Here is a 107,752-nt window from a genome sequence, read left to right as displayed (position 1 = left end):
GCACCAGCGAGAGCGCCGCCGCGCGCGGCATCTCCACCGTCTTCGTGCAGGTGTTCCAGGGCACGCCGCTCCTGCTGCAGCTGTTCCTCATCTTCTTCGGCGCGCCCGTGCTCGGCTGGGACATCAACCCCTGGCTGGCGGCGGGCTTCGCCCTCATCCTCAACACCAGCGCCTTCCTCGGCGAGATCTGGCGCGGCTGCATCCAGGCCATCCCCCGCGGCCAATGGGAAGCCGCCGAGGCACTCGGCCTGCACTACGTGTCCCGCATGCGCGACGTGGTGCTGCCGCAAGCCTTCAAGATCGCCCTGCCCCCGACCGTGGGCTACATGGTGCAGGTCATCAAGGGCACCTCGCTCGCCGCCATCATCGGCTTCGCCGAAGTCACGCGCGCGGGCCAGATCATCAACAACGCCACCTTCCAGCCGCTGATCGTGTTCAGCGTGGTGGCCGCCATCTACTTCGCCATGTGCTGGCCGCTGTCGCTGCTCGCCGGGCGGATGGAGCGCCGCCAGGCGGCGGCACTGACGCGCTGAGGCGCACCGCTTTCGCATGCCATCGTTTTACCCACCGGAGACTTCCATGAACAACATCACCCGCCGCGCCTTCGCGGCCATCGGCCTCGCGGCCACCCTCTCGGCCGCCGCCGTGCCCGCCTTCGCGCAGTCGCCCGAAGAGCTCAAGAAAAAGGGCGAGATCAACGTCGGCCTGCTCGTGGACTTCCCGCCCTACGGCACGACCAACGCGAAGAACGAGCCGGACGGCTACGACGCCGACGTCGCGCGCCTGCTGGGCAAGGAGTGGGGCGTGAAGGTCAACCTCGTGCCCGTGACCGGCCCCAACCGCATCCCCTTCCTGCTGACCAACAAGGTCGACGTGCTGATCGCCTCGCTGGCCATCACGCCCGAGCGCGCCAAGCAGGTCACCTTCTCCAAGCCCTACTCCGCCGCGACCATCGTGGTGTACGGCTCGAAGAAGGCCAACATCAAGGCCGCCGCGGACCTGAAGCCGCTGCGCATCGGCGTCGCGCGCGCCAGCACGCAGGACGTCGCGCTCACCGCCATCGCGCCCCAGGGCACCGAGATCCGCCGCTTCGACGACGACGCGTCCGCGATGCAGGCGCTCATCTCCGGCCAGGTCGACGCGATCGGCTGCTCCACCACCGTCGCCGCGCAGATCGCCAAGCGCGTGCCGGCCGACACCTTCGAGCAGAAGTTCGTGCTGCGCCAGCAGGAAATGGCCGTCGCCATGCGCCCGGGCCAGGAGCCGCTGCACAAGGCGATGGACGACTTCGTCGCGAAGAACACCGCGAACGGTGAGCTGAACAAGCTCTACCGCAAGTGGCTCGAGGCCGACCTGCCGAAGATGCAGTAATGGACCAGCCCGCCGCGTCCACCGAACCCATCATCCGCGTCGAGGGCGTGGAGAAGTGGTACGGCAAGTTCAAGGTGCTCACGGGCATCGACCTGCAGGTCGCCGCGGGCGAGCGCATCGTGATCTGCGGGCCCTCGGGCTCCGGCAAGTCGACGCTGATCCGCTGCCTCAATGCGCTGGAAGCGGTGCAGAAGGGGCGCATCGTGGTCGACGGCATGGAGCTCACGGGCAACCGCAAGAACATCGACAAGGTGCGCGCGGAAGTCGGCATGGTGTTCCAGCAGTTCAACCTGTTCCCGCACCTGACCATCCTGCAGAACTGCACGCTCGCGCCGATGCGCACGCGCGGCGTGAGCAAGGAAGAGGCCGAAGCGACGGCGATGAAGTACCTCACGCGCGTGCGCATCCCCGAGCAGGCGTCCAAGTACCCGGCGCAGCTTTCGGGCGGCCAGCAGCAGCGCGTCGCGATCGCACGCGCGCTGTGCATGACGCCGCGCATCATGCTGTTCGACGAGCCGACCTCCGCGCTCGACCCCGAGATGGTCAAGGAAGTGCTGGACACGATGATCGGTCTCGCCGAGGAAGGCATGACCATGCTCTGCGTCACGCACGAGATGGGCTTCGCCCGGCAGGTCGCGGACCGCGTCATTTTCATGGCCGACGGCGCGATCGTGGAGCAGGCGCCGCCGCAGGAATTCTTCACCGCGCCGAAGCACGAGAAGACGCGCCAGTTCCTGGGCCAGATCCTCAGCTCCCACCAGCACCACGGGCCGGCGGCATCCTGATGGCTTCGGCCCCGACCATCGCCAACGACGTCGTCGTGTTCGGCGAGATGATGCAGATGTTCGTGGCGGACACGCCCGGGCCGCTGGAAACCATCACCACCTTCCACAAGCGCACCGCGGGCGCCGAGACCAACACCGCGATCGGCTTCGCGCGCGCCGGCCTGCGCGTGGGCTGGGCGAGCCGCCTGGGCGTCGATTCGATGGCGCGCTACCTGATGGGCGAGATGCAGCGCGAAGGCGTGGATTGCTCGCGCGTCGTGTGCGACCCCACGCAGCGCACCGGCTTCCAGTTCAAGGGCCGCGTGACGGACGGCGGCGACCCGCCGGTCGAATACCACCGCAAGGGCTCCGCCGCGAGCCACATGACGCCCGCCGACATCGATGCGTCCTGGCTCACGTCGGCGCGGCATCTCCATGCGACGGGCGTGTTCCCCGCCATCTCGGCCACGGCGCTCGCGACCGCGCGAAAGACGCTCGAACTGATGCGCGCCGCGGGCCGCACGATCTCCTTCGACCCGAACCTGCGTCCCACCTTGTGGGCCACGCCCGAGGACATGCGCCGCGAGATCAACGCGCTGGCCTACCAGGCCGACTGGGTGCTGCCGGGACTGGAAGAAGGCCGCTTCCTCACCGGCGAATCCACGCCCGAGGCGATTGCACACCATTACCTGCAGCGCGGCGCGAAGCTGGTCGCCGTGAAGCTGGGCCCCCAAGGCGCCTATTACGAGGGCGTGAGCACGAGCGGGCGCGTGCCGGCGTTCCCCGTGGCAGAGGTAGTGGACACCGTCGGTGCGGGCGACGGCTTTGCCGTCGGCGTGGTCAGCGCGTTGCTGGAAGGCGCGAGCCTGGAGCAGGCCGTGCGGCGCGGCGCCTGGATCGGCGCGCGGGCGGTCCAGGTGCTGGGCGACACCGAAGGCTTGCCCACGCGCGAAGAGCTCGCGCAAGCCGGCCTGTGATGCGCGACCTCATCGTCTCGACCAACGACGCGAAGTACCGGCGCGTCGACGGGCGCGACACCTATCCCGAGGGGGCGGGCGCCGACACGCTGGACCTGATCGATGCCTCGGCGTATCCGCCGCGCATCGTGGCGAGCGTCGGGATCTCGACCACCATCGCCGGACCGCCGCAGGCCGTCGCGCTGTCTCCGGACGGACGCTACGCCGTCGTGTCCGCGCCCAACCGCTACGACCGCGAACGCGGCGCATCCGTCTTCGAGAACTACCTGCAGCTCGTGGACCTGCAAGGCACGCCGCCGCGCGTCGTCGACAAGGCCGCGACCTCGCATCACCCGCAAGGCGTGGCCTTCCATCCGCAGGCGAACCTGCTCGCCGCGGCGACGGCGGGCGGCACCGTCGAGTCATTCGCCATCGAAGAAGGCCGGTTGATTCGCAAGCACGAACTGACGGTTTCCAAAGGCCGCCTCGCCGGCATCGCGTTCACGCCCGACGGCAAGGCGGCGCTCGCCGCGCTGCGCGATGAGCAGGGCGTGGCCGTTCTCGAGTTCGCCGGCGGCAGGCTGCAAGCGACACCGGAGCGCGTCTCCGCCGGCGTCGCGCCCTACGCGATCGACGTGTGCGCGAGCGGCTGGGCGGTGGTCGGCAACGTCGGCCTTGCGGGGCTGCCAGGACAGGCCGCGCAACTCGCGGGCGATGCCGACACACTCACGTTGATCGACCTGAACCAGCGGCCCTTTCGCGCGGTGCAGCACCTGAGTGTGCCGTCACTGCCCGAAGGCGTCGCCATCTCGCCCGACGGCCGCTGGATCGCGGCCCTGTGCATGGACGGCTCGAATTTGGCACCCGGCAACCCGGCCCGCCGCGAGCAGGGCCGCGTCGCGCTCTTCGCGCTGCGGGATGGCCGAGCCCACCCTGCGGGCGAACTGCCTGCGGGCGCTGGAGGCCAGGGCATCGTCTTCACCGCCGACAGCCGGCATCTGCTCGCACAGTTCAATGTCGATAGCATGCTGGCTGTCTACACCGTCGCCGATGGCGCGCTGGCCGACACGGGCCATCGCATTCCCACGACCGGCGGCCCCGTTTCCATCCGCGCGGTTCCCGGCCGCCGTTCCTGAAAGCACCCATGAAAAACGTCCTCGCCTTCAAGCCCCTGCCCGCGGACCAGCTGGACCGCATCCGCGCCCTGCACCGCGTGACCGTCGCCGACCCGAAGGTCGCGCCCGACGCGTTCTATGCCGCGCTGCCCGAAGCGCACGGCTTGATCGGCGCGAGCACGCCCATCGACGCGGCCCTGCTCGCGAAGGCGCCGAAGCTCGAAGTCGTCTCCAGCGTGTCCGTCGGCGTGGACAACTACGACCAGGCCGAGCTGCGCCGGCGCGGCATCCTCTTGTGCCACACGCCGGGCGTGCTGGACGAGACGGTGGCCGACACCATCTTCGGTTTGCTGATCGCGACGAGCCGCCGCTTCGTGGAGCTCTCCAACCTCGTGCGCGAGGGCAAGTGGCAGAACATCGGCGAAGACCTGTTCGGCGACGACGTGCACGGCAAGACGCTGGGCCTGATCGGCTTCGGCCGCATCGGGCAGGCCATCGCGCGGCGCGCGGCGCTGGGCTTCGGCATGCGCGTGCTGTATCACGCGCGCCGCCCGGTCGATCTCGCCGCGGCCGCACCGGACCTGCAGGGCAAGGCCACGCACACGCCGCTGGAGCAGCTCCTGCCCCAGTCGGACTTCGTGGTCGCGATGCTGCCGCTGTCGGACGCCACGCGCGGCATGGTGGATGCGAAGTTCCTGGCCGCGATGAAGCGCGGCGCGATCTTCATCAACGGCGGGCGCGGCCCCACGGTGTCCGAGCCGGACTTGCTGGCCGCGCTGGACAGCGGACACCTGCGCGCCGCGGGCCTGGACGTCTTCACCAAAGAACCCCTGCCCTTCGACTCGCCGCTGCGCACGCATCCGCGCGTGACGCCACTGCCGCACATCGGCTCGGCGACGCACGAGACGCGGCATGCGATGGCGGAACTCGCGACGACGAACCTGCTGCAGGCGCTCGCGGGCGAGCGGCCGACGGCGGTGTTCGATACCTCGGCCGCCTGACGCGCGGCTTCAGGGCCGGCGGGAGAACCACGGCCGCGCGCGGTCGTGCATCGCCTCGATCGCCACCACCTCGCCCGGCTGCAGGGCCAGCGGCTCATCGAAGCCGTAGATGGTGTGCTGCCAGTTGGACACCTCGCGCCGGCGCGACGGGTGGTTTTCGAAGCGGATGCCTTCGGCCATGTCGATGCGGATCCACTGGATCACGCCATGGCAAAGGCCCGGTTGCGTCGCCGTAATCTCGACGACCTTCTTCTCGGCCGGAAACAACGCCTGCCCCTGGAAGTCGAATCTGAAAACCTCGACGTCGCCGCTGAGGAGCGTGGGCGACAGGTCCTCGCGATACAGCGGTCGCTTCTTCGGGTGGATGGCATTGAACGCGCCGAGGTCGAAGCCGAAGCTCTCCGAGACGTGCAGGTTCCTGCCGAGCGCGTCCCCGCCGACAAGCGCAATCATGATGCTCGCGGCGCCGGGCAGCACCGCGCCGCCCGGCTTGAGCAAACGCGCCTTGGCGTCCTCGATCGCGGGCAGCACGTGCTCGCCCAGCAGCTCGCTGGAGAAGACTTCGTGCACGAGGATGTCGGCCTTCTCGGGCAAGTCCGGGCCCAGCTGCACGGCTTGCGAGGGTTTGGCGAGCACCGTGATGCGGTCGGCGTAGCCATTGCGCGCGACGATCTTTCGCGCGGTCCCGGCGATGAGCCCCACCGCCTCGCAGGTGACGACGCGCCGGGCACCCAGCCGCGCGGCCATCATCGCCAGCAGCCCGGAGCCGGTACCGATCTCGAAGACGGACGTCTGCGCCGTCACGCGCGTGGCGAGCCCGTCCTGGAAGGCCTGGTTGCGCTCGGGCTCGTTCATCATCGGCACGTGCCAGAGCGGCACCAGTTGCGACAACACCCATTCCGCGCCCAGCTTCGCCGTGAGGTTGTCGGGCTGGGTCTTCAGCACATCCCTGCACAGGGCGAGCGCCGCGTCTCCCTGCCCCGCCTCCAGCAGGCGCAGGACGGCGTCCTTCAACGCGTCCGGGTCGCGCAAGGCCTTTTCGCAATCCTCGCGCACCTTTCGCGCGGGGAGCATCGACGCGTCGAGCCCGAGCGCCCGGTCGGCCAGGCGGATACCTTCGGTGAACTCGCCGAGCTGGAACTTGCATTCGGCCCAGCTCGCCCAGCCGTCGGCGGAGGCGGGAAATTTCTCGGTGTACGTGCGGAAATGCTGCTGCGCCGCGTCCAGGTGATTCAGCTCGCGCTCGCACATGCCGATGTTAAACAGGATGTCGGGGTCCTCGCGCGCAGGGTCGCGAATCTGCATCAACAGTTCCAGCGACCGCGCGAAGTTGCGCGTGAGCGCGTGCATCGTGGCGCACAGGCGCCTCGCATCCCGGTTCGACGGTTCGCGGGCGCACAGCGCCTCGCACGCGGCGATGGCTTCGGCGTGCCGGCCTTCCCTGAATTGATTCTTGATCGGGTCGAGGTTCGTCGTCATGCGGTGGATGCTACCTCCCCGCACCCGGCGAAGATCAGTCGACGTTCACGTTGTGGTATCGCTCCACCTGGCACGCATAGGTGCTCTCGCCCGCATCGCAGGCCGAGGGGGTGCGCGGGACCGGCGCCGCGGCGCAGCCCGCCAGCGCCACCCACAGGATCGCCGCCAGAAGCCGGTTCATGCCGCCACCGCTAGCCCTGCGCGACCTCGTGCGCCGCCATCGTCTCCAGCGCCTTGACCAGCGCGGAGTGATCGAGCTGGTCCCAGCCGTTGGCCTGGCACACCTGCATCAGCTGCGCGGCGGACGCCGTCTGAGGCAGCGCGACGCCAATCGATTTCGCGCCCGCGAGCGCGAGGCCCAGATCCTTCTGGTGCAACGCGATGCGGAAACCCGGGTTGAACGTGCGCTTGATCATGCGTTCGCCGTGCACTTCCAGGATGCGCGAGGCCGCGAAGCCGCCCATCAAGGCTTGCCGGACCTTCGCGGGGTCCGCGCCGGCCTTCGACGCGAAGAGCAGCGCTTCGCCGACGGCCGCGATGTTCAGCGCGACGATGATCTGGTTCGCGACCTTGGTCGTCTGCCCGTCGCCGTTGCCGCCGACGAGCGTGATGTTCTTGCCCATGAGCTCGAAGAGCGGCTTCACGCGCTCGAACACGGCTTCGGGGCCGCCCACCATGATGGTGAGGCTCGCGGCCTTCGCGCCGACCTCGCCGCCCGACACCGGCGCGTCGAGGTAGTCGCAGCCGAGCTCGTTGACCGCCTTGGCGAAACGCTTGGTCTCCATCGGCGAGATGGAGCTCATGTCGACCACCGTCTTGCCCTTGGTGAGCCCCGAGGACACGCCGTCCTTGCCGAGCAGCACCAGTTCCACGTCCGGCGTGTCGGGGAGCATCATGAAGACGATGTCCGCCGCCCTGGCGACGTCCGCATTCGTCTTGCATACCGTCGCCTTCGCGAGCGGCTCGGGCACCTTGCTGCGTGTCCGCACGAACAGCTCGTGGCCGGCGGCGAGCAGGTGCTGCGCCATGGGCGAGCCCATGATGCCCAGGCCGATGAATCCGATCTTCATGTCGATGTCCTTGTTGTGTGTCAGTAGCTGCCGCCCGCGGGCTTCGCCTGTCCCGCGCGCATCTTCGCCATCACCTGCTGTGCGCCCGCGGCGATGAGCCGGGCGTCCGAGCTCACGGTGACGAACTGGAATCCCATCGCGATGCGCCGTAGCGCCGAGTCCGGGCCGGTATTGTGGATGCCGGCGACGAGGCCATGCGCCTTGGCGCGCGCGAGGATGTGCTCCACCGCCTGCTGCGCCTTCGGCTCGAGGTCGTCCATCGTCGGCTTGCAGCCGAGCGAGATCGAAAGGTCGGACGGGCCGATGTACACGGCGTCCAGCCCTTCGACCGACATGATGTCGTCGAGGTTGTCCAGTGCCTGCGCGGTCTCGATCATCGCGAAGGTGACGATGGTGTCGTTGGCGTGGTCCGCATAATCCGCGCCGCCGTACAGCAGCGCGCGCACCGGCCCGAAGCTGCGCGTGCCGCGCGGCGCATAGTGCGTGTAGGCCACGAGCTTTTCCGCGTCCTCGCGCGTGTTCACCATCGGGCAGATCACCGCATACGCGCCCGCGTCCAGTGCCTTCATGAGCATCGCGGGGTCCAGCCAGGGCACGCGCACCACGGGCACCGTGTCGGTGGTGGAGACGGCCTGCAGCATCGTCACCATCGCCTGGTAGTCCACCACGCCGTGCTGCATGTCCACCGTGAGCGTGTCCCAGCCCTGGTGGGCCATGGTCTCCGCGGCGAAGCTGTTGGGGATGGCGAGCCAGCCGTTGACGGCGGCGCCGCCGGACGCCCAGATGCTGCGGAGTTTGTTGGCTCTCATCGCGGTCTCCTCGTGCTCCGGCCCTAGCGATCCAGTGCGGGACGCTTGGGATCGAACTTCCAGCCGGGGATCAAGTATTGCATGGCCATCGCGTCGTCGCGTGCGCCCAGGCCGTGCTGCCTGTACAGCTCATGCGCCTTGTCGACCTCCGCCATATCGAGCTCGATGCCCAGGCCGGGCCGCTTGGGCACGTCGACCATGCCGCCGACGATCCGCAACGGATCGCGCGTGAGGCGCTGGCCGTCCTGCCAGATCCAGTGCGTGTCGATCGCCGTGACGCGGCCAGGCGCGGCGGCGGCGACATGCGTGAACATCGCCAGCGACACGTCGAAGTGGTTGTTGGAATGCGAGCCCCAGGTGAGGCCCCAGTCGCGGCAGGTCTGCGCCACGCGCACCGACCCCGCCATCGTCCAGAAATGCGGATCGGCCAGCGGGATGTCCACGGATTGCAGCGACAGCGCATGCGTGAGCTGCCGCCAGTCCGTCGCCACCATGTTGGTCGCGGTGGGCAGGCCCGTCGCGCGGCGGAACTCCGCCATCACCTCGCGGCCCGAGAAGCCGTCTTCGGCGCCGCAAGGATCTTCCGCGTACGCCACCACGCCGCGCATGTCGCGCATCAGGCGGATCGCATCTTTCAACCGCCAGCCGCCGTTCGGATCGAGCGTCACGCGCGCCTTGGGGAATCGTTCGTGCAGCGCCCTCACCGATTCGATCTCTTCTTCCGCGCGCAAGGCCCCGCCCTTCAGCTTGAAGTCGTTGAAGCCGTAGCGCTCGTAGGCCGCTTCGGCCAGGCGCACGACGGATTCGGGCGTCATCGCCTTCTCGTGCCGCAGGCGCGACCACGCGTTGTCCGCGCCGGGCTCGCTCGCGTAAGGCAGGTCCGTCTTCGACTTGTCGCCCACGAAAAAGAGGTAGCCGAGCATCTCGACCGCGTCGCGCTGCTGCCCTTCGCCGAGCAGCGCCGCCACGGGCACGCCGAGGAACTGGCCCAGCAGGTCGAGGAAGGCGGACTCGACCGCGGTCACGGCGTGGATCGTCGTGCGCAGGTCGAAGGTCTGCAGACCGCGCCCGCCGGAATCGCGATCCGCGAACTGCTTGTGCATGCGCTGCAGCACGCGCTGGTGGTCGCCGATGGCCTGGCCGACGACGAGCGGTCGCGCATCTTCCAGCGTCTGGCGGATCTTCTCGCCGCCAGGCACCTCGCCCACGCCGGTGCGGCCGCTGCTGTCGGTGAGGATGAGGATATTGCGCGTGAAGAACGGGCCGTGGGCGCCGCTCAGGTTCAGCAGCATGCTGTCGCGGCCCGCGACGGGGATCACGCGCAGCTCGGTGATCGTGGGGGTGGGGTTGCTCATGGGAGGGACGCGGGCTTTTCAGTCCAGCGTGATGTTGCGGTCCTTGATGATCTTCGTATAGCGCTTGCGGTCGCTGTCGATCAGTTGCGTGAACTGCACGGGGTTCAGGTGCATCGGGATCGCGCCGAGTTCGACCAGGCGGCCCTTCACGTCGTCGGACGCGAGCACGTCGCGCAGGTCGTTGGAGATTTTCTCCACGACGTCCTTCGGCGTGCCGCCGGGCGCGAGCATGCCGATCCAGGAGATCGAGTTGAAGTCCGGCAGCACGGTCTCGCTGAGCGTCGGCACGTCCGGCAGCGCGCTGACGCGCTTGGCGCTCGTCACCGCCAGCGCCTTCAGCTTGCCGGCCTTGATGTGCCCGCTGGCCTCCAGCACCGTCATGAAGGACAGCTGCACATGGCCCGCGAGCAGGTCGGTGATGGCCGGCCCGCCGCCGCGATACGGCACGTGCAGGATGTAGGTGCCGGTCTGCTCCTTGAGCATCTCGGCCGCCAGGTGCGGACCGCCACCCGCGCCCGAGCTGCTGTACGTCAGCTTGCCGGGCTGGGACTTCGCGAGCGCGATGAATTCCTTGGGCGTCTTGGCGGGCACCTGCGGATTGACCATCATCGCGAGCGGCAGCTCCGCCAGCAGCGAGATGGGCGCGAACGCCGTGTCCGGGTCGTACGCCATCTTCTTGTAGAGCGCGGGGTTGATCGACTGCGTGCCGATGTTGCCCACGAGCAGCGTGTAGCCGTCGGGTTTGGCCTTGGCGACGTAGTCCGCGCCCACCTGCCCCGCCGCGCCGCCGCGGTTCTCGACGATGACGGTCTGGCCCCACTTCGCGCCCAGCTTCTGCGCGACGATGCGCGCGCCGGTGTCCGTGCCGCCCCCGGGCGGGAACGGCACCACGATGGTCACGGGCCGCGCGGGAAAGCTTTGCCCCTGCGCGGCGGCGCAAGCCAGCCAAGCCAGCGACGCGAGGATGCGCAGCGCGGCCTTCATGCTCAGTCCGCCTTGATGTTGCGGCTGGTGATCAGCTTGCCCCAGCGCGCGTACTCGGCGGCCTGGTAGGCGGCGAACTGCTCGGGCGTGTTGGCGACGATCTCGAAGCCGAGCTCCAGCAGCTTGGGCTTGACGGCCGGGTCGTTCAGGGAGGCGACCACCGCGTCATGCAGCTTCTTTTTGATGTCCGCCGGCAGGCCCTTCGGTCCGGCGATGGCCTGCCACGAATACACGTTGGCGTCCTTGATGCCGCTTTCTTCCATCGTCGGCACGTTGGGCAGCAGCGGCGAGCGCTTCGCGCTGGTGATGACGAGCGCGCGCAGCTTGCCCGCCTGGATCTGCGGCATCGCGGTGTTGATGTTCATGAAGGACGATTCCACCTGGTTGCCCAGCAGGTCCGTCATCACCGGGCCGCCGCCCTTGTAGGGCACGTGGATGCCGGTGGTGCCGGTCTGCAGCCAGAAGAGTTCCGCTGTGAGGTGGTCGCTGCTGCCGTTGCCGGAAGACGCGAAGGTCATCTTGCCGGGGTTGGCCTTCTCGTAGGCGATCACGTCGGCGATGCTCTTGTGCGGCGACACGGCGGGCACGACGAGCACGTTGGGCGCCTGCACCGCGATGGAGACCGGGTCGAGGTCCTTCAGCGCGTCGTAGGGCACCTTGATGAGGTGCGGCGCGATGACGAAGGGGCCGAGCGAGGAGACGAAGAGCGTGTAGCCGTCCGCCGGCGAGCGCGTGACTTGCGCGGCGCCGATCGTGCCGGTGGCGCCGGCCTTGTTGTCGACGACGAAGGTACCGCCGCCCAGCTTCTTGGGCAGCTCGTTGGCGAGCTGCCGCGCGATGAGGTCGGTCGAGCCGCCCGGCGGGAAGGGCACGACGATGGTGACGGTCTTGCCGGTGGGCCAGGCTTGCGCGCTGGCGGCCAGGGCTGCGAAGCCGAGGGCGATCGCGGTGAGGACTTTTTTCATGGGTGTCTCCGGTTGAGGGATTGGCGGGCGCTTACTGCGCGCCCAGTTTGGAAATGAGCGTGGCCAGCTGGTCGACCTCGCCCGGCTTGAGTTCCGACAGCGGCGGGCGCACCGGCCCGGCCGAGTGCCCGACGATCGTCGCGCCGGCCTTCACGAGGCTCACCGCGTAGCCCTGCCCCTGGTTGCGCAGTGCAATAAGGGGCAGGAAGAATTCCTCGAGCAGGCGGTTGGTCGTCGCGGTGTCGCGCGCGTGGTGGGCGTTGTAGAACGCCATGGCCGTCTTCGGGATGAAGTTGAAGACCGCCGACGAATACACCGGGCAGCCCATTGCCTGGTAGGCGCCGGCGAACACTTCCGCGGTCGGCAGGCCGCCGAGATAGGCGAAGCGGTCACCGAGCTGGCGGCGGATGGAGACGAAGGACTCGATGTCGCCGATGCCGTCCTTGAACCCGATCAGGTTCGGGCAGCGATCGGCCAGCTTCATGAGCGATGCGGGCGTGAGGCGGCAGGCGCCGCGGTTGTAGACGATCACGCCGAACTTCACGCTCCTGCACACCGCTTCGACGTGCGCGACGAGACCGTCCTGCGTCGCTTCAGTGAGGTAGTGCGGCAGCAACAGCACGCCCTGCGCGCCGAGGCGCTCGGCTTCCTGCGCGTACTTGATGGCGAGCGTCGTGCCGCCCCCCGCGCCCGCGATGATCGGCATGCGGCCCTTGCAGGTCTCCACCGCGGTGCGCACCACGTCGCTGTATTCGCCCGGCTCGAGCGAGAAGAATTCGCCCGTGCCGCCGGCGGCGAAGAGGGCCGTCGCGCCGTAGGGCATCAGCCACTCGAGGCGGTCCGCATAGGGCTTCGGTGCGAAGCGCAATTCCTTGTCGAAATCGGTGAGCGGAAAGGACAGCAGGCCGTACGAGATGATTTGCTTGAGTTCTTGCGGGGTGGTCATCGAAAGGTCCGTGGGATTCGGGAGGAAGGGGAAAGCGAGTCAGCGCGCCGTGAAGTGCGCTTCCTCGCGCGTCCAGGCGGCCGCCTGTTCGCTGAGCGTGAGGCCCAGGCCGGGTCGCGTGGGCACCCGCATGCGGCCGTCCTGGATCTGGATGCGCTCGTTGAAAAGCGGCTCCAGCCATTCGAAATGCTCCACCCAGGGCTCGCGCGGGTAGGCGGCGGCGAGGTGGATGTGCAGCTCCATCGCGAAGTGCGGCGCGAGCATGAGGCCCGCATGTTCCGCCTGCGCCGCGATCTTGAGGAAGGGGGTGATGCCGCCGACGCGCGGCGCATCGGGCATCAGGTAGTCGGCGGCGCGATGGCGGATGAGGTCGCCATGTTCGGCGGCGCTCGTCAGCATCTCGCCCGTGGCGATCGGCGTGTCGAACACCTGCGCGAGCGCGGCGTGGCCTTCATGGTCGTAGGCGTCGAGCGGCTCTTCGATCCACACGAGGTTGAACTGCTCGAAGATGCGGCACATGCGCTGCGCGGCCGGGCGGTCCCATTGCTGGTTCGCATCCACCATGATCGGCATCGCATCGCCGAGGTGCTTGCGCACGGCCTCGACGCGCTTCACGTCGAGGGTGCCGTCGGGCTGGCCAACCTTCAGCTTGATGCCGCCGATGCCGCGCTCGCGCGATGCGGCAGCGTTGACCAGCAACTGGTCCGTCGGCGTGTGCAGGAAGCCGCCCGAGGTGTTGTAGCAGCGCACGGAATCGCGGTGCGAGCCCAGCAGCTTCGCGAGCGACAGGTTCGCCCGCTTCGCCTTCATGTCCCAGAGCGCGACGTCGAATGCGCCGATCGCCTGCGTGGACAGGCCGCTGCGGCCCACCGAGGCGCCGGCCCAGCACAGCTTGTCCCAGAGCTTCGCGATGTCGTTCGGGTCCTCGCCGAGGAGCGCGGGCGCGATCTCCTTCGCATGCGCGAACTGACCCGGGCCGCCGGCGCGCTTGGAGTAGCTGAAGCCCAGGCCCCAGTGGCCGCTTTCGCTCTCGACCTGCGCGAACAGCATCGCGATCTCCGTCATCGGCTTCTGGCGGCCCGTGAGCACCTTGGCGTCGCTGACCGGGTGGGCCAGCGGGAGATAGCAGGAGGAGACGCGGACGGAGACGATGCGGTCGCCCGCGGAAGGGGAAGTCATCGCAGGCAGCCTCTATTCGAGCTTCAGGCCGGCCTTGGTGACGACGGCGCCCCAGTGCTTGACCTCGACCTCGACGAACTTGTTGATCTCGGCGGGCGGCATGGTGGAGACTTCCGCGCCCTGCGCGACCAGCTGCTCGCGCACCGCGGGCAGGCGGATGATGCGCAGCAGCTCGGAAGAGATCTTCGCGAGCACCGGCGCCGGCATGCCCGCGGGGGCGAGCACGCCCTGCCAGGTGCCCGACTCGAAGCCCGGCAGCGTTTCGGCGATGGTGGGCACGTCGGGCAGCAGCGCGACCCGCGTGAGCTTGGAGACCGCGAGGATCTTCAAACGCTTGGCCTGCACGAAAGGCAGCGTCGCCAGCATGCCGTTCATCAGCACGTCCGTCTGGCCGGCGATCGTGTCGTTGATGGCCTGCGAGCCGCCCTTGTACGGCACGAACGCCCACTTGGCCCCCGTGCGCTCGGCCACCTGCACGCCCGCCAGGTGCGGCGCGCTGCCGAGCGCGGTGACGGCGAACGAGAGGGGCTTGCGGTGCGACAGCTCCACCAGCTCCTTCAGGTTGTTGGCGGGCACGGACGGATGCACGACGAGCAGGTGCGGCGAATACGCGAGCATCGCGACGCCCTGCAGGTCCTTCACCGGATTGAAGGGCAGCTTGTAGAACGCGGGGCTGATCGCCAGCGCGCGCACGTCGCACAGCAGCAGCGTGTAGCCGTCGGCGGGCGACTTCGCGACGAAGTCCGCGCCGATGTTGCCGTTGGCGCCGACCTTGTTGTCCACGATGACCGAAGTGCCCAGCGCTTCGCCGAGCGGCTGCGCGATGGCGCGCGCGATGATGTCCGAGGAGCCGCCCGCGGTGAAGGGAACGATGATCTTCACGGGCTTGCCGGAGAGGTCCACCTTGGCCGGGGCGGCGGCCATCGCTTGCGCACTGCCCAGGGCCGCGAGAGCGCCGAGCGCCGTGCGGCGGGTGATGTCGTGGCCCGCACTCGAAGCTGTCTTCATGCCGTGTCTCCTGATGATAACGTTGTCATTTCGCGACCGGGAACACCAAGGACTGGCATTCGAATGGCAGGCATGGTAACGTTGTCATTGTTCGCCTGTCAACCCCCGAATGAAAAATCCCCCGCCCATGCCGAACAAGGCCGCCACGCTGCACGACGTCGCGCGCGAAGCGGGCGTTTCGGCCATTACCGCGTCGCGCGCGCTCAGCAATCCGGGCGTGGTGTCGGACGCGACGATCGAGCGCGTGCGCAACGCCGTCGCCAAGACGGGCTACATCCCCAACCTGCTCGCCGGCGGGCTCAAATCCAAGCGCAGCATGACGGTCGCGGGGCTCGTGCCCGTCATCTCCGTGCCGCAGTTCCTGCCCACCATCCGCTCGCTCACCGAAACGCTGGATGCGCAGGGCTACCAGCTCATCCTGGGCCAGAGCGGCTACGACCATTCGCGCGAGGAGAAGCTGCTCAACACCATGATCAGCCGCCGCCCCGACGGCATCGTCATCACCGGCCTCGTGCATTCGCGCGCGGCGCGCCAGCAGCTGCAGCGCCTGGGCATTCCCATCGTCGAGATGTGGGACCTGAGCGACCGGCCCGTGGACATGATGGTCGGCTTCTCGCACCTGAAAGTCGGCAGCGCGATCGCGGGCTACTTCCTCGCGAAGGGCTGGCAGCGCCTAGGCATCGCCACCGGCGACGACCATCGCGCGATGATGCGCCACGATGGTTTCTGCGCGGCCGTGGGCCATCCTGTCGCGACGGCCATCGTGCCCGCGCCCAGCAGCCTCGAGATGGGCCGCAAGGCCATGGCCGACCTGCTCGCGCAGGACCCGAAACTGCAGGCCGTCTACTGCAGTTCCGACGGCTTCGCGCAGGGCGTGGTCATCGAAGCGCAATCGCGCGGCCTGCGCGTGCCGCAGGACGTCGCGGTCTGCGGCTTCGGCGACGCCGATTTCGCCGCTCACCTGCGGCCCTCCCTCACCACCGTGCAGGTCGACGGCGCCGAGATCGGACGCCGTGCCGCGCAACTCATCGTCGATCGCTGCGCGGGACGCGCGATCGAGCATCCCGTCGTCGACCTCGGCTTTCGCATCGTCGAGCGCGAATCCACCGGCGCATGAACCACCCGAGTTCCATCACCATGCCACCCACCACCGCCCCTCCCCTCTACATCACGATGCACGACGCGGACAACGTCGCCATCGTCGCCAACAACGGCGGCCTGCCCGCGGGCACCGTCTTCCCTTCGGGCCTCGTGCTGCGCGACCAGGTGCCGCAGGGCCACAAGGTCGCACTCGTCGATTTGCCCGAGGGCGGCGCCGTGAAGCGCTACAACGTCACCATCGGCTTCGCGCTCAAGCCCATCCCCGCCGGCAGCTGGGTGCACGAGCGCCTGCTGAAGATGCCGGACGCGCGCGGCCTGGACAACCTGCCCATCGCCACCGTGCGGCGCGAGCCGCAAGCGCCGCTGGAGGGTTACACCTTCGAGGGCTACCGCAACACGGACGGCTCGGTGGGCACGCGCAACATCCTCGCGATCACGCAGACGGTGCAGTGCGTGGCGGGCGTCACGGACTTCGCGGTGGAGCGCATCAAGAAAGAGCTGCTGCCGAAGTACCCGAATGTCGACGACGTCGTCGCGCTCGAACATGGCTACGGCTGCGGCGTGGCCATCGACGCGCCCGACGCGATCATCCCGATCCGCACGCTGCGCAACATCAGCCTCAACCCGAACTTCGGCGGCGAGGTGATGGTGGTGAGCCTGGGCTGCGAGAAGCTGCAGCCCGACCGCCTCATGCCGCCCGGCACGATCCCGCTGGTCGACGAGCGCAACGTGGCGGACGTCGGCGTGAACGCCGAGGGCAAGCTCGATGTCGTTTGCCTGCAGGATGAAGCGCACGTGGGTTTCATGTCTATGGTGGAGTCCATCATGCGGCAGGCCGAGCTCCACCTGGAGCGCCTCAACGCGCGCCGCCGCGAGACGGTGCCCGCGAGCGAACTGGTCGTCGGCGTGCAATGCGGCGGCAGCGACGCCTTCTCCGGCGTCACGGCGAACCCCGCCGTGGGCTTCTGCACCGACCTGCTCGTGCGCGCCGGGGCCAGCGTGATGTTCTCCGAGACGACCGAAGTGCGCGACGGCATCGACCAGCTCACCTCCCGCGCGACGACGCCCGAAGTCGCGCAGGCCATGATCCGCGAGATGGCGTGGTACGACGACTACCTGAAGCGCGGCAGCGTGGACCGCAGCGCCAACACCACGCCGGGCAACAAGAAGGGCGGGCTGTCCAACATCGTGGAGAAGGCGATGGGCTCGATCGTGAAGTCGGGCTCCTCCCCGATCTCCGGCGTGCTCGCGCCCGGCGAGAAACTGAGGCAGAAGGGGCTGACCTATGCGGCCACGCCCGCCAGCGACTTCATCTGCGGCACCCTGCAGCTCGCGGCGGGCATGAACCTGCACGTCTTCACCACCGGCCGCGGCACGCCTTATGGCCTCGCCGAAGTGCCGGTCATCAAGGTGGCGACCCGCAGCGACCTCGCGCGGCGCTGGCACGACCTGATGGACATCAATGCAGGCGCCATCGCCGACGGCGCGGCGACGATCGAGGAGGTGGGCTGGGAGATGTTCCGCCTGATGCTCGACGTCGCGAGCGGGCGCAAGAAGACCTGGGCGGAAAAGTGGAAGCTGCAGAACTCGCTGGTGCTGTTCAACCCGGCGCCGGTGACTTGAACCGGGCGCCGGCTAAGGCTGCGTCTTCACCGCCGCCAGCCGCTGCCGCATTTCCTCGCGCAATGCCTTGCGCTGCTCCGCCTCCGCGCAGCGGCGCTTTTCTTCCGCGGTGAAGGGCCGCAGCGGCGGCACGGCGACGGGCTTGCGGTCGTCGTCGACCGCCACCATCGTGAAGAAGCAGCTGTTCACGTGCCGCACCTTCTGGCTGCGGATGTCCTGCGCGACCACCTTGATGCCGATCTCCATCGAGCTCTTGCCGGTGTAGTTGACGCTCGCGAGGAAGGTGACGAGCTCGCCGACGAAGATCGGCTCCAGGAAGGTCACCTGGTCCACCGACAGCGTCACCACGTACTTCGCGGCGTAGCGGCTCGCGCAGGCGTAGGCGACCTGGTCGAGCAGCTTGAGCAGGCTGCCGCCATGCACGTTGCCGGCGAAGTTCGCGGTGTCCGGTGTCATCAGCACCGTCATCGTCAGCTGGTGGGCGGGCAGGTCCAAGTCAGTCCTCTTTGCCGGTGCGCAGGTCGGGCGCGGTCATCGACAGGCGCAGGCCGTGGACCGCACCGATCGCCCCCGGCAACGCGCCCGCGCGGGAAAGCGCATTGTCGCCCAGTGCATCGGCAAGCAGGCCGCGCAGCGCGTCGCCGTCGTACCCGCTCGCAAGCACCACCCAGTCGGCCTGCGCATCCGCGCCGCCGCGGATTTGCTGTTCGCGCGTCTGCGGGATATCCGGCGGCTGCGTGTGCAGCAGGTGCGCGCCCGTCATGCCGGGACGCGAGGGAATGCCCGACAGCACGTCACGCAGGTGCGCGCGCAACGCATCGCCGCGCCCCGGCGCGGGCGAGACGCGCAGCGTGAGCAGCGCCTCCGCGATGCCGCCGCCGAAACTCTCGAGCACGCGGCACTGGCTGCGCACCATGCGGCTGTGATGCGGCATGAGCTTGCGCGACCAGGGAGTGGGATTGTTCAGGCGGTCCAGGTAGCCGGGCGACGAGAGCGTCTCGTACGCCGCGAGTTCGTACATCACGAAGAAGCCGGGCCCGCCCGCCGCATCGGCCCAGCGCGAGCCGCGCAGGAAGCCGGGGATGCCCAGGCGCTCGGGGAAGTGTTCGTGCGAATGCCAGTCCTCGAATTCCACGCGATGGGCGGGCGCCATGTCCCACCACATCGCGATCGCTGCAGGTCCGAGAAGTGCCATGGGGCGATTATCGCTACGCTGGCCCGGCGGGCGCACAGCTCACCGCGTCTCCCACGGCGAGCCCCCCGCCCTGCAGCACCCGCGCCGTCACGCCCCCATGCCCGCGCAGCGCGTTGTACGCGCCTGCGCCGAACACCGCTTCCATCTTCGAACACGGCTCGCAGGGCCCGGTGATCTCCAGGACCACCTCGGGCCCCAGGCGCAGGCGCAGCGGCTGGTCGGCGAACAGCGCCTTCGCGGCGACGAGGTTCAGGCCCGATACCACGAGGTTGCGCCGCAGTTGCCCCGGATCGATGGCGTCGCGGCGCAGCAGCGCCGCGATCACGGGCAGGTGTTCGGCCTGGATCAAGGTCACCTGCCGCCGGCTGCTCCCCCGCCCTGCGGCCGTGCGGTCCCCTTCCAGCCCCAGTTGCTCAAGGGCGCGGCACTCCGCGCGCGCCAGCACCGGCTTGCCGCGACCGGGGCGCAGATAGATCGCCTCGATCCTTCCGCTGAAGGGAAACTCGGCAACGAGGTGGCGCAGGTCTTTCATGCGGGCATGGTACGTGGCCCGCGCACGGCAGGCGCGCGCCTAGCCCTTCTTCGCGGCGGCGTGCGTCTTGCCGATCTCGCGCCAGCTCTTTTCGTGCACTTCGACGCCGTGCTTCTTCGCGGCGCCCTGGATGCGCTTCCACGCGGCATCGCGCTCGTCGTCCGTCACGCCTTCGACCTGGTTGAAGCGCGCGATGGCATTGCGCACGTGGGTCGCGTTTTCCAGCGGCTCCTTGCGCTGCTTCTCGAACGCGAAATTGGATTCGGGCAGCGCGTCGCGATCCTTCTGCTTGAGTTCGGCCATGGGAATCTCCTGGGGTGGACACCAGTCTCGCAAAACGCGGCGGCGCGCGGTGGCCGGCGATGCAACTGCTTGCACGTCTCGCGGTGTGTCACCGTTCAGGCCAGTCCGCACTCCTTCGCCGCATGCGCCGCGAGCTCGGCCATGACGCCCGCATCGAAGGGCGAGCGAAGGCCCGCGGACCTGAAAATGTCCAGCACACCCTGGGTCCCGCCGATGCGGCAGAGCTCGAGGTAGGTCTCGAGCGTCCTCGCGGGGTCCGTCTTGTCCATCAGCGCCAGCTGCATGGCGCCCAGCTCGGCGATCGCGTAGTCGATGTAGTAGAAGGGCATGCGGAAGATGTGGGTCTGCGCGTACCAGCGCGCCGAGCGCATCGGCTCGATGCCGCCGAAGTCCAGCCCGGGGATGTAGGTCTCCCAGCTCCTGTCCCACTGCGCATCGCGCTCGGCCGGCGTCGCGCCCGGGTTTTCGTAAACCCAGTGCTGGAACTCGTCGACCACGCAGATGTAGCAGATCAATTCCACCGCGCCGACCCACAGCTTCTTGCGGAAGCGCCGCGCATGCTCCTCGTCGGCGAAGAACTCCTGCACGTGCTTGAGCGAAAGGAACTCCATGCCCATCGAATGGATCTCGGCCGCGTCCGCCGTCGGCCACTGCAACTCGACCAGCTCGATCGCCTGCGACTCCGACGCCTGGAAGGCATGGCCCATCTCGTGCATCAGCGTGCGCACGTCGTCGGCCTGGCCCGTGGAATTGCAGAAGATCGCGACGCGGCCTTCGTCGGGGAAGGTCGTGCAGAACGCACCGCCGCGCTTGCCCTTGCGGTTGGCGAGGTCGATGAGGCCATCGCCGCGCATGCGTTCGTAGTGCGACGCGAGGCGCGGCGACAGCTTGGCGAACACGCGCTGCGCGGCGTCCAGCTGCCCTTCCACCGGCACCGCGCCGAGCGGGATGCCCAGCGAGGTGTGGTAGCCCATGTCCCAGGGCTTCAGGCGCTCGCCGCCCATCTCGGCGGCCTGCCGCGCGATCAGCCGGCGGTTGAGCGGCACGAAGGATTCGCGCACGCCGCGCCGGAACTGCGCGGACTCGGCCGGGCCGTAGTCCGTGCGCTGCATGCCTGCGTAGCCCAGCGCGATGAAGTTCGCGTGGCCCAGGTTGCGCCCCATCTCGTCGCGCATCCGCACCATGTTCGCGAAGAGTTCGCCGAGCATCGCGCGGTGGGCGTCGAACCAGCCGCGATACGCAAGGTAGGCCTCGCGCCGCAGCACCGTGTCGCCCGCACCGCCGGCAATGCTGGCGGCTCGCGTGAGCGTCATCTTCTCGCCGGCCACCAGCACCTCCGCCGACGCGATCGCCTTGCTGTGCTGCTGGCCCAGCTCGCCGACCTGCACGCGCAAGGCGGAATTCACCGGGTCCACCGTGGGCTGCCCCGCCGCCATGCGGTCGAGGAAATACGCGCCGTGGCGCGCCGCGATCGCCGGGCGATGCGGCGATTTCGCGAGTGCCCGCAGGAAGCGCGCATCGCCCTCCTCCTGCGCGGGCTGGATCTGCTCGCGAAAGTAGCGGTCCTGCGCTTCCAGCGCTTCGTCCAGGCAATTCTTGCTGAGCGCATAGCCCAGCCGCGAGCGCTCGCCTTCGAGGTAGCCGCGCAAGGCGTTCCACCGGGACACGGCGTCGAGCCACGCGGACGCATCCGGGGCGGCATCCGCGGCGGCGAGGGTCTCGAGGAAGGGAGCGGATTCGGACTGGACGAATTCCGGCGTGAGGCGCGCGGGGCGCTGCGCGTAATACTTGTAGGGCGTCATCCGGCGATTCAACGCGAATCGCCCCCGGAAATCAAGCGATCAGGAAATACGCCGGGGGGCGGGAGACTGGGGCGGCGGGCCCGAGGCTTCCTGGCGCAGTTCGCGCACGACTTTCTCCATCATGGGCGCGAGCACGTTCCATTGCACGGCGCGCGCGATGCGCGGGTGCGCGGCCTTCCAGCCGTCGGACTGGACGAGGTCCAGCGGGTCGTTGAAGAGGCCGAAGTCGTGCAGCACCATCGGGTCCTGCGCGGTCGCCATGCCGCCCAGGTAGGCATCGCCGGCTGCGCTCCACACCGCATGGCCGTCGCGGTGGATGCCGTAGCCCCATTCCCAGTCGGCGTCCTTCAAGCGCTGGCGCGCCGCTGCCATGTACGCCGCGTCGAAGATGTAGGTGTCGGTGCGCATCCAGCGGTCCGCCACCCAGATTTCGGCGAGCGGCCGCGCGGCGGACGCGACGCCGGAGGTGAGGCCGCGCAGGATCTCGCCGCGCAGCTCGATGTAGCGCAGGCGCGCGGGAATGTCCGCCGCGCGCATCAGCGCGATGAGGAGGGTCGCCTTGTCGTCGGCGTCGCCGCGGCCGGCCGCCATCACCTCGCGCGCGGTCGCCTGGCGCAGCTTGAAAGCCTTGGCGAAGGTGATGCGCTTGACGAAGCCGTAGATCGCCAGCGCGCGCTCGCGCTCGTTCTTGCACAGCTGCGTGAGCGAATGCGCGCGCAGGCGCAGCTTCGGGTCCTCCAGGTCGAGGAGCTCGCCGGAGCCCAGCCAGCGGCCCGGGTCGTCCCGGGCTGCAGGCGTGCCTGAACCTTTCGATTCGAGTGACGGGGACACGGAAAAAAGCCTCTCCTGTTCGACTGCCGGGACGCGATCGTGCCGCCGGCCCGCCGGTCGAAGCCGCCGCGGATGGGCGGCCCGCCGATCTTGTATACATTCATTGTACCGTTGAGCTGCGCAGCCGCGCCAGCCCTGCGTGCGGCGCCCCGCGGCGGCCGGCCCGCCGGGGGCCATATGATGTCAGCGGCCCGAAGCAGTCGACGGGCACCCGACCAAGGAGACGAAGTGGCAGACACACCGCGCAAGAAACCCTCCGAACTACGCTCGCAGCAGTGGTTCGGCCGCCAGGACCGCGACGGCTTCGCGTACCGCAGCTGGGTGAAGGGCAAAGGCGTGCCGCACGACCAGTTCGATGGACGCCCGGTCATCGGCATCTGCAACACCTTCAGCGAACTCACGCCCTGCAACTCGCACTTCCGCACGCTCGCGGAGCAGGTGAAGATCGGCGTGTACGAGGCGGGCGGCTTCCCCCTCGAATTCCCCGTGATGTCGCTCGGCGAAACGCTGCTGCGGCCCACCGCGATGCTCTATCGCAACCTCGCGTCGATGGACGTGGAGGAGTCGATCCGCGGCAACCCCATCGACGGCGTGGTGCTGCTGATGGGATGCGACAAGACCACCCCGTCCCTCCTCATGGGCGCGGGCAGCGCGGGCCTGCCGACCATCGGCGTGTCGGGCGGCCCGATGCTCAACGGCAAGTGGCGCGGGCAGGAACTCGGCTCGGGCACCGGCGTGTGGAGCATGAGCGAGCAGGTGCGCGCGGGCACTCTGAAGCTGCAGGACTTCTTCGAAGCCGAATCGTGCATGCACCGCAGCCACGGCCACTGCATGACGATGGGCACGGCGTCCACCATGGCGTCCATGGTCGAGGCGCTGGGCATCGGCCTGCCGGGCAACGCCGCCTACCCCGCCGTGGACGGCCGCCGCAATGTGCTCGCGCGCAACGCGGGCCGCCGCATCGTGGAGATGGTGCACACCGACCAGACGATTTCCAAGGTGCTCACCCGCGAAGCCTTCGAAAACGCCATCCGCACGCTCGCCGCGATCGGCGGCAGCACCAACGCTGTGATCCACCTCATCGCGATCGCCGGGCGGCTGGGCGTGAAGCTCTCCATCGACGATTTCGAAAAGCTCGGCAGCGAACTGCCCTGCCTCGTGAACCTGCAGCCCTCGGGCGAGCACCTGATGGAAGACTTCTGCTACGCGGGCGGCCTGCCGGTGGTGATGAAGGAGATCGAGCACCTGCTGCACAAGGACATCGTCACCGCCAGCGGCAAGACGGTGGCGGAGAACATCGCCGATGCCGTCAACTACGACCCGCGCGTCATCAAGAAATTCGACGCGCCGTTCAAGGAGAAGGCCGGCATCGCGATCCTGCGCGGCAACCTCGCGCCGCGCGGCGCCGTGATCAAGCCCAGCGCCGCGACGCCCGCCCTCATGGTGCACACCGGCCGCGCCGTGGTGTTCGAGGACAGCGACGACTTCCACAAGCGCATCGACGACGAGACGCTGGACGTCGACGAGAACTGCATCCTGGTCCTGAAGAACTGCGGCCCCAAGGGCTACCCCGGCATGGCGGAAGTGGGCAACATGCCGCTGCCGCCCAAGGTGCTGCGCAAGGGCATCACCGACATGGTGCGCATCAGCGACGCACGCATGAGCGGAACGGCCTACGGCACCGTGGTGCTGCACACCACGCCCGAAGCGGCGGCCGGCGGCCCGCTCGCGATCGTGAAGAACGGCGACATGATCGAGCTCGATGTGCCCGCACGGAAACTGCAGCTCCTCATCAGTGACGAGGAACTGAAGAAGCGCATGGCCGACTGGAAGGCGCCCCCGCCCGCGATGGCCTCGGGCTACTGGAAGCTGTACATCGACCATGTGCTGCAAGCCGACCAGGGTGCGGACCTCGACTTTCTCGTCGGGCAGCGCGGCGCGGCCGTGCCCAAGGACAACCACTGAGATGCTCGCGGCGCTCCGGCAGTTCGACCTCACGGGCCGCACGGCGCTCGTCACGGGCTCCAGTGCGGGGATCGGGTTGGCGATCGCCGGCGGCCTGGCCGGCGCCGGTGCACGCATCGTCCTGAACGGGCGCGACGCCGCCAGGCTCGCGCGGGCCGCAGCGCATTTGCGCGAGGCGGGCGCCGAGGTATCGACGTCCGCCTTCGACGTGAAGGACGCCGTCGCGGTCGAGGCCGCGGTCGCCGCGATCGAATCGCAGGCAGGCCCCATCGACATCCTCGTCAACAACGCCGGCATGCAGCGCCGCGCGCCGCTGCAGGACTACCCGCTGGAGACCTGGCGCGAGCTCATGGCCACGAACGTGGACAGCGTGTTCATCGTGGGGCAGGCGGTGGCGCGCCGCATGATCGAGCGCAAGCGCGGCAAGATCGTCAACATCTGCTCCGTGCAAAGCGAGCTGGGCCGCCCCGGCATCGCGCCCTACACCGCGAGCAAGGGCGCGGTGAAGATGCTCACCAAGGGAATGGCGATCGACTGGGGCCCGCACGGCCTGCAGGTGAACGGCATCGGCCCCGGCTACTTCAAGACCGAACTGAACCAGGCGCTCGTCGACAACCCCGAATTCAGCGCGTGGCTGATCAACCGCACGCCGTCGCGCCGCTGGGGCGAGCTCGAGGACCTCGTGGGCGCCGCGGTGTTCCTCGCGAGCGACGCCTCGCGCTTCGTCAACGGCCACATCCTCTACGTGGATGGCGGCGTCACCGCCAGCCTGTAGGCGCCGCGCGTGAATGCACTGATTGCGCTCGACTGGGGCACGACCTCGCTGCGTGCCGCCTTGCTCGATGCGCAGGGCCGCGTCGCCGAGGAGCGCAGCGCGCCTCGCGGCATCCTCGGCGTGCCGGCCGGCGGGTTCCCCGCGGTGTTCGAAGAGATCACGGCCGGCTGGCCACGCGGCGCAGGCACGCTCGCGCTCGTGAGCGGCATGGCCGGCAGCCGTCAGGGATGGCTCGAGGCGCCCTACTGCCCGTGCCCCGCCGGCTTCGCGCAAGTCGCGAGCCGTCTGGCCTGGATCGAGCCCGGCCGCATCGCGATCGTCCCCGGCATGAGTTGCGAGAGCGACGGTGTCCCCGACGTGATGCGCGGCGAGGAGACACAGGTCTTCGGCGCGATGGCCGCGATGGGCGTGCAGGGCGGCACCTTCGTGCTGCCGGGCACGCACAGCAAATGGGTGCGCGTGTCGCAAGGCCGCATCGAGCACTTCCAGACCTTCATGACGGGCGAGTTCTATGCGCTGCTGCGCCAGCACTCCATACTCTCGCGCACCCTGCCCGACGCCGACGGCGAGCCCGACGCGCCGGCGTTCGAACGAGGCGTGCGGCACGCGCTGTCGCAGGGGAGCCTGCTGCACACCGCCTTCAGCGTGCGCGCGCTCGCGCTCTTCGAGCGCATGCCGCCCGCGCAGATGCCCAGCTACCTGTCGGGGCTGGTGATCGGCGAAGAATTGCGCACGCAGCATCGCCCGGGGGGCACGGAGCCCGTGTGCCTCATCGGTTCGGAGCCGCTCGTGAAGCGCTACCGTGGCGCGCTGGGCATACTCGGCATCCCCACACGCGCAGCGCCGCCGGATTCCACCTGGCGGGGCCTGTGGGCGATCGCAAGCACATGGCAACCTTCATGACTCCCCCCGAGGCTTTCGGCGCGGCCTTCTCCGACTGCCCGCTCGTGGCGATCCTGCGCGGCGTGCAACCGCAGGAAGCGGCGCCCGTCGCGGACGCACTCGTCGCCGCCGGCTGGCACCTGATCGAGGTGCCGCTCAATTCCCCCCAGCCGCTCGCGAGCATCGAGGCGATCACCGCCGCGCAGCCCGCCGCGCTCGTGGGCGCGGGCACGGTGCTCACGGCCGCGCAGGTGCGCGAGGTGCACACGGCGGGCGGCCGAATGATCGTCTCGCCCAACTTCAATGCCGAGGTCGTGCGCGAGGCCGTGCGCCTGGGCATGGCGTGCGTGCCGGGCGTGCTCACCGCGAGCGAAGCGTTTGCAGCGCTGGACGCGGGCGCGACGGCGCTGAAGCTCTTCCCGTCCGAGATGATCCCGCCGGCGGCGGTGAAAGCCTTGCGCGCGGTGCTTCCCGCTTCCGCCCGCCTGTTGCCGGTCGGCGGCATCACGACGTCGAACATGGCGGCGTACCGCGCGGCGGGCGCGAACGGATTCGGCATCGGGTCGGCCCTGTACAAGCCGGGGATGGCGGCCGATGAGGTGAAGCGGCATGCGATGGAGTTCGCGGCTGCTTGCTGACCTGCTCACGCCACTCTTTCTTCGGACGCAGAATTCGCAGAGGTTACGCAGAATGAAGACAAGAAGGATTCAAAAACTCATCTGGATTTTTTCTCGACGTTCTTCTGCGTAACTTCTGCGAATTCTGCGTCCTTGCTCCCGCATTGGCTCTGCGCGCGCACCGCGCTACCATCCCCGCCATGACCCCCATCCCCGACTCCTCCATCGTCAACTTCGGCCTCAAGGACCGCATCTGCATCGTGACCGGCGCCGCACAGGGCATCGGCGAGGCGTGCATCCGGCGCTTCGCGCGCGAAGGGGCGAAGACGGTCGTCGTCGATATCGACAACACCCGCGGCCGCGCGCTCGCGCAGGAGGTCGGCGGGCTGTACGCCCACTGCGACGTGGGGGACAAGGCGCAGGTCGACGCGATGGTCGCGGCCACGATGCAGCAGCACGGCCGCATCGACGTGCTGGTCAACAATGCGGGCATCTTCAAGGCCGCCGAATTCCTCGACGTGACCGAAGCCGACTTCGACGCGGTGCTGCGCGTCAACCTCAAGGGCGCCTTCCTCGTCGGGCAGGCCGTGGCGCGCGTCATGGCGAAGGCCGGGCGGGGGTCCATCGTCAACATGAGCTCCGTCAACGGCGTGCTCGCCATTCCCACCATCTCCAGCTACAACGTGAGCAAGGGCGGCATCAACCAGCTCACGCGCGTGATGGCGCTGTCGCTCGCGGACAAGGGCGTGCGCGTGAATGCGGTGGCGCCGGGCACCATCGCGACGGAGCTCGCGGCCAAGGCGGTGCTGACGAGCGAAGAGGCGAAGGCGCGCATCATGAGCCGCACGCCGATGAAGCGGCTGGGCGAACCATCCGAGATCGCCGACGCTGTCGCCTACCTCGCGAGCGACGCCGCGAGCTACGTCACCGGCGAAATCGTCGTCGTGGACGGCGGACGCATGACGCTCAACTACACCGTGCCCACCTGACCCTGCATTGCCCGCGCCGTTCCGGCAGGATTTCACGCCGCCGGCGCGCGATGAGGCCTTGTCCTACAGGGGAAACTGAAGCCACCGTTCAGCATGTCGGCATCGACCGATTCGCGCCATGAACGACCCCCTGCTCTCCTCCCTGATCGGCACCTGCATGCTGCTTGCAGCCTTCGTGGGCGTCCTGCAATGGCTGCGCTACGCGGCCAACCTTCGTTCCGCCCGCCTGCGCATCCAGGGCCACCGGCTCATCCACGCGCTCGGCGCCTATTCGGCCTGGATCGATGCGCAACATGACCAGCCGTTCACGGCGCGCAGCCTGGATGAGCTCACCTCGCCCGAGCCGTTGACCCGCGCGCGGCTCATCAAGCAGGAACACTTTCCGGAGCTGTCGGCGCAGATGTTCCGGCTGCTGCAGACGCACAGCCGCGTGATCGAATACCTGTGGGAGCTCAACCTGCTGCGGCTCACGCAGAGCAGCGGCTGGCGTCCGGCCTACGAAGATCCACCCTACCAGCAGATCCGTGCCGCGCAGGAAGAGCTGATCGACGAGATCGTCCTGCAATGCCGGGAACTGATCGGCGAGACGCGCCAGCAATGGCGCGCGACCGGAAGCGACTTCTCGTTCAGCAACACGCTGACGCGAACAGGCCCCGCCACCGGGGCCTGAGCGGCTGCGGGCTTACTGCGCCGCAGGCGCCTGCAAACCGAGGAAGGCCGCGAGCTCGGCCGTCGGCAGCGCGCCTTCGTGGGTGACCAGCGTATTGGTCTTGGCGTTCATCGCCACGATGCTGGGGATGGACGCGAAGCCGAACTTGTTGAACAGCTGCGTGTTCTTCTTCACCTGCGCCCGCTGCTCCTCCAGCTTTTCCATCGCGCTGATGCCGCCGCCCTTGGCGGCCATCGACGCCTCGTGGTCGTCCATCGCCTGCACGGGGTCCTTGGCGGCGAGGATGGCCGCGCCCTGCGATTCGCTCGCATCGTTGAGGATGCGCACCGGAATCCACACGAACTTGGCCTGGGACTTGAGCGGCTTGGCGAACTTCCACAGCACGGCGCAATGCGGGCACTGCGCGTCGAAGAAGACGTACACCGTGCGCACGCTCATGGCGGAGCCGACGGTAAAGCCCTTGGCCTCCGCCTCGATGGCGGCGATGTTCACGGCACTGGGCGCGGCCTTCGCGGCGTCGGGCGCGGCGGCGGCGGGCGTGGAGGGCGTTTCCTTGCCGCACGCGGCGAGCAGCAGGCTGCCGGACACGGCAGCGGCGATGAGGTGGCGTCTGTTCATGCGGGAATGCTACCAAACCCCGGCTTGCGCGGCGCCGCCTCGCGGATCGGCAGGTGCACCAGCGCCGCGCCGGCGGCCAGCACGATGTCGATGTACCAGACCCAGTCGTAGCTGCCCGTGGCCTCGAACACCTTGCCGCCGAGCCATGCGCCGAGGAAGCCGCCCGCCTGGTGCGTCAGCATCACGACACCGAACAGCGTGGCCATGTTCGCGGTGCCGAAGAACTTGGCGACGAGCCCCGCGGTCGGCGGCACGGTCGAGAGAAAGGTGACGCCCATCACGGCCGCGAACACCAGCACCACCGGCCCCGTCTTGGGCGCGAGGAGGAACACCAGCACGGCCAGACCGCGCACGGTGTAGAGCAGCGCGAGCAGCGATTTCATGCGCCAGCGGCCCACAGCCCAACCCATGGCGATGCTGCCGACGATGTTGAAGAGCCCGATGATCGCGAGCGACCACGCGGCGAACTGCACCGGCAGCCCGCATGCGGCGATCACGCCCGGCAGGTGCGTCGCCAGAAACGCGACGTGGAAGCCGCACACGAAGAATCCGGCGGCCAGCAGCAGGTAGCTCGGGTTGCGCAAGGCCGTACGGATCGCCTCGCCCGTGCCGACGACCTTCTGCCCCGGCGCGGCCGATTGCAGCGAATTGCCCTTGAGCAGGAACGCGGCCGGCAATGCGAGCAGCACGATGAGCCCCAGCACCTGCATCGCGCTCGCCCAGCCCATGCCGACCATGAGCGCCCCGGCGATCGGCGCCATCACGAACTGGCCGAACGAGCCGCCCGCGTTCACGATGCCGGTCGCGAGGCCGCGCTTTTCCGGCGGAATCAGCCGCGCGGTCGCCGCCATGAGGACCGCCGGCCCCGCCATGCCCGCGCCGCCCGCGGCGAGCACGCCGATCGCGAAGATCAGGCCCAGCGTGGTCGTCATGTACGGCGTGAGGAAGGTGCCGAGCGCGACGAGGAGCGCGCCGGTGAACAGCACGCGGCCCGCGCCGACCTTGTCCGCCATCGCACCCGCGAAGGGCTGCGTGAGTCCCCACCACAGCTGCCCGAAGGCAAAGGCAAGGCTGATGCTGCCGATGCCCAGGCCGGTGGCGGTGTTGAGCGGGCTCATGAAGAGGCCCATGGTCTGGCGCGTGCCCATGGTGAGGGCGAAGGTGCCGGCCGCGGCGATCAGCACGAGCCAGAACGCGGGCCGGGCGGCCGCGGCGCGGGAATCAGTCATCGATATCTCCATCGGGCAAGGGTTCGAGCATGTCCATGCATTCGTCGAGGAGCGCGTGCAGTTCCACCACGCGGCGCGCGCCGAGCATCTGGTTGATCCCCTCCTGCGCCACGCGCCAGCGGCGCTGCGCCTCCTGCCGCTTCTCGCGGCCGGCGTCGGTCGCTTCCACGAGGCGGCTGCGCGCGTCGGCGCCGGGGCCCTGCGTGATCCAGCCCCCATCGATCAGCGGGCGCAGGTTGCGCGTGAGGGTCGATGCGCCGATCTTCATCTCGCGCGCGAGGTCTCCCGGGCGGATCGGGCCGAGCTTGACGACATACGAGAGGAGCGAATACTGCGTGCCCTTCAGGCCCGTCTTGCCGACCTCCGCGTCGTAGTGCTGCGCCACGCGGCGCATGAGCTGGCGCAGCTTGATGTTGGTGCAGCCCTGGGGCTTGACAGCGTTGTCCATGTTGATTATTGTACATGCAACTGTTGCATATGCAAGTTAATTCCACGGACGGCAGAAAGACGACAATGACGCAGATGAACCAGCTCGAAGCCTGGCTCGCCCAGGAGCAGGAAGTGAATGCGCGGCTGCAGGCCGGCGCCGGTCCCGGCGTGGCGAAGCCCGAACACCTCGCCGGCAAGACCGGCCTGGAGATGATGCAGGCCATGCTGCGCGGCGAGCTGCCCTACCCGCCCATCGCGAAAACCCTGGACTTCATGCTCGTGGAGGTGGGCGAAGGCCGCGCCGTGTTCCAGGGAACGCCCGGCCCCGCGCACCTCAATCCCATGGGCACGATCCACGGGGGCTGGTACGCCACGCTGCTCGATTCCGCGCTGGGCTGCGCCGTGCACACGATGATGCCGCCGGGACGCGGCTACACCACGGCGGAACTCGGCGTGAACCTCGTCCGGGCGATCAACGCGAAGGCGCCGCGCGTGCGCGCCGAGGGCAAGGTGATCCACTGCGGACGCCAGCTCGCCACCGCGGAAGCCCGGCTCTTCGGGCCGGACGGCACGCTGTATGCGCACGCGACCACGACGTGCCTGGTGTTCGAGCTGCCCCAGGCCGCGCGGCCCGCGGCCTAGCGGATCGGCACGGCCGGAGGGGGCTTGGGCCCCGGCGGAGGCGGTGGTGGCGGTGGCGGAGGTTGCACCGCCCGGCGCACGCGCGGGATGTAGGGCGCGGGTGACCACTCCGGCCGCTCGGTGCGCCCGCTGTCCACCACGATCACATAACGGCCCGCGTGTTCCACCGGATCGCGATCGGCCGGCAACACCCACGCATGTGCAGCACCGGCGGGCTCGTCGTAAGCCGCATCGATCACGCCGAAGTGGTCCAGCAGCCGGTTGAGCGCGGCCGGTATGCGGATGCACCCCTTCGATTGCGCGGTGCCCAGTCGCTGCTCCAGGACGTCCGGGTCGGTCGCGTGCATCTGCAGCCGCATGTCCATGATCTTGCCGTCACCCCAGCCCTTGGGCCCGGGCTGCCAGCCCAGGTCGAACACGCGCATGCCCTTTGCGCCGTAGCCGCGGATGCCGTTCTCGTTGAGCGTACCTTCCGCGCGGAAATCCGGGTTGCGCGGCGAATGCTCGAACACGCCCGTGGGAGTCTCGAAGTGATCGAAGCTGCCCGGCAATCCCGTGGAGATGGGCGATGCGCCGACCAGCGACCAGGTCCCCGTGCCGGGCCACCACAGCAGCAGGATCGCCTGCACCCACGCGCTGCGGTCGGCCACCAGGACGTACTGCGGGGCGGCGAGCGCTACCCCGGCTTTCGCGAGCGCCGCGTCGGCGAGCGCCCCGTAACGCCGAACTTCCGCGTCCGGCACCTCCAGCCGGCGCTCCTCCTGCGCGGCATACACCGCCGACAGCTCACGCGCGGAGCCCGGGGCAGCCCGCGCATCGCCGGACACCGACAGTGCCGAGAGTGCGAAGGCGATGACGGCGGTGGCCGAACGAATGCGTGTGTTCATGCGGCCGATTCTTCCGCCCGCGGACAGCGGAAAGTTTGACGGAGATCAACTACCCGCGACACGGGCTGCCTAGAGTTGGATGCGGTGCATGCGGGCGCATGCCGCCACATCCGATGCAACCCGTGAACGTGAAAGGACCATTGCCATGAGCAACCTGAGACTCTTTGACCCCGTCTTCGGCGACAACTTCGAATCCTCGCTGCGCCGCTTCTTCTCCCCCTCCGTGTTCGAGAACGAACCCGCGCCGCTGAAGATGCGCATCGACGTCAGCGAAAACGACGGCGCCTTCACCGTGAAGGCCGACATCCCCGGCGTGAAGAAGGAAGACATCAACGTGCGTGTCGAAGGCAACGTCGTGCAGATCGACGCCGAGACCCGCAGCGAGAAGGAAAGCAAGGGCAACGGCGACAAGCTCCTGCGCACCGAGCGCCACTACGGCACGATCTCCCGCACCTTCAGCCTCGGCCAGGAAGTGGACGCGGCCAAGGTGGATGCGAAGTACACGGACGGTGTGCTCACGCTGCAGCTGCCCAAGAAGGGCCCGGCGCCCACCTCCCGCATCGCGATCCACTGAGGCGGCGATGACGCCAGCGCAAGCCGCGCAGCCGGCCATCCCCGTCCTGCGCGTGCATGCGCTTCGCAAGACCTACGGCGATTCCGCGAGCGCCGTGCAGGCGCTGCGCGAGGTCGACCTCGACGTGCGGCGCGGCGAGTTCCTCGTGCTGCTCGGGGCGTCGGGCAGCGGCAAGTCCACCCTGCTCAACATCCTGGGCGGGCTGGACCGGCCGACCGCCGGCGACGTCGACTTCATGGGCGAGCCGCTCGCCCAGGCCGACGACGACACGCTCACGCGCTACCGGCGCGAGCACGTCGGCTTCGTCTTCCAGTTCTACAACCTCATCCCCAGCCTCACCGTCGCGGAGAACGTGTCGCTCGTGACCGACATCGCGGCCGACCCGATGCCGGTGGACGAGGCGCTCGCGCTCGTCGCGCTCACGCCGCGGCGCGACCACTTCCCCTCGCAGCTGTCCGGCGGCGAGCAGCAGCGCGTCGCGATCGCGCGCGCCATCGCCAAGCGGCCGCAGGTGCTGCTGTGCGACGAGCCCACCGGCGCGCTCGATTACGCGACCGGCAAGCTCGTGCTCGAAGTCATCGCGCGCATCAACAGCGAGCTGGGCACGACCGCCGTCGTGATCACGCACAACGCCGCCATCGCCGGCATGGCGGACCGCGTGGTGCGCCTGTCCGACGGTCGCATCGCGAGCATCGAAGTGCCGCCCCGGCGCCTCACGCCGGCGGAGCTTTCCTGGTGACGCCGTGAAAGCGCTCGATCGCAAGGTGCTGCGCGACCTGCGCCTCCTCTGGAGCCAGGCCCTCACCATCGCCCTCGTGGTGGCGAGCGGCATCGGCGGCTTCATCGCCAGCCTCTCGGCGGTCGATTCGCTGGCGGCTGCGCGCGAGGATTTCTATGCGGCCGGCCGCTTCGCCGACGTGTTCGCCTCCGTGAAGCGCGCGCCCGACTCGCTCGCCCAGCGCCTGCGCGAGACGGCGGGCGTCGTGGACCTGCAGACCAGCGTCGAATCCTTCGCGCGCCTCACGCTCGCGGGCGACAGGGACCCCGCCGTCGGCCAGCTCATCGGACTGGACGCGCGCCACCCGCAACGGTTGAACCTCGTGCGGCTGCGCGCGGGGACCTGGCCCGAGCGCGGCGCGCATGGCGGGGGCGAGCTCTCCGCCCTCGTCTCCGAAGGCTTCGCGCAGGCGCGCCGCCTGAAGCCCGGCGACACGGTGCTGGCGCTGGTGAACGGCAAGCGGCGCACGCTGCGCATCACGGGCACGGCGCTGTCGCCCGAATACATCTTCGCGGGCATGTTCGGCATGCCCGACCTGCGCGCCTTCGGCGTGTTCTGGGTCGACAAGGACGAACTCGCCGCGGCCCTGGACCTCACGGGCGCGTTCAACCGCGTCGCCATCAAGCTCGCGCCGCAGGCCTCCGGGCGCGCGGTGATCGATTCCGTCACGCGCAGCCTCGCGCCGCTGGGCGGCGCCCCCGCGCACGGCCGCGACGAGCAGGCCTCCCACATGATGCTGGACAACGAGATCCGCGAGCAGCAGGTGATGGGCACGGTGCTGCCGGGCATCTTCCTCGCGGTCGCGGGCTTCCTGCTGCACGTGGTGACGGCGCGGCTCGTCGCGACGCAGCGCGAGCAGGTCGCCACGCTCAAGGCGCTCGGCTACGGCAACCGCACCATCGTGTGGCACTACCTCAAGCTCATGTCGCCCATCGTGATCGCGGGCTACGTGCTGGGCGTCGCGCTGGGCTGGTGGCTGGGCGGGCTGATGACCGGGCTCTTCGCGGAGATCTTCCGCTTCCCGCGCTTCGATCATTTCGTGAGCCCGCTGCTGGCGTTGGCCGCCCTCGCGATCGTGGCCGCGACGGCCGTGCTGGGCACGCTCACCGCCGTGTCGGCCACGGTGCGACTGTCCCCGGCCGAGGCGATGCAGCCGCCGTCGCCGGGGAGGTTCCGGCGCGCGCTCGTGGAGCGCATCCCGCACCTGCGCCTGGGCAACGCGCCGCGGATGATCCTGCGCAACATCGAGCGGCGGCGCCTGCGCTCGGCGATCACCATCGGCGGCATCGCGGCGGCGGTCGCGATCGTCATCATGGGCAACTTCTTCCGCGACGCCGTCGACGAGATCGTGCAGACGCAGTTCCGCACCGCGATGCGCGGCGACCTGATCGTCTGGACGTCGGAGCCGGTGGCCACGGCCGCCGGGCGCGAGCTGGCGCGCCTGCCCGGCGTGCTGCAGGTCGAACCCGGGCGGCGCGTGGCCGTGAACTTCGTGAATGGCCCCCATTCGGAAAAGGGCGCCATCGAGGCGCGGCCGGCCGGTACGCAGCTGCAGCGCGTCATCGACGTCGATCGCCAGGAGGCGCGGGCCGGCACGCACGGCCTGCTCATGACCGACCGGCTCGCGGCCAAGCTGCACCTGCGCCCGGGCGACACGCTCACGGTGGAAGTGCGCGAAGGCCGGCGCGCCGTGCGGCAGGTGGTGCTCGAGCGCACGGTGCGCAACATGATGGGCCTCGGCGCCTTCATGGAAAGCAACGCCCTGAACCGGCTGCTGGGCGACGGGGACGTGGCGTCGGCCTTCAGCATCGCGGTGGAGCGCGGCAGCATCGACGCCGTCCTCGCGGCCACGCAGGACCTGCCCCGCGTCGCCGGCACCTTCAGCAAGGCGACCATGCTGCGCAACATGCAGGAGATCAGCGCGCGCAACGTGCTGATCATGAGCTCCATCCTCACGACGTTCGCCACCGTCATCGCCGTGGGCGTGGTCTACAACAACGCGCGCATCGCGCTGGCCGAGCGCTCCTGGGAGCTCGCGAGCCTGCGCGTGCTGGGCTTCACGCGCGCCGAGGTCTCGTTGCTCCTCCTCGGCGAGCTCGCGCTGGGCATCGCCGTCGCGCTGCCGCTGGGCATGCTGCTCGGCTGGGCGCTCACGCATTCGATCGTGGGGCTGATCCGCTCGGACCAGTTCCTGTTTCCCGTGGTGATCCAGCCACGCACCTATGCCTGGGCCGCCGTCGCCGTGGTGGCGGCCGGCACCGCCAGCGCGCTCGTCGTGCGCCGGCGCATCGACCGCCTCGACATGGTGGCGGCGCTCAAGACGAGGGAATGAACATGACGAAACCGCACTTCGACTTCAAGGCGCGCCTGGGCGGAAAAGCCTGGGCGGCCATCGGCATCCTGGCGGGCGCCGCCGCCCTGGCGTGGGCCTTCTCTCCCCGGCCCGTGGACGTCGAGACGGCCGCCGTGGAGCGCGGCCGCTTCGAGCAGGCGATCGAGGAGGACGGCCGCACGCGCGTGAAGGACCGCTACACGATCTCCGCGCCCGTGGCCGCCCGCATGGCGCGCATCACGCTGCGCGAAGGCGACGCCGTGGCGGCCGGCGACGCCGTGGCCGTGCTCACGCCGGTGATGTCGGCGATGGTGGACGACCGCAGCATGCGCGAGGCGACGGCGCGCCTGCAGGCGGCCACGGCCGGCGTCAACGTCGCCGACGCGCGCATCGCCCGCGCCCGCGTGGCGCAGGAGGATGCACGGCTGGAGCTGCAGCGCACCGAGCGGCTCGCGCGCGAAGGCTTCGTCGCGGCCTCCCGGCTGGACAGCGCGCGGCTGGCGCTCGACGCCGCCGCGCGCGACCTGGACGCGGCGCGCGCGCAGCGCGACGTCGCGGCGCAGGAACGCGAGCAGGCCGCCGCCGCGCTGCGGCCTGCCGGCGCCGGCGCGGAGCGCGGCGGCCCGCTCGTCGTGCGCTCGCCGGTGGCGGGGGTGGTGCTGCGCGTGCCCGCGCAGAGCGAGTCGACCATCCCCGCAGGGACGCCGCTGCTGGACGTCGGCGACCCGATGCGCATGGAGGTGCTCGCCCAGCTGCTGACCACCGACGCGGTGCAGGCGCCGCCGGGAACGCGCGCCGTGATCGAGCGCTGGGGCGGCCCGCCCGTCACGGGCGCGGTGCGGCTCATCGAGCCCGCCGGGTTCACCAAGGTATCCGCCCTGGGCATCGAGGAGCAGCGCGTGAACGTGCTGATCGACCTCACCTCGCCCCCGCAGGCGTGGCGCGCCATGGGCGACGGCTACCGCGTCACCGTGCGGCTCATCACCGCGTCGGCGGACGGCGTGCTGCTCGCGCCGGTGGGCGCCCTCTTCCCGTACGCGGACGGCGGCATGGCCCTGTACCGCCTGGACGGCGGGCGCGCGCGCCTGCAGGCAGTGGACGTGGCGGGGCGCAATTCGACGGTCGCGTGGCTGCGCGGCGGCGCGCAGGCCGGCCAGCAGGTGATCGTGTATCCGCCGCCCGCGGTGGCGGACGGCAAGCGCGTGAACGTGAGGAAGCCCTAGCGGGGGGCGGCTAGGGCGCCGCGAGCGCGGGCTCGGCCCGCAGCTGCGCGCCGAGGCTGTCGCGGACAGTGACATCCACGTCGATGCCCGCGCGCACGCTCCCCGTCACGACGCAGAAATCCTCGTACTGCGCGAGCGCGCGGTCCGCATGCTTCAGCGACGCGGCGGGCACGCCCAGCACGAGTTCGACGCCGATGCGCGTGACGCGCGTGCGCCCTTGCGCGTTGCGCCCCAGCGTGACGGTGACGACTGCGCGCATGGGCGTCGGGTCGTTGCCGTACTTGCGCAGCGCGAACAGCAGGCTCGCGGCCAGGCAGTTGGCCACCGCGGTGCCGAGCAGGCGCGCGGGGTTCGGGCCGGTGCCGGTGCCCAGGGGCGGGGGCTCGTCGGTGTTGAGCGGGGGAATCGCCGGGTCGTCGAACCGCACCGTGAAACGGTAGCCCGCGAGCTGCTGCAACTCCATCCGGAAGCTTTCCTCGGCCACGCCCTCACCTCTTCCAGCCGCCGCAGGCATCGCCGCGCGGGCCGCGCATGCGGATGCCGCGCTCGCGCGCGCGCTCTTCCATGAGCTTGCGGTGCTCGTCGAACTCCTGGCGGCACGCCTCGTAGGTCTGCGCGCCGCGCATGCGTGCACGGTGCTCGTCGCGCTCGCGCGCGCTCATCATCGGCCAGCCGAAGGTGTAGCCCGGGCCCGCCCGCCCGCGCGGGCCCATCATGCCGCCGCCGGGGCGGCCCCCCGGACCCATCGGTCCTGCCTGCCAGGGCGCGCTCGCGCCGGCCTGCGGCGCCGCAGGCTGCGCGCAGGCACAGGTGGCGGCCAAGGCGGCGGCCGCGAGGGTGGCCTTCACGAAACCGGTCGTGTTCATGGGGGATTCCTCCAGTGGATGACGATGTTCCGAAGATAGGCGGCGTCCTTGCCGCGCACCTTGCGCTGGATCAAGGGTGGGCTTCGGCGATACGCGCTTCCGCCTCGGCCAGGCCCACCGCGCTGAGGTCGGTGGGGTGGGTCCCCGCGAGGAGGCGCGCGCACTCCGTGCCCAGCGCCTGCTTGAGTTCGCCCAGGAACGGGTTGGATGCGAAGAGGGTCAGCGAGCGGAACCGGCCCGTCCGCGCGGCCTCCTCCAGCCACTGGCCGATCTCGCGCGCGAAACGGAGGTGCTCCTTGCGATGCGCGTCCATGCGCGGCTCGAAGGCGCTGCCGCCGAAGCCCTGGTCGCTGGCTTCGCGGCCGGCCTTGTCGTCCCCGAGCTCGGCGGTCCGCTTGCGGCTGTCTTCGTGGTTGAAGGCGTGCGCGACGTACATGGGCGAGCCGCCGTCCTTCCCGAGGACGCGGGCGTGGGTGGCATTGGCGATCAGGTACCAGTCGGGTTTCATGGAGGGCTCCTTCGTGCGGAAAGATGGATACCTGCCCAACATACGCCGCGGCCCTTGCCCGCGCATTGACGCGGATCAGACACGCGCGCGATCGCGCGCGGCATGCAGCCGCCACAGGAGGGAGAACAACCTCAGCCAGAGGAAGGTCGCCGCGCCGCCCGCCGCCGCCACGGCGGCCATCGGCCAGGTCGGCGCCGCGAAGCCCGCCACCGCGCGCAGGGGCGCGACGGCCAGCAGCAGGCCGAGGACGGCGGCGATGCCCAGCGCGAAGTGCGGCGCCCACGGGTTGGCGCCCGCTCCCCGCGCCGCCGGCCGGCGCTGGTGCAGCGCGAGCAGGTAGACCCCCACGACCAGCACGGCGAACGCGCAGGTGCGCACCTCCTGCGCCGTCCACCCCAGCCGCGACGCGAGGGCGGCGGCCGCGAGCGCCACGGCCGCGAGCCCCCCGCCCTGCAACCAGCCGCCCGCGACGAGCGTGCCGGAGAACATCGCCGCGCCGCCGGGGCCGCGCGCCATGAGGTCGGGCGCCGGCGGGTCGGCGTCGAAGAGGATGGCGCAGAGCGGGTCGATGAGCAGCTCGAACAGGACGATCTGCGCGGGCATGAGGATGACGGGCCAGTGCAGCAGGATGGGGCCGAGCGCGAGCGCGACGATCGGCACGTGCACGGCGAAGATGAAGCGCAGGGCCGCGCGCAGCTTGTCGTCGATCTCGCGGCCCTGGCGGATCGCCTCCACGATGCTCGCGAAGCTGTCGTCCAGCAGCACGATGTCCGCGGCCTCGCGCGCCACGTCCGTGCCGCGGCCGCCCATCGCGATGCCGACGTCGGCCGCGCCGAGCGCGGGGCCGTCGTTGACGCCGTCCCCCGTCATGCCCACCTTGGCGCCCCGGGCCTGCAGCGCGCGCACGAGGCGCAGCTTCTGCTCGGGAACGAGCCGCGCGCAGAGGTCCACGGTCTCCATGCGCCGGCACAGCTCGGCGTCGTCCAGCGCATCGATCTCGGCGCCATGCAGCACCTGCGCGTCGGCCAGGCCGATGTCGCGCGCCACCGCCCGCGCGGTCGCGGGATGGTCGCCCGTCATCATGACCACGCGCACGCCGGCGCCGCGGCAGGCGGCGATGGCCGCGGGCACTTCGGGGCGCGGCGGGTCCATGAGACCGACGAGGCCGAGGAATTCGTAGTCGAAGGCGTGCTGGCCATCGGGCCACGCGGGGCCGCTCCAGCGCCCGCGCGCCACCGCGATCACGCGCAGGCCGCGCGATGCCATCTCCTCCACGTCCGCGCGGATGCGCGCGAGGCGCTCCGCGGGCAGGTGGCAGAGGTCGGCGATGGCTTCGGGCGCACCCTTGGCGGCCAGCAGGTGCTCGTCGCCCTGCAGCACGAAGGCCTGCGTCATCGCGAAGAGCCGCGCGCTCAGCGCATAGCGCCGGGCGACCTCGCGCCCCGGATGCACGTGTTCCGTGCCGGCGAGGTGGGCGCCGACGAAGGCGCGGATCGCCCGCTCCATCGGGTCGAAGGGATCCTCGGGCGTGGCCAGCTGCGCGAACTCGGCCAGCGCATGGAAGCCGTCGTCCAGCACGGCGCCGCGCCGCTGCACGAAGCGGTCGCCCGCCGCGCTGCGCAGCTCCCGCACTTCCATGCGGTTCTGCGTGAGCGTGCCGGTCTTGTCCACGGCCAGCACCGTGATGCCGCCCAGCGCCTCGATCGCGGTGAGGCTGCGCGTGAGCACGCGCCGCCGCGACAGCCGCCACGCGCCCATCGCGAGGAACACCGTGAGCACGAGCGGGATCTCCTCGGGCAGGATCGCCATCGCGAAGGCGATGCCCAGCAGCAGGCTCTCCAGCAACCCGCGCCCGTCCCACTGCCAGGCGAGCAGAAACAGCAGCACGGCGAGCGCGAGCCCACCCGCAGCGAAGGCGCGCACGGTGCGGCGCGACGCGGCCTGCAACGGCGAGAGGTGGACGGGCGCCGCCGCCATCGAGGCGCCGATGCGGCCCACGCGCGTGCGCGGGCCGGTGGACGACACGAGGGCCAGGCCCGTCCCGCGCGCCACGAGCGTGCAGGCGAGGATGTCCGCGCCGGCTTCCTCGCCCGCAGGCGCGGCCGATCGTTCCACACCCGCGGGCAACTTCTCGCGCGGCACGCTTTCGCCCGTGAGCAGCGATTCGTCGCAGGCGAGCTGCCCATCCACCAGCACGCCGTCGGCGGCGATGCGGTCGCCTTCGCGCAGCACGAGCAGGTCGCCGCGCACGACGTCCCGGCTCGGGATGCGCACCTGGACCCCGCCCCGCACCACGAGGGCGCGCGGCGCCGAGAGATCGCGCAGCGCCTCGAGCGCGCGCTGCGTGCGCCGCTCCTGCACCACGGCGAGCGCGGACACCGCGACGACCGCGACCAGCAGGAACAGCGCTTCGCCGGGGTCCCCGAGCAGCAGGTAGATGCCGCCGGCGGCCAGGAGCATGGCGAACATGGGCTCGCGCAGGATGTCCAGGACGATGCGGGACATCGGCTTGGCGCCGCTGCCCGGCAGCGTGTTGGGGCCGTCGGCCGCCAGGCGCGCCGAGGCCTCGCCCGCGGACAGCCCGGCTTGCATCAGCGCGCCAGGTAGCCGCCGTCGACGGGGTAGTAGGCGCCCGTCACGAAGGAAGCCAGCGGGGACGACAGCCAGGCGACGAGCTCGGCGACTTCCTGAGGCAGTCCGAGGCGGCCCATCGGGTGCATCGCCTCGAGCGCGGCGCGCGCGGCGCCGTCTTCCTCCAGCCGCTCGATCATCGGCGTGTGGATGAAGGCCGGCCCCACGCTGTTGACCCGGATGTCGTGCTGCGCGTATTCAAGCGCCGCCACCTTCGTGAGCCCGACCACCCCGTGCTTGGCGGCCGTGTAGGCGCAGGCCTGCGCGAAGCCCACCTGCCCCAGGATGGACGCGATGTTCACGATGGCGCCCCCGCCGTTTCGCAGCATCTGCGCGATCTGCGCCCGCATGCAGTTGAAGACGCCGGTGAGGTTGACGCCGATCACGGCCTGCCACTGCGCATCCGTGTACTGCGCGAGCGGCGCCATCTCGCCGCCGACGCCCGCGTTGTTGCACGCGATGTCGAGCCGGCCGTAAGTCGCGACCGCGTGTTCGACCATGCGGGCGGCCTGCGCGGCCACGGCGACGTCGGCGACGACCATCGATCCCTGGCCGCCGGTGTCGCGAATCCACTGCAAGGTGCGCGCGGCGTTGTCCTCGTGCGTGTCCGAGACGATCACTTGCGCGCCGTAGCCGGCATACGCGATCGCGATGGCCCTGCCGATTCCCGATCCCGCGCCGGTGACGAGCGCGACCTTGTCCTTGAGCATGTCGAGTCCTTTCATGGAATCCGAGCATGTCCCGAACGGGCGCGCCCGTTCATGACGTGGATCAAGGCCGGCGCAATGCGCGCGGCTCAGCCCTTCGCCGGCAGCGCATTGAGCGGGATTCGCAGGTAGGCCACGCCGTTGTCGTCGGCCGGCGGCAACCGGCCTGCACGCACGTTCACCTGGACCGAGGGGAGCAGGAGCGTGGGCACCTCGAGCGTGGCATCGCGCTCCGCGCGCATGCGCACGAACTCGCCTTCCGGGACGCCGCGGCCCACGTGGATGTTTCCCTCGCGCTGCGCGGCCACCGTGGTTTCCCAGCGCGGCTCGCGGCCCCCGGGCGGGTAGTCGTGGCACACGAACATCCGGGTCTCGCCGGGCAGCTCGAGCAGGCGGTGGATGGAGCGGTAGAGCTGGTGCGCGTCGCCGCCGGGAAAGTCCGCACGCGCGGTCCCGACGTCCGGCATGAACAGGGTGTCGCCGACGAACACGGAACCGTCGACGAGATAGGCCATGTCCGCCGGGGTGTGGCCGGGCACGAGCAGCGCGGTCGCTTGCAGGGCGCCGATGGCGAAGGTCTCGCCGTCCTTGAAGAGGTGGTCGAACTGGCTGCCGTCCGGCAGGAACTCGCGCTCCAGGTTGAAGAGCTTGCGGAAGATCGCCTGCACGTCGCGGATGCGCTCGCCGATCGCGATCTTCCCGCCCGCGCGCTCCTGCAGGTAGCGCGCCGCGGAGAGGTGGTCGGCATGCGCGTGCGTCTCCAGGATCCACTGCACCGCCAGGTCCTGCCCGCGCAGGAACTCCAGGATGCGGTCCGCGGACGTCGACGAGGTCCGGCCCGACTTGAAGTCGAAGTCCAGGACCGGGTCGACGACGGCGGCGGCGCGCGCGGCGGGGTCCCAGACGACATAGGACACCGTCCAGGTGGCGGGGTCGAAAAACGGCTGGATCTGTGCACGGTTCATGGCGGCTCCTTCGATCTACTTGACAATAGTTTATGTATTTATATAATATTGTCAAGTGAACAAAGGAGGCAGCGATGCCCAGGACCGTCATCGACGTGGATCGACTGAAGGAGGCCGCCGGCGAAGCCGTCGCGGCGCTCAAGCTCATGGCCAACGAGGACCGCCTCCTTCTCCTTTGCCAGCTTTCGCAGGGCGAGATGTGCGTGGGCGACCTCGAGGCGCAGCTGGGCATCCGCCAGCCCACGCTCTCCCAGCAGCTCGGCGTGCTGCGCAACGAAGGCGTGCTCGGGACGCGGCGCGAGGGAAAGAACATCTTCTACTCGGTGGCCGACCCGTCGCTCGTGAAAATCCTCGCGGTGCTCTACCGCATCTATTGCCCCAAGGAGTAAGCCATGACCATCGCCTGGAACGCCTTCACGCCCTGGCACGCCGCGCTCGGCGGCGTGTGCATCGGCATCGCCGCCGCCATGTTCGTCCTGCTCAACGGCCGCATCGCCGGTATCAGCGGCATCCTGGGCGGCCTGCTGCGCCCGGTGCGAAGGGACATCGCCTGGCGCGTCGCGTTCGTCGCCGGCCTCGTCGGCTCGCCCTTCGTCCATGCCCTCTTCGCCGTCCTGCCCGCACCCCGCATCGACGCGGGCTACGCGGCGTTGGTGGCCGCCGGCCTGCTCGTGGGCGCGGGCACGCGCTACGGCTCGGGCTGTACCAGCGGCCACGGCGTGTGCGGCCTGTCGCGCCTGTCGCCCCGCTCGCTGGCCGCCACGGCCGCATTCATGGGGGCAGGGTTCGCCACCGTCTACGTTGCCCGCCACCTGCTGGGCGCCTAAGGAGCACATTCCGTGACCATCTTCATCTCCCTCCTCTCGGGCCTGGTGTTCGGGCTCGGCCTCATCGTCTCGGGCATGGCGAATCCCGCCAAGGTGCTCGGCTTCCTCGACCTCGCCGGCCCGTGGGACCCGTCGCTGGCGTTCGTCATGGGCGGCGCCATCGCCGTGGGCACCGTGGCTTTCGCGGTGGCGCGCAAACGCACCGTCTCCTTCCTGGGCCTGTCGATGAAGCTGCCCTCCAGCAACCGGATCGACCGCCGCCTGGTCATCGGCAGCGCGGTGTTCGGCATCGGCTGGGGCATCGCGGGCTTTTGCCCGGGGCCCGCCCTCGTCGCCCTGGGCATGGGCGAAGCCAAGGCGCTCGCTTTCGTGCTCGCGATGCTGGCCGGCATGGGAATCTTCGAGGTGCTGGAGGGCCGCGCGCTCAGGCGCCGCGCGCAACCCGCATGAGCGCCGGCGAGACCTGGCTCGCGGCGCTGCTGACGGTCGGCATCGCGGGGCTGTACGAGGCGTGGTTCGCGCTGGCCCGGCGCGCCCGCCCCGCGCACCTCGCGCGCTCCGCGCACGCCGCCCTGCGGGAGGACTGGTTCGACGCGGTATCCACGGAGCGCGGCACCGAAATCCTCGCCGTCCAGACGCTGCGCAATTCGCTGATGTCCGCCTCGATGACCGCGTCCACGGCCGTCCTGGGGCTCATGGGCACCTTGACACTGTCGGCGCCCTCGCTGTCGGCGCGCGAGGTCACGCCGCGCCTGGTACTGGAGCTCGGTGTGCTCGTGCTGCTCTTCGCGGCGCTCGTGTCCGCGGCCATGGCCGTGCGCTTCTACAACCACGCGGGGTTCATCGCCGGGATGCCCGTGGACTGCGAAGCCCGCCGGCGCTGGCATGCGACGGGGCGTTCGCACGTGCGCCGCGCGGGCGTCCTCTACAGCTGGAGCCTGCGCCACCTGCTGCTCGTCGCCCCGGCGGTGGCGTTCCTGCTGCATCCGGGCGCCGGCCCCGTGGCGGCGGCCGGCGTCGTCGCGGTGCTGCGATCCTTCGATGGGGTGCCCGCGGGCGAATCCGGGCAGGTCTGACCCCCCCGCAAGCCCCCGTGCGCCACACGCGTGCACGACCAACGAAAACGCCCCGCTCGCGGGGCATTTCGTCCGGGCGCAAGCCGGGGCTTACTTTTCGCCGGAGGTCGTCTCGCCCTTCTTCACGGCGGCGGCGGCGGTCGCCTTGCGCTGCTGTTTCGCGGCCGCGCGCTCTTCCTTGGTGGCGGCCTTTGCATTGCCCATGGTCTTGTTGGTGGCGTCGGCGGGCGGCTCGTTCTTCGCGGCCTGGGCACCTTCCGCCTTGCGCGCGGCCTTGGCCGCGGCCTTCTCGGCCGGGGTGGCGCGCGCGGCCGGCGCGGCCTTGGATTGCTCGGGGTCGGCCTCGCCCTTGGACTGCGCATAAGCGCCGACAGCCAGCATCTGCGCCAGCACCATGCTCACGGGAACCAGAAGTTTGTACATAGCATCACTCCAATGAAATTTTGAACATTCGGACCGGATAGCGATCCTTGCCGCATATCCTGGATTCAGTATTTCATCGGGTCGACAAGGTCGAGTTGATGCAAATCAAGCGCGGGCGCTTTGCCCGCGCGGCCCCGGCGGGCCGGCCGCTCAGGCCTCCGGGTCCCCGAGGCCGTGCCGGATGGAGTAGCGCACCAGGTCCGCCGCGTTCTGCACGCCGAGCTTCTGCATGATGTTGGCCTTGTGCGTGCTCACGGTCTTGGCCGAGAGGTGCAGCCGGCCCGCGATGTCGGTGACGGAATCGCCCGCCACGAGCATGCGGAACACCTCGAACTCCCGGTCGCTCAGCGCCTCGTGCGGCGCGGCCGTGTTGCCCGGCATCGCGCCGAGCGCGAGCTGCTCCGCGACCTCCGCGCTGATGTAGGCGCCGCCGGCCGCGATCTTGCGCAGCGCCTGCTCCAGCAGTTGCGGCGCCGATTCCTTGGTGAGGTAGCCGCTCGCGCCCGACTTGATCGCGCGCACCGCGTACTGGACCTCCTGGTGCATGCTGAGCACGAGGATGCGCAGCTTCGGCTTTTCGGCCTTGACGAGCTTGATGAGCTCCATCCCGCTGCGCCCGGGCATGGAGAGATCCTGCACCAGCACGTCGAAGTCCTTCTCGCGCACCAGGCGCATCACGCCGTCGCCGTCGCCCGCCTCCCCGACGACTTCGAACTCGCCGCCCGCGGAGACGACGCGCTTGAGCCCTTCGCGCACGATGGCATGGTCATCGGCGATCACGATCCTGATGGTGTTCATGCCCCTAGTGTCGCACCGGAAGCCGCGCCTCCACCCGGGTGCCGCGCCCGGCGCCGCTGTCCACGCTCACCGTGCCCTTCAGGAGGTGCGCGCGCTCGCGCAGGCCGGCGAGGCCCAGCGAGTTCTGCTTGCGCGGCGCGCCGGCGTCGAAGCCCACGCCGTCGTCGATGACCCACAGGGCGACCTCGTCCGGCGCGACCGACACGCCCACGCGCACCTGCGTCGCCCGCGCGTGCTTGGCGACGTTGACGAGGGACTCCTGCACCATGCGGAAGACGGCCGTCGCGTAGGGCTCCTCCAGTTCCAGGTTCTCGTCGATTTCCAGCTTGCAGGGCACGCCGCTGCGCTGCGTGAAGTTCTGCGCGAGCCATTCGATCGCCGGCACCAGCCCGAGGTCGTCGAGCATGAGGGGGCGCAGGTCCGCGGCGATGCGGCGCGTGGCGGCGACGCTGCTGTCCAGCATGGCCAGCATGCCGCGCAGCTTCTCGGCGAGGGCCCCGGGTCCGGCGTCGAGGTGGTCGCCCAGCCACATCGCATCCATCTTGAGCGCCGTGAGCGACTGGGCGAGCTCGTCGTGCAGCTCGCGCGCGATGCGCGTCTTCTCCTGCTCGCGGATGTTGCTCGCCTCCGCGGCGAAGGCCGCGAGCTCGTCCTGCGCGCGCACGCGCTCGGTCACGTCGCGCAGGATCACGGTGAAGAGCTTGCCTTCCGCGGTGTCGAGCTGCGAGATGGAGGCGTCGAGCGGGAATTCCTCCCCATCCTTGCGCCGGCCATGGATGACGGTGCGGTCGCCCATGCGCCGCGAGGTGACGCCGGTGGCGCCGAAGCGCCGGACGTACGCGTCGTGCCCGCCGCGAAAGCGCTGGGGAAGCAGCTTCGACAGGGGCTCGCCCATCATCTCCGCACTCGTCCAGCCGAAAATCTTCTCGGCGGCGCGGTTGTACATGATGACCCGTTGGCCTTCGTCGACGGTGATGATGCCGTCCATGGCGGAATCCAGCAGGCCGGACAGCCGGGCCGCGAGCCGCGCCTGCTCGTGCTCCGCCTCGACGCGCTGCGTCACGTCGCGCAGGATCACCGTGAAGACCTTGCCGTCCGGCGTGTCGAGCTGCGAGATCGACGCATCCACCGGGAATTCCTCGCCGGTGGAGCGGCGCCCGTACACGACGGCGCTGCCGCCCATGCGGCGCGAGGTCACGCCCGTCGCGCCGAACCGCCGCACGTGCTCGGCGTGGCTGCCGTGGAAACGCTGCGGGATGAGCTTGGTGAGCGGCTGGCCGATCACCTGGTCCGCGGGCCAGCCGAAGATCTTCTCCGCGGCGGGGTTGTAGAGCGTGATGAGCTGCGACTCGTCGATGGCGATGATGCCGTCCATCGCCGAATCGAGCAGGCCCGAGAGGCGCGCGGTGAGGCGCTGCTGCTCCTGCTGCGCGCGCACGCGTTCCGTGGCGTCGCGCAGGATCACCGTGAACAGTTTCCCTTCGGACGTGTCGAGCTGCGAGATCGAGGCGTCCACCGGGAATTCCTCGCCGCTGGCGCGCCGGGCATACACCACCGCGCTGCCGCCCATGCGCCGCGACGTGACGCCCGTCGCGCCGAAGTTGCGCACGTGCTCCGCGTGATGCGCGCGAAAGCGCTGCGGGATGAGCTTGGTGAGGGGGGCGCCGATGACCTCCTTGGCGGGCCAGCCGAAGATGCGTTCCGCGGCCTGGTTGTACATGACGATGCGTTGCTCCTCGTCGGCGGTGACGATGGCGTCCATGGCGCTGTCGAGCAGCAGCGCGGACAAGCCCGCCGCAGTGCCGCCCGAGGTCGCGGAGATCAGCGATTGCATGGTCGCAATGTATTCCTAATGCTCAACCATGCAAAGCCCACGGAAATCACGGGTTTCGGGCAGGGTCGGAATGGGAGGCCTGCCGACCGGGCCCCCAATGAGCACCCCTTTGAGAGAAATCAAACCGGCCCGGCGGCCGCTGGCGAATCATGGATGCGGGGGCAGCCGCGCTGCGCCTCACACACTTTTTCATCGCATACAGGAGAGACACATGAAAAGCGACATCCAACTGAAGGCCGACGTCACCAGCGAACTCGCGTGGGACCCCGCCGTCAACGCCACCAAGGTCGGCGTGGCGGTGCGCGACGGCGTGGTCACGCTGAGCGGCACCCTGGACTCCTTCATGGAGAAATACGCCGTTGAGCGGGCGGCGCGCCGCGTGACCGGCGTGCGCGGCATCGCGGTGGACCTGGAAGTGCGCGTCGCACCGAGCCACAAGCGCAACGACCAGGACATCGCGCAGGCTGCCGCGTCGGCGCTGCGCTGGCATTCGCTCGTGCCCGACGACAGGATCACGGTGGAAGTGGAAGACGCGTGGGTCACGCTGCGCGGGGAGCTTGACTGGGCCTACCAGAAAAGCAGCGCGGAGCAGTGCGTGCGCCCGCTCACCGGCGTGCGCGGCGTGACCAACGCCATCACCCTCAAGCCGCAGGTCGAGGCGCGCGACATCGCACGGGAAATCGGGGCGGCGCTGGTGCGCCACGCGAACCGCGAGGCGGCCGGCATCAAGGTGATCGTCGATGCGGGCGTGGTGACGCTCAAGGGCACCGTCGATTCCATGGCGGAACATGACGCGGCGCTCGTCACCGCGAGCGCCACCCGGGGCGTGGTGCGCGTCGTCGACGAGCTGCTGATCGCCGCGTGACTGCGTTCGCCCGGGCCGCGCGCGGGCCTCAGCCCCCGCGCAGGTCCAGGTGCAGCGATGTGGCCTCGCCCGCCGGCGCGACGCGAAAACCCATCTCCCGCGCGAGTGCCGCCATCGCGACGTTCTCCGGCAGGCACTGGCCCCATACCTCGGCCGTCCCGCGGGCGCGCAGGTAGCCCACGAGCTTGGCGAGCAGGATGCGGCCGAGGCCCTTGTGCTGCCACCCCGACGCGACCTGGATCGCGAACTCCGCACGCAGGTTGTCAGGGTCGCAGACGGCCCGCACCTCGCCCGCCATCTGAGGGGGCACGTCGCCGTCCTGCGGGGCGAGCGCGACGAAGGTCATCTCGCGGTCGTAGTCGATCTGGCTGTAGCGCGCGAGCTCGGACGCCGGCACGTCGCGCCGCGCCATGAAAAAGCGCAGCCGCATGTCGTCCGGCGTCGCCTTCGAATAGAACTGCTTCAGGCGGGCCGCGTCGCCGGGACGGATCGGCCGCACCAGCAGTGTCGTGCCGGCGACTTCCACCTGCTCTTCCAGCGCCGCCGGATAGGGGCGGATCGCGGTGGGCGCTCCCGCCGCTTCGCCCGGCAGCCTCAGGCGAACGCGCGCATCCAGCGCCAGCACCCCTTCCTCGTTGGCGACCAGCGGATTGATGTCGAGCTCCGCCATGGCGGGCAGGTCGCACGCCATGCGGGCCAGGCGCACGAGCGTGTCGACGATCGCCTCCTCGCGCGCGGCGGGCTGGCCGCGGTGCGCCTCCAGGAGCGGGCGCGTGCCGCTGCGGGCGAGCAGGTCGCGCGCCAGCACCGGGTTGAGCGGCGGCAGCGCGATCGCGTGCGCGCCGGACTGCTCGACCTCCACGCCGCCCTTGCCGAACAGCAGCACGGGGCCGAACACCGGGTCGCTCGCGAGTCCCGCGATCAGCTCGCGCGCATTCTGGCGCTTGACCATGGGCTGCACCGCGAAGCCGAGGATGGACGCATCCGGCCGGGCCCGCGCGACCTGCTGGCGCATGCGCACGATGGCCGCGTGCAATTCGCCCGCGTTGGCGATGCCCAGCGCCACGCCGCCGACATCGCTCTTGTGCACGACTTCCTGCGACACGACCTTCAGCGCCACGGGATAACCCATGCGCGCCGCGGCGGCCACCGCCTCGTCGGCGTCGCGCGCCAGGGTTGTGGGGATCGCGGGAATGCCGTAGGCGGCCAGCAGCGAATGCGCCTGCGCCGGGTCCAGCCACGCGCGTCCCGAGGCGATGCCCTCGTTCACGATCGCCAGCGCGCGCTCGCGCTCCGGCGCGAATTCCGCGCTCTCCGCCGGGGCTTCCTGCAGCGCCGCCTGGTTGCGGTGCCAGTCGGCCAGCTGCAGCCATGCGGCGGCGGCGCGCTCGGGCGTGCTGTACCAGGGCAGGCCCTCGTAGCTGAACGTGCGGCGCGCGCCCTCCACGGCCTTGCCGCCCATCCAGGTGGAGAGCACGGGCTTGGCCGCACCGCGGATCGACGGCAGCATCTCGGCCACGATGTCGCCGGCGGGCACGATGGCCGTGGGCGCGTGGATGAACAGCACGCCATCGACCTCGCTCGCGGCCAGCAGCGCCTCCAGCGCCTTCGCGTAGCGCCCGGCCGGCGCGTCGCCCACGATGTCCACCGGGTTGCCGTGCGACCAGGTCGCCGGAAGGCAGGCGTCCAGCGCGCGCATCGTGGCGTCGGACAGCCGCGAGAGCCGGCCGCCGCCGAGCGACAACGCGTCGGCCGCGAGCACGCCCGCGCCGCCGCCGTTGGTGAGGATTGCGAGGTTCGCGCCCCGCCAGGGATGCGGGTACGCGAGCGTCTGCGCGGCGTCGAAGAGGGCTTCGAGCGTGTCCACGCGCAGCATGCCCGCGCGGCGCGCGGCGGCGTCGAACACGGCGTCCGATCCCGCGAGCGCGCCGGTGTGGGACGCCGCCGCCTTCGCGGCGTCCGGGGTGCGGCCGGCCTTCACCACGATCACCGGCTTGTTGCGCGCCGCCGCGCGCGCGGCGGACATGAACTTGCGCGCGTGTTTCACTGATTCGATGTAGAGCAGGATCGCGCGCGTGTCGGCGTCGCTCGCGAGGTAGTCGATCACGTCGCCGAAATCCACGTCGGCGCTGTCGCCGAGCGAGACGAAATGCGAGAAGCCGATGCTGCGCTCGTTCGCCCAGTCCAGCATTGCCGTGGCGAGTGCGCCGGACTGCGTCACGAAGGCGAGCGTGCCGGGCATCGCGCCGCCGGGGGCGAAGCTCGCGTTGAGCTTCCACCCCGGCACGAGCGCGCCGATGCAGTTGGGGCCGAGCACGCGCAGCAGGTGCGGCCGCGCCGCATCGAGCATGGCCTGCTCCAGGGTTCCTTCGCCCCCCGGATCCCTGTCCTTCAGGCCGGCGGACATGACGATCGCGGCGCGCGTGCCCCTGCGGCCCAGCGCCGCGACGATCGCGGGCACCGTGGCGGCGGGCGTGCAGATGACCGCGAGATCGGGCGCGGACGGCAGCTGGTCCACGTCGGCGAACGCAGGGCCGCCGTCCACCGTCGCATGGCGCCGGTTCACGGCCCACACCGGCCCGCGGATCCCGCCTCGCTTGAGGTTCGCCAGCACGACGCGGCCGATGCTGCCCGCGCGGTCGGATGCGCCGACCACCGCGATGGAACGCGGCCGGAACAGCGAATCGAGGTTGCGGACGCTCACGGCGCGTTCAGGCGACGACTTCCAGCCGGTCCACCACGCGCGACACGCCCTTGGCGGCGCCGACGGTGCCCACGGCCGCGTCGCGCTCGCGCAGCGAATGGACCACGCCCTTGAGCGTCACCACGCCGCCGTCGACCTCGATCTGGATGTGCTTCGCCTCGCGCTCCGCATGGCGCTCGAGCGCGGCGGCGATCTGGTCGCGCAGGTCCCTGGGCAACGCGTGCGGTTTCACGACGATGTCGTTGATCACCCCGCGCACACCGATGAGCGGGCGCACGCACTGTTCGCAGGCCACTTGCTGGTAGCCCCAGTCCACTTCGCCCGACAGCGTCACCCAGCCGTTCTCCACCTGCACCTTCACGCGCTCATGGGGCACGAGCACGCTCCAGTTCAGCGCGTTGACGGCCGCCTGCGCGACCTCCGAGTCGTTGCGCTTGTGGCCCGGCGCGAGCTGCACTTCCAGGTCCAGCGCCACGCCGCGCACACCGGCGACGCGGCGCACGGCGGCTTCCGCCAGGTGCTTCTCCGCGAAGGTCGCGAGGGTGCCGCTGAGGGTCACGATGCCGTCCTTGACGGCCACGCCGATGCCGGCGGCATCGACGCCCGTCGTCCAGGCGAGCTCGGCCGTGACGTCGTCCTTGAGTTGCATGTCGGTCTTCATGTGATTGCTCCTTCGGTCAGTGTTCGCCCATCAGCGGCGCCCGGACTGCCTCGAGCACCGCGTCGGTGTTGATCAGGTGGGTCCCGCAGTTCATCAGCTGCGCCTGCATTTCCATGGTGGCGGCGGCGAGTTGCTGCCAGTACTGCGTCGCGCTTTCCATGTCGAAGCGCATCAGGTGGGACTGGATGCCCATCACGTCCTGCGGGTCGCAGGGGCCCTTGAGCTTTTCGGCGGCGGTCGAATAGGTGTGCAGCGCCTGGTGCGCGGCACGCTCCTGGATCTTGCGGATGGCTTCGAAGCCGCGGAACACCGCGCACGCGCTCTCGGTCGCCACGGCCAGCTGCTGGCGCTGCTGGTCCGACGCGAGGTTCCAGGGGATGGGGATGCCGAACGTGGCGGCGGCTGCAGGGGGATTGCGGGCGGCTTTCATGAGGCGGTTCCTTTCGCGGAGTGGGAAATTTCGAATGCGGCGAGCGGCGCATGGCGGCTCGTGTCCTTGACCAGCAGGACCGGCACGGGCGCATGCCGCGCGATCTGCTCGGCCTCGTTGCCCAGCAGCAGGCGGTCCATGCCCGTGCGCGATTCGCAGCCCGCGACGATCAGGTCGGCGGGCCACGCGAGCGCTTCGCGCGCGACTTCCTCGCAGACGCGGTCCAGCGTCGGCGCGACGAGCTTGCTGTCGGCCGCCACGCCGTGCGCGGCGGCGGCCGCGCAGCCCCGGGCCAGCAGCGCCTCGCCCGCACGGCGCATGCGCGGCTGGACGTCGTCCAGCCAGGCGGCGGCGGTCTCGAAGCCGTTCGTCCAGGCGAGTTCGTCCATTACGTGGATGAGGCGCAGGCGGCCCCGGTGTTGCTGCGCCAGGCGCACGGCCTCACGCAGGCCGAGCTCGGCTGCGGGGCTGCCGTCGAAGGCGACGAGGATGCGGTCGAAGTGCATGCACCCATCTTTGCGCCGGGCACCTCTTCGTGTTTTGATCCACGTCAACCGCGCGCGAAGTGCCTATTTCTGCAGGACGTAGGTGCCGGGTGCCGCCACCGGCGCGCCGCCGTCGAGCAAAGGCCGCAGCGCCGGCGGCTTGACCCGCGCGCCGGAATGTCCCGCCAGCCACTTCGACCAGGCGGGCCACCACGAGCCGCGCCGCGCCGCCGTGGCGCGCAGCCACGCGTCGGGGTCGGCCGGCGCTTGCCCCACGCCGTGGGAAGCGAGCCGGAAGCTCGCCTGCGGATCGGCCATGGGGCCGCCGGGCGGGCTCACGATGCCCACGTTGTGCCCGCCCGAGGCGAGCGCCATCGTCACCGGCGAGCGCACGGCGCCGAGTACCTTGTAGACCGAGCGCCAGGGCGACACGTGGTCGCGCTGCGTGGCGACGACGAACATCGGCAGGTCGATCGCATCGAGCCGCACCGCCTGGCCCTGCGCGGTGTAGCGGCCTTCGGCCAGGTCGTTGTGCAGGTAGAGCCTGCGCAGGTATTCGCTGTGCATGCGGGCCGGCAGGCGCGTGGCGTCCGCGTTCCACGCGCGCATGGCCGTCATCGGGCTTTGCGCGCCCATGAGGTATTCGTGCACGAGCTTGGACCACACGAGGTCCTTGGAGTTGATCAGCTGGAACGCGCCCGCCATCTGCCGGCCGTCCAGGTAGCCGTGTTCGGCCATCACGCTTTCCAGGAAGGCGATCTGGCTCTCGTCGATGAACAGGCCGAGCTCCCCGGGTTCGTGGAAGTCGGTCTGCGCGGCGAGCAGCGAGACGCTCGCGAGGGGGTTGTCCCTGCGCCCGCCGAGCAGCGCAGCGCCGATGGCCAGCAGGGTGCCGCCGAGGCAATACCCCGCCGCGTGCACGCGGGCGCCGGGCACGGCGCGGCGCACCGCCGCGATCGCCTCCATCACGCCGAGCTGCAGGTAATCGTCCATCCCCAGTTCGCGGTCGGCGCTGCCGGGGTTGCGCCATGACACCATGAAGACCGTGTGGCCCTGCGACACCAGGTATTCCACGAGCGAGTCGCCGGGCGTGAGGTCCAGGATGTAGAACTTCATGATCCACGAGGGGACCACCAGCACGGGCTCGGCCCACACCTTCGGGGTCGCGGGCTCGTACTGGATCAGCTCCACCAGCGAGTTGCGAAAGACCACCTTGCCGGGCGTGAGCGCCGTCGCACGCCCGGGCACGAAATCTTCCACGCCGCGCGGCGGGCCGTCGGACAGGACGGCCATCGCATCGCGGGCCCAGTTGGCCGCGCCCTCTGCGAGGTTCATGCCGCCCCTCCGCCAGGTCTCGGCGAGCACCTGCGGGTTGCTCGCGACGAAGTTCGAGGGCGACCACATGTCCAGCCACTGGCGCGTCGCAAAGGCGGCGACGTCCTGGTGGTGCGCCGACACGCCCTGCACGCCGGTCATCGCCTCCTGCCACCACTGCTCCTGCAGCAGGAAGCCCTGCGCGAGGATGCTGAAGGGCGGCCGGCCCCACTCGGGCGGATCGAATCGCTTGTCGTTGCCCGCGGGCGCCACGCACAGCGGACAGTCCCCGTGCCAGGCATGCCGCGCATACGCCAGCCAGGCAAGCCACTTGCGCAGCGCGCTGGCCGAAAGGCGCGCCTGGTGCGAGGGCGAGGCGAGCGCATGGTTGAACCAGTCCGCGTAGGCCAGCGCCAGCGAAGAGGGCGAGACGCCGTGCGCCACCCGCGCGAGCCACAGCTTGAGCGGCAGGTCGAGCGGGTCGGGCGAATGGGGGGACGGCACGGGCATGCGATCGATTGTCCGAAGGGCGGCGCGCCTGTTCTTTGCTCCAGGTCAAGTCCCGCGCACGCGCGAAGCCTACATTCGGCCCATGGCCCCCTGGCTCCAATCCCTCCTCGGCACGCTCGCGCTGCCCGAATACGGGCTGTCGACGCTCTTCGTCGTCGCGTTCATCTCGGCCACGCTCGTGCCGCTCGGCTCCGAGCCCGCGCTCTTCGGCCTGCTCAAGCTCGATCCCGGTCTCTTCTGGCCGGCGGTCGCGGTGGCGACGCTCGGCAACACGGCGGGCGGCATGGTGGACTGGTGGATGGGCAGTGCCGCACACACGGCCGCGCAGCGCGTGTCCGGCGCGCGCACGCGCACGCGGGCGCTGTCGCTGCTCGCGAAGCTCGGGCCGCGCGCCTGCCTGCTGTCCTGGCTGCCCGTCGTGGGCGACCCGCTCTGCGCGCTCGCGGGCTGGCTTCGCCTGCCGTTCTGGCCGTGCACCGGCTACATGCTGGCGGGAAAGGCGCTGCGCTACGTCGTCATGACCGCGGTGCTGATGCACTATTTCCCCGGCAGCCTTTCGCTTCATGGAGGTTGACATGCGATCCGTCTTCAACGCCACGCTGGCCGCCCTCCTGGGCGCCGCGCTCTGGCTCGCCCCGGCGGCGCACGCCGCGCCGCTGGGCTCCGTGGGCCTCGCCAAGGCCCGCCAGGCCTTCGCGCCGGAGCTCGCCGCCAATGCCTTCGGCGAGCCGCTGCTCGTGCGCTCGGTGGAAGGCCCGCACCAAGTCGCGGGCCATGCCTACGCCGTGCTGGACCTGCCCTTCGCGCAGGTGTCGCAGCTGCTGGCCGACCGGGCGCAGTGGTGCGCCATGCTGATGCTGCACCTGAACAACAAGTACTGCCGCGAAGGCGGCCCGGGCGGCGTGCCGCACATCGAGCTGTACGTCGGCCGCAAGAGCGAGCAGCCCGTGCGCTCGGCCACGCGCCTGAACTTCGCGTGGGTCACCGCGGTCGCGCGCGCGGACTACGCCGTGGCCGAGCTCGCCGCGCCGGACGGGCCGTACGACACGCGGGACTACGCCCTCGTCGTCGAGGCCATCCCCGGGGAGGGCGGACGCACCTTCCTGCACATGGGCTACAGCTTCTCCTATGGCGGCGCGAGCCATCTCGCGATGCACTTCTATCTCGCGACGGTCGGGCGCGACAAGGTCGGCTTCAGCGTCGAGCGCGAATCCCCCGGCGCCGAGCCGCGCCCCGTGGGCGGGATGCGCGGCGTGGCGGAACGCAACGTGATGCGCTACCTCCTCGCCCTGCGCTGCCACGCCGTCGCGCCCGCGAGTGCGCTGGAGGACAGGCTGGCCTGCTGGTTCGATGCCACCGAGCGCTATGCGCGGCAGCTGCACGAAGTGGAACGCGCGGACTATGTGGCGATGAAGCGCGCGGAGTACCGCCGGCTCGCCGAGACGCCCTGAACCCGCAAGGGTCAGGCCGCGCGCGCCGCCGCGTCGGCGGGCAGGTGCAGGATCTCGCGGCGGGGGGCGGCTTCGGCTTCCTCCAGCGCGACCGGGGGGAAGTGGCGATACCACTGCCTGACGCTGTCGAAGACCACGGGCTTGTGCAGGCACACGACCTCGTCGGCGAAATCCTTCACGAACTCGAGCGCCTGCGCCGACGCCACCGGAACGGCGCAGACGAGCTGCGCCGGGCACTTCGCGCGGGCGGCACGCAGCGCCGTGCGCATGGGCGACCCGGTGGCCATGCCCTCGTCGAGCAGGATCACGGTGCGTCCCGCCAGGTCCGGCGCGCGGCGCTGCGGCGCGCAGAGGGTGTCGAGCTCGCCGCCCAGCGACGCCGCGAGGGAGCGCCCGATGACCGCGGCGCCGGGCGTGAGCGCGAGCACGACCGGCCGCGAGCCCGCATGGCCGGCCAGGGCCACGGCCAGGCGCGTGGCGGCATCTTCGCGATCGATGAACATGGTGGGTGCAACTCCGGCAGCGCATCCCGCTGCGGTGACGGCTTCACTCTAGAGCGCGTGCCGCGCCGCGCATTGACGGACGTCAAGTGCCGGCGCTTTCGCCAGGATGGATCGCCACGAAGGGCGCGGGCGCGCGGGACGGCATCGCCGCGCCCGGCTGCAGCCGCCGCGCGAATTCCTCCAGGCGGCCGCCGAAGCCGTCGGCCTCGATCTCCTTCGACGTGAAGGCCGCCTTGACCATCGCGTTCGCGCTCACGTAGGGCGCCGGGCCCGTCCTGGCGGCGATTTCGGCGACCACGTTTTCCCAGCCACCCGTGTTCATCGTGACGATCACGGCCACGCGGTGCAGCCTTCTCGCGTACTGCGCGACGAAGGTGCGCATCGGGCCGCTCAGCCCGCGCATCCAGACCGGCGACACGAGGACCACGGTGCGAAAGTTCGACGGGTCGGGGCCTTCGTAGCGGATGGCCGGCTGCCGGCGCAGCAGCGAATCCGCGATGCAGCGCAGGGTGCCGCTCGCGCCCGAGCGAGGCCGCTCGTCGGTAACGACACCCATGGGCCACCCCGTGTGGGAGCAAAGGAGGTCGGCCAGGCGCAGCGAGACGCCGGTGTGGGAATAGCAGACGACGAGAGCGTGTTCCATCGAGGTTCTCCTGGGGGTCCTTCGAGGATAGGGAGATGGCGCCCGCGCGGATTGACTTCCATCAATCCCGGGGGCGTTTGATCCGCATCAACTGCCTGCGGCCGGGCAGGGTCCACCATGGATTCACCCTCAACCCAACGGAGTCCGCCATGTTCAAACGCATCCTCGTGCCGGTCGACGGCAGCACCACCTCCAACAAGGCCCTGACGCAGGCGCTGCAGCTCGCGCGCGAGCTCGGCGCCCGCGTGCGCCTGCTGCACGCCATCGACGAGCTCGTGTACATCAACGTCTACGGCTACAGCCCCGCGCTGATGGACGCCGTGCGCGACGCGGCCACCAAGGTGCTCGCCGACGCGCTGGAGATCGCCAAGTCCGCCGGCGTCGAAGTGGACACCCGCATGGTGGACGAGCCGGCGCAGCGCCTGGGCGCCACCGTCGCGAAGGAAGCGCAGGACTGGAACGCTGATCTCGTCGTGCTCGGCACGCACGGGCGCCGCGGCTTCAGCCGCATGGTGCTCGGCAGCGGCGCGGAGCAGATCATCCGCGAGGCGAAGGTGCCGGTGCTCACCATCCGCGCCGAAGAGGAATGAGCGCCGGGGCATCCATGTTCCGCAACATCCTGCTGGCCACCGACGGCTCCGCCGCCTCCGCGCACGCGGCGAAGCTCGCCGTCCGCCTCGCATCGGCGCACCACGCGAAACTCACGGTCGTATACGTGGTGGACCCCTACCCCTACCTCGGCCTGGGCGACACCAACCCGATGGGGCTGCACGCGTACCTGTCGAGCGCGCGCGACCACGCCGCCGTGGCCCATTCGCAGGTGGTGCAGCTGTGCGCCGCGGCCGAGCCGCCGGTGCCGGTGGAACTGCGGCTGGTGGAGGACGTCGCCGCGGCGAAGGGCATCCTGCGCACGGCGCAGGACGAGCAGTGCGACCTGGTCGTCGCGGGCTCCCACGGGCGCGGCGGCGCCGCGGGACTGCTGCTCGGCAGCGTCGCGAACAAGCTCGTGACGCAGTCGCCCGTGCCCGTCCTCGTCGCGCGCTGAGGCGCGCGCGCATGGCCATGAACGACGCGACCCCGCCCGCTCCCCCGGGCACGCTGCGGCTGCGCCGCATGGGCATCGACACCTACCAGGAGCCGGTCCTGTACATGCACAGCGGCTGCCACGTGTGCCACTCCGAGGGCTTCGAGGCGCAGTCCCGCGTCGAGGTCGGCCTGGGCGGCCGCACCATCGTCGCGACGCTCAACGTCGTGAGCGGCGACTTCCTGTCGCCCGACGAGGCCGGCCTGTCGGAGGCGGCGTGGCGCCTGCTCGGCGCCTCGGGGGGCGACGTGGCGTCGCTGCGCCATCCGCCGCCGCTGGAGTCGCTCGGGCACGTTCGCGCCAAGGTGTACGGCCGGCGGCTGACGCAGGCCGCGGCCGACGCCGTCATCACCGACATCGCGGCGGGCCGCTATTCGGACCTGCAGCTCGCCTGCTTCGTCACCGCGTGCGCGGGCGACCTGCTGGACCTGGAAGAAACCGTCGCGATCACCCGCGCGATGGTGCGCGCGGGCGAGCGCATGCACTGGAGCGAAGGCCCGGTGATGGACAAGCACTGCGTGGGCGGCATCCCCGGCAATCGCACCACGATGCTCGTCGTTCCCATCGCCACGGCCTGCGGACTGCGCATGCCCAAGACGTCCTCGCGGGCGATCACCTCGCCGGCCGGCACCGCGGACACGATGGAAACGCTCGCGCCCGTAGACCTGGACGTGCCCCACATCCAGCGCGTGGTCGAGCGCACCGGCGGCTGCATCGTTTGGGGCGGGGCGGTGCGCCTGAGCCCGGCCGACGACGTCCTGATCCGCGTCGAGCGGCCGCTGGACCTCGACAGCCAGGGCCAGCTCGTGGCGTCCATCCTCTCCAAGAAGGCGGCCGCGGGCGCGACGCACGTGCTCATCGACATGCCCGTCGGCCCCACGGCCAAGGTGCGCGGCGTGCATGCCGCCAGCGTCCTCGCGCGCGCGCTGCGAGACGTGGGCCAGGCGATGGGCCTGCACGTGCGCGTCGCGCAGACGGACGGCCTCGCGCCCGTCGGGCGCGGCATCGGGCCCGCGCTGGAAGCGCGCGACGTGCTCGCCGTGTTGCGCGGCGACCCGGGCGGCCCGGCCGACCTCGCGCAGCGCGCGGCGATGCTGGCCGGAGAACTGCTGGAGATGGGGAACGCGGCGGCGGCGGGTACGGGCGCGAGCGTTGCCGAGGCCGTGCTGAAGGACGGCCGCGCATGGCGCAAGTTCCAGGAGATCTGCGAGGCGCAGGGCGGCATGCGCGAGCCGCCGGTGGCGCCGTGCCGCCAGGAGATCGTCGCGCCGCGCAGCGGCACGGTGATCGGCATGGACAACCGCCGCCTCGCGCGCGTCGCCAAGCTCGCCGGCGCGCCCAAGACACCGTGCGCGGGCATCGACCTGCACGTGCGCACGGGCGAGTTCGTCGAGCGCGGCCAGCCGCTGTACACGCTGCATGCCGGCTCGCCGGGCGCGCTGGCCTACGCCGCCGACTATGCGCACGCGCAGCACGACGCGGTCCACGTGATCGAGGACGACTGATGCTCGTGATCGCCCTTCCCGGCGCCGCGCGCATCGCGGCCGGCATCGCGCAGTGCCTCGGGGCCGACTGGAGCGAGCTGGCCGTGCACCGCTTCCCCGACGGGGAATCGCTGGTGCGCATCGACGTGCCCGTGAAGGGGCGCTGCGTGGTGTTCGCGGGCAGCCTGAACGACCCCGATGCCCGCACGCTGCCGCTGCTCTTCGCGGCCGATTGCGCGCGCGAGCTGGGCGCGTCGCAGGTCGGCCTGGCCGCGCCCTACCTGGCCTACCTGCGGCAGGATCGCCGCTTCAATCCCGGCGAAGCGGTGAGCTCGCGCAGCTATGCGAGGCTGCTGTCGTCGTCGCTCGATTTCCTCGCGACGGTCGATCCGCACCTGCACCGCTGGCGCAGCCTGGGCGAGATCTACCCGATCCGCGCGCAGGCCGTGAGCGCCGCGCCCGCCATCGCGCCCTGGATCGCCGACCACGTCGCGGACCCGCTGCTCATCGGGCCGGACGCCGAGAGCGCGCCCTGGGTCGAACAGGCCGCGCTGCTGTGCGGCGCGCCGTGGGCCGTGATGGAGAAGGTGCGGCACGGCGACCGGCAGGTCAGCGTGCGCGCGCCCGCGGGCGTGGACTGGAAGTCCCGCACGCCGGTGCTGCTCGACGACATCGTCTCCTCCGGCGCCACCCTGCTCGCCGCGGTGGAGGCGCTCGCGCGCGCCGGCGCGCGGCCGCCCGTGTGCGTCGCCGTTCACGCGCTGCCGGAAGGCGACGCGGTGTGGAAGCTCATGGCCGCGGGCGTCACCCGCTTCGCCAGCTGCGATTCGATTGCCCACGCGTCCAACGCGATCGGCCTGGCCCCCCTGCTCGCGCAGGCGGTCAGGCGGCTCGCGTCCGTCCCCGTTTCCTCAACCCACCCTGAAAGGCATCCCCATGAAAGTCAATGAAGGTACCCTGGACCGCAGCCTGCGCGTCATCGCCGGCCTCGCGCTGATCGCCCTCGCCTACTTCGGCACCATCGGCGCGTGGGGCTATATCGGCGTCGTGCCGCTCGTCACGGGCGCGGCCGGCATGTGCCCACTGTACAGCCTGCTCGGCATCTCGACCTGCCCGGCGTCCACCAGGTAGTTCGCGCCGCGCCGCGTCACCGCCCCAGTCGGTCGACCGGGACGTACGAGGCCACGCCGCCGCGCTCGACCAGCAGGGCCACCGTGGGCTTGTCCGCGGCGGCGCGCAGCGCCGCGTCGAACTCCGACGCGGTGGCGACCGGGATGCCGTTGACCGCCGTGATGCGGTCGCCGGGCTCGATGCCGGCGAGCAGGCTGGAGCCGACGACGTCGTCGACGTAGACGCCCGCCGGCAGGCCCGCGGTCGCGCCGGCCGGCGCAAGCCCCAGGCCGAGCCGGATCTCCGGGGCCGTCCGCGCGGTGGGCGACGCATCGGCCTGCGTGCGCGCAGCCTGCGCATGCACGCGCACGGTGGACATCGCCTCGCCACGCCACAGCCGCAGCGCCAGCGATTCGCCGGGCTTCAACGCGGAGAATTCTTCCTCGATCTGCGCGTGCGAGGCCGTGCGCCGCGAGCCTGTGGCGACCAGCACGTCGCCGCTGCGAAGGCCGGCGGCTTCCGCGGCGCTGCCCGGCGCGACTTTCACGACGAGCGCGCCGCCCGTCTCGCCCAGCCCGAACGCGCGCGCGAGGTCCGCGGTGACGGGCTGCGTCACCACGCCGAGCTCGGCGCGGCGCGAGCGGCCCGCGCGGATGCGCGACACGATGCGCAGGACCTGGTCGGCCGGCAACGCGAACGACACGCCGGCGAAGATGCCGTTGTCCGAATAGATCAGCGAGTTCATCCCGACGACGGCGCCGTCTGACGTGAACAGCGGGCCGCCGGAGCTGCCGGGGTTGATCGCCACGTCCGTCTGGATGAGCGGCAGCACGCTGCCGCCGGGCAGGAAGCGCGGGTAGGCGCTCACCACACCCGCGGTCACCGTGTGCTCGAAGCCGAAGGGCGCGCCCATCGCGGCGACCCATTCGCCGGGGCACACGCGGCGCTGCGGCTCGAGCGGCGCGGCCGGCAGGCCCGACGCCTCGACCTTCAGCAGGGCGACGTCGGCATCGCGGTCGAAGCCGGCGACGCGCGCCTGCAGCCTGCGCCCGTCGGCCATCGCGATCCAGGTCTCCCGCGCATCGAACACCACATGCGCGCTGGTGGCGACGAACCCATCGGGCGACAGGATGAAGCCCGAGGCGAAGGACCGCTCGAGCGGCGCGTCGGGAAACGGCGGCGTGCGGTCGGGCCCGCCGAAGACGGAATCGACGCGCCGGGGCCGGATGACGAGCACGCTCACCACCGCCGGCGCGGTGCGCGCGGCCGCCGCGGAGAAACTGCGCGTCGCGCCCGGGGGCCGGGGCACGGCGCACGGGTCGTCGGAGGCGGATGCCGGCGCCGCGAAGAGCGCTGCTGCCATGGCGAGGGCGGCAACGCGGGCCGGCCGCCCGCCCCGCGGCTCAGGCATGCAGCTCGGGCCCGACGCCGATCGGCGCGGGCGCCGCCATGACGATGCGCGTGAAGAGGCGGTCGTAGACCGGGTCGCGCACGCCGCCGGCGAGCGGGTCCCGGTCCTGCTCGAAGGCCAGGTCGAGCTCCTTCCACTCCTTGCTCGTGAGCGCCTCTTCGGCGCCGGGCAGCAGCTGCGTCTCCTCCACGCGCATGTGCTCGAGGTAGAAGGCGGCGTACTTTTCCGCGGCGTCCTCGAAGATCGGGCGGCGCGAATCGCCGACCAGCTCCCAGGCGAGCAGCAGGTGCTGCAGTTCCCGCACCTTGCCCTCGCCGCGCATGTGGTCCGCCTCGAGCTTGCGGATCACGGGCATGAGCGCCGGCACCGCGCGGGCGATGCGGGGAAAGAGCAGGTCCGACTCCTTGGGGTGGTGCCGCTTCTCCGGAAATTCGTCGATGTAGAACAGCATGGCGCGCAGCACGTCGAAGAAACGCTCGGGCTGGTCGCCGGGGCCGTTGGCGATCATCATCTTCAGCGAACGCAGCATGGCGGCCACGGCCGAATGCTCCTCCCGGATGATCTGTGTGCAGCTATGGGGCATGGGGTTGACCTCTGGTTGCGTTCAGTGGATGCGCATGTCGAGGGCCCGCGACAGGCCCGCGAGGTCGAGGATGCGGATGTGGCGCTTGTCCACTTCCAGCAGGCCGCGCTGCTGGAACGCGGAGAAGGTGCGGCTCACCGTCTCGAGCTTCATGCCGAGGTAGCTGCCGATCTCGGCGCGGGACATGCGCAGGTGGAACTCGCTGGCCGAGTAGCCGCGGGCCTTCATGCGCTGCGACAGGTTCAGCAGGAAGGCCGCGAGGCGCTCCTCCGCGTTCATGCTCCCGAGCAGCATCATCAGGCTGTGCTCGCGCACGATCTCGCGGCTCATGAGGCGGCTCACCAGGTGGTGCATGTTGCTGTGGGCTGCCGACAGCTCGTTCAGGTGCTCGTAGGGGATGGCGCAGATCTCCGCGTCCTCGAGGGCCGTCGCGCCGCTCGCATGGTGTCCCTGCGCGACGCCGTCGAGCCCCATCAGCTCGCCGGCCATGTGGAAGCCGGTGACCTGGTCGCGCCCGTCCTGCAGCGTGAGGCTGGACTTGAAGGTGCCGCTGCGCACGGCGTAGATGTACTGGAAGCGGTCGCCCTCATGGTAGAGCGGCTGGCCCAGCTTCACCTTGCGGCGCCCGAAGAGCAGGCCGTCCAGGCGCACCACGTCGTCGCCCGTCATGCCGCAGGGCAGGCACAGCTCCTTCAGGTGGCAGGCGGAGCATTGCGTCTTGAGCGGCGCGGCGACGCGGATGTCGCGCACCGGCAGTTGCCGCGTGAACGTGACGGGGGCTTCGAGAGTGGCTGCGTTCATGATCATCCTCCTACGGATTGGCGTTCGTTGAATCGGGTTGGCGGGCGGCGACGGCGACGGCCTGGGCGAGTTGGCCCGAGTCGCTGCCCTTGTCCAGGAAGCGCGCCGCGCCTGCTTTCAGGTAGCGCGTGCGATAGGCCTGCGCGGAGTTGTTGGTGAAGACGACGAAAGCGACACCCGGCGCGGCGGGCCGTACCGCCTGCAAGACCTCCAGGCCCGTGCCGCCCTCGAGCTGCACGTCCAGCACGACGACGTCGGGCCGGAGCGCCAGGATCGAGGCGATGCAGCCGCGGGGCGTCTCGCCCTCCCCCACGATCAGCGCGCCTTTCGATTCGAGGAGGTTGCCGACGCGCGAGCGGATCAGTGCGGAGTCGTCGGCGAGGAATACGCGGATGGGAAGCTGGCTGTCGGGCATGGCGCAACTTTGGCCCAACGCCCCGCCGCGCGACATCGGCGGCGGACGAAAGAACGCTAGGAATGGCCCTGAATGCGGCTTCCCGAATGCCCGGCGGCCCTAGGAATTTTCCTAGCGGCGCGCGACCGGTAGAAGCGGCGCTTGACGAGTTCCAGCAGCAGGAGGTAGCTCACCGTCATGCCCGTGATGGCGAGGTAGAACGATGCCGGCAGGCCCACCAGCCCGAACCACGCCCCCAGGGGCGTGAAGGGCAGCACCGCCGCGAACGAGAGCACGGCGAGGGCGGCGGCCGCCACGGCGGGATGCGGCCGGCCCGCGATGGCCGGGCCGCGCGTGCGGATCACGAAGACCGCCAGGACCTGCGTGGCGAGGGATTCGAGGAACCACGCCGACTGGAACTGCGCGGGGGCGGCATCCAGCACGTGCAGCAGCACGACGAACAGGCCGATGTCGAACAGCGAACTCACCGGCCCGATCACGAGCATGAAGCGCCGCAGGCGGGCGATGTCCCAGCGCACGGGCGCAGCGACGTCCTGCGCATCGACGCGGTCCAGCGGCAGCGCGGCGGACACGCCGTCGTACAGCAGGTTGTTCAGCAGGATCTGCACCGGCAGCATCGGGAGGAACGGCAGGAACACCGCGGCGGCGGCCATGCTGGCCATGTTGCCGAAGTTGGAACTGGTGCCCAGCAGGATGTACTTGCGCGTGTTGGCGATGGTCCGCCTGCCCTCGCCCACCGCCGCGCCGAGCACGCCCAGGTCGTGGCGCAGCAGCACGAGATCGGCGGCCGCGCGCGCGCTGTCGCAGGCGGAGTCCACCGAGATCCCCACGTCCGCGCTGTGGAGCGCGGGCGCGTCGTTGATGCCGTCGCCCAGGTAGCCCACGACGTGGCCGCGCGCGCGCAGCGCCCGGATCACCCGGTTCTTCTGGATCGGGTCCACGCGGCAGAACAGGTTGCACGCCTGCGCGCGATGCGCGAGCGCGCGGTCGTCCATCGCGGCGATCTCGTGTCCCAGCAGCACGCCCTCGACGCGCATGCCCAGCGCTTCGCACACATGTCGCGTGACGAGGTCACTGTCGCCGCTCACCACCTTCACGCCCACGCCGCGCGCCTGCAGGTCCGCGATGGCCGCGCCCGCGTCGGCCTTGGGCGGGTCGAGGAACGCCGCAAAGCCGGCGAACACGAGCGCGTTCTCGTCCTCCAGCCCCGCGTCTTCCAGCGTGCGCGGCACGCATTTCCACGCGATGCCCAGCACGCGGAATCCCGACGACTCCAGCGCATGCAGGCAGGCCGCCGACTTCCTGCGCGCCGCCGGCGTCCAGGCCGGGAATGCGTCGCCCTGCTGGTAACGATCGCAGTGACGCAGCACGTCTTCGGGCGCCCCCTTCACGATGAGCCGGCGGTCGTCCCCGCGTTCGAGCAGCACCGACAGGCGCCGGCGCTCGAAGTCGAAGGGCACCTCGTCGATCTTGCGCCAGCCCGCGGTGTCCACGCCGCGATGCGCGAGCACCGCGTCCTCCAGCGGCGTGCGGATGCCCGACTCGAAAAAGCTGTTGAGGAAGGCGCCCTCCAGCACTGCGGCGCTGTCCCGGCCTTCGATGTCCACGTGCCGTGCGAGCTCGATGCGCGCCTCCGTCAGGGTGCCGGTCTTGTCGGTGCACAGCACGTCCATCGCGCCGAGGTTGTGCATCGCGGAAAGGTGCTTGACGATCACCTCCTGACGCGCGAGCCGCATCGCGCCTCGCGACAGGCCGAGCGTGACGACCATCGGCAGCAGCTCCGGCGTCAGCCCCACCGCGAGCGCGACGGCGAACAGGAAGGAGTCGAGCCAGGGCCGGTGCGCCATGCCGCTCACCAGCACCACGAAGAGCACGAGAAAGATGGTGATGCGCAGGATGAACGCGCCGAAGCGGTTGAGGTCCGCCTCGAACGCCTGGTCGCCGCGTTCGCCCGCCACGAGCTGCGAGATCGCGCCCATGCGCGTGCGCATGCCCGTGTCGCACACCACCATCGTGCCGGCGCCGGAGATGACGCTGCTGCCCATGAAGAGCGCGGCGGGCGCCTGCTGCGGGTCCTGCGCCGACGGGTCGGCCACCGCCCTCTTCTCCACCGGAAACGATTCGCCGGTGAGGGCCGACTGCTGCACGAAGAGGTCCTGCCCCTGCAGCAGCAAGCCGTCCGCGGACACGAGCGAGCCCGCGGTGAGGCGCACCACGTCGCCCGGCACGAGGTCGGCCGCATCCACCTCGATGTCCGCGCCGCCGCGCACGACGCGCGCGCGCAGCGCGATGCTCAGCGCGAGCCGCCCCACGGCCGCCTGCGCGCGGTACTGCTGCGCCTGGTCGAGCAGGACGCTCAGCAGCACGACCGCGCCGATGATCCCGGCGCTCGCCGACTCCCCGGATGCGAGCGACACGGCGCCCGCCGCGAGCAGCACCAGCACCAGGGGGTTGCGCAGGCGCTGGCCCAGGCTCGCGACCAGCGACTTGCGGCGCGCCGCGGCGAGGCGGTTGCCGCCTTCGCGCGCGAGCCGGCGCGCGGCGTCCGCGGCATCGAGGCCGGCGGGTGAGCTTCCCAGGGCGCGCAGTGCATCCGCGGGGCCGAGCCGCCACCAGTCGCCGTCGCCGGCCGTCAGCCCGGGACCCGCTGGAAGGCCACCGTGCCCGGTTGCGCGGGCACGGCGACGAAATCGGTCAGGCGCCATGTGTGCAGGCATGCGAGGGTGGTGCCGCCGCTGCCGTCGTTCGCCCTGTACGACACCGTATAGCTGGCGCCCACGCGGGTGACTGCGGTGATGGTCGGCACGAAGCAGCGGATGCCGACGCCCATCGAGATGCCCACCACCATCGACTGGGAGAAGTCGATCGCGGGCATGGGCTTCGCGTCGCCGAACTCCTGCGGCGCGGCGTTCCATGCCGCGGCCATCTCGGCCTGCGAGCGGAACACGTAGGTGCCGGCCGGGAAGGAGCGCGTGAGCTCTTCCTGGAGGCGCTGCATCGCCACGTCTTCGGGCGTCTCGCCCCCTCCGCCGCACGCGGCCAGCATCGCCAGCAGCGCGAGGGCTGCGAATCTTGCGGACATGGTGCCTTTCCTTCCCGCGGACTCAGTGGGCCATGAGCACGGGCAGCGTCATGGAGCGCAGGACGGTGCGCGAGGCCCCGCCCAGCACCCACTCGCGCGCGCGGCTGTGGCCGTAGCATCCCATGACGAGCAGGTCCGCGTCCAGGTCGAAAGCCCGCGACAGCAGCAGGTCGCCGACTTCCGCGGGCTCCGCGCCGCCTTCGCGATGCCAGGTCGCCTCGATGCCGCGCAGCTTGAGGTAGCCGTCGAGGCCGAGGCTCGCGCCTGCGACGCGCTCCTCCTCGCCGCCCCAGGAAAGCACGTGGACGCGCGATGCGCGCTGCAGCAGGGGCACGGCCGCGGCGACCGCGCGGGCCGCCTCGCGCGTGGGTTTCCACGCGATCACCACATGGTTCCCGGCCACCGTGCCGTGGCCCTCGTGGGGCAGGACCAGCGCGGGCTTGCCGCTTTGCGCGAGCACGCTTTCGATGAAGTCGGCCGGCACGCCCGAGAACGAAGGGTCGGTCCCGTCGAACTGCCCGAACACCAGCAGGTCGGCATGCAGCGCCTGCAGCGCGAAGCTGGACGCGATCGGGAATTCGTCCGTCTGCGCCCACGCCGCCTGCACGGCGTCGGTCGCGTTGCCGCGATCGAACATGGCCCGGGCCGCCTTGCAGCGGTCGGCGTCCACCTCGGCCAGGACGGCCGCCGCGTTCGCGCCGCCTTCCGACGCGAACGGGATCGCGAGGAGCGACGGCGTCACCGCGTAGAGCCCGGTGACGGCGGCGCCTTGTTTCTGCGCGATGGCGCGGGCCACCGACAGGCGGCGCGCGGCATGCGGCGTGGCGTCCAGGTGGACGAGCAGTTGGGCATAGGTCTGTTGCATGGTGGCTCCGGTGAGTGGGTGGGGCGTCAATGGATCAGCACCGTGGCGGCGCCTTCGCCGGCGGGCTGGAACGGTCCGAGCGGGTTGAACTGCTTTTCGACGCGGTCGGTGCGGGCCTGGCCGCCGCTGCTGCGGAAGAGCACGGTCCCTTCGCTCTCGACGATCAGCGCGTCGAACCACCAGCCCCTGACGTTCGTCACGCGGCGGATGTTGAGGAAGTCGAGCCAGAAGCTGCCTTCGCGCTTCCTGTCCTGCCGCTCGAAGTGGAACACCCAGCCGCGGCAGGCCGCCTGCGCCTGGATGCAGCGCGCGACGCCGGGGTCCAGCTGCGAGAGCGGCATGCCCTGGTAGGGTGCGAGCCGCCCCATGATGTCCGGGTAAGGCACGAGCGTCACGTTGCGCCCCTCCCGGGTGTCGAAGCCCATCGATTGGAGCTCCGAGGTGCGCGTGCGGAACGGCGCGATGCGTTCGACCGCCGCGCGCGCTTCCTCGAAGCTCGCGAAGCCGGCGGGCGTGTCGGTGCTCCCCGAGGGCAGCAGCGTGGAGCACCCGGCCAGCGCCAGGAGCAACAGGGGAAGGAATCGGTGGACCATGGAAGCGACTTTGCATCGCCGCGGCGCGCGGGCGTTGATCCATGTCAAGCCGTGCGCATGCGCGCTCGCGCAGACTGCATGCACGCCACTGCAAAGGACCGTGCCATGTACCAACGCATCCTCGTGCCCATCGACGGCAGCTCCACCGCCAATCGCGCGCTGACCGCGGCCATCGAGCTCGCACAGCAATCCGGCGCGCGCCTGCGCGTCGTGTACGTGCTCGAAGCGTCGTTCTACCTGGGCGGCTACGACATGTACGGCAGCTACACCGACGAATTGATCAAGGCGATGCGAACGCTGGGCGACAGCGTCGTCGCCGACGGCCTGGCGATCGCGAAGGCGGCCGGCGTGCAGGCGGACTGCATGGTGTTCGACAAGTTCGGCGAGCGGCTCGGCGACGCGGTCGCGAACGCGGCCAGGCTGTGGAACGCCGACCTCGTCGTCGTCGGCACGCACGGGCGCCGCGGCATCGGCCGCGTGATGCTGGGCAGCGGCGCCGAACAGATCATCCGGATGTCCCCCGTTCCCGTGCTGGTGATCCGCTCGGGCGGGGACGAATCGCAGGACAACCATCACAACCCCAAGGAGCCATCATGAACGACACCACCCACACCCCGTCCCTGCGCGCCGACCAGGAGCGACTCGCCCAGGACCTGCGCGCCGTCGTGCGCGATGCCGAGGAACTGCTGCGCCACGCCGTCGGCGAGGCGGGCCAGGGCTACAGCCAGGCGCGCGAGCGCCTCGAGCGCAGCCTGGGCACCGCGAAATCCGAGATGGCCGCGATCGAAGCCGCCCTGCTGGCCGGGGCGCGCGACGCCGGCCGCACCGCCGACCAGTACGTGAGCCGCCATCCCTGGCAGTCGGTCGGGATCGGCGCGGGCATCGGCCTGCTGGTCGGCATGCTCGTCGCGCGCCGCTGACACCATGGCGTTCGGCGAGTCGCTGTCGCGCCTGGGCGCCGGCGCGGTGCGCATCGTGCGCCAGCGCCTGGAGCTCGCCGCGCTGGATGTCGAAGAGGAGCTGCTGCGGCTCGCCGCCGTGCTGGTGATCGCCATTGCCGGCGTGCTGCTCGCGGTGCTGGCGGCCGCCGCGCTGTCCGGCGCGCTGGTCGTGCTGCTGTGGGGCCGAGCGCCGGTGCTCGCCCTGCTCGGCGTGGGCCTGGCCTTCGCGGCCGCGGCCGCGGCGTGCGCATGGCGCGCCGTCCTCGCGCTGCGCGCGAAACCCCCCTTCCTTCGCGCGACGCTGGACGAGCTTGCGCGGGACAGCGCCGCCATGGAGCCGGCCCCGTGACGCGGCTCTCGCGCATCGCACACCGCCGCGCCGCCCTCGCGGCCGAGTGCGCGCTCGCGCGCGCGGACTTCGGCGCGGCATTCGCGCGCGTGCGTACCGGCGCCACGCTCGCGCTGCTCGCCTGGGCGGGTGCGCGCCTGCTCGCGAAGCGCTCGTGGTGGCAGGCAGCCGCGTTCGCGTTGACCTGCATCAAGGGGATGGGCGCGGCACGCCGCTAACCTGACTGCAGCCTTTTTCAACCGAACGAACGGAGACCTCCATGAAAGTCCTTCTCGCCGCCGACGGCAGCAAATTCACCAAGAAGGCCCTGGCCTTCGTCGTGGCCAACGAATCGCTGCTCGGCGACGACGGCGAGCTGATCGTCCTGCATGTGCAGACGCCGCTTTCGCCGCGCGTCAAGACGATGGTGGGCGCGCAGGCCGTCGCCGACTACCACCGCGACGAATCGGAGAAGGTGCTCGCGCCGATCCGCAAGTTCCTGGACCGCCACGGCCTGCGCTATCGCGCGAACTGGGTCGTCGGCCCCAACGCGTCGGAGATCGTGCGCGCCGCCGGCAAGCAGAAGGCGCAGATGATCGTCATGGGGACGCAGGGGCTCGGCATGCTCGGCCGGGCACTGCTCGGCAGCGTCGCGCAGCGCGTCGTCACCGAATCCGACATCCCCGTGCTGCTCGTCAAGTAAGGCGGGGCGTCCGCCATGAAGCTGCAGTTCCTGGGCGCGACGGACACGGTCACCGGATCGAAGTACCTGGTCGAGCACCGGGGCCGGCGCCTGCTGGTGGACTGCGGCCTCTTCCAGGGCTACAAGCCGCTGCGGCTTCGCAACTGGGAGCCGCTGCCCGTGCCGCCCGCCGACATCGACGCGGTAATCCTCACGCACGCGCACATCGACCACAGCGGCTATGTGCCGCTGCTCGTGAAGAACGGGTTTCGCGGCCAGGTGCACTGCAGCCCCGCGACCTTCGATCTCTGCAAGATCCTGCTGCCGGACTCGGGCTGGCTGCAGGAGGAGGAAGCGGAATTCGCCAACCGGTACAAGCTGTCGAAGCACGCGCCCGCGCTGCCGCTGTACACGCGCGCGGACGCGCAGGCCTGCCTCGCCAGCTTCCGCCCGCAGCCGATGTCGCGCGCGTGGGACGTCCTGCCCGGGCTCGGCGCCTCGATGGAGCGTTCGGGCCACATGGCCGGTTCGTCCTTCGTCAAGCTGCAGGGCGGCGATCGCTCGATCCTCTTCTCGGGCGACATCGGCCGGCCGGACGACCCGGTGCTCAAGCCGCCCGTCGAAATGCGGGGCGCGGATTACCTGGTGGTCGAATCCACCTACGGCGACAGGGAGCATCCGAAGGTGGATCACTTCCTGCACCTGGGCGAGGTGATCCGCCGCACCGCGGCGCGCGGCGGCGTCGTGGTGATTCCCGCGTTCGCGGTGGGCCGCGCGCAGAGCCTGCTCTACTGCATCCAGCAGCTCAAGGCGCGCGGGTCCATTCCCGACGTGCCGGTGTTCCTGAACAGCCCGATGGCCGCGAACGCGATGGAAGCGTACTGGAAGCACGGGGACGAGCTGCGCCTCACGCCCGAGCAGTGCCGCGCCGTCGCGGACACCGCGCACATCGTGCAGACGCCGCAGGAGTCCGAGCGGCTGAACGGCCGGAAGGGCCCGATGGTGATCATCGCCGCGAGCGGCATGGCGACCGGCGGGCGTGTGGTCCACCACATCAAGGCCTTCGCGCCGGACAAGCGCAACACCCTCCTCTTCGCGGGCTACCAGGCCGGCGGCACGCGCGGCGCGTCCATCGTCGGCGGCGCGCACACCGTGCGCATCCACGGCATCGACGTGCCCATCCGCGCGGAGGTGGTGCAGCTGGACGACCTGTCGGCGCATGCGGACGCCGGCGAGATCCTCGACTGGTTGCGGCATTTCGACGCCGCGCCGCGCAAGACATTCATCACGCACGGCGAGCCGGCGGCGGCGGATGCGATGAGGCAGCGCATCGAGCGCAGCCTCCACTGGGACTGCCACCTGCCCTACTACCTCGAATCGGTCGAGCTCGACTGAGCGCCTCGCAAGGCCCGCCCGCCCTAGGCGCAAGGCTGCTTGCGGCGCAGGGTGCCGGTGAGCGTGGTTCCCGGCGAAACGGTGTTGAAGACGGTGCCGAACTTCTTCACGTTGTCGTGCAGCAGATCGAGGCGCCGATCGGGCTCGTCGGTGTCGATCACGATCTCGTAGGCGATGGACTCCATGCGCGGCGGCACGTCGCGCCGTACGCCATGGACGTGCACCCGCACGTCCCGCAGGCTGAACTTGAGGATGGGCACGACCCGTTCGATGCCCTTGATGATGCAGGCCGAGAGCGCGGCCAGCAGCAGCTCCGCCGGGTTGAACGCGCCGGGATTGCCCGCGAGGTCGGTGTCGAGCGCGATCACGGCCTCCTTGCACCGTGCTTCGCTGCCGTGGGCGTCCACGCGGCGCGCCGTGACCTCGAATTCGAGCCGGCCCATGGTCAAGCCCTGCCCGCAGGCTGGCGCCGGACCCCGGCGCCCTCGCCCGCCCGGCCGACGCGCTGCGTGCCGGGCGTGAGACGATAGATCGTGTTGTCCAGGTAGCGGGCCACGTCGGTGATGTCCGCGTCGTCCCACCGCAGACCGGCGTTCGCCTGCCAGAAACGCACCTTGGCGCGCAGGCCGGCCCAGTCGCGCACCTGCTTGCCGTCGCGCCAGTGGATCTGCGACGTGTGGCACTCGATGCAGTGATTGTTGTACAGCAGCTCGCCGCGCGAGGGCGCCGCGGGCGCCTGGGCTTGCGCCGGTGCGGCGCAGGCCAGCGCCGCAAGCAAAAGTGCGAGCGGTCGGGCGCGTCTGCGGAGGTTCGTCACGCCGCCAGCCTCCCCGCCATGTTCGCGCACTGCACCAAGGCGTGCGAGGGATACGCATCCACGGCGCGCCTCGCCGATGCAGGGGCCTGGCTGCCCGTGACGCGCCGGTAGAACCCCCTCACCAGGTCATAACATTCGCAGCTGTGCTCCACGAGCTGCGCGCGATCGAGCACCGTGATATGGCCGCGCGAATAGGCGATGGCGCCGGCCCGCTGCAGCTTGAGCGCCTCGCTCGTGACGCTCTCGCGACGCACGCCGAGCAGACCGGCGAGCTGCTCCTGCGTGGTCCACAGGTGGCCGTCCGGCCGGCAATCCATCCCATGCAGCAGGCGCCGCGCCAGGCGCTGCTCCGTCGTGTGGTGGCGGCCGCACATGACGCTCTGGGCGAGTTCCGCGACGCGGGCCATCGCATAGCGCAGGAACAGACGCGTGACCGCGGGTGAACTCGCGAATTCTTCCTGCACCCAAGCGGGGCGCACGCGAAAGGCACGCCCGGCCGCCTGCACCACGGCGCGGCTCGTCGATGCGCCGTTGTCCATGAACAGCGCGATGCCGACCATGCCCTCGCGGCCCACCGCGCACACCTCGTCGCAGCGGCCGTCGTGTGTCGGCACCAGCAGGGAAACGATGGCGTCCACCGGGAAGTAGGCCCACCTGGGCACCTGGCCCATTTCATGCAAACGCTCGCCGACCCGCAGGTCCACCGGATCGATCTGCCCCCGCCAGCGCTCGGCGTCGCTTCGCGGAAAGGCCGCCAGCAGCAGGTTCGCCGCGCGGTCGTCGGCGCATGGTGTCAGTGGGGTCATCGGTTGGCTTTCTGCTTTGAGGCTAACCAGTCCGGCGACGGCCGGTTTGATGCTTGTCAACGTTCGGCCTCAAGGCGCGGCGCCGAACAGTGCGCCGACCCCTGCCGTGATGCCCATGGCCAGGGCGCCCCAGAAAGTGACGCGCCACGCGCCTGCGGCGACGCCGGCCCCGCCTGCGCGCGCGGCGACCCCGCCCAGCAGCGCCAGGAAGAACAGCGACATGCCCGAGACCCAGTAGATCAGGCCGCGGCCCGGCGCGAACGCGGCGACGGCCAGCGGCAACGCCGCGCCGACCGCGAAGCTCGCGGCGGAGGCCAGCGCGGCCTGGACGGGACGGGCCGCCATCGTCTCCGAGATTCCGAGCTCGTCGCGCGCGTGCGCGCCCAGCGCGTCGTGGCCGGCCAGCTGCACGGCGACCTGCTGCGCCAGTTCGGGCGTGAGGCCACGCGCGACGTAGATCGCCGCCAGCTCGCGGTGTTCCGCGGCGGGATCCGCCTTCAACTCCGCGCGCTCGCGCGCGAGGTCGGCCTTCTCCGCGTCCGCCTGCGAGTGCACCGACACGTATTCGCCGGCCGCCATCGACATCGCGCCCGCGACGAGCCCCGCGACCCCCGTCATGAGCACCGTGGCGTGGGTGGCACTCGCCGCGGCGATCCCGACCACGAGGCTCGCGGTGGAGACGATCCCGTCATTGGCGCCCAGCACCGCCGCGCGCAACCAGCCGATCCGTTCGGTGCGATGGCGTTCGGTGTGTCGCATGGAAGCCTGCCTGCCCGTGTTCAAGCGGTGATGCCGCACCACGCCGCGATGCGGTGCGACAGGTCGAGCCACAGCGACCAGCCCGCGGCCAGCACCAGGAGCAGGCCGGACACGCGCATCGCCCACTCCTGCATGCGGCCGTCGCCGCGCCCGCGCAGGCGCTCGAGCACGCCCGGCACGATGGCGAGCGATACGCCGCTGCCGATGGCGAACAAGCCCATGGCGAGCGCGCCATCGGCGGCCGTCCCGCTCAGCGACGCGACGAGGAGCGCCGAATACAGCAGGCCGCAGGGCATCAGCGCCCAGAGCACGCCGGCCGTGAAGGCGCCGCCGCGCGCCGCGGCCACGGGCCGCGCGCGCGCCCACACGGCACGGCCGACCGGACCGGCGAAAGACGGTTGGCGCGCAAGCACGAGCAGCGTCGCGCCCCACAGCAGCACGGCCAGGTGGAACAAAGTCCACACGGGGCGCAAGGCCGCCGCCTGCGCCGTGAGCCACGCGAGGCTCTCGACCGCCTGCGCGGCGAGCGCGCCGGCGAGCGAGTAGCCGATGAGGCGCCCCGCCTGGAATTGCCAGAGCGCGGGGGTCGCCGATGACGCGCCCGGCCGCACGACACGGATCACGCCCGAGCACGCCGGACCGCACATCGCCGCACAGTGCGGCCCGCCTGCGAGCCCCATGAGGAGCGCGGTGAGGGCTAGCGTGCCGGACATGGGGGCCTCAGATGATCCGCGAGAACTTCGCGCGGTCGCGGTCGGCCTGCAGGTAGCGGTCAAACACCATCGCGATCGCGCGCACGAGGTACCAGCCCTGCGCCGTCACCTCGATCCCGGCGTCGCCGATCTCGAGCAGGCCCATGTCCTCGAACTCGCGCAGGCGTGCGAGCTCGGCCGCGAAGTAGCTGCGGAAATCCAGCAGCCACGCGGCCTCGATGGACTCGAACACCACCTGGCCCTGGCACATCAGCGCCATGATCACCGCGCGGCGCACGAGGTCGTCGCGCGTGAGCGTGAGGCCGCGCGCCACGGGCAGCCGGCCCTGGTCGAGGTGGTCGTAGTACTCCTCCAGCGTCTTGGCGTTCTGGCTGTAGCTCGCGCCCACCCGGCCGATCGCCGACACTCCGAGGCCGATGAGGTCGCAGTCGGGCTGCGTGCTGTAGCCCTGGAAGTTGCGGTGCAGGCGCCCCTGACGCTTGGCCACCGCCAGCGCGTCACCGGGCAGCGCGAAATGGTCCATGCCGACATAGACGTAGCCCGCATCCTGGAGCGCCTCCAGCGACAGCGCGAGCATGGTGAGCTTGTCCGCGGGCATCGGCATGTCCGCGCTGTGGATGCGGCGCTGCGGCTTGAATCGCTCGGGCAGGTGCGCGTAGCCATAGAGGGCGACGCGATCGGGACGCAGCCGCGTGACCTTCTCCAGCGTCCGCGCGAACGAGCCGGGGGTCTGCCGGGGCAGCCCGTAGATCAGGTCGACGTTGACGGAAGCGAAGCCCACCGCGCGTGCTTCCTCCATCAGGCCGGTGACCATCTCCTCGGGCTGGATGCGGTGCACGGCCTTCTGCACTTCCGCATCGAAGTCCTGAACCCCGAAGCTGATGCGGTTGAAGCCCATGTCGGCGACCGCGCGCAGGCGCGCGCCATCCACCGTGCGCGGGTCGATCTCGATGGAGAACTCCCCGCCGTCCTGCAGGCGGAAATTGCGTCGCAGCATGTCCATGAGGTGGCGCAACTCGGCGTCGGACAGGAAGGTGGGCGTGCCGCCGCCCAGGTGCAGCTGCGAGACCGGTTGTCCCCGGCCGAGCTGCAGCGTGTGCAGGCCGATCTCGCTCTCGAGGTAGCGCAGGTACTCGGCGGCCCGCTCGTGGTGGCGCGTGATGATCTTGTTGCAGGCGCAGAAGTAGCACAGCGATTCGCAGAACGGCAGGTGCACGTAGAGCGACAGCGGCTGCGCAAGGGCTGCGGGGCCCGCGCGGCGCAGGGCCAGGGCTTGGGCATGGTCGGCGGCGCCGAAGGCTTCGACGAAGCGGTCTGCCGTGGGATACGAGGTGTAGCGCGGGCCCGGGACGTCGAAGCGGCGGAGCAGCTCGGTATTCGGAATGTTCATGTTCGGCATGCGGCAGGAAGGCTTCACTGTGCAACGGGCTCGCCGCCCCGGGCTTGACCTTTGTCAATTGCGCGCGCGGCACGCGCCGCAGAATCGGTTGACTCCATGGACCCCGACGCCAAACCCATTCCCATCCAGCCGGTGGACCGGCCCGCCGCGGGCGTCGATGCGATCCGCATCGCCTGCTCGAGCTGCAGCCTGCGCGACCTGTGCATGCCCGTCGGCCTCACCGACGAGGAGATGCATCGCATCGACTCGGTCGTGACGGCGCGGCGCAAGGTCAAGCGGGGCGGCTCGCTCTTTCGCCAGGGCGACCGCTTCGAGTCGCTCTACGCGATCCGCACCGGCTTCTTCAAGACCTGCCTGTCCGCGCCCGGCGGGCGCAACCACGTCACGGGCTTCCAGATGGCCGGCGAGCTGCTGGGCCTCGACGGCATCGTCGGCGAGCAGCACGGCTGCGACGCGGTCGCGCTGGAGGATGCCGAAGTCTGCGTCATGCCCTTCGACCAGCTCGGCGACTTCGCGCGTGAAGTGGAAGCGCTCCAGCGCCACCTGCACCGCGTGCTCAGCCGCGAGATCGTGCGCGAGCACGGCGTGATGCTGCTGCTCGGCGGCATGCGCGCCGAGGAGCGCGTCGCCGCCTTCCTCCTGAACCTGGCGCAGCGGCTGCACGCGCGCGGCTTCTCGCGCACCGAGCTCGTGCTGCGCATGTCGCGCGAGGAAATCGGCAGCTACCTCGGCCTCAAGCTGGAGACGACCAGCCGCGCCTTCTCGAAGCTCGCCGAGGAAGGACTGATCGAGGTGCGGCTGCGCCACGTGCGGATCCTGCAGCCCGAGGCATTGCAGCGCATGGTGGACCATCCGTCGTGGCGTTGACGTTCGTCAATGACGCCGGCGCATGAGGCTTCCAGAATCGTTTCGACGAGGCCCATCATGAACAGATTCACTCCCGCGTTGACCGACGCATTCGACAAACTCCTGGCGACGCGCGAACGCGAACTCTGCGCACTGCTCGCGGCGCGCGACGAGGTGCTCGGCACCGACGCCGTGCCCCGCGGCGAAGTGAGCGACTTCAAGGACGCGGCCGGCGAGCAATCGCTGACCGAGGTCGACGCGGCGCAGGCCGAGCAGGCCGCGATGGAACTCGAACAGGTGCTGGCCGCGCGGCGGCGCCTGCAGGACGGCGACTACGGCGTGTGCCTGGAGTGCGGCTCGCCCATCCCGCTGGACCGCCTCAAGGCCATGCCGGCCGCGCCGTACTGCATCGCCTGCCAGTCCCTGCGGGAACTGCGCCACCCCGGACACTGAGGCGGCGCACATGGCGATGAAGGCGACACGGCGCATCCTGGTGATCCAGGGCCACCCCGACCCCGCCGGCGCGCATTTCTGTCACGCACTGGCCGCCTCCTACGCGCAGGGCGCGCAGGAAGCCGGGCACGACGTGCAGAAGCTCGAAGTGGCCGGGCTGGACTTTCCGCTGCTGCGCACGCAGTACGACTGGGAGACGGGAACGGTGCCCGAGTCCCTGCGCGGTGCGCAGGAAGCGATCCGCCGGGCCGAGCACATCGCGATCTTCTTTCCCCTCTGGCTCGGGGACATGCCCGCGGTGCTGAAGGCCTTCTGGGAGCAGGTGCTGCGACCGGGCTTCGCCTTCACCGCGGGGCCGGGCGGCAACCCGTTCAAGCACAAGGGGCTCACGGGACGCACGGCACGTCTCGTCGTGACGATGGGCATGCCGTCGGCGATCTATCGCCTCTACTTCATGGCGCACAGCGTCAGGTCGCTGGAGCGCAATATCCTCGGCTTCGTCGGCATCGCGCCCGTCGAGGAGACGCTCGTGGGCAGCGTGCAGTCGCTGGACGACGGGCAGGCGCAGCGCTGGCTCGCGAAACTCCACGCGCTGGGCCGCAAGGCCGCGTGACGCGGCCTCGCGCCTCGCGCTCAGTCCCCCACCTGCTCGCCGGCCGGCTCCGCGGGCGTTCCGAGCAGCACGGTGAGCGCGCACGCCACCGTCGCGATCGCCCAGAAGAGGAAGAAGGCGAGCGTGTAGACGCCCTGGCGCGACGGCAGGTCGCCGGACCAGCGCAACTCGCCCGGATCCACCAGGGCGAAGACAAGCAGCTCGAGCAGGCACGCGGCGAGGAAGCCGGGCCACGCGATGCGCATCCACTGGCCGCGCCACATGCTCATCGCTCCTTCGCCGGGGTCGCGGCGTGGTTGCGCCCCTGCAGCGCCGGCATGAGCGCCTTGTCGGCCGGCGCGGGGCGCGACAGTTGCAGGCCGCGGCGGTAGTAGTCCTCGGCCAGCACGGGGTCGGCGCTGCGCATCGCGATCCAGGCGGTCGCGAGCGCGGCCACCACCACCGCGGCGGGCCCCGCGATGACCAGCCAGACGTGGCCGTAGGTCCACCAGGGCGCGTTCGACTCGTCCGCTTCGGTCTTCATGGCTGTCTCCTTCAACGCGGCACCAGGAATGCCGACTTCTCGCTCACGTGGTCGGCGCCGGACGCGGCGGCCACCTCGAAATGGATGGGGTGCGAGCCGGGCGGCGCGCTGCCGTAGGGCACCTGCAGCCGCACCGCGACCCAGCGCGATTCGGCGGGCCCGACCTCGACCGAAGGCTCGGAGGCGACGGCCAGGCCGGGCAGGCCGCCCGCGGAGATGGTGTAGCGCTGCGGCTGCTCGGTCGCGTTCATCACCTGCAGCCGGTACACGTTCTCCAGCCTGCCGCCCGCGACGATGCGCGACAGCGCGCCGCGGTCGCGCACCACGTCCACGCGCAGCGGCGTGCGCATGGCCAGGCTCCAGAGAACCGCGATGCAGAGCGCGACCAGGATGGTGGTGTACACGAGCACGCGCGGCCGGAGCACCCGCCGCAGGATCGCGCGCTGGTCCCAGTGCCCGGCGAGCGCGTTCTGCGTGGTGAAGCGGATGAGGCCGCGCTCGTAGCCCATCTTGTCCATGACGCCGTTGCACACGTCCACGCAGCCGCCGCAGCCGATGCATTCGTACTGCAGCCCCTTGCGGATGTCGATGCCAGTCGGGCACACGTGCACGCACAGGTCGCAATCCACGCAGGCGCCGAGCGCGAGCGTGGACAGGTCCGCCTTGCGCGAGCGCGAGCCGCGCGGCTCCCCGCGCGCGGCGTCGTAGCTCACGATCAGCGTGTCCTTGTCGAACATCGCGCTCTGGAAGCGCGCGTAGGGGCACATGTACTTGCACACCTGCTCGCGCAGGAAGCCGGCGTTGCCGTAGGTGGCGAAGCCGTAGAAGAAGACCCAGAACACTTCCCAGGAGCCCATGCGCGTCTGCAGGAATTCCAGGCCCAGCTCGCGGATCGGCGTGAAGTAGCCGACGAAGGTGAAGCCCGTCCACATCGCCAGGCCGATCCACAGGATGTGCTTGAACCACTTCCTGACGAATTTCTCCAGGGTCATGGGCCCGGCATCGAGCTTCATCCTCACCGTGCGGTCGCCTTCGACCTTGCGCTCGATCCACAGGAACATCTCCGTGTAGACGGTCTGCGGGCAGGTGAAGCCGCACCACAGCCGACCCGCCACCGCGGTGAAGAGGAAGAGCGACAGCGCGCTGATGACGAGGATGGCCGTGAGGTAGATGAAGTCCTGCGGGTACAGCACGTAGCCGAGGATGTAGAAGCGCCGCGCGCCCAGGTCGAACAGCACGGCCTGGCGCTGGCCCCACTCGAGCCACGGCAGGCCGTAGAACACGAGCTGGGTGAGCCAGACGAAGGCCCAGCGCCAGCGCGCGAAGCGGCCCGTGACCTTGCGGGGATAGATTTTCTTCTGCGCTTCGTAGAGCGAGCCGTCGCCGGCGTCGCCCAGGAAGGGAACGATGGGAATGACTTTCACGCCGCCATGATGGGGCGGCGCATTGCGCACGCGGTTGATGCAGGTCAACCGCGGGCCAGTCAGGCCGACATCATGGCTTCCAGCGCGGCCTGGTCGGGCCCCACGAACGCCGGCACGTCGGCGGAGTCGCGCAGCGAGCGCAGCAGCCGCTGCGTGATGCCGGACGCGGGCGGCAGGTGGGAGCCGAGGATGACGTCCGGGCGCAGCGCGTCGACCTCGCCGAGGGCGCGATCGAACTTGGAGCGGTCCACCCGGCCGAGCCAGTGCTGGTCGACACTGGTCCACAGCGCCATCCCTTCGGCCAGCGAGCCGGCGGGGATCGCCGCGGCGCTTTCGGAGGGCTCCTGGTGGATGGCGCCGAACGCGTCGACGCAGAAGAAGGCGCGCGTGCGCTCGTCGAAGAGCGCGGTGGTCTCCGGCGCGTCCCAGCTCGGCGGGCGCAGCGCACGCAGCTTGCGGTCGCCCACGTCCAGGGCCTGGCCGGGGTTGAGCAGGTAGGCGCGATCCTGCGGCAGGCCCAGGAGGCCCATCTTGCCCATGCCCAGGTAATTGGTCACGACGCGCGCCTTCGGCGCGAGTTCGAGCACCGCGGCCAGGTTGCCGATGTGGTCGGCGTCCATGTGCGGGATCCAGATCCAGCGCAGGTCGGCCGGGTCCACGGCCTCGCCGAGGGCCGCGAGGAAATCGCCGCGCAGGCCGGCCACGCCGGTGTCCACCAGCACGGGCTGGGCCGAGCGGATGACGAAGCTGTTGCAGGGGATGAGGCCCAGCCCCGGCAGGGGCAGCCAGGAGGCGATGAGGGAGGTATCCGCGGCGACCGCGCGAGGCGCGTGCAGGACGGGAGCGTGCATGGGGGTTTCCTTTCCGGTGATGTCAATGAGTGAACACCATTGTTCACCGGAATAAGTCTACGGCCGACGCTTCGCCGGCGTCAACATTTCAGTATGCGCATTTGTTCACTCAAAATGCTAAAATTTCAGTAAACAGCTATGAGGAGCGGAATGGAAAAACGAAAGTACACGCAGGTCCGCCGTGCCGAGCAGCAGGACGACACGCGGCGCCGGATCGTGGAGGCGACGATGGCGCTGCACGAGGAGATCGGGCCGCGCCGCACCACGATCAGCGCGATCGCCGAACGCGCCGGCGTCCAGCGGCTCACGGTGTACCGGCACTTCCCCGACGAGGCGGCGGTGATTCACGCCTGCAGCTCGACCTGGTTCGGCCAGAACCCGCCCCCGCCGCTCCCGGCCGAAGGCTCAGGCGGCACCGTCGACGAAGCGCTGCGCGATGCCCTGCAGGCGCTCTACGCCTACCACCGCCGCACGCGGCGCATGTGGGATGCGGTCCTGCGCGACGCGGGCGAAGTGGAGGCGCTGCGCGAACCCCTCGCGCAGGCCGCGGCGTACTTCGCGTCCTATGGCGACGCGCTGCTGCGCAAGCTGCATCCCCGAGGCGAACCCGGCCGCGAAGCGCGCGCGGCCGTCGCGCTGGCGGTGAATTTCGCCACCTGGTCGACGCTCGCGGACGCGGGGCTGGCGGACAAGGCGATCGCCCGCCTGATGGCGGACTGGCTCGGCGTCGCCTGCGCGCGCTGAGCGCGGTTGCGTCAGGGCTTGCTCACGGGCTTGTTCGAGAAGGCCCACACGTAGGCGGTCAGCACGTGGATCTGCGCTTCGGTGAGCTTGCCCGACTGGGCGGGCATGTCGTTGACCTTGCCGTTGTTGATCATCGAGACGATCGCCTGCTCGCCCCAGCCGTGCAGCCACACGTCGTCGGTGAGGTTGGGCGCGCCGATGGCCTGGTTGCCCTTGCCGTCGGCGCCGTGGCAGGCCGCGCACGCCGTGAACTTCGACTTGCCCAGCTGCGCGCGCACCGAGTCGTGCGGGCTGTTCGACAGGCTGAGCACGTAGTTGGCGACGTTCTTCACGTCGTCCGACGAGCCCACCGCGGCCGCCATCGCCGGCATCTGCGCGTGCCGGCCGCCGGTGATCGTTTCCTTGATCTTGTCCGGCGAGCCGCCGTGCAGCCAGTCCGTGTCGGCCAGGTTGGGGAAGCCCTTGCTGCCCCGCGCATCCGAGCCGTGGCACTGCGCGCAGTTGTTCATGAAGAGGCGCTCGCCGATCGCCATGGCATTGGTGTCGCCCGCGAGTTCCTCCGGCTTCCTCGCGGTGAACTGCGCGTAGAGCGGCGCGAGCTCCTTCTCGGCCTGGGCCATCTCGTTCGCGTGTTCGCCGCGCGTGGTCCAGGCGAGCTGGCCCTCGTACGAGCCCAGGCCCGGATAGGCCGCGAGGTAGAGCAGCCCGAACACGATGGTCGCGACGAACAGCCACATCCACCAGCGCGGCATGGGGTTGTCCATCTCGCGCAGGTCTTCGTCCCACACGTGGCCCGTGCTGTTGTCCGCGCGCGGCTGGACCTTCTTGCGCGCCGTGATCCACAGCAGCAGGAGGCACGCGGCCACGCTGACCAGCGTCAGCGCCGCGACGTAGATCGACCAGAAATTGCCGTTGAAATCGCTCATGGCCGCCTCAGTCCTGTTGGAAGGGAATGCGCGCGTCCTCGTCGAATCGCGCGCGGTTGCGATGGGAATAGGCCCAGGCGAGGATGCCCAGGAAGGTCGCGAAGCACAGCAGCGTCGCGAGGATGCGCAAGGTGGTGACGTCCATGGTGTTCTCCGGTGCGCGTCACTTCAGGGCCAGGCCCAGGGACTGCAGGTAGGCCACGAGCGCGTCCATGTCCGTCCTGCCCTTCACCTGCGCGGGCGCCGCGGCGATCTGCGCGTCGGTGTAGGGCACGCCCACGCGGCGCAGCGCGCGCATGTGCGAGGCGATCTCCGTGTCGTCCACCTGGGCCTTCTCGAGCCAGGGGTAGGCGGGCATGTTCGATTCCGGCACGACGTCGCGCGGGTTGTTCAGGTGGATGCGGTGCCAGTCGTCGCTGTACTTGCCGCCCACGCGGTGCAGGTCGGGGCCGGTGCGCTTGCTGCCCCACTGGAACGGGTGGTCGTAGACGAATTCGCCGGCGACGGAGTAGTGGCCGTAGCGCAGGGTCTCGGCGCGGAAGGGCCGGATCATCTGCGAGTGGCAGTTGTAGCAGCCCTCGCGCACGTAGATGTCGCGGCCCGCGAGTTGCAGCGGGGTGAGCGGCACCACGCCGGGCACCGGCTGCGTCGTCGAAGTCTGGAAGAAGAGCGGCACGATCTCCACCAGGCCGCCGACGGCGACCACCAGCAGGATGAGCACGATCATCAGGAAGTTGTTGGTCTCCACCTTCTCGTGGGTGAAGCCGGGGGAAGTCTGCAGTTCGCTCATGGGGTTCTTTCGGGTCAGGCGGTGGCGACGGCCGGCACGGGCACCCGCACGGAGCGGCCGAGGCCCACGGTCATCCAGGTGTTCCAGGCCATCACCAGCATGCCGCCCAGGTACAGCGCGCCGCCGGCGACGCGCACCACATAGAAGGGATAGGTGGCCTTCACGGATTCGACGAAGGTGTAGGTGAGCGTGCCGTCGCCGTTGACGCCGCGCCACATGAGGCCCTGCATCACGCCGGCGATCCACATGGCGGCGATGTACAGCACGATGCCGACGGTCGCCATCCAGAAGTGCAGCTCGATGGCCGGCACGGAGTACATCTGCTTGCGGCCGAAGAGGCGCGGGATCAGGTAGTAGAGCGAGCCCATCGAGATGAGGCCGACCCAGCCCAGCGCGCCGGAGTGCACGTGGCCGACGGTCCAGTCCGTGTAGTGGGACAGCGCGTTGACGGTCTTGATGGACATCATCGGGCCCTCGAAGGTGCTCATGCCGTAGAAGGAGAGCGACACGATGAGGAAGCGCAGGATGGGGTCGTCGCGCAGCTTGTGCCAGGCGCCCGACAGCGTCATCACGCCGTTGATCATGCCGCCCCAGCTCGGCGCGAGCAGGATGAGGGAGAACACCATGCCGATGGATTGCGTCCAGTCCGGCAGCGCGGTGTAGTGCAGGTGGTGCGGGCCCGCCCACATGTAGGTGAAGATCAGCGCCCAGAAGTGGACGATGGACAGCCGGTAGCTGTAGACCGGGCGCTCGGCCTGCTTGGGGATGAAGTAATACATCATCCCGAGGAAGCCCGCGGTGAGGAAGAAGCCCACCGCGTTGTGGCCGTACCACCACTGGATCATCGCGTCCTGCACGCCCGCGTAGGCCGAGTAGGACTTGGTGAAGCCCGCGGGGATGGCGGCGCTGTTGACCAGGTGCAGGATCGCCACCGCGAGGATGAAGGAGCCGTAGAACCAGTTGGCCACGTAGATGTGGCGGATCCTGCGGATGCCGATGGTGCCGAAGAACACGATCGCGTAGCAGACCCAGGAGATCGTGATGAGGATGTCGATCGGCCACTCCAGCTCCGCATATTCCTTGCCCTGCGTGTAGCCGAGCGGCAGGCTGATGGCGGCCGCGACGATCACCGCCTGCCAGGTCCAGAAGTGGAACGACGCGAGCCGGGGCATGAAGAGCGCGACCTGCCCGGTGCGTTGCACGACGTAGTAGCTCGTCGCCATGAGCGCGCAGCCGCCGAACGCGAAGATCACCGCGTTGGTGTGCAGGGGCCGCAGCCGTCCGTAACTGAGCCAGGGGATGCCGAAGTTCAGCTCCGGCCACGCGAGCTGCGCGGCGATGAACAGGCCGACGGTCATCCCGACCACGCCCCAGACGATCGCCATCAGGGAGAACTGCCGGACCGCTGTGTCGTTGTACAGGGCCGCCGGCTGGATTGCTTGTGCTGTCATGGATGTCGCCCGAGTCTTTGTGCACGCAGTGTCCCGTGCGGCGCCAGCGCGGCAGTTGATGAAAATCAATCCGGATGCAGAATGCGCTCGCCTTCCGCGTCGACGGATTCGAACTGCCCGCGCCAGACGGCCCAGGCCAGCGCCACGAGGATCGCGAGCGCGAGCACCACGGACAGCGGGACGAGCACGAACAGGATGTCCATCAGGCCCCCGCCTCGAACGATGCCAGGCGAGCCGAATTCGCCACCACCAGCAGCGAACTCGCGGCCATGCCGAGGCCCGCGAGCCAGGGCGGCATCGCACCCAGCGCGGCCAGCGGCACGCAGACGATGTTGTAGGCGGCCGCCCAGGCCAGGTTCTGGCGCACGACGGCGCGCACGCGCCGCGCGTGCCGCAGCAGCGCGGGCACGGCCGCGAGACGGCTGCCCTGCACGATGAAGTCGCACTTCGCCTGCGCGAGCGGCACGGCATGGCCCATCGCGATCGAGACATCGGCGCTCGCGAGCACGGGGGCGTCGTTGAAGCCGTCGCCGACCATGGCCACGCGGTGCCCCCGGGCCTGCGCCGCGCGCAGGTGCGCGAGCTTGTCCTGCGGCAGGCAGCCGCCCCGCGCATCGGCAATGCCGATGCGGCGTCCCAGTTGCGCCGCCGCTTGCGGCCTGTCGCCGGAGAGCAACTCCACCCTGACACCACCGGCCCGCAATGCATCGACCGCGGCAGCGGCGCCGGGCTGCAGGGCTTCCTCGAACCCGAAGCTCGCGAGCCAGCCGGCGTCGTCGGCGAGGTGGACTTGCGGGCCGTCCGCTGCCTGCGGCTGCGGCACCCCGCAGAACGCGGCGGAGCCGAGCTTCAGCAGGTGCCGGCTCGCACCGTCCACCACCGTGCCCTGCACGCCCTGCCCCGCCACTTCCTCGACGTTTTCGGCCCGCGCGCCGTCGTCCCCGGCCGCATCGACGATCGCGCGCGACACCGGATGCAACGAGTGCCGCGCCAGCGCCGCCGCGAGCGCGAGGGCCCGCGCGGCATCGATGCCATCCCGGCAGCGCGTCGCCGACAGCGCCATGCCGGCCTGCGTGAGCGTGCCGGTCTTGTCGAAGATCACCGTGTCGATCGAGGCACACGCCTCCAGCGCGCCGAGGCGCCGCACGAGCACGCCGCGCCGTGCAAGCGCGCCGGCGGCGGCCAGGGTGGCAGCGGGTGTCGCGAGCGAGAGCGCGCAGGGGCAGGTCACGATCAGCACCGCGATGGCCACCGCCAGGGCGCGCGCGGGATCCACCGGCCACCACCACGCGGCAGCCGCGAAAGCCGCGACGACGACACCCAGCAGGAACGGCCCGGCGATGCGGTCCGCCAGCTGCGCGGCACGCGGCTTCTCGAGCGACGCGCGCTCCATCAGCGCGACGATCTCCGCATAGCGGGTCTGTGCGCCGAGGCGTTCCACGTGCACGACGAGCGGCGTGCGCAGGTTGTGGCTGCCCGCGATCACCTCGTCGCCCGGGCGGCGCGCGAGCGGCTGCGACTCGCCGGTGAGCAGCGCCTCGTCGACCTGGCTTTCGCCTTCCGCCACGACACCGTCGGCGGGAAACGCCTCGCCCGGCAGCACGCGCACCACGTCGCCGATGGCCAGGCGCCGCGCCGCGACACGCTCGAAGCTGCCGTCCGCCATGCGCCGCTCCACCGATTGCGGCATGCGGCGCATCAGCGCCTCCAGCGCGCCGGCCGTACGGTCGCGCAGGCGCTGCTCCAGCAGGCGCCCGGACAGCAGGAAGAAGACGAACATGGTGACCGAGTCGAACCACACCTCGCGCCCCCACGGGCCCGCGGGATCGAAGGTCGCCATCGTGCTGGCGCCGAACGCGACCGCGACGCCGAGCGCGACCGGCACGTCCATGCCCACGCGCCCCGACCTCATGTCGCGCCACGCGGCCGAGAAAAACGGACGGCACGAGAACAATACGACCGGCAGGGTCAGCACCCACGACGCCCAGGCGAGCAGGCCGGCGATGTCGGGCGTGATGTCCCCCGGCTGCGCCACGTAGGCGGGCACGGCGTACATCATCACCTGCATCATGCAAAAGCCCGCGACGAGCCAGCGCCACAGCAGCACCCGCTGCGCCTGCCCGCGCGGCGCGGCCAGCAGCAGGTCGGGCGCGGGCACCGCGCCATAGCCCGCGGCATCGAGAGCCTGCATCCAGCGGGAGGGCAACACGCAGGCGGGCGACCATGCGATGCGCGCGGTGCGTGCCGCGCCGTTCACGCGCACGCCTTCGACCCCGGGCAGGCGGCCGAGCGCATCCTCGACCGCCAGCGTGCAGCCGGCGCAATGCATGCCTTCGATGGCGAGCCAGCTCTCGCGCCAGCCTTCTCGGCCCGCGAGCGGGCGGCTGAACACCTCCCACTCGCGTGCGTCGTCCAGCGCGATCCAGTTGCTTTGCATGCGCCCAGCTTAGGGCGCGCGGTATCCGCGCCGCTTGATCTACGTCAACGGCGCGGGCGTCGCGGGCCCTACGCTCCCTCCATCGATCAACACCCGGAAGGAATGCCATGTACCAGAGAATCCTCGTGACGACGGACGGCAGCCCGCTGTCGAAGAAGGCCGTTCGCGGCGCCATCGGCCTGGCGGCCGCGCTCGACGCACAGCTCGTCGCCCTGCATGTCGTGCCCAGGTACCCGATGAGCTATTTCGAAGGCGGCATGACCGTGTCGCCCGACGACGTCGCCCGCACCGAAAAGCAGTGGAACGAACGGGCTCGCGCCATGGTGGACGCCGTCGCCATGCAGGCCGAGGCCGCCAACGTCGCGAGCAAGGGCGTGGTGGTGCAGTCCGACCTGGTGGCCGAGGCGATCCAGTCGGCGGCGAAGAAGCACAAGTGCGACCTGATCGTGATGGCCTCGCATGGCCGCCGGGGCCTGAAGCGCCTGCTGCTGGGCAGCGAGACGCAGCACGTGCTCACGCACGGCACGATCCCGGTGCTGGTGCTGCGCTGAAGCGCCGCGTTCAGGGGCCCGGGTCGAGCAGCTCGATCGGCCCCAGCACGCGCGCGATGTCCGCCTGCCGGCGGATGCCCAGCTTGTCGAATACGTTGCGCAGGTGCGCGCGGCCCGTCTCCACCGAGATGTGCAGCGCCGCGCAGGTTTCCGCCAGCGTCGCGCCGCGCTGCAGCGGGATGAGCACGCGCACCTCCGCCGGCGTCAGCCGGAAGATCTGCCGGAACAGTTCGCCCGCATGCGGGCGCTCGGCATCCGGGTCGCTCACGAGCAGCAGCGCCACGGGCGACAGCGGCGAGACGAACTCGCTCGCGCGCACCGGCATCGGCACCGCGGCCAGGTGGTACTCGCCACCCGCCGGCTTGCGCACCGTCGCACCCGCCGCCACCCGCGGACCCGAGACGCCGCACGCCGATTCCAGCATCGCCGTCACGCGCGCCGCCTGCGGCGACGAGGCGGCCAGGGGATTGCCGGGCAGGCGCAGCCACTCCTGCGCGCGCCGGTTCGCCATGAGCACCGCGCGGTTCGCCGTCACGGCGGCCACGGGAAAGCTCAGGCGGTCCAGCATCTCCTGCTGCAGTTCCACCTGCTGCGACAACTCCATGAGGCGCACGCGCAGGCTGGCCGCGCGCTGCAGGTGCGGCATCAGCGGCGCAAGGAAGCGCCCGACGTCCGGCAGGTTGCGCCGGCCCGCCGCGCTGCCGAGCGACAGGAAGCCGTCGAGGCCCGCCGACGTGCGCATCACGGGCGATGCCATCGTGGAATCGAGCTCGTACTTGCGAAGGAACTCCTGGTAGAAGGGCAGCCGGCGCATCGTCGCGGGCCCGAGCTCGCGCTCGTCGTAGTACCAGTCACCGACCGCGATGCGGTCCACGTGGTAGCGGCCGGGGTCGAGCAGGTGGTAGTGGCGCGCGTAGTCGGCCATGAGTTCCGGGGGCAGGCCGACCTGGTCGCCGACCAGCGCCTGGTCGGTGCGGCGGCTCCACAGCACGATGGATGCGGCCTGCGAGGAGGTCACGGCCGCCAGCCGGGAGAGCGCGGCGGACCAGCCCTCGGCCGACAGGATGCCTTCGTACAACAGGTCCACCAGCTCCGGCAGTTCGGATTCGCGCATGCGCCGCTCCCGTACAACTTTTGGAGCGGATTGTAGGTGTCAATCCGCGGGCTGGCCGGTCGGCGTCCATAGGGTTTTCGCGAGGCGCAGCGCATCCAGGACGCCCGAGTAATAGCCGGGCACGGTGCCGGCGAGCTCGTAGCCGCAGCGCCGGTAGAACTCGACCGCGCCGGGGTTGTCGCGGCGCACTTCGAGCGAGATGCCTTCCAGCCCGGCCGTGACGGCGCACTTCTCCAGCCAGCCGAGCAATTCGCGCCCGACGCCCTGCCCGCGCGAGGCGGCACGCACCGCGAGCAGCGACAGGTGCGCGCGCTGGTCGCCGTACGGCATGATCCCGAAGCCGAGCAGCTCGCCGGCGCCGCCACGCGCCACCACGACATTGGTGGCGCGGTCACGGATGGCGTGCAGCACGCGCGGCGGCGTCCAGCTCCAGCCGAGGCCCGTTTCGACGCAGTCGCGCGACATCTCGGCGATGTCCCGCGCGTCGGCCGGCCGCGCGAGCGTGATGGACACGGAACTGCTCATGCGCACCAGCATATCCCCTCCTGCAATTGCGCGCGAGCATGGCCATAATGCGCGGCATGAGACTCCTCCACACCATGCTGCGCGTCGGCGACCTGCAACGCTCCATCGACTTCTACACCCGCGTGCTCGGCATGCGGCTGCTGCGCACGACCGAGCGGCCGGAGCAGAAGTACTCGCTCGCCTTCGTGGGCTACGGCACCAACCCCGAGCACGCGGAGATCGAGCTCACCTACAACCACGGGGTGGACCATTACGAGCTGGGCACGGCCTACGGCCACATCGCGCTCGGCGTGGCGGACGTGTACGGCGCCTGCGAGAAGATCCGCGCCGGCGGCGGGAACATCACGCGCGAACCCGGGCCGGTGAAGGGCGGCACCACCGTGATCGCCTTCGTCACGGACCCGGACGGCTACAAGATCGAGCTGATCGAGCGCCCCGCCGAGGCCTGAACGCCCGGCCCCCCGGCCGCGGGTAGGACAGCGCGCACGACAAATTCTGATGGCCACCTGCGCCACGCGGCCATGGGACGCGTATGCTGGGCCGCATGACTTTCGACAAAGCGCCGCTGCGCCTGCGCTTCTCCATCTCCCTCGCCTACGACGTCCAGCCGGGCGGAGCGGACTTCATCTTCAATATCCATGCGGCGCAAACGGCCGCGCAGCGCGTCGTTCACGAGCAGCTGAACGTGAACCCGTTCACGCAGCAGCAGCTCTTCACCGACCCCGCCACCTATTCGCGCTACCTGCGGCTGCAGGCGCAGCCCGGCCCGCTGTCGATCGACTATTCGGCCGACGTGGACATCGCGCACCTGGAGGCCACCCCCGGCAGCATCGACCAGGTGAGCATCGCGAGCCTGCCCGGCAGCTTGCTCCCCTACATCTACCCGAGCCGCTATTGCGAATCGGACCGGCTCCTCGCCTTTGCGAACGCGCAGTTCGGTCACATGACGCCCGGCTACTACCGCGCGATGGCGGTGCGCGACTGGGTCGCCTCGCACGTGGCCTTCACCTCCAACAGCACGAGCGGCACGACGTCCGCCTGCGACACCCTGCTGGAAAAGCGCGGCGTGTGCCGCGACTTCGCGCACCTGATGATCGCGCTGTGCCGCGCGCTGAACATGCCCGCGCGCTTTGCCACCGGCATCGACTACGGCGCCGACCCTGCGCTCGGCCCCCAGGACTTCCACGCCTATGTGGAGGTCTACCTGGGCGGCAGCTGGTGGCTGTTCGACCCGTCGGGCACGGCCATCCCCATGGGCTTCGTGCGGCTGGGCACAGGGCGCGACGCGGCCGACTGCGCCTTCGCGATGATCTTCGGCGCGGCGTCGATGAGCAACATGACGATCTCCATCGCACCGGTGGCCGGCGCGGGCGGCACGATGCGCGAGCCGGTCCACACGCAGGACGCCCTCTCCACCGACTCCGGCCTTCCCGGCCTGCAGGCTCCGCAGCGCGCTTTCGCAGCCTGACGCCATGCGCGTGCTCGGCATCGGCGAGTACAACGACCTGGCCGCGACGTACCACGGCCTCGCGCAGCGCGGCCACGAGGTGAAGGTCTTCGTCGCGGATCCGGCCTGCCGCGACGTCTTCGAAGGCATGCTGGACTTCACGCCCGACTGGCAGCGCGAGCTCGGTTGGGTGCGCGATGCGGGCGCCGACGGCCTCGTCCTCTTCGAATCCGCGATCCATGGCAAGGAGCAGGACTCGCTGCGCCGTGAAGGCTTCGCGGTGGTCGGCGGCAGCGAACTCGGCGACCGGCTCGAAGCGGACCGCGATTTCGGCCAGGACGCGCTGCGCGCGATCGGCCTGCACACCGCGGCCAGCCGCCGCTTCTCTTCGTACGCGGATGCGCGCGCCCACGTTCAGGCGCAGCCCGGGCGCTACGTGCTCAAGTTCAACGGCGCGGACAACGAGCGCTCGCGCAACTTCGTGGGCGAGATGGACGACGGCGCGGACATGCTCGCCCTGCTCTCGCTCTACGAATCGCGCGCCTCGCACGAACCGGCAAGCGAAACGACCGACTTCGTGCTGATGGAACACCTGCAGGGCGTGGAAGTGGGCGTCGGCGCGTACTTCAACGGGCGGGAATTCCTGGAAGCCGCCTGCATCGACTTCGAACACAAGCGCTTCTTCCCCGGCGAGCTCGGCGAGTTGACGGGCGAGATGGGCACGATCGTGTCCTATCGCCACTCGCCCAAGCTGTTCGACACCGTGCTCGCGCCGCTGGCGGGCATGCTGCGCGACGGCGGCTACTGCGGCTATATCAACGTCAACCTCATCGTGAACGAGGAAGGCCTGTGGCCGCTCGAATTCACCAGCCGCTTCGGCTACCCGGGATTCGCGATCTGCGAAGCCCTGCATGCCGAACCGTGGGAAGCGATCCTCGGGCGCATGGCGCGCAAGGACAGCCTCGCCCTGCGCACCGCCGACGGCTTCGCCTGCGGCGTCGTGCTCACGGTGCCGCCCTTTCCCTACCGGCACGGCTACGAAGCCCTGTCCAAGGGCGCGCCCATCTGCCTGCGCAAGGAGCTCGCGCCGGAGGACCTGCAGCAGCTCCACTTCGCGGAGGTGGCGCGCGTGCACGGCCAGCTGGTCACCAGCGGCTCTTGCGGCTACGTGGGCGTGGCCACCGGCGTGGGATCGACGGTGCAGGAAGCGAATGCCCACGCGCTTCGCATCGCGCGCGGCGTCGTGGTGCCGAACCTGCGCTACCGTACCGACATCGGCGAGCGCGTGGCGCGGCACGACCTGCAGCAGCTGAGCCAGTGGGGCTGGCTCTAGCGTCCCGCCCGGGGTAGGAGACTGCCCACTCCCTGTCGGCACGCAGCCCGATACGAGCGCGCGCGTCGCTGCCCCAAAGTGGTGACCTTCACTTTTCACAAGGCAACGATGTACGCAGGACCCCAGGAGTGGCAGCGCCCCGACGCGACGGCAGAGCTTGCCGACGCATCGTCCGGGGCCGGATCGGGCCACGCGGACCTTTACCGGCGCCTGATGCAGCCCTCGCTCGACGACGCCACGCGCGCCGCAGCCGGCGAGTACCTCGCGCAGCAGCTCGAGCGCGTGCGCGGCGAGCCGGGCGAGCTGCCCGCGCATCCCGGCGAATTGCAGGCCTGGATGGAATCGAACACGCAGTCCGTGCATGCACGCTACGCCGCCTACCTCGCGCAGCGCAAGGAAGGCCAGCCGCGCCGCTTCTTCGCGAACCGCGCGCATGCGCTGCATGTGCTGCGGCAGGTCGCGCCCACGAAGCTCGTGGACGGCGCGTGGCTGTATGGACTCGTGAAGCACGCGGCCAACCCGAAGATGTCGGACCTGGTGCGCACCTATGTCGAAGAGCTGGGCGAAGGCGACGCCGGCAAGAACCACGTGGTGCTCTACCGCGACCTGCTCAATCGCTACAACCTCGACCCGCTCGACGACCTGGACGATACGCTCTACACGCAGGGTGCGATCCAGCTGGCCCTGGGCGCCTGCGCGGAAGAATTCCTGCCCGAAGTGATCGGCTTCAACCTCTCCTATGAGCAACTGCCCTTGCACCTGCTCATCACCGCGCACGAACTCAATGAGCTCGGCATCGACCCCTACTACTTCACGCTGCACGTCACCGTGGACAACGGCGACACGGGCCATGCGCGCCGCGCGTGCCAGGCCGTGCTGGACATGCTGCCGCGCCTCGCCGACGACGGCGTGTTCTGGGAGCGCGTGCGCGCAGGCGCGAAGCTCGCGGACGTGGCGCCGGGCACGATGGATGCGGTGGAAGGCTTCCGCATCGACGACGAAGTGCTGCGCATCTTCGCGCGCAAGTCGGTGACGGGCCACGGCGCGCATTCCGACTACTGCCGCGTCGCGGGCAAGAGCGTGAACGAATGGCTCGCCCGCCCGGCGGAGATTCCGCAGTTCCTGGCCGCGCTGGAAGCCGCGGGCTGGATCCAGCGCGGCAAGCCCGTGGACGACAGCCGCTTCTGGGGCCTCCTGCAGGGACCGCGCGCGGAAATGTTCGGTGTGTTCTCGAGCTATGAACTGCAGGTGATCCACGACTGGATCCGCGGGGATGCCAGCGCCGACGGCGCGGCCTTCACGCAAGGGCCTGCGCCGGAAGGCCGCACCCGGCGCGCGAGCTTTCGCGCGATGCAGCGGGCGCGGCCCGCGCTCGTCGCCGGACCTGCTGCGGATTTGCTCGACCCGGACCTCGACGCGTTGAAGTCCCGCCTTGCCACGGCCGATCCTGCGCAGCGCGAGCAGCTTCTCTGCGAGATGATGTCGCCGGCCATGCACTGGACGCCTGCGGGCCTGGAAGCCACGCGGCAGTTCTGGTCGGCGAGGTCGAGCTGATCGGCTCTGCTTCGTGCAAAGGGCCTTCGTCCCACAGCACGGTAAGCAATTGCCTTAGCACGTAACGGCGGCGCGGCCCAAACAATGACCGATGACCCACCCAAAAGCCCCGGCCGCCTTCGTTGCGCCCAGCACCCACGCGCAGTGCAACCTCACATTGCTCGAGCGGCTGCAGCAGTTTCACCGGGACCGGAGCGCCGCCGACCTGGAAGCCGCGCCATGGGCGAAGACCGAGGCCTCGCCGCTTCGGCCGCGATAACCGCATTGGACTCGCTTGCACCGTGCCCCGCGGGGTTGTCGTCGCGCGTCACCTTCGAATCCCGGAACGGCTGCCTCATGGTCCACGTCGGCACGATGGCCCTTCCCGGCCGCTCCGACGCGCTGTTCCGCAAGCTGGCGCTGGAGGCCGCGCGTGCAGGCGCCGGCCGGATCCTCATCGACTTCCGCGACATGATCGGGCAACTGGCCGCCTTCGAGGAAGCGCAAGCGGGCCATGCCGCCGCCGCGCATCTCGGCGGCATGAAGTGCGCCTTCCTCATCCAGCGCAATCGCCAGACGGGCGTCGCGCCCAGTCATGCGGCTTCAGGCGGGTTGCTGTGCAAGTCTTTCAGTGACGAGGACGAAGCCCTCGCCTGGCTGGAGGCCCGCTAGACCCGCCACCACGCCGGCAGCAACTCCCGCACCGCCGGCCGCGCGAAGCGATCGTCGATCAAATAGACGATCCCCTTGTCTTCCTGCGTGCGGATCACCCGGCCCGCGGCCTGCACCACTTTCTGGATGCCGGGATAAAGGTATGTGTAGTCGTAGCCGGAGCCGAACACGCCTTCCAGGCAATCCTTCAGTTGCTCGTTGCGCGCATTGACCTGCGGCAAGCCCAGCGTCGCGACGAACGCACCCACCAGCCTGTCGCCGCGCAAATCGATGCCTTCGCCGAAACTGCCGCCCAGCACCGCGAACCCGACGCCCGCGCCGCCGGGCGCGAACCGCTCGAGGAAGCCGTTGCGCGCGCGCTCGTCCATGCCGCGCGCCTGCGTCCACATCGGGATCGCCGGGTGCTCGCGCTGGAACTCGGCGGCGACCATGTCGAGATAGTCGAAGCTGCTGAAGAACGCGAGGTAGTTGCCCGGGCGCGCGTCGAACTGCGCGGCGATCAGCTTCGAAATCGGCGCGGCGGAGCGCTGGCGGTGCGCGAAGCGCGTGGAGATCCGGCTCACCACCTGCACCTCGAGCTGGTCGGCGCTGAAGGGCGAGGCCACGTCGATCCACGCGGTGGTGTCCGGCGCGCCGAGCATGTCGATGTAATAGCGCGGCGGGCTCAGCGTCGCGGAGAACAGCGTGACGGTGCGCGCGGCCGCGAAGCGCGGCTTGAGGAAGGGCGCGGGAATCAGGTTCTGGATGCGCAGCGTCGCAGCGGGCTTGCCGCGCGCCAGGGCATCCTCGCTCCACTCGATGACCGAGTGCGGACCCAAGGATTCGGCGAGCCGCTGGAAGGCGAGGATGTCGAAATAAAACTGCTGCACGCCGCCGTCCGCCGCGCCGGGTGCGGCCTCCGCGAGGTGCGATTCGAGCGCGGCGCCCGCCTGCCGCAGCGAGGTGAGGAACGCCGAGGGCAGCGCGTCCAGCGCGCCGCCGCCCTCCTCGCGCAATTTGCGCAGCGCGCCCCACGCGCGGTTGAACTTGTCCAGCGCGGGTTTGACCGGCGCTGGCGCGTTCGAGCGCAGGGCGCGCAGGTCGGCCTGGGTGATCGACGCGGAATACATCGCGCGGGCCCGCTCGATGAGGTTGTGCGCCTCGTCCACCAGCACGCCCACGGTCCATTCGCTGCCCATCGTCATCGCGTACAGCATCGCGCTGCCGTCGAACCAGTAGTTGTAGTCGCCCACCACGAGGTCCGACCAGCGCGTCACTTCCTGGCCCAGGTAATACGGGCAGACGCCGTGCTTCAGCGCGACTTCGCGCAAGGCGGGTCCATCCATGAAGCCCGATGCCACGCACTCCTGCCGCGCGCCGGGCAGCCTGGCGTAGAAACCCTTGGCCAGCGGGCAGGAGTCGCCGTGGCAGGCCTTGTCGCGATGCTCGCAGGCCTTGTCGCGCGCCACGAGTTCGATCACGCGCAAGGGAAACGCGGCGCGGCCGCGCCGCACCGCCGCCGCCGCGTCGAGCGCGAGCTGCCTGCCGGTGGACTTCGCCGTGAGGTAGAACACCTTGTCCAGGCCATGCGGCTTCGCGGCCTTGAGCATCGCGAACACGGTGCCCATGGTCTTGCCGATGCCGGTCGGCGCCTGCGCCATGACGCACCGGCCCGTCGCCGCGCCCTTGTAGACCGCCTCCGCCAGTTCACGCTGCCCTGTCCGGAAGGCAGGGTGCGGAAAGGCGAGCGAGGCCAGGGCCTCGTCCCGGCTCGCGCGGTGTGCTCCCTCCTGCGCGGCCCACGCGCTGAATTCGAGGCATCGCGCCTCGAAGAATTCGCGCAAGGCCTGCGCGGTGTGCGTCTCGGTGAACGCCGTCTCCTGCTGGCTCGCGATGTCGAAATACACCAGCGACAGTTCGATCTCGTCCAGGCCGCGCGACTCGCACAGCAGCCACCCATACACCTTCAACTGCGCCCAGTGCAGGTGGCGATGGTTGGCCGGCTGCTTCGCGAGGTCCCCGCGGTGCGTCTTGATCTCCTCCAGCCGCTTCGCCTGCGGGTCGTAGCCGTCGGCGCGGCCACGCACGTTCAGGTCCCCAAACGCGCCCTGCAGGCTGATCTCCGTCTCGTACAGCGGCCCGCGCCGGGCGGCCACGAGCTGGTGGCCCGCGATGCCCTCCTGCGCGCTCGGGGACGGCGTGAAGCGCAGGTCCAGGTCGCCGCGCCGGGCGGTGAAATCGCAGAGCATGCGAACGGCGACGGTGTAGGGCATCGCGACATCCTATGCCATCGGGTTGCCCGCGAACCAACAGCGGCTTACGGCCGTGTGCGCAGCCTGAGCTGGTTGGGCAGCGGGTCGGAGCGCCTGAGCACGGCTTGCGCGAGCCACAGCGCCGAGCGGCGGGCGCGCTGCGCCACCATCGGCAGCGGCATCTGCACGTAGTCGTCGTTGAACACCTCGAAGCTGTAGTCGCCGGCGTAGCCCAGGGCGTCCAGCCGCGACACCAGTTCCACGATCTGCGCGGTGTGCACGCCCTCGCCCGGGAACACGCGGAAGGTGCGCGCGGTGGCGATGCGTTCCTCGAAGGTGCGCGCCTCCTGCCACATGAAGTCCGACAGCTGCACGAGGAATATCTTCGCCGGGTCGAGCTCGTCGATGTGCGCGAGTTCGGTCTTCGCGGCCAGGATGTGGAAGGAATCGATGCCCACGCCCAGGTTCGGGCAGTCGGCGCGGCACACGACGTCCCACGCGGTGGTGAATTCGTTGATGGTTCGGCCCCAGGAGAGGCCTTCGTAGGCGATGCGGATGCCGTGCGGGACCGCGAGCATCGCGAGCTTGCGCAGGTCCCGCGCGAGGTCGTCGAAGTCCTGGCTCGCATGGGTGGACACGGACGAGCAGGCCAGCAGCACGTCGCAGCCGAGCGCGGCGCACATCTCCAGCATCGCCTTGGCGATGTCCACCTTGTACTGGTGCAGGTGGCCGGACAGTCCCTCGAAATCCCGCAGCACCTGGAAGCCGGTGCCGCGCAGGCCGCTTTCGCGCACGAGCTTCGCGGCGGCTTGCCAGCCCTGCGGATGGCCCACGAGGTCGTTCGCCTTGAGCATCACCTGGCTGAAGCCCGCGTCGCGCATCGCCTCGAGCTTGGCCTCCAGCGGTCCGGCGAGCGTGATCGTGTCCATCCCGAAGCCCAGGATGGCGTGCCGCAGGCTGCGTTCGTCAGCCATGGGCGGGCGCCGCGTGCGCGCTTTGCACGAGCTCGAACACGACGTTGCCGAGGTAGGTCTTGGTGAGCGCGCCGCGGCGCTCGGTGTGCGTCGCCTGCGTCTCCACGAATTCCATGCCGAGCTTGCGCAGCGCCGCCACCGCCGCGTGCACGTCGGGCACGCCCAGGCCGATGCGCTGCAGCCGCTCGCCGCCTTCCTCGGCGTCCGGCGGGGGCTCCACCAGCTGCAGCATGAAGGCGCCTTCGGGCGTGAGCGAGGGCGCGCGCAGCAGCTTGCCCGCGGGCATGATGCCGAAGCGCTGCTCGTCGGGGATCGCCTGCATGCCGAAGAGCTCGGCGTAGAACTCGATCCAGTCGTTGCTGCGGAACGCGCCGATGTACTGCACGACGCCGAAGAAATGAATGCCGGCGACCGCGGGCGGATGCGCATCCACCGACGGGATGGGAACGAAGTCGACGTCGTAGATGGAGAACTCGCGCCAGCGGTCGACGAAATGGATGCGCGTGCCGCCCACGCCGTGGATGGCGGGGATGTTCAGCTCCATCGCCTGCGGCTGCGTCGGCGCCTCCCACGCGCCGCGCTCCAGCACGTGCGCATACGCCGCGCGCGCATCGCGCACCCGCACGGCGATCGCGCTGAGCGCCGGCGGCTCGTGGGAGCGCAGCGCCTCACCGCCTTCGGGCGTGTGCGCGTTCACCACGACGTTCACGCCGCCCTGCCGATACAGCGTGACCTCGCGGGAGCGATGCCGCGCGACGGGGCGAAAGCCCATCATCTCCAGCACCTGGCCCAGCGCCTGCGGGCGCGCGGTGGCGTATTCGACGAATTCCACGCCGTCCAGCCCGATCGGGTTGGCCTCGTCGCTGAAGGATTCGAGCCGCGGCTCGCGTGCGTGTTGCGGTTGGACGAGCAGGTCGCTCATGGCGGCGCTCCTTGCGTTCGGTCAGTAGTGCAGGCGCGCGACCGCGCGCAGCGCCTCGGGCGTGGTGGTCGGGAAGCCGAAGAATTCCAGGTAGGGCGGGATCATCTCGAACAGCATGTCCGTGCCCACCTGCACGCGGCAGCCGCGCGCCTGCGCCGCCGCGAGGAAAGCGGTCATCTCGGTTTTCATCACGACCTCGGCGGCGAAGGTGCCGGGCGACAGCCGGGATACGTCCACCGGCAGCGGATCGCCCGCGTTCATGCCCAGCGGCGTGGCGTTGACCACGACGTCGAACCCGGCGGGGTCGTTGCCGCCCACGGTCACGCGCACGCCGGGGTAATGCGCACCGACCCGTGCGGCCAGCGCGTCCGCGCTCGCCGCCTGCACGTCGTGCAGCGCCAGTTCGGCCAGGCCTCGCGAGGCGAGCGATGCGGCGATCGCGCAGCCGACACCGCCGCAGCCGACGACGAGCGCCCCCGCGCCCTTCAATGCGACGCCCTTGCGCTCCAGCCCCCGCACGAATCCCTCGCCGTCGAACATGTCGCCTTCGAGCGTCCCGTCGGGCAGGCGGCGCACGGCGTTGGCCGCGCCCGCCACCTGCGCTGCCGGGGTCAGGGTGCCCAGCTCGTCGATCACGCTGACCTTGTGCGGCATGGTGATGAGCGCGCCGCGCACGTTCTCCAGCGAGAAGAAGCTTCGCAGCACCGACGCGAACGCGTGCGGCCTGCATCCCATGGGCACGACGACCGCATTCACCCCCACCGACTCGAAGTAGGGGTTGTAGATCATCGGCGCCTTGAAGGAGTGCGTGGGCCAGCCCAGGTGCGCGATGAGCTCGGTGCGGCCGTCGATCTGCATGCCTTACTTGCGCGCTTTCTCGATCTCGGCCATGACGGCCTTGACGGTCGCCTCGCCCACGCCGGCGGTGTGCTTGGCCACCACGGGCTTCATCTTCTCGCGCAGCTTGGCGACTTCGGCGGGCGGCAGCTCGGAGACCTGCATGCCGGCCTTCTTGAGCGCGTCGAGGATGCTCGCCGCGGCGCCGCGCGACTGTTCGCGCTGGTATTTCGCCGATTCGGTGGCCGCGTCCTGCAGCACCTTCTTCTCGTCGGCCGACAGCGTGTCCCAGAACTTCTTGCTGATCACCACCGACTGCGGGTTGTACTGGTGGTTGGTGAGGGTCAGGTATTTCTGCACTTCATTGAGCTTGGCGCCCTGGATCGTCGCGAGCGGGTTCTCCTGGCCATCCACCGCGCCCTGCTCCAGCGCCGCGTACAGCTCGGGGAAAGGCAGCGGCGTCGGGTTGGCGCCCAGCGCGGTGACCCAGTCGATGTTGATCGGGTTGGGAATGACGCGCAGCTTCAGGCCCGCGATGTCCTCGACCTTGTTGACCGGGCGCTTGCCGTTGGTGAGCTGGCGAAAGCCGAGCTCGTAATACGCGAGGCCGACCACGCCCTTTTCCTCCAGCCGCTTGTGCAGGCCCTGGCCGAACGGGCCATCCACCACGGCATCCGCCTCCCTGGGGTTGCCGAAGAGGAAGGGGAAGTCGTAGATCTCGAAGTCCTTCACCAGGCTCGCGAAGATGCCGGAGTTCATCGACGCCATCTCCAGCGTGCCGCCCTGCAGCGCCGACACGTTGGCCTGGTCGCTGCCCAGTGCGCCGGCCGGGAAGACGTTCACCTTCATCTTGCCGCCCGACTTGGTCTCTACGAGCTGCGCGAAGCGCTCCATGCCCAGGACGATCGGGTGGCCCTTCGCGTTCTGGTTGGCGAACTTGATGGTGCGCGTGGCCTGGGCCTGCGCCACGCCGAAGGCGGCGATGGCGACGGCGGCGACCACGGTCTTGATGAACAGTCTCTTCATTTGTCGTCTCCTGGAAAGAATCAATAGAACCAGCGGGCGGGAATCATGACGAGCTGCGGGAACAGCACGAACAGGAACATGAGCGCGAACTCGGCCACCATGAAGGGCCATACGCCCCTGGTGACCTGGTCCATGCTGATCTTGCCCACGCCGGCCACCGTGCTCAGCACCGTGCCGACGGGCGGCGTGATGAGGCCGATCGCGTTGTTGATCATGAACAGCACGCCGAAATACACCGGGTCGATCCCCGCGGCTTTCACGAGCGGCATCAGCACGGGCGTGAGGATCAGGATCGTGGGCGTCATGTCCATCGCGGTGCCCACCACCATGGTGAGCACCATGATCGCGAACATCAGCAGCTTGGGCTGGTCGAGCAGCGGCTGCAGCAGCGCGACCACTTCGTTGGGCAGGTTGGCGACGGTGATCATCCACGCCGACACCATCGCGGCGGCGACGAGGAACATGATCACCGCCGTGGTCTGCGCGGCGGACAGGAACAGGCCGTAGAGCTGCGAGAGCTTCAGTTCGCGGTAGACGACGACGGAGACGAACAGCGCGTAGACGGCGGCCACCACCGCGGCTTCGGTGGGCGTGAACACCCCGAACTTCAGGCCGAACACCACGATGAAGGGCAGCCCCAGCGCGAAGGTGGCGTCCTTGAGCGAAGTGAGCACCTCGGCCTTCGTCGCGCGGGGCGCGGCCTCGATCTTTTCCTTGCGCACCAGCCACCACCAGGTGAGCCACAGCGCGCCGCCGAGCATGATGCCGGGTGCGATGCCGGCCATGAACAGCTTGGAGATCGATACGTTCGCGGCGACGCCGAACACGACGAAGCCGATGCTGGGCGGGATGATGGGCGCGATGATCGCGGCCGAGGACAGGAGGCCCGCCGAGCGGGCCGTGTCGTAGCCGGCGCGGTTCATCATGGGCAGCAGCAGCGCCGCGAGCGCCGCGGCGTCGGCGACGGCGGAGCCGGACAACGCCGCCATGATGACCGCGGCCATGATGCCCACGTAGCCCAGGCCGCCGCGCACGTGGCCCACGAGCGTCATGGCGAAGTTCACGATGCGGCGCGACAGGCCGCCCGCGTTCATGATCTCGCCGGCCAGCATGAAGAACGGCACGGCCAGCAGCGGGAAGCTGTTGGCGCCTTCGAGCGTGTTCTGCGCGAGGATCTGCGCGTCGAACATGTTCATGTGCCACATCAGCGCCGCGCCGCACAGCAGCAGCGAGAACGCGATGGGCACGCCGAGCGCCATGGCGCCGAGCAGGGAGCCCAGGAAGATCGTGATGGTCATGGCGCCACCTCTTCCGATTCGACGATGCCGATGAGCTCGGCGTCGGTGAGCCCGCCCGTGGCGAGCTTCCACAGCTCCAGCAGGATGATGATGCCCGCGAGCACCGCGAACACCACGCCGCTGGCGTTGAACCACGCCATGGACACTTCCATCACCGCGCTGGTCGTCCCGTAGTTGATGACGGCCTGCTGCCAGCCGCCCTGCGCCATCAGCCAGCACATGTAGAGCATGAGCACGTGCGCGATGGCGAAGCACACCTTCTTGCCCGCGACGGGCAGGCGGCCCACCAGCGTGTCGGTGCCCAGGTGCGCGTGCTTGCGCATCGCGACCACGGAGCCGAGGAAGGTCATCCAGACGAAGAGCCAGCGCGAGAGCTCCTCGGAGACGGTGATGCCCGAGTTGAAGGCGTAGCGCAGCACCACGTTGCCGAACACCATGACCACCATCAGCGCGAGGCAGACGACCATGAGGAACGAGAACACGCGGCAGATGTGGTCGATCAGTTTCTGGACCATGGATTTGTCTCCTGCCCGATTTTGTACGGACTGGTTAGTTTTATCGTGCGGGGAAACCCGTAGGGCCGGGGCGTCCCCGCGCCGGGTTCAGGGCTTGCGTACGAAGCGGGCGATCATTTCCACGACGTTGTCGCGCCGGTGCGCGATGTACGCGGACGACCGCATGTCGAGCTTGAAGATCAGCCCGAAGGTGTGCCGGTTGGACACGTTGAAGAAGCTCAGGGCGGAGATCGAGGCATGGATGTCCACCGCGTCGAGCCCGGCGCGGAACACCCCCGCCTTCACCCCGCGCTGGTACAGCCGCTTGATGGCCGAGATCGCAGGGACGTTCAGGTCCTGGATGCGCTGGCTCTGGGCGAGGAACTGCCCGCGGTTGATGTTCTCGTTCATCACGAGGCGGATGTAGTTTTCGTGCGCCAGGTGATGGTCGAACGTGAAGGCGACCAGCCGGCGCAGCGCCTGCTCCGGCTCGAGGTCTTCCAGGTGCAGTTCCGACTCGATGTCCCGCACGCGGCGGTACGACTCCTCCAGCACGGCAAGGTACAGGCCCTCCTTGCTGCCGAAGTAGTAGTAGATCATCCGCTTGCTGGTTTTCGTCGCGGCCGCGATCTCGTCGATGCGCGCGCCCGCCAGCCCTTTCTCGCCGAACTCCACCTCGGCCACCTGCAGGATGTTGGCCTGCGTGCGCTCCGGATCGTTGGTGCGGGACGCCGCCTTCTTCACGGGACGCCGATGTACCGTTTCGTTCATTCCGCGAGTATAGGGCCGCGGTGGGCTGCATCAAACGCTCGCGAGCGCCGCGAGGCCGCGCAGGGCCAGCAGGTAGGACTGCGGGCCGAGGCCCTGGATCGTGCCCTTCACGGCCGGCGAGATGATCGAGTGCGTGCGCCACGCCTCGCGCGCCGCGATGTTGGACATGTGCACTTCCAGCACCGGGAAGGGCATGGCCTTGATCGCGTCGTGCAGCGGCACGCCGTGCTGCGTGAGCCCGGCGGGGTTCACCATCGCGCCCGCCGCGCTGTCGATGTGCTGGTGCAGGAAATCGACCAGCGCGCCTTCGTGGTTCGACTGGATGGTGACCAGCTCCACGCCCAGTTCCGCCGCCAGCGCGGCCAGCTGCTCGTCGATCTGCGCCAGCGTCGTCGTGCCGTAGATGTGCGGTTCGCGCCGGCCGAACAGGTTCAGGTTCGGGCCGTGCAGCACCAGGATCTTCTTCTTGCCGCTCACTTGTGCGCCTTCGCGAGCTCGTCGTTGTACAGCTTGACGATCGCCGGGTCGTAGCTGGCGGCGAACTTCTCCGTCACCGGCTTGGCGATCGTGCGCATGCGGGCCTGCTCCGCGGGCGCGAGCTCGTTGTACTGCATGCCCTTGTCCTTCAGCTCGCCGACGGCCTTGGCCGCGGCGGCGCGGCTCGCCTGGCGCTGGTAGGCGCGCGCTTCATTGGCGGAGTCCTGCATCATCTTCTGCTGCGCGGGCGACAGGCTGTCCCAGAACTTCTTGCTCACGAGCACGATGTTGGCGGCGTAGACGTGGTTCGTCGCGCTCACGTACTTGTTCACCTCGTAGAACTTGTTGGACAGGATCACGGCGAAGGGATTCTCCTGGCCGTCCACCGCCTTGGATTCGAGCGCGCCGTACAGCTCGGCGAAGGGCATGGGCACGGGGTTGGCCTTGAACGCCTTGAAGGTGTCGAGGAACACCGGGTTGGGGATCACGCGGATCTTCAGGCCCTCGAGGTCCTCGGGCTTCGTGATCGGCTTGCGGCTATTCGTCACGTTGCGAAAGCCGAGGTCCCAGTAGCCGAGCGCGACGAGGCCCTTCTCCGGCAGGCGCGCGATCAGCGCCTGGCCGAACGGGCCGTCGAGCAGCTGGTCGGCCTGCGCGAAGTTCGCGACGGCGAAGGGGAAGTCGACGAGGCCGAATTCCTTGACGATCCCGGCGAGCGACGTGGTCGCGGGCGCGGACATCTCCTGCACGCCGCCCTGCAGCGCGGCCTGCTGCTGCATCTCGTTGCCCAGCTGGTTGGACGGGAACTCCTGCACCTTCATCTTGCCGCCGCTCTTGGCCGCGAGGATCTCGGCGAATTTCTTGACGCCCATGCTCACGGGGTGGTCGGTGTTGTTCAGGTGCCCGAACTTGATGGTTCGCTCTTCCTGCGCCGAAGCAGCGAGGGCGAATGCGAGCAGGCCGAGGCCGGCGAGGGTGTTGCGGATGGATGCCTTCAAGATTTGTCTCCTGTGGTGAGGCTGCCGGCCGGTTTGCCGGACTTGCGGCATCATAGGAAGCCGTTCGGAATATCGTTCCGAAGTGGAATTTCATTTCATATGACAAACTCTCCTCCTGCGTCGGGCACCGTCGAGCGAACCCTGCGCATCCTCGAGACGCTCGCGAGTGCGCCGGAAGGCATGCCGCTCGCCGCGGTGTCCACCGAACTGGAACTGCCGCCGAGCGCCTGCCACCGCCTGCTCGCGGAGCTGGTGCGCTGCGGCTACGCGCGGCAGTTGCGCGCGCAGGGCGACTACGCGCTCACCACCCGCCTACCCGCGCTGGGCCTCAGCTACCTGGGTGGCGCGGGCATCGTGGACATCGCGCAGCCGATCATCGACCGCATCGCCGAGACGTCGGGCGAGCTCGTGCGGCTCGCGCTGGTCGACGGTTCGCGGCTGACTTTCGTCGCGAAGGCGCAAGGCGCGCGCTCGGGCCTGCGCTACGACCCCGACATGGGCATCGACGTGCAGCTGTCGTGCAGCGCCGGCGGCCATGCGTGGCTGATGACCTTGTCCGACGAACGCGCGACGCAACTCGTGGCCGCGCAGGGCTTCGGCGACCCGAAGCAATACGGCCCGAAGGCGCCCACCACCTTCAAGGCGCTGATGAAGATCCTGGAGGACGACCGCAAGCGCGGCTTCAGCATGATGAGCGAGATGTATGCGCCGGGGATGACGGCGATGGCCGCGCCGGTGATGCGGCGCGGCCAGGGCGCGGTGGCGGTGATCACCATCGCGGGGCCGCTGCAGCGGCTGACGCCGCAGCGGATGACGCAGCTGGGCCAACCCTTGCTCGCGGCGGCGGCTGAACTGGCCGTTGCCAGCACGAGCTCACCGCTGTTCGCGGCCCGCCACTGACGGCGTTTATTGCGCCGAGGTGCGAACCAGCATCACTTCGCTGTTGGCAACGCCATTGGGCTTGCCCGAGATCGACACCGCGCGTGTGCCGCCGGTGGCAAGCGACGCGTTGTTGGTCTGACCGGTCCAGGAGCTCTGGTACAGGGGATTGCCGCGTTGCTGCAGCCACGCCGCGCCGTTGACGTCGGTGTACACCAATTGCGCGGTGGGGGACTGCCCGGTGGTCACTGTCAGCGCGATTTGCGTATCCAGCGCCGATAGCGTGGTGCCCGCAGGGATGGCCACGTTCACGAACGAAGGATCCCAGCTGTTGGGGTAGCGAATCTGGCGTTTGATCAATGAAGTGCCGTCGGGCTGGACCACCGTTGCCAGGACGTTCGTGTTGCCGTCTTCTCCTGCGGCGATCGCGAGCTGGCGCGTATTCAGGCCCGCGGCGCCGGGCACTTCCGCCCAGTCGGACCAGGTGGCATTGCTCCACCGAACTCGGTGGTAGACGCTGCCCACCTGTATGCCGTTGGCGATCACCTGCGCATCGCCGGGAGACGTGCTGCTGCTGGCACTGATGGTGATGGCGACGTCGCGCGCCTGGAAGACGGAGCCACCATTCATGAGGGGCTGGAACCCTCCTGCGGGCCATGTGCCGTTGGCGTAGCGCATGGAGTGGTACACAGTGCCGTCGGCCCCCATGATCACGAGCTGGGAACTGCCGTCCTTCGCGCCTGCGATCGCGACTTTACTGGCGACGACGCCCGCCGCGTTGCCGGACACGCCGGGTGCCAGGGCGAACGAGCCCCAGGTCGGAACCCCGGAGCTGTTGAGCTTTTGCGTCGCCACGTACAGCCGCCTGTCCGGACCGATCGCCGCGGCCTGCATCAGCACACCGCCACTCGCCTGCCCGCCGTCGGGCATCACGGCGACGGCGCATCGCTCTGCGTAGAAGTCGGCATATCCCGGGATGAATCCGCCGCCGCCCTGCGTGGTGGTTTCATAGCAGTTCTGGGGGACGCGGCTCCAATCGGTGGAGTTCGTGGAGGCATAGGGGAGCGCAGTGTTATTTCCGGCGCGATCGCGGATCAACAAACTGTAACCGCTGATGGCACCCGCGAGTAGCGTGTTGTCCGGTGCAACGACGCTCGGGCCGCCGGTGTTGTAGGTCAGCCCATACTTGAGCGCTTGATCGTTCAGTCCATTGCTACCGATCTCGTGTACATACTGGTCGTCCAGGTTCTGGTACAGCAGCGCAATGCCGCTCGGCTCGTAACTGGGAGCTTGGCCATGCACCAGAAGGGTGTCGGCGGTGGAGCCCGTGGTTCCGCTGTAGATATTGAAGTTGGAGGTGTATGAGAACGACAGCCTGTGGAGGGCGTCGGGAGCCCAGGCGAGTTCCGACGCTCCCTGATCGGGCGCGACTAATTGACGCATGAACATCGCGCCAAAGCCGTCCGAACGCATGAACCAGAGCTGGTTCCCGTTGCGGACGAAGAAGATGCTTCCTCCGTCGGGCGTCCAGACCGGGTAGCTATCCGATGCACCACTGGTCAACTGCACGTCGTTCGTGCCGTCGATGTTCATGACATGGATGGTGCTCGTGTTGGTCCCCGGCAGCCAATACGCAATCTTCTTTCCGCTCGGTGAAGCCACGGGTGATTTCCCGCCCACCGCCAGGAAGGTGGGCTTGGCATTGGCGAACGGCGCGACTCTTGCAATTGTGGATCTGTAGTTGCCGTCGGTGCCTTCGAACACGATGACGCCGTTCGTTCCGGGATAAGTCGCGTGCGCCTGGCCGACGGCGCAAGCCATCGCGATGGCGGCAAGGGATGTGGGAAGTTTCCGCAGCAGGGAAAACGGCGGAGAAGAAATCGGGAAAGCCATGAAGTTATTCCATTGAAGTTGAACGCTCCCTGGCAATACTGGTTGATGACTGCGCCCTCAATGTAGAAGGGAAGCATGAGCCGGGAACTCACGAATGCGTGACTTCCCGGTCAAGGTCGCCGCTGTGCGCGGCCATGGTTGAACGCGCTTATTGCGCCGACGTGCGCACCAGCATCACTTCGCTGTTGGCCACGCCATTGGGCTTGCCCGAGATCGACACTCCGCGCGTGCCGCCGGTGGCGAGCGAAACA

Annotated in this window: 122 protein-coding genes (2 of these 122 running past the window's edge); 48 read left to right on the top strand and 74 right to left on the bottom strand. The window is 70.0% G+C overall.

Going from position 1 to position 107,752, the window contains the following annotated elements:
- The 6 genes in view from I5803_RS19805 to I5803_RS19780 are tightly spaced (at most 46 nt apart) and all read left to right on the top strand, a layout consistent with a single transcriptional unit that may run on beyond the window.
- A protein-coding gene (locus I5803_RS19805) for an amino acid ABC transporter permease (RefSeq protein ID WP_196988032.1) crosses the window boundary here: on the top strand, positions 1-533 show its 3' portion. 121 nt of this gene lie to the left of the window's left edge; the window shows 533 of its 654 coding nt (coding positions 122-654); the start codon falls outside the window, past its left edge; it ends in the stop codon at positions 531-533.
- A gap of 46 nt (positions 534-579) precedes the next feature.
- Complete coding sequence (locus tag I5803_RS19800; protein WP_196988031.1) at positions 580-1,371, top strand: transporter substrate-binding domain-containing protein; 792 nt, start codon at positions 580-582, stop codon at positions 1,369-1,371.
- Positions 1,371-2,156, top strand: a complete 786-nt coding sequence (locus tag I5803_RS19795; RefSeq protein WP_196988030.1) for an amino acid ABC transporter ATP-binding protein — start codon at positions 1,371-1,373, stop codon at positions 2,154-2,156. Before I5803_RS19800 ends, I5803_RS19795 begins: the two co-directional genes overlap by 1 nt.
- On the top strand, positions 2,156-3,112 hold the full coding sequence (locus tag I5803_RS19790) for a sugar kinase (protein ID WP_231402472.1): 957 nt from the start codon (positions 2,156-2,158) through the stop codon (positions 3,110-3,112). Before I5803_RS19795 ends, I5803_RS19790 begins: the two co-directional genes overlap by 1 nt.
- Positions 3,112-4,227, top strand: a complete 1,116-nt coding sequence (locus tag I5803_RS19785) for a lactonase family protein (RefSeq protein WP_196988029.1) — start codon at positions 3,112-3,114, stop codon at positions 4,225-4,227. The genes I5803_RS19790 and I5803_RS19785 overlap by 1 nt, the downstream gene beginning before the upstream one ends.
- Before the next feature lie 8 nt (positions 4,228-4,235).
- Positions 4,236-5,207 carry a 2-hydroxyacid dehydrogenase gene (locus I5803_RS19780; protein WP_196988028.1) on the top strand — a complete coding sequence of 324 codons (972 nt, stop codon included), beginning with the start codon at positions 4,236-4,238 and terminating at the stop codon, positions 5,205-5,207.
- A 9-nt stretch (positions 5,208-5,216) separates the two neighbouring features.
- On the opposite strand, the gene I5803_RS19775 is transcribed toward I5803_RS19780, so the two are convergent.
- Genes I5803_RS19775 through I5803_RS19730 form a run of 10 tightly spaced genes read right to left on the bottom strand, consistent with a single transcriptional unit; the run spans position 5,217 to position 15,002 of the window.
- The gene (locus I5803_RS19775) at positions 5,217-6,686 is read right to left on the bottom strand and encodes a tetratricopeptide repeat protein (protein ID WP_196988027.1); all 1,470 of its coding nucleotides are present in this window, start codon (positions 6,684-6,686) and stop codon (positions 5,217-5,219) included.
- A 34-nt stretch (positions 6,687-6,720) separates the two neighbouring features.
- Positions 6,721-6,867, bottom strand: a complete 147-nt coding sequence (locus I5803_RS19770; RefSeq protein WP_196988026.1) for a hypothetical protein — start codon at positions 6,865-6,867, stop codon at positions 6,721-6,723.
- 10 nt (positions 6,868-6,877) lie between these two features.
- Positions 6,878-7,756: a 2-hydroxy-3-oxopropionate reductase gene (glxR, locus tag I5803_RS19765; protein WP_196988025.1), complete on the bottom strand. Its 879-nt coding sequence runs from the start codon at positions 7,754-7,756 to the stop codon at positions 6,878-6,880.
- 20 nt (positions 7,757-7,776) lie between these two features.
- Positions 7,777-8,565: an HpcH/HpaI aldolase family protein gene (locus I5803_RS19760; RefSeq protein WP_196988024.1), complete on the bottom strand. Its 789-nt coding sequence runs from the start codon at positions 8,563-8,565 to the stop codon at positions 7,777-7,779.
- A 23-nt stretch (positions 8,566-8,588) separates the two neighbouring features.
- Entirely contained in the window at positions 8,589-9,920 is a 1,332-nt protein-coding gene (gene gudD / locus I5803_RS19755) for a glucarate dehydratase (protein ID WP_196988023.1), read from the bottom strand.
- 18 nt (positions 9,921-9,938) lie between these two features.
- Positions 9,939-10,904 carry a Bug family tripartite tricarboxylate transporter substrate binding protein gene (locus tag I5803_RS19750; RefSeq protein WP_196988022.1) on the bottom strand — a complete coding sequence of 322 codons (966 nt, stop codon included), beginning with the start codon at positions 10,902-10,904 and terminating at the stop codon, positions 9,939-9,941.
- A 2-nt stretch (positions 10,905-10,906) separates the two neighbouring features.
- Positions 10,907-11,869, bottom strand: coding sequence for a Bug family tripartite tricarboxylate transporter substrate binding protein (locus I5803_RS19745; RefSeq protein WP_196988021.1), 963 nt, complete (start codon positions 11,867-11,869; stop codon positions 10,907-10,909).
- Between the two features lie 31 nt (positions 11,870-11,900).
- A complete protein-coding gene (gene kdgD / locus I5803_RS19740) occupies positions 11,901-12,815 on the bottom strand; it encodes a 5-dehydro-4-deoxyglucarate dehydratase (RefSeq protein WP_196988020.1) in 915 nt (304 codons plus the stop codon).
- A gap of 39 nt (positions 12,816-12,854) precedes the next feature.
- A complete protein-coding gene (locus I5803_RS19735) occupies positions 12,855-13,994 on the bottom strand; it encodes an L-talarate/galactarate dehydratase (RefSeq protein WP_196988019.1) in 1,140 nt (379 codons plus the stop codon).
- A 12-nt stretch (positions 13,995-14,006) separates the two neighbouring features.
- A complete protein-coding gene (locus I5803_RS19730; protein WP_196988018.1) occupies positions 14,007-15,002 on the bottom strand; it encodes a Bug family tripartite tricarboxylate transporter substrate binding protein in 996 nt (331 codons plus the stop codon).
- Positions 15,003-15,129: 127 nt separating this feature from the next.
- On the opposite strand from I5803_RS19730, the gene I5803_RS19725 reads away from it, so the two are divergent.
- Complete coding sequence (locus tag I5803_RS19725; RefSeq protein ID WP_435520864.1) at positions 15,130-16,119, top strand: LacI family DNA-binding transcriptional regulator; 990 nt, start codon at positions 15,130-15,132, stop codon at positions 16,117-16,119.
- The gene (gene garD / locus I5803_RS19720; protein ID WP_231402471.1) at positions 16,116-17,726 is read left to right on the top strand and encodes a galactarate dehydratase; all 1,611 of its coding nucleotides are present in this window, start codon (positions 16,116-16,118) and stop codon (positions 17,724-17,726) included. The genes I5803_RS19725 and garD overlap by 4 nt, the downstream gene beginning before the upstream one ends.
- A 12-nt stretch (positions 17,727-17,738) precedes the next feature.
- Here garD and I5803_RS19715 read toward each other — a convergent pair whose 3' ends face one another.
- The 6 genes from I5803_RS19715 to I5803_RS19690 all read right to left on the bottom strand — a co-directional run bounded on the left by I5803_RS19715 (position 17,739) and on the right by I5803_RS19690 (position 22,389).
- Positions 17,739-18,221, bottom strand: a complete 483-nt coding sequence (locus I5803_RS19715) for an acyl-CoA thioesterase (protein WP_196988016.1) — start codon at positions 18,219-18,221, stop codon at positions 17,739-17,741.
- A 1-nt stretch (position 18,222) separates the two neighbouring features.
- Positions 18,223-18,921 carry a hypothetical protein gene (locus tag I5803_RS19710; protein WP_196988015.1) on the bottom strand — a complete coding sequence of 233 codons (699 nt, stop codon included), beginning with the start codon at positions 18,919-18,921 and terminating at the stop codon, positions 18,223-18,225.
- 13 nt (positions 18,922-18,934) lie between these two features.
- The gene (locus I5803_RS19705; RefSeq protein ID WP_196988014.1) at positions 18,935-19,453 is read right to left on the bottom strand and encodes an MOSC domain-containing protein; all 519 of its coding nucleotides are present in this window, start codon (positions 19,451-19,453) and stop codon (positions 18,935-18,937) included.
- Positions 19,454-19,492: 39 nt separating this feature from the next.
- On the bottom strand, positions 19,493-19,756 hold the full coding sequence (locus I5803_RS19700; protein ID WP_196988013.1) for a DUF6582 domain-containing protein: 264 nt from the start codon (positions 19,754-19,756) through the stop codon (positions 19,493-19,495).
- A gap of 95 nt (positions 19,757-19,851) precedes the next feature.
- A complete protein-coding gene (locus I5803_RS19695; RefSeq protein ID WP_196988012.1) occupies positions 19,852-21,558 on the bottom strand; it encodes a M3 family oligoendopeptidase in 1,707 nt (568 codons plus the stop codon).
- Positions 21,559-21,597: 39 nt separating this feature from the next.
- Positions 21,598-22,389 (bottom strand): transglutaminase-like domain-containing protein, encoded by a 792-nt coding sequence (locus I5803_RS19690; RefSeq protein ID WP_196988011.1) that lies wholly within the window; start codon positions 22,387-22,389, stop codon positions 21,598-21,600.
- A 180-nt stretch (positions 22,390-22,569) separates the two neighbouring features.
- Between I5803_RS19690 and I5803_RS19685 the strand changes: the two genes are divergently transcribed.
- The 6 genes from I5803_RS19685 (at position 22,570) to I5803_RS19660 (ending at position 28,287) form a co-directional block, all read left to right on the top strand.
- Positions 22,570-24,354 carry an IlvD/Edd family dehydratase gene (locus I5803_RS19685; RefSeq protein WP_435520863.1) on the top strand — a complete coding sequence of 595 codons (1,785 nt, stop codon included), beginning with the start codon at positions 22,570-22,572 and terminating at the stop codon, positions 24,352-24,354.
- Position 24,355: 1 nt separating this feature from the next.
- Positions 24,356-25,129: a glucose 1-dehydrogenase gene (locus I5803_RS19680; protein ID WP_196988009.1), complete on the top strand. Its 774-nt coding sequence runs from the start codon at positions 24,356-24,358 to the stop codon at positions 25,127-25,129.
- Between the two features lie 9 nt (positions 25,130-25,138).
- The gene (locus I5803_RS19675; RefSeq protein ID WP_196988008.1) at positions 25,139-26,032 is read left to right on the top strand and encodes a 2-dehydro-3-deoxygalactonokinase; all 894 of its coding nucleotides are present in this window, start codon (positions 25,139-25,141) and stop codon (positions 26,030-26,032) included.
- Positions 26,029-26,649 carry a 2-dehydro-3-deoxy-6-phosphogalactonate aldolase gene (locus tag I5803_RS19670; RefSeq protein ID WP_231402469.1) on the top strand — a complete coding sequence of 207 codons (621 nt, stop codon included), beginning with the start codon at positions 26,029-26,031 and terminating at the stop codon, positions 26,647-26,649. Before I5803_RS19675 ends, I5803_RS19670 begins: the two co-directional genes overlap by 4 nt.
- A gap of 179 nt (positions 26,650-26,828) precedes the next feature.
- The gene (locus I5803_RS19665; protein WP_196988006.1) at positions 26,829-27,617 is read left to right on the top strand and encodes an SDR family NAD(P)-dependent oxidoreductase; all 789 of its coding nucleotides are present in this window, start codon (positions 26,829-26,831) and stop codon (positions 27,615-27,617) included.
- Positions 27,618-27,735: 118 nt separating this feature from the next.
- A complete protein-coding gene (locus tag I5803_RS19660; RefSeq protein WP_196988005.1) occupies positions 27,736-28,287 on the top strand; it encodes a hypothetical protein in 552 nt (183 codons plus the stop codon).
- Positions 28,288-28,299: 12 nt separating this feature from the next.
- Here I5803_RS19660 and I5803_RS19655 read toward each other — a convergent pair whose 3' ends face one another.
- From I5803_RS19655 to I5803_RS19645, 3 genes are read right to left on the bottom strand one after another with little or no spacing between them, the layout of a single operon-like run.
- Positions 28,300-28,905 (bottom strand): thioredoxin fold domain-containing protein, encoded by a 606-nt coding sequence (locus I5803_RS19655; RefSeq protein WP_196988004.1) that lies wholly within the window; start codon positions 28,903-28,905, stop codon positions 28,300-28,302.
- A complete protein-coding gene (locus I5803_RS19650; RefSeq protein WP_196988003.1) occupies positions 28,902-30,134 on the bottom strand; it encodes an MFS transporter in 1,233 nt (410 codons plus the stop codon). The genes I5803_RS19655 and I5803_RS19650 overlap by 4 nt, the downstream gene beginning before the upstream one ends.
- Positions 30,127-30,582 (bottom strand): MarR family winged helix-turn-helix transcriptional regulator, encoded by a 456-nt coding sequence (locus I5803_RS19645; RefSeq protein WP_196988002.1) that lies wholly within the window; start codon positions 30,580-30,582, stop codon positions 30,127-30,129. The genes I5803_RS19650 and I5803_RS19645 overlap by 8 nt, the downstream gene beginning before the upstream one ends.
- Positions 30,583-30,647: 65 nt before the next feature.
- Here I5803_RS19645 and I5803_RS19640 point away from each other — a divergent pair, with 65 nt between their 5' ends.
- Positions 30,648-31,205, top strand: a complete 558-nt coding sequence (locus I5803_RS19640; RefSeq protein WP_196988001.1) for a PaaI family thioesterase — start codon at positions 30,648-30,650, stop codon at positions 31,203-31,205.
- Here the strand turns inward: I5803_RS19640 and I5803_RS19635 are convergent.
- A complete protein-coding gene (locus I5803_RS19635; protein ID WP_196988000.1) occupies positions 31,202-32,092 on the bottom strand; it encodes a L,D-transpeptidase in 891 nt (296 codons plus the stop codon). The genes I5803_RS19640 and I5803_RS19635 overlap by 4 nt on opposite strands.
- Before the next feature lie 145 nt (positions 32,093-32,237).
- Between I5803_RS19635 and I5803_RS19630 the strand changes: the two genes are divergently transcribed.
- Genes I5803_RS19630 through I5803_RS19615 form a run of 4 tightly spaced genes read left to right on the top strand, consistent with a single transcriptional unit; the run spans position 32,238 to position 36,999 of the window.
- Positions 32,238-32,666 carry an Hsp20/alpha crystallin family protein gene (locus I5803_RS19630; protein ID WP_196987999.1) on the top strand — a complete coding sequence of 143 codons (429 nt, stop codon included), beginning with the start codon at positions 32,238-32,240 and terminating at the stop codon, positions 32,664-32,666.
- A gap of 7 nt (positions 32,667-32,673) precedes the next feature.
- Positions 32,674-33,405 carry an ABC transporter ATP-binding protein gene (locus I5803_RS19625; RefSeq protein ID WP_196987998.1) on the top strand — a complete coding sequence of 244 codons (732 nt, stop codon included), beginning with the start codon at positions 32,674-32,676 and terminating at the stop codon, positions 33,403-33,405.
- A gap of 4 nt (positions 33,406-33,409) precedes the next feature.
- Entirely contained in the window at positions 33,410-35,776 is a 2,367-nt protein-coding gene (locus I5803_RS19620) for an ABC transporter permease (protein WP_196987997.1), read from the top strand.
- A 2-nt stretch (positions 35,777-35,778) separates the two neighbouring features.
- On the top strand, positions 35,779-36,999 hold the full coding sequence (locus tag I5803_RS19615; RefSeq protein WP_196987996.1) for an efflux RND transporter periplasmic adaptor subunit: 1,221 nt from the start codon (positions 35,779-35,781) through the stop codon (positions 36,997-36,999).
- 10 nt (positions 37,000-37,009) lie between these two features.
- On the opposite strand, the gene I5803_RS19610 is transcribed toward I5803_RS19615, so the two are convergent.
- From I5803_RS19610 to I5803_RS19585, 6 genes are all read right to left on the bottom strand, one after another.
- Positions 37,010-37,483, bottom strand: a complete 474-nt coding sequence (locus I5803_RS19610; protein ID WP_354001691.1) for an OsmC family protein — start codon at positions 37,481-37,483, stop codon at positions 37,010-37,012.
- 4 nt (positions 37,484-37,487) lie between these two features.
- Positions 37,488-37,865, bottom strand: a complete 378-nt coding sequence (locus tag I5803_RS19605) for a hypothetical protein (RefSeq protein ID WP_196987995.1) — start codon at positions 37,863-37,865, stop codon at positions 37,488-37,490.
- A 70-nt stretch (positions 37,866-37,935) separates the two neighbouring features.
- Positions 37,936-38,373 carry a host attachment protein gene (locus I5803_RS19600; RefSeq protein WP_196987994.1) on the bottom strand — a complete coding sequence of 146 codons (438 nt, stop codon included), beginning with the start codon at positions 38,371-38,373 and terminating at the stop codon, positions 37,936-37,938.
- A gap of 75 nt (positions 38,374-38,448) precedes the next feature.
- Positions 38,449-40,965 (bottom strand): cation-translocating P-type ATPase, encoded by a 2,517-nt coding sequence (locus tag I5803_RS19595; RefSeq protein WP_196987993.1) that lies wholly within the window; start codon positions 40,963-40,965, stop codon positions 38,449-38,451.
- Positions 40,965-41,729: an SDR family NAD(P)-dependent oxidoreductase gene (locus I5803_RS19590; protein ID WP_231402468.1), complete on the bottom strand. Its 765-nt coding sequence runs from the start codon at positions 41,727-41,729 to the stop codon at positions 40,965-40,967. The genes I5803_RS19595 and I5803_RS19590 overlap by 1 nt, the downstream gene beginning before the upstream one ends.
- Before the next feature lie 71 nt (positions 41,730-41,800).
- Positions 41,801-42,676 carry an MBL fold metallo-hydrolase gene (locus I5803_RS19585; RefSeq protein WP_196987992.1) on the bottom strand — a complete coding sequence of 292 codons (876 nt, stop codon included), beginning with the start codon at positions 42,674-42,676 and terminating at the stop codon, positions 41,801-41,803.
- A 74-nt stretch (positions 42,677-42,750) separates the two neighbouring features.
- Between I5803_RS19585 and I5803_RS19580 the strand changes: the two genes are divergently transcribed.
- From I5803_RS19580 to I5803_RS19565, 4 genes are read left to right on the top strand one after another with little or no spacing between them, the layout of a single operon-like run.
- The gene (locus I5803_RS19580; protein WP_196987991.1) at positions 42,751-43,065 is read left to right on the top strand and encodes an ArsR/SmtB family transcription factor; all 315 of its coding nucleotides are present in this window, start codon (positions 42,751-42,753) and stop codon (positions 43,063-43,065) included.
- 3 nt (positions 43,066-43,068) lie between these two features.
- The gene (locus I5803_RS19575; protein WP_196987990.1) at positions 43,069-43,503 is read left to right on the top strand and encodes a YeeE/YedE family protein; all 435 of its coding nucleotides are present in this window, start codon (positions 43,069-43,071) and stop codon (positions 43,501-43,503) included.
- Between the two features lie 12 nt (positions 43,504-43,515).
- Positions 43,516-43,953: a DUF6691 family protein gene (locus I5803_RS19570; RefSeq protein WP_196987989.1), complete on the top strand. Its 438-nt coding sequence runs from the start codon at positions 43,516-43,518 to the stop codon at positions 43,951-43,953.
- Complete coding sequence (locus I5803_RS19565) at positions 43,950-44,579, top strand: DUF599 domain-containing protein (RefSeq protein WP_196987988.1); 630 nt, start codon at positions 43,950-43,952, stop codon at positions 44,577-44,579. The genes I5803_RS19570 and I5803_RS19565 overlap by 4 nt, the downstream gene beginning before the upstream one ends.
- 90 nt (positions 44,580-44,669) lie before the next feature.
- Here I5803_RS19565 and I5803_RS19560 read toward each other — a convergent pair whose 3' ends face one another.
- The 3 genes from I5803_RS19560 to I5803_RS19550 all read right to left on the bottom strand — a co-directional run bounded on the left by I5803_RS19560 (position 44,670) and on the right by I5803_RS19550 (position 47,634).
- A complete protein-coding gene (locus tag I5803_RS19560; RefSeq protein ID WP_196987987.1) occupies positions 44,670-45,002 on the bottom strand; it encodes a hypothetical protein in 333 nt (110 codons plus the stop codon).
- A 150-nt stretch (positions 45,003-45,152) separates the two neighbouring features.
- The gene (locus tag I5803_RS19555) at positions 45,153-45,800 is read right to left on the bottom strand and encodes a response regulator (protein ID WP_196987986.1); all 648 of its coding nucleotides are present in this window, start codon (positions 45,798-45,800) and stop codon (positions 45,153-45,155) included.
- Positions 45,801-45,804: 4 nt separating this feature from the next.
- Entirely contained in the window at positions 45,805-47,634 is a 1,830-nt protein-coding gene (locus I5803_RS19550) for a PAS domain-containing sensor histidine kinase (protein ID WP_196987985.1), read from the bottom strand.
- A gap of 211 nt (positions 47,635-47,845) precedes the next feature.
- Here I5803_RS19550 and I5803_RS19545 point away from each other — a divergent pair, with 211 nt between their 5' ends.
- Positions 47,846-48,499 carry a BON domain-containing protein gene (locus I5803_RS19545; RefSeq protein WP_196987984.1) on the top strand — a complete coding sequence of 218 codons (654 nt, stop codon included), beginning with the start codon at positions 47,846-47,848 and terminating at the stop codon, positions 48,497-48,499.
- Positions 48,500-48,527: 28 nt separating this feature from the next.
- Here the strand turns inward: I5803_RS19545 and I5803_RS19540 are convergent, their stop codons facing one another.
- The 5 genes from I5803_RS19540 to I5803_RS19520 all read right to left on the bottom strand — a co-directional run bounded on the left by I5803_RS19540 (position 48,528) and on the right by I5803_RS19520 (position 54,603).
- Entirely contained in the window at positions 48,528-51,203 is a 2,676-nt protein-coding gene (locus I5803_RS19540; RefSeq protein WP_196987983.1) for a bifunctional acetate--CoA ligase family protein/GNAT family N-acetyltransferase, read from the bottom strand.
- Positions 51,204-51,210: 7 nt separating this feature from the next.
- Positions 51,211-51,864 carry a BON domain-containing protein gene (locus I5803_RS19535; protein WP_196987982.1) on the bottom strand — a complete coding sequence of 218 codons (654 nt, stop codon included), beginning with the start codon at positions 51,862-51,864 and terminating at the stop codon, positions 51,211-51,213.
- Positions 51,865-51,880: 16 nt separating this feature from the next.
- Positions 51,881-52,294 (bottom strand): phasin family protein, encoded by a 414-nt coding sequence (locus I5803_RS19530; RefSeq protein ID WP_196987981.1) that lies wholly within the window; start codon positions 52,292-52,294, stop codon positions 51,881-51,883.
- Positions 52,291-52,800 (bottom strand): universal stress protein, encoded by a 510-nt coding sequence (locus I5803_RS19525; RefSeq protein ID WP_196987980.1) that lies wholly within the window; start codon positions 52,798-52,800, stop codon positions 52,291-52,293. Before I5803_RS19525 ends, I5803_RS19530 begins: the two co-directional genes overlap by 4 nt.
- A 63-nt stretch (positions 52,801-52,863) precedes the next feature.
- Positions 52,864-54,603, bottom strand: coding sequence for a PHA/PHB synthase family protein (locus I5803_RS19520; RefSeq protein ID WP_196987979.1), 1,740 nt, complete (start codon positions 54,601-54,603; stop codon positions 52,864-52,866).
- 82 nt (positions 54,604-54,685) lie between these two features.
- Between I5803_RS19520 and I5803_RS19515 the strand changes: the two genes are divergently transcribed.
- Both I5803_RS19515 and I5803_RS19510 read left to right on the top strand, forming a co-directional pair.
- The gene (locus tag I5803_RS19515) at positions 54,686-55,177 is read left to right on the top strand and encodes a YqaA family protein (protein ID WP_196987978.1); all 492 of its coding nucleotides are present in this window, start codon (positions 54,686-54,688) and stop codon (positions 55,175-55,177) included.
- Between the two features lies 1 nt (position 55,178).
- Positions 55,179-56,054 (top strand): hypothetical protein, encoded by an 876-nt coding sequence (locus I5803_RS19510; protein ID WP_196987977.1) that lies wholly within the window; start codon positions 55,179-55,181, stop codon positions 56,052-56,054.
- An 11-nt stretch (positions 56,055-56,065) separates the two neighbouring features.
- Here I5803_RS19510 and I5803_RS19505 read toward each other — a convergent pair whose 3' ends face one another.
- Positions 56,066-56,557, bottom strand: a complete 492-nt coding sequence (locus I5803_RS19505; protein ID WP_196987976.1) for a phosphoribosyltransferase family protein — start codon at positions 56,555-56,557, stop codon at positions 56,066-56,068.
- Between the two features lie 82 nt (positions 56,558-56,639).
- Positions 56,640-57,200: a flavodoxin family protein gene (locus I5803_RS19500; RefSeq protein WP_196987975.1), complete on the bottom strand. Its 561-nt coding sequence runs from the start codon at positions 57,198-57,200 to the stop codon at positions 56,640-56,642.
- Between the two features lie 149 nt (positions 57,201-57,349).
- Between I5803_RS19500 and I5803_RS19495 the strand changes: the two genes are divergently transcribed.
- Genes I5803_RS19495 through I5803_RS19475 form a run of 5 tightly spaced genes read left to right on the top strand, consistent with a single transcriptional unit; the run spans position 57,350 to position 60,899 of the window.
- Positions 57,350-57,790: a universal stress protein gene (locus I5803_RS19495; protein WP_196987974.1), complete on the top strand. Its 441-nt coding sequence runs from the start codon at positions 57,350-57,352 to the stop codon at positions 57,788-57,790.
- A 14-nt stretch (positions 57,791-57,804) separates the two neighbouring features.
- Positions 57,805-58,245 carry a universal stress protein gene (locus I5803_RS19490; protein ID WP_196987973.1) on the top strand — a complete coding sequence of 147 codons (441 nt, stop codon included), beginning with the start codon at positions 57,805-57,807 and terminating at the stop codon, positions 58,243-58,245.
- Positions 58,246-58,256: 11 nt separating this feature from the next.
- On the top strand, positions 58,257-59,789 hold the full coding sequence (locus I5803_RS19485; protein WP_196987972.1) for a thymidine phosphorylase family protein: 1,533 nt from the start codon (positions 58,257-58,259) through the stop codon (positions 59,787-59,789).
- On the top strand, positions 59,789-60,718 hold the full coding sequence (locus I5803_RS19480; protein ID WP_196987971.1) for a ribose-phosphate diphosphokinase: 930 nt from the start codon (positions 59,789-59,791) through the stop codon (positions 60,716-60,718). Before I5803_RS19485 ends, I5803_RS19480 begins: the two co-directional genes overlap by 1 nt.
- On the top strand, positions 60,705-60,899 hold the full coding sequence (locus I5803_RS19475) for a YgaP family membrane protein (protein ID WP_196987970.1): 195 nt from the start codon (positions 60,705-60,707) through the stop codon (positions 60,897-60,899). Before I5803_RS19480 ends, I5803_RS19475 begins: the two co-directional genes overlap by 14 nt.
- Positions 60,900-60,915: 16 nt before the next feature.
- On the opposite strand, the gene I5803_RS19470 is transcribed toward I5803_RS19475, so the two are convergent.
- From I5803_RS19470 to I5803_RS19435, 8 genes are read right to left on the bottom strand one after another with little or no spacing between them, the layout of a single operon-like run.
- Positions 60,916-62,241, bottom strand: a complete 1,326-nt coding sequence (locus I5803_RS19470) for a trypsin-like peptidase domain-containing protein (protein WP_196987969.1) — start codon at positions 62,239-62,241, stop codon at positions 60,916-60,918.
- A 40-nt stretch (positions 62,242-62,281) separates the two neighbouring features.
- Positions 62,282-62,872: a hemerythrin domain-containing protein gene (locus I5803_RS19465; protein ID WP_196987968.1), complete on the bottom strand. Its 591-nt coding sequence runs from the start codon at positions 62,870-62,872 to the stop codon at positions 62,282-62,284.
- A 21-nt stretch (positions 62,873-62,893) separates the two neighbouring features.
- Entirely contained in the window at positions 62,894-63,673 is a 780-nt protein-coding gene (fnr, locus tag I5803_RS19460) for a fumarate/nitrate reduction transcriptional regulator Fnr (RefSeq protein ID WP_231402467.1), read from the bottom strand.
- Positions 63,674-63,683: 10 nt separating this feature from the next.
- Entirely contained in the window at positions 63,684-64,088 is a 405-nt protein-coding gene (locus I5803_RS19455) for a response regulator (protein ID WP_196987966.1), read from the bottom strand.
- A gap of 56 nt (positions 64,089-64,144) precedes the next feature.
- Positions 64,145-66,793, bottom strand: a complete 2,649-nt coding sequence (gene mgtA, locus I5803_RS19450; RefSeq protein ID WP_196987965.1) for a magnesium-translocating P-type ATPase — start codon at positions 66,791-66,793, stop codon at positions 64,145-64,147.
- Positions 66,721-67,170, bottom strand: a complete 450-nt coding sequence (locus I5803_RS19445) for a hypothetical protein (RefSeq protein ID WP_196987964.1) — start codon at positions 67,168-67,170, stop codon at positions 66,721-66,723. Before I5803_RS19445 ends, mgtA begins: the two co-directional genes overlap by 73 nt.
- Before the next feature lie 22 nt (positions 67,171-67,192).
- The gene (locus I5803_RS19440; protein ID WP_196987963.1) at positions 67,193-68,035 is read right to left on the bottom strand and encodes a universal stress protein; all 843 of its coding nucleotides are present in this window, start codon (positions 68,033-68,035) and stop codon (positions 67,193-67,195) included.
- A gap of 26 nt (positions 68,036-68,061) precedes the next feature.
- A complete protein-coding gene (locus I5803_RS19435; protein ID WP_196987962.1) occupies positions 68,062-68,628 on the bottom strand; it encodes a hypothetical protein in 567 nt (188 codons plus the stop codon).
- A 105-nt stretch (positions 68,629-68,733) separates the two neighbouring features.
- Between I5803_RS19435 and I5803_RS19430 the strand changes: the two genes are divergently transcribed.
- The 6 genes from I5803_RS19430 to I5803_RS19405 are packed head-to-tail and all read left to right on the top strand — an operon-like array spanning position 68,734 to position 71,974.
- Positions 68,734-69,225, top strand: coding sequence for a universal stress protein (locus I5803_RS19430; RefSeq protein ID WP_196987961.1), 492 nt, complete (start codon positions 68,734-68,736; stop codon positions 69,223-69,225).
- A complete protein-coding gene (locus I5803_RS19425) occupies positions 69,222-69,548 on the top strand; it encodes an ElaB/YgaM/YqjD family protein (RefSeq protein ID WP_196987960.1) in 327 nt (108 codons plus the stop codon). Before I5803_RS19430 ends, I5803_RS19425 begins: the two co-directional genes overlap by 4 nt.
- A gap of 4 nt (positions 69,549-69,552) precedes the next feature.
- The gene (locus I5803_RS19420; protein ID WP_196987959.1) at positions 69,553-69,918 is read left to right on the top strand and encodes a phage holin family protein; all 366 of its coding nucleotides are present in this window, start codon (positions 69,553-69,555) and stop codon (positions 69,916-69,918) included.
- On the top strand, positions 69,915-70,136 hold the full coding sequence (locus I5803_RS19415) for a hypothetical protein (RefSeq protein WP_196987958.1): 222 nt from the start codon (positions 69,915-69,917) through the stop codon (positions 70,134-70,136). The genes I5803_RS19420 and I5803_RS19415 overlap by 4 nt, the downstream gene beginning before the upstream one ends.
- A 41-nt stretch (positions 70,137-70,177) precedes the next feature.
- The gene (locus I5803_RS19410; protein WP_196987957.1) at positions 70,178-70,600 is read left to right on the top strand and encodes a universal stress protein; all 423 of its coding nucleotides are present in this window, start codon (positions 70,178-70,180) and stop codon (positions 70,598-70,600) included.
- Between the two features lie 15 nt (positions 70,601-70,615).
- Positions 70,616-71,974, top strand: a complete 1,359-nt coding sequence (locus tag I5803_RS19405; protein WP_196987956.1) for an MBL fold metallo-hydrolase RNA specificity domain-containing protein — start codon at positions 70,616-70,618, stop codon at positions 71,972-71,974.
- 23 nt (positions 71,975-71,997) lie between these two features.
- Here I5803_RS19405 and I5803_RS19400 read toward each other — a convergent pair whose 3' ends face one another.
- The 6 genes from I5803_RS19400 to hemN all read right to left on the bottom strand — a co-directional run bounded on the left by I5803_RS19400 (position 71,998) and on the right by hemN (position 76,459).
- The gene (locus I5803_RS19400; protein WP_196987955.1) at positions 71,998-72,417 is read right to left on the bottom strand and encodes an OsmC family protein; all 420 of its coding nucleotides are present in this window, start codon (positions 72,415-72,417) and stop codon (positions 71,998-72,000) included.
- A 2-nt stretch (positions 72,418-72,419) separates the two neighbouring features.
- Positions 72,420-72,752, bottom strand: coding sequence for a cytochrome c (locus I5803_RS19395; RefSeq protein ID WP_196987954.1), 333 nt, complete (start codon positions 72,750-72,752; stop codon positions 72,420-72,422).
- A 35-nt stretch (positions 72,753-72,787) separates the two neighbouring features.
- On the bottom strand, positions 72,788-73,597 hold the full coding sequence (locus I5803_RS19390; protein WP_196987953.1) for a Crp/Fnr family transcriptional regulator: 810 nt from the start codon (positions 73,595-73,597) through the stop codon (positions 72,788-72,790).
- 69 nt (positions 73,598-73,666) lie between these two features.
- Positions 73,667-74,356 carry a VIT1/CCC1 transporter family protein gene (locus I5803_RS19385; protein WP_196987952.1) on the bottom strand — a complete coding sequence of 230 codons (690 nt, stop codon included), beginning with the start codon at positions 74,354-74,356 and terminating at the stop codon, positions 73,667-73,669.
- A gap of 20 nt (positions 74,357-74,376) precedes the next feature.
- Entirely contained in the window at positions 74,377-75,069 is a 693-nt protein-coding gene (locus I5803_RS19380) for a sulfite exporter TauE/SafE family protein (protein WP_196987951.1), read from the bottom strand.
- Positions 75,070-75,076: 7 nt separating this feature from the next.
- Positions 75,077-76,459, bottom strand: a complete 1,383-nt coding sequence (hemN, locus tag I5803_RS19375) for an oxygen-independent coproporphyrinogen III oxidase (protein ID WP_196987950.1) — start codon at positions 76,457-76,459, stop codon at positions 75,077-75,079.
- Between the two features lie 213 nt (positions 76,460-76,672).
- Here hemN and I5803_RS19370 point away from each other — a divergent pair, with 213 nt between their 5' ends.
- The 3 genes from I5803_RS19370 to I5803_RS19360 are packed head-to-tail and all read left to right on the top strand — an operon-like array spanning position 76,673 to position 78,380.
- Positions 76,673-77,335, top strand: coding sequence for a helix-turn-helix domain-containing protein (locus I5803_RS19370; protein WP_231402938.1), 663 nt, complete (start codon positions 76,673-76,675; stop codon positions 77,333-77,335).
- Between the two features lie 57 nt (positions 77,336-77,392).
- Complete coding sequence (locus tag I5803_RS19365) at positions 77,393-77,767, top strand: TraR/DksA family transcriptional regulator (RefSeq protein WP_196987948.1); 375 nt, start codon at positions 77,393-77,395, stop codon at positions 77,765-77,767.
- A 10-nt stretch (positions 77,768-77,777) separates the two neighbouring features.
- Positions 77,778-78,380 (top strand): NAD(P)H-dependent oxidoreductase, encoded by a 603-nt coding sequence (locus tag I5803_RS19360; RefSeq protein ID WP_231402466.1) that lies wholly within the window; start codon positions 77,778-77,780, stop codon positions 78,378-78,380.
- A gap of 20 nt (positions 78,381-78,400) precedes the next feature.
- Here I5803_RS19360 and I5803_RS19355 read toward each other — a convergent pair whose 3' ends face one another.
- Genes I5803_RS19355 through I5803_RS19340 form a run of 4 tightly spaced genes read right to left on the bottom strand, consistent with a single transcriptional unit; the run spans position 78,401 to position 81,178 of the window.
- Positions 78,401-78,649 (bottom strand): hypothetical protein, encoded by a 249-nt coding sequence (locus I5803_RS19355; RefSeq protein ID WP_196987947.1) that lies wholly within the window; start codon positions 78,647-78,649, stop codon positions 78,401-78,403.
- Positions 78,646-78,903, bottom strand: coding sequence for a FixH family protein (locus I5803_RS19350; protein ID WP_196987946.1), 258 nt, complete (start codon positions 78,901-78,903; stop codon positions 78,646-78,648). Before I5803_RS19350 ends, I5803_RS19355 begins: the two co-directional genes overlap by 4 nt.
- A gap of 11 nt (positions 78,904-78,914) precedes the next feature.
- Positions 78,915-80,327, bottom strand: coding sequence for a cytochrome c oxidase accessory protein CcoG (gene ccoG, locus I5803_RS19345; protein WP_354001690.1), 1,413 nt, complete (start codon positions 80,325-80,327; stop codon positions 78,915-78,917).
- A gap of 59 nt (positions 80,328-80,386) precedes the next feature.
- A complete protein-coding gene (locus tag I5803_RS19340) occupies positions 80,387-81,178 on the bottom strand; it encodes an oxygen-binding di-iron domain-containing protein (protein WP_196987945.1) in 792 nt (263 codons plus the stop codon).
- A 150-nt stretch (positions 81,179-81,328) separates the two neighbouring features.
- Here I5803_RS19340 and I5803_RS19335 point away from each other — a divergent pair, with 150 nt between their 5' ends.
- Positions 81,329-81,922, top strand: coding sequence for a TetR/AcrR family transcriptional regulator (locus I5803_RS19335; protein ID WP_196987944.1), 594 nt, complete (start codon positions 81,329-81,331; stop codon positions 81,920-81,922).
- An 11-nt stretch (positions 81,923-81,933) separates the two neighbouring features.
- Here the strand turns inward: I5803_RS19335 and ccoP are convergent, their stop codons facing one another.
- From ccoP to I5803_RS19305, 6 genes are all read right to left on the bottom strand, one after another.
- Entirely contained in the window at positions 81,934-82,848 is a 915-nt protein-coding gene (gene ccoP / locus I5803_RS19330) for a cytochrome-c oxidase, cbb3-type subunit III (protein WP_196987943.1), read from the bottom strand.
- A 7-nt stretch (positions 82,849-82,855) separates the two neighbouring features.
- Positions 82,856-82,993 carry a cbb3-type cytochrome oxidase subunit 3 gene (locus I5803_RS19325; RefSeq protein ID WP_196987942.1) on the bottom strand — a complete coding sequence of 46 codons (138 nt, stop codon included), beginning with the start codon at positions 82,991-82,993 and terminating at the stop codon, positions 82,856-82,858.
- An 18-nt stretch (positions 82,994-83,011) separates the two neighbouring features.
- Positions 83,012-83,638, bottom strand: a complete 627-nt coding sequence (gene ccoO / locus I5803_RS19320; protein ID WP_196987941.1) for a cytochrome-c oxidase, cbb3-type subunit II — start codon at positions 83,636-83,638, stop codon at positions 83,012-83,014.
- 14 nt (positions 83,639-83,652) lie between these two features.
- Positions 83,653-85,089, bottom strand: coding sequence for a cytochrome-c oxidase, cbb3-type subunit I (ccoN, locus tag I5803_RS19315; RefSeq protein WP_196987940.1), 1,437 nt, complete (start codon positions 85,087-85,089; stop codon positions 83,653-83,655).
- A 65-nt stretch (positions 85,090-85,154) separates the two neighbouring features.
- On the bottom strand, positions 85,155-85,292 hold the full coding sequence (gene ccoS / locus I5803_RS19310) for a cbb3-type cytochrome oxidase assembly protein CcoS (protein WP_196987939.1): 138 nt from the start codon (positions 85,290-85,292) through the stop codon (positions 85,155-85,157).
- Positions 85,292-87,526, bottom strand: coding sequence for a heavy metal translocating P-type ATPase (locus I5803_RS19305; protein ID WP_196987938.1), 2,235 nt, complete (start codon positions 87,524-87,526; stop codon positions 85,292-85,294). Before I5803_RS19305 ends, ccoS begins: the two co-directional genes overlap by 1 nt.
- A 107-nt stretch (positions 87,527-87,633) precedes the next feature.
- Here I5803_RS19305 and I5803_RS19300 point away from each other — a divergent pair, with 107 nt between their 5' ends.
- On the top strand, positions 87,634-88,077 hold the full coding sequence (locus I5803_RS19300) for a universal stress protein (protein ID WP_196987937.1): 444 nt from the start codon (positions 87,634-87,636) through the stop codon (positions 88,075-88,077).
- A gap of 10 nt (positions 88,078-88,087) precedes the next feature.
- On the opposite strand, the gene I5803_RS19295 is transcribed toward I5803_RS19300, so the two are convergent.
- Together I5803_RS19295 and I5803_RS19290 are read right to left on the bottom strand one after the other, a co-directional pair.
- Positions 88,088-89,191 carry a helix-turn-helix transcriptional regulator gene (locus tag I5803_RS19295; RefSeq protein WP_196987936.1) on the bottom strand — a complete coding sequence of 368 codons (1,104 nt, stop codon included), beginning with the start codon at positions 89,189-89,191 and terminating at the stop codon, positions 88,088-88,090.
- 39 nt (positions 89,192-89,230) lie between these two features.
- Positions 89,231-89,716 (bottom strand): GNAT family N-acetyltransferase, encoded by a 486-nt coding sequence (locus I5803_RS19290; RefSeq protein WP_196987935.1) that lies wholly within the window; start codon positions 89,714-89,716, stop codon positions 89,231-89,233.
- 56 nt (positions 89,717-89,772) lie between these two features.
- Between I5803_RS19290 and gloA the strand changes: the two genes are divergently transcribed.
- From gloA to I5803_RS19265, 5 genes are all read left to right on the top strand, one after another.
- Positions 89,773-90,165 carry a lactoylglutathione lyase gene (gloA, locus tag I5803_RS19285; RefSeq protein WP_196987934.1) on the top strand — a complete coding sequence of 131 codons (393 nt, stop codon included), beginning with the start codon at positions 89,773-89,775 and terminating at the stop codon, positions 90,163-90,165.
- Between the two features lie 95 nt (positions 90,166-90,260).
- Positions 90,261-91,184, top strand: coding sequence for a transglutaminase-like domain-containing protein (locus tag I5803_RS19280; protein ID WP_196987933.1), 924 nt, complete (start codon positions 90,261-90,263; stop codon positions 91,182-91,184).
- Between the two features lie 4 nt (positions 91,185-91,188).
- Entirely contained in the window at positions 91,189-92,496 is a 1,308-nt protein-coding gene (locus I5803_RS19275; RefSeq protein WP_196987932.1) for a phosphoribosylamine--glycine ligase, read from the top strand.
- Between the two features lie 108 nt (positions 92,497-92,604).
- Positions 92,605-94,050, top strand: a complete 1,446-nt coding sequence (locus I5803_RS19270; RefSeq protein WP_196987931.1) for an iron-containing redox enzyme family protein — start codon at positions 92,605-92,607, stop codon at positions 94,048-94,050.
- Positions 94,051-94,269: 219 nt separating this feature from the next.
- On the top strand, positions 94,270-94,701 hold the full coding sequence (locus I5803_RS19265) for a hypothetical protein (protein ID WP_196987930.1): 432 nt from the start codon (positions 94,270-94,272) through the stop codon (positions 94,699-94,701).
- Here the strand turns inward: I5803_RS19265 and I5803_RS19260 are convergent.
- The 10 genes from I5803_RS19260 to I5803_RS19215 form a co-directional block, all read right to left on the bottom strand.
- Complete coding sequence (locus I5803_RS19260) at positions 94,698-96,953, bottom strand: ATP-dependent DNA helicase (RefSeq protein WP_196987929.1); 2,256 nt, start codon at positions 96,951-96,953, stop codon at positions 94,698-94,700. The genes I5803_RS19265 and I5803_RS19260 overlap by 4 nt on opposite strands.
- A gap of 44 nt (positions 96,954-96,997) precedes the next feature.
- Positions 96,998-97,906, bottom strand: coding sequence for a sugar phosphate isomerase/epimerase family protein (locus tag I5803_RS19255; RefSeq protein ID WP_196987928.1), 909 nt, complete (start codon positions 97,904-97,906; stop codon positions 96,998-97,000).
- Complete coding sequence (locus I5803_RS19250; protein WP_196987927.1) at positions 97,899-98,828, bottom strand: VOC family protein; 930 nt, start codon at positions 98,826-98,828, stop codon at positions 97,899-97,901. Before I5803_RS19250 ends, I5803_RS19255 begins: the two co-directional genes overlap by 8 nt.
- A 21-nt stretch (positions 98,829-98,849) precedes the next feature.
- Positions 98,850-99,686: a shikimate dehydrogenase family protein gene (locus I5803_RS19245; protein WP_196987926.1), complete on the bottom strand. Its 837-nt coding sequence runs from the start codon at positions 99,684-99,686 to the stop codon at positions 98,850-98,852.
- A gap of 3 nt (positions 99,687-99,689) precedes the next feature.
- Complete coding sequence (locus I5803_RS19240) at positions 99,690-100,691, bottom strand: TRAP transporter substrate-binding protein (RefSeq protein ID WP_196987925.1); 1,002 nt, start codon at positions 100,689-100,691, stop codon at positions 99,690-99,692.
- A gap of 20 nt (positions 100,692-100,711) precedes the next feature.
- On the bottom strand, positions 100,712-101,989 hold the full coding sequence (locus I5803_RS19235; RefSeq protein WP_196987924.1) for a TRAP transporter large permease subunit: 1,278 nt from the start codon (positions 101,987-101,989) through the stop codon (positions 100,712-100,714).
- Positions 101,986-102,504, bottom strand: coding sequence for a TRAP transporter small permease (locus I5803_RS19230; protein ID WP_196987923.1), 519 nt, complete (start codon positions 102,502-102,504; stop codon positions 101,986-101,988). Before I5803_RS19230 ends, I5803_RS19235 begins: the two co-directional genes overlap by 4 nt.
- An 87-nt stretch (positions 102,505-102,591) precedes the next feature.
- Positions 102,592-103,254, bottom strand: a complete 663-nt coding sequence (locus I5803_RS19225) for a TetR family transcriptional regulator (RefSeq protein ID WP_196987922.1) — start codon at positions 103,252-103,254, stop codon at positions 102,592-102,594.
- Between the two features lie 30 nt (positions 103,255-103,284).
- Positions 103,285-103,731, bottom strand: a complete 447-nt coding sequence (locus tag I5803_RS19220; protein ID WP_196987921.1) for a type II 3-dehydroquinate dehydratase — start codon at positions 103,729-103,731, stop codon at positions 103,285-103,287.
- A complete protein-coding gene (locus I5803_RS19215) occupies positions 103,728-104,729 on the bottom strand; it encodes a TRAP transporter substrate-binding protein (protein WP_231402465.1) in 1,002 nt (333 codons plus the stop codon). Before I5803_RS19215 ends, I5803_RS19220 begins: the two co-directional genes overlap by 4 nt.
- 99 nt (positions 104,730-104,828) lie before the next feature.
- On the opposite strand from I5803_RS19215, the gene I5803_RS19210 reads away from it, so the two are divergent.
- On the top strand, positions 104,829-105,629 hold the full coding sequence (locus tag I5803_RS19210) for an IclR family transcriptional regulator (protein WP_196987919.1): 801 nt from the start codon (positions 104,829-104,831) through the stop codon (positions 105,627-105,629).
- Between the two features lie 6 nt (positions 105,630-105,635).
- Here I5803_RS19210 and I5803_RS19205 read toward each other — a convergent pair whose 3' ends face one another.
- Positions 105,636-107,501 (bottom strand): PD40 domain-containing protein, encoded by a 1,866-nt coding sequence (locus tag I5803_RS19205; RefSeq protein ID WP_196987918.1) that lies wholly within the window; start codon positions 107,499-107,501, stop codon positions 105,636-105,638.
- 148 nt (positions 107,502-107,649) lie between these two features.
- On the bottom strand, positions 107,650-107,752 hold the final stretch of the coding sequence (locus I5803_RS19200; RefSeq protein ID WP_196987917.1) for a TolB family protein. The gene runs 1,742 nt beyond the window's last position; only the last 103 of its 1,845 coding nucleotides appear in the window; the start codon falls outside the window, past its right edge — the gene reads right to left on this strand; the stop codon is at positions 107,650-107,652.

The organism is Caenimonas aquaedulcis (assembly GCF_015831345.1).
Classification (GTDB): Bacteria; Pseudomonadota; Gammaproteobacteria; order Burkholderiales; family Burkholderiaceae_C; genus Ramlibacter; species Ramlibacter aquaedulcis.
Note: the sequence above shows the minus strand (reverse complement) of the source record. Positions and strands in the feature narration are given on the sequence as shown.

Coding starts and splice junctions, on each gene's coding strand:
- I5803_RS19580 (WP_196987991.1), top strand. CDS start 42,751: ATGCCCAGGACCGTCATCGACGTGGATCGACTGAAGGAGGCCGCCGGC.
- I5803_RS19725 (WP_435520864.1), top strand. CDS start 15,130: ATGCCGAACAAGGCCGCCACGCTGCACGACGTCGCGCGCGAAGCGGGC.
- I5803_RS19625 (WP_196987998.1), top strand. CDS start 32,674: ATGACGCCAGCGCAAGCCGCGCAGCCGGCCATCCCCGTCCTGCGCGTG.
- I5803_RS19430 (WP_196987961.1), top strand. CDS start 68,734: ATGTACCAACGCATCCTCGTGCCCATCGACGGCAGCTCCACCGCCAAT.
- I5803_RS19505 (WP_196987976.1), bottom strand. CDS start 56,557: ATGTTCATCGATCGCGAAGATGCCGCCACGCGCCTGGCCGTGGCCCTG.
- I5803_RS19250 (WP_196987927.1), bottom strand. CDS start 98,828: ATGAGCGACCTGCTCGTCCAACCGCAACACGCACGCGAGCCGCGGCTC.
- ccoO (WP_196987941.1), bottom strand. CDS start 83,638: ATGAGCGAACTGCAGACTTCCCCCGGCTTCACCCACGAGAAGGTGGAG.
- I5803_RS19585 (WP_196987992.1), bottom strand. CDS start 42,676: ATGAACCGTGCACAGATCCAGCCGTTTTTCGACCCCGCCACCTGGACG.
- fnr (WP_231402467.1), bottom strand. CDS start 63,673: ATGAACGCAGCCACTCTCGAAGCCCCCGTCACGTTCACGCGGCAACTG.
- I5803_RS19590 (WP_231402468.1), bottom strand. CDS start 41,729: ATGAAAGGACTCGACATGCTCAAGGACAAGGTCGCGCTCGTCACCGGC.
- I5803_RS19405 (WP_196987956.1), top strand. CDS start 70,616: ATGAAGCTGCAGTTCCTGGGCGCGACGGACACGGTCACCGGATCGAAG.
- I5803_RS19735 (WP_196988019.1), bottom strand. CDS start 13,994: ATGACTTCCCCTTCCGCGGGCGACCGCATCGTCTCCGTCCGCGTCTCC.
- I5803_RS19645 (WP_196988002.1), bottom strand. CDS start 30,582: ATGGACAACGCTGTCAAGCCCCAGGGCTGCACCAACATCAAGCTGCGC.
- I5803_RS19785 (WP_196988029.1), top strand. CDS start 3,112: ATGCGCGACCTCATCGTCTCGACCAACGACGCGAAGTACCGGCGCGTC.
- I5803_RS19535 (WP_196987982.1), bottom strand. CDS start 51,864: ATGAAGACCGACATGCAACTCAAGGACGACGTCACGGCCGAGCTCGCC.
- I5803_RS19485 (WP_196987972.1), top strand. CDS start 58,257: ATGGCCATGAACGACGCGACCCCGCCCGCTCCCCCGGGCACGCTGCGG.
- I5803_RS19545 (WP_196987984.1), top strand. CDS start 47,846: ATGAAAAGCGACATCCAACTGAAGGCCGACGTCACCAGCGAACTCGCG.
- ccoS (WP_196987939.1), bottom strand. CDS start 85,292: ATGGACATCCTGTTCGTGCTCGTCCCGCTGTCCGTGGTGCTCGCGCTC.
- I5803_RS19245 (WP_196987926.1), bottom strand. CDS start 99,686: ATGCAGATCGACGGCCGCACCGAGCTCATCGCGCACCTGGGCTGGCCC.
- I5803_RS19435 (WP_196987962.1), bottom strand. CDS start 68,628: ATGGTCCACCGATTCCTTCCCCTGTTGCTCCTGGCGCTGGCCGGGTGC.
- I5803_RS19400 (WP_196987955.1), bottom strand. CDS start 72,417: ATGGGCCGGCTCGAATTCGAGGTCACGGCGCGCCGCGTGGACGCCCAC.
- I5803_RS19350 (WP_196987946.1), bottom strand. CDS start 78,903: ATGAAGACCGAAGCGGACGAGTCGAACGCGCCCTGGTGGACCTACGGC.
- I5803_RS19295 (WP_196987936.1), bottom strand. CDS start 89,191: ATGCGCGAATCCGAACTGCCGGAGCTGGTGGACCTGTTGTACGAAGGC.
- I5803_RS19775 (WP_196988027.1), bottom strand. CDS start 6,686: ATGACGACGAACCTCGACCCGATCAAGAATCAATTCAGGGAAGGCCGG.
- I5803_RS19640 (WP_196988001.1), top strand. CDS start 30,648: ATGACGCAGATGAACCAGCTCGAAGCCTGGCTCGCCCAGGAGCAGGAA.
- I5803_RS19655 (WP_196988004.1), bottom strand. CDS start 28,905: ATGAACAGACGCCACCTCATCGCCGCTGCCGTGTCCGGCAGCCTGCTG.
- I5803_RS19600 (WP_196987994.1), bottom strand. CDS start 38,373: ATGAAACCCGACTGGTACCTGATCGCCAATGCCACCCACGCCCGCGTC.
- I5803_RS19445 (WP_196987964.1), bottom strand. CDS start 67,170: ATGTCCGCAAGATTCGCAGCCCTCGCGCTGCTGGCGATGCTGGCCGCG.
- I5803_RS19520 (WP_196987979.1), bottom strand. CDS start 54,603: ATGCCCGTGCCGTCCCCCCATTCGCCCGACCCGCTCGACCTGCCGCTC.
- I5803_RS19340 (WP_196987945.1), bottom strand. CDS start 81,178: ATGCACGCTCCCGTCCTGCACGCGCCTCGCGCGGTCGCCGCGGATACC.
- I5803_RS19780 (WP_196988028.1), top strand. CDS start 4,236: ATGAAAAACGTCCTCGCCTTCAAGCCCCTGCCCGCGGACCAGCTGGAC.
- I5803_RS19630 (WP_196987999.1), top strand. CDS start 32,238: ATGAGCAACCTGAGACTCTTTGACCCCGTCTTCGGCGACAACTTCGAA.
- I5803_RS19365 (WP_196987948.1), top strand. CDS start 77,393: ATGAACAGATTCACTCCCGCGTTGACCGACGCATTCGACAAACTCCTG.
- I5803_RS19455 (WP_196987966.1), bottom strand. CDS start 64,088: ATGCCCGACAGCCAGCTTCCCATCCGCGTATTCCTCGCCGACGACTCC.
- hemN (WP_196987950.1), bottom strand. CDS start 76,459: ATGAACATTCCGAATACCGAGCTGCTCCGCCGCTTCGACGTCCCGGGC.
- I5803_RS19575 (WP_196987990.1), top strand. CDS start 43,069: ATGACCATCGCCTGGAACGCCTTCACGCCCTGGCACGCCGCGCTCGGC.
- I5803_RS19265 (WP_196987930.1), top strand. CDS start 94,270: ATGGGCGAAGACCGAGGCCTCGCCGCTTCGGCCGCGATAACCGCATTG.
- I5803_RS19225 (WP_196987922.1), bottom strand. CDS start 103,254: ATGAACGAAACGGTACATCGGCGTCCCGTGAAGAAGGCGGCGTCCCGC.
- I5803_RS19750 (WP_196988022.1), bottom strand. CDS start 10,904: ATGAAGGCCGCGCTGCGCATCCTCGCGTCGCTGGCTTGGCTGGCTTGC.
- I5803_RS19615 (WP_196987996.1), top strand. CDS start 35,779: ATGACGAAACCGCACTTCGACTTCAAGGCGCGCCTGGGCGGAAAAGCC.
- mgtA (WP_196987965.1), bottom strand. CDS start 66,793: ATGGCGCCTGACCGATTTCGTCGCCGTGCCCGCGCAACCGGGCACGGT.
- I5803_RS19605 (WP_196987995.1), bottom strand. CDS start 37,865: ATGAACACGACCGGTTTCGTGAAGGCCACCCTCGCGGCCGCCGCCTTG.
- I5803_RS19300 (WP_196987937.1), top strand. CDS start 87,634: ATGTACCAGAGAATCCTCGTGACGACGGACGGCAGCCCGCTGTCGAAG.
- glxR (WP_196988025.1), bottom strand. CDS start 7,756: ATGAAGATCGGATTCATCGGCCTGGGCATCATGGGCTCGCCCATGGCG.
- I5803_RS19305 (WP_196987938.1), bottom strand. CDS start 87,526: ATGCAAAGCAACTGGATCGCGCTGGACGACGCACGCGAGTGGGAGGTG.
- I5803_RS19595 (WP_196987993.1), bottom strand. CDS start 40,965: ATGCAAGCCGGGCTGTCCGCGGGCGAGGCCTCGGCGCGCCTGGCGGCC.
- I5803_RS19380 (WP_196987951.1), bottom strand. CDS start 75,069: ATGTCCGGCACGCTAGCCCTCACCGCGCTCCTCATGGGGCTCGCAGGC.
- I5803_RS19470 (WP_196987969.1), bottom strand. CDS start 62,241: ATGGCAGCAGCGCTCTTCGCGGCGCCGGCATCCGCCTCCGACGACCCG.
- I5803_RS19650 (WP_196988003.1), bottom strand. CDS start 30,134: ATGACTGATTCCCGCGCCGCGGCCGCCCGGCCCGCGTTCTGGCTCGTG.
- I5803_RS19705 (WP_196988014.1), bottom strand. CDS start 19,453: ATGAAAGACCTGCGCCACCTCGTTGCCGAGTTTCCCTTCAGCGGAAGG.
- I5803_RS19565 (WP_196987988.1), top strand. CDS start 43,950: ATGAGCGCCGGCGAGACCTGGCTCGCGGCGCTGCTGACGGTCGGCATC.
- I5803_RS19205 (WP_196987918.1), bottom strand. CDS start 107,501: ATGGCTTTCCCGATTTCTTCTCCGCCGTTTTCCCTGCTGCGGAAACTT.
- I5803_RS19510 (WP_196987977.1), top strand. CDS start 55,179: ATGCGATCCGTCTTCAACGCCACGCTGGCCGCCCTCCTGGGCGCCGCG.
- I5803_RS19410 (WP_196987957.1), top strand. CDS start 70,178: ATGAAAGTCCTTCTCGCCGCCGACGGCAGCAAATTCACCAAGAAGGCC.
- I5803_RS19635 (WP_196988000.1), bottom strand. CDS start 32,092: ATGAACACACGCATTCGTTCGGCCACCGCCGTCATCGCCTTCGCACTC.
- I5803_RS19660 (WP_196988005.1), top strand. CDS start 27,736: ATGAACGACCCCCTGCTCTCCTCCCTGATCGGCACCTGCATGCTGCTT.
- gudD (WP_196988023.1), bottom strand. CDS start 9,920: ATGAGCAACCCCACCCCCACGATCACCGAGCTGCGCGTGATCCCCGTC.
- I5803_RS19680 (WP_196988009.1), top strand. CDS start 24,356: ATGCTCGCGGCGCTCCGGCAGTTCGACCTCACGGGCCGCACGGCGCTC.
- I5803_RS19385 (WP_196987952.1), bottom strand. CDS start 74,356: ATGCGACACACCGAACGCCATCGCACCGAACGGATCGGCTGGTTGCGC.
- I5803_RS19425 (WP_196987960.1), top strand. CDS start 69,222: ATGAACGACACCACCCACACCCCGTCCCTGCGCGCCGACCAGGAGCGA.
- I5803_RS19555 (WP_196987986.1), bottom strand. CDS start 45,800: ATGAACACCATCAGGATCGTGATCGCCGATGACCATGCCATCGTGCGC.
- I5803_RS19550 (WP_196987985.1), bottom strand. CDS start 47,634: ATGCAATCGCTGATCTCCGCGACCTCGGGCGGCACTGCGGCGGGCTTG.
- I5803_RS19795 (WP_196988030.1), top strand. CDS start 1,371: ATGGACCAGCCCGCCGCGTCCACCGAACCCATCATCCGCGTCGAGGGC.
- I5803_RS19490 (WP_196987973.1), top strand. CDS start 57,805: ATGTTCCGCAACATCCTGCTGGCCACCGACGGCTCCGCCGCCTCCGCG.
- I5803_RS19495 (WP_196987974.1), top strand. CDS start 57,350: ATGTTCAAACGCATCCTCGTGCCGGTCGACGGCAGCACCACCTCCAAC.
- I5803_RS19700 (WP_196988013.1), bottom strand. CDS start 19,756: ATGGCCGAACTCAAGCAGAAGGATCGCGACGCGCTGCCCGAATCCAAT.
- I5803_RS19280 (WP_196987933.1), top strand. CDS start 90,261: ATGACTTTCGACAAAGCGCCGCTGCGCCTGCGCTTCTCCATCTCCCTC.
- I5803_RS19270 (WP_196987931.1), top strand. CDS start 92,605: ATGTACGCAGGACCCCAGGAGTGGCAGCGCCCCGACGCGACGGCAGAG.
- I5803_RS19230 (WP_196987923.1), bottom strand. CDS start 102,504: ATGGTCCAGAAACTGATCGACCACATCTGCCGCGTGTTCTCGTTCCTC.
- I5803_RS19210 (WP_196987919.1), top strand. CDS start 104,829: ATGACAAACTCTCCTCCTGCGTCGGGCACCGTCGAGCGAACCCTGCGC.
- I5803_RS19275 (WP_196987932.1), top strand. CDS start 91,189: ATGCGCGTGCTCGGCATCGGCGAGTACAACGACCTGGCCGCGACGTAC.
- I5803_RS19255 (WP_196987928.1), bottom strand. CDS start 97,906: ATGGCTGACGAACGCAGCCTGCGGCACGCCATCCTGGGCTTCGGGATG.
- I5803_RS19355 (WP_196987947.1), bottom strand. CDS start 78,649: ATGAGCATGTGGCGCGGCCAGTGGATGCGCATCGCGTGGCCCGGCTTC.
- I5803_RS19235 (WP_196987924.1), bottom strand. CDS start 101,989: ATGACCATCACGATCTTCCTGGGCTCCCTGCTCGGCGCCATGGCGCTC.
- I5803_RS19325 (WP_196987942.1), bottom strand. CDS start 82,993: ATGGACGTCACCACCTTGCGCATCCTCGCGACGCTGCTGTGCTTCGCG.
- I5803_RS19665 (WP_196988006.1), top strand. CDS start 26,829: ATGACCCCCATCCCCGACTCCTCCATCGTCAACTTCGGCCTCAAGGAC.
- I5803_RS19710 (WP_196988015.1), bottom strand. CDS start 18,921: ATGGCACTTCTCGGACCTGCAGCGATCGCGATGTGGTGGGACATGGCG.
- I5803_RS19515 (WP_196987978.1), top strand. CDS start 54,686: ATGGCCCCCTGGCTCCAATCCCTCCTCGGCACGCTCGCGCTGCCCGAA.
- I5803_RS19530 (WP_196987981.1), bottom strand. CDS start 52,294: ATGAAAGCCGCCCGCAATCCCCCTGCAGCCGCCGCCACGTTCGGCATC.
- I5803_RS19360 (WP_231402466.1), top strand. CDS start 77,778: ATGGCGATGAAGGCGACACGGCGCATCCTGGTGATCCAGGGCCACCCC.
- I5803_RS19240 (WP_196987925.1), bottom strand. CDS start 100,691: ATGAAGAGACTGTTCATCAAGACCGTGGTCGCCGCCGTCGCCATCGCC.
- I5803_RS19370 (WP_231402938.1), top strand. CDS start 76,673: ATGCCCGTCGGCCTCACCGACGAGGAGATGCATCGCATCGACTCGGTC.
- kdgD (WP_196988020.1), bottom strand. CDS start 12,815: ATGACCACCCCGCAAGAACTCAAGCAAATCATCTCGTACGGCCTGCTG.
- I5803_RS19420 (WP_196987959.1), top strand. CDS start 69,553: ATGGCGTTCGGCGAGTCGCTGTCGCGCCTGGGCGCCGGCGCGGTGCGC.
- I5803_RS19480 (WP_196987971.1), top strand. CDS start 59,789: ATGCTCGTGATCGCCCTTCCCGGCGCCGCGCGCATCGCGGCCGGCATC.
- I5803_RS19500 (WP_196987975.1), bottom strand. CDS start 57,200: ATGGAACACGCTCTCGTCGTCTGCTATTCCCACACCGGCGTCTCGCTG.
- I5803_RS19260 (WP_196987929.1), bottom strand. CDS start 96,953: ATGCCCTACACCGTCGCCGTTCGCATGCTCTGCGATTTCACCGCCCGG.
- I5803_RS19475 (WP_196987970.1), top strand. CDS start 60,705: ATGAAAGTCAATGAAGGTACCCTGGACCGCAGCCTGCGCGTCATCGCC.
- I5803_RS19440 (WP_196987963.1), bottom strand. CDS start 68,035: ATGCAACAGACCTATGCCCAACTGCTCGTCCACCTGGACGCCACGCCG.
- I5803_RS19790 (WP_231402472.1), top strand. CDS start 2,156: ATGGCTTCGGCCCCGACCATCGCCAACGACGTCGTCGTGTTCGGCGAG.
- I5803_RS19800 (WP_196988031.1), top strand. CDS start 580: ATGAACAACATCACCCGCCGCGCCTTCGCGGCCATCGGCCTCGCGGCC.
- garD (WP_231402471.1), top strand. CDS start 16,116: ATGAACCACCCGAGTTCCATCACCATGCCACCCACCACCGCCCCTCCC.
- I5803_RS19290 (WP_196987935.1), bottom strand. CDS start 89,716: ATGAGCAGTTCCGTGTCCATCACGCTCGCGCGGCCGGCCGACGCGCGG.
- ccoN (WP_196987940.1), bottom strand. CDS start 85,089: ATGACAGCACAAGCAATCCAGCCGGCGGCCCTGTACAACGACACAGCG.
- I5803_RS19745 (WP_196988021.1), bottom strand. CDS start 11,869: ATGAAAAAAGTCCTCACCGCGATCGCCCTCGGCTTCGCAGCCCTGGCC.
- I5803_RS19685 (WP_435520863.1), top strand. CDS start 22,570: ATGTCAGCGGCCCGAAGCAGTCGACGGGCACCCGACCAAGGAGACGAA.
- I5803_RS19525 (WP_196987980.1), bottom strand. CDS start 52,800: ATGCACTTCGACCGCATCCTCGTCGCCTTCGACGGCAGCCCCGCAGCC.
- I5803_RS19335 (WP_196987944.1), top strand. CDS start 81,329: ATGGAAAAACGAAAGTACACGCAGGTCCGCCGTGCCGAGCAGCAGGAC.
- I5803_RS19670 (WP_231402469.1), top strand. CDS start 26,029: ATGACTCCCCCCGAGGCTTTCGGCGCGGCCTTCTCCGACTGCCCGCTC.
- I5803_RS19695 (WP_196988012.1), bottom strand. CDS start 21,558: ATGACGCCCTACAAGTATTACGCGCAGCGCCCCGCGCGCCTCACGCCG.
- I5803_RS19465 (WP_196987968.1), bottom strand. CDS start 62,872: ATGCCCCATAGCTGCACACAGATCATCCGGGAGGAGCATTCGGCCGTG.
- I5803_RS19760 (WP_196988024.1), bottom strand. CDS start 8,565: ATGAGAGCCAACAAACTCCGCAGCATCTGGGCGTCCGGCGGCGCCGCC.
- I5803_RS19730 (WP_196988018.1), bottom strand. CDS start 15,002: ATGAAGACAGCTTCGAGTGCGGGCCACGACATCACCCGCCGCACGGCG.
- ccoP (WP_196987943.1), bottom strand. CDS start 82,848: ATGAGCGATTTCAACGGCAATTTCTGGTCGATCTACGTCGCGGCGCTG.
- I5803_RS19560 (WP_196987987.1), bottom strand. CDS start 45,002: ATGTACAAACTTCTGGTTCCCGTGAGCATGGTGCTGGCGCAGATGCTG.
- gloA (WP_196987934.1), top strand. CDS start 89,773: ATGAGACTCCTCCACACCATGCTGCGCGTCGGCGACCTGCAACGCTCC.
- I5803_RS19390 (WP_196987953.1), bottom strand. CDS start 73,597: ATGACCCCACTGACACCATGCGCCGACGACCGCGCGGCGAACCTGCTG.
- I5803_RS19770 (WP_196988026.1), bottom strand. CDS start 6,867: ATGAACCGGCTTCTGGCGGCGATCCTGTGGGTGGCGCTGGCGGGCTGC.